Annotated in this window: 104 protein-coding genes, 1 tRNA gene, 1 pseudogene and 1 riboswitch (2 of these 107 cut by a window edge); of the genes and pseudogenes, 47 read left to right on the forward strand and 59 right to left on the reverse strand. The window is 65.1% G+C overall.

The features are described from left to right. The 5 genes in view from ACEWQ0_RS11450 to def are tightly spaced (at most 5 nt apart) and all read right to left on the reverse strand, a layout consistent with a single transcriptional unit that may run on beyond the window. A protein-coding gene (locus ACEWQ0_RS11450) for a sensor histidine kinase (RefSeq protein WP_476485405.1) crosses the window boundary here: on the reverse strand, positions 1-184 show its 5' portion. The gene continues 1,952 nt to the left of window position 1, outside the view; the window shows 184 of its 2,136 coding nt (coding positions 1-184); its start codon is at positions 182-184; its stop codon lies off the left edge, out of view. Beyond that, positions 181-744 carry a DUF4390 domain-containing protein gene (locus ACEWQ0_RS11455; RefSeq protein WP_476482818.1) on the reverse strand — a complete coding sequence of 188 codons (564 nt, stop codon included), beginning with the start codon at positions 742-744 and terminating at the stop codon, positions 181-183. Before ACEWQ0_RS11455 ends, ACEWQ0_RS11450 begins: the two co-directional genes overlap by 4 nt. Further along, complete coding sequence (rsmB, locus tag ACEWQ0_RS11460; RefSeq protein ID WP_476482819.1) at positions 704-2,041, reverse strand: 16S rRNA (cytosine(967)-C(5))-methyltransferase RsmB; 1,338 nt, start codon at positions 2,039-2,041, stop codon at positions 704-706. Before rsmB ends, ACEWQ0_RS11455 begins: the two co-directional genes overlap by 41 nt. Next, positions 2,038-2,955, reverse strand: a complete 918-nt coding sequence (gene fmt / locus ACEWQ0_RS11465; RefSeq protein ID WP_476485406.1) for a methionyl-tRNA formyltransferase — start codon at positions 2,953-2,955, stop codon at positions 2,038-2,040. The genes rsmB and fmt overlap by 4 nt, the downstream gene beginning before the upstream one ends. A 5-nt stretch (positions 2,956-2,960) precedes the next feature. Next, positions 2,961-3,476 (reverse strand): peptide deformylase, encoded by a 516-nt coding sequence (gene def, locus ACEWQ0_RS11470; RefSeq protein ID WP_476482821.1) that lies wholly within the window; start codon positions 3,474-3,476, stop codon positions 2,961-2,963. 103 nt (positions 3,477-3,579) lie between these two features. On the opposite strand from def, the gene ACEWQ0_RS11475 reads away from it, so the two are divergent. The 5 genes and pseudogenes from ACEWQ0_RS11475 to hemF all read left to right on the forward strand — a co-directional run bounded on the left by ACEWQ0_RS11475 (position 3,580) and on the right by hemF (position 10,027). Beyond that, positions 3,580-4,773 (forward strand): LysM peptidoglycan-binding domain-containing protein, encoded by a 1,194-nt coding sequence (locus ACEWQ0_RS11475; RefSeq protein WP_476485407.1) that lies wholly within the window; start codon positions 3,580-3,582, stop codon positions 4,771-4,773. Between the two features lie 10 nt (positions 4,774-4,783). After that, positions 4,784-5,932: a DNA-processing protein DprA gene (dprA, locus tag ACEWQ0_RS11480; RefSeq protein ID WP_476485408.1), complete on the forward strand. Its 1,149-nt coding sequence runs from the start codon at positions 4,784-4,786 to the stop codon at positions 5,930-5,932. Between the two features lie 12 nt (positions 5,933-5,944). After that, on the forward strand, positions 5,945-6,421 hold the full coding sequence (locus ACEWQ0_RS11485; protein ID WP_476482824.1) for a Smg family protein: 477 nt from the start codon (positions 5,945-5,947) through the stop codon (positions 6,419-6,421). A gap of 188 nt (positions 6,422-6,609) precedes the next feature. Further along, a pseudogene (locus ACEWQ0_RS11490) lies at positions 6,610-9,030 on the forward strand (DNA topoisomerase I); the annotation flags it as partial. An 85-nt stretch (positions 9,031-9,115) separates the two neighbouring features. After that, a complete protein-coding gene (gene hemF, locus ACEWQ0_RS11495) occupies positions 9,116-10,027 on the forward strand; it encodes an oxygen-dependent coproporphyrinogen oxidase (RefSeq protein ID WP_476485409.1) in 912 nt (303 codons plus the stop codon). A gap of 44 nt (positions 10,028-10,071) precedes the next feature. On the opposite strand, the gene ACEWQ0_RS11500 is transcribed toward hemF, so the two are convergent. From ACEWQ0_RS11500 to ACEWQ0_RS11525, 6 genes are all read right to left on the reverse strand, one after another. Further along, the gene (locus ACEWQ0_RS11500; RefSeq protein ID WP_476482826.1) at positions 10,072-11,373 is read right to left on the reverse strand and encodes an argininosuccinate lyase; all 1,302 of its coding nucleotides are present in this window, start codon (positions 11,371-11,373) and stop codon (positions 10,072-10,074) included. 120 nt (positions 11,374-11,493) lie between these two features. Next, complete coding sequence (gene argC, locus ACEWQ0_RS11505) at positions 11,494-12,447, reverse strand: N-acetyl-gamma-glutamyl-phosphate reductase (protein WP_476485410.1); 954 nt, start codon at positions 12,445-12,447, stop codon at positions 11,494-11,496. Positions 12,448-12,510: 63 nt separating this feature from the next. Next, positions 12,511-13,824 (reverse strand): acetylglutamate kinase, encoded by a 1,314-nt coding sequence (locus ACEWQ0_RS11510; protein ID WP_476485411.1) that lies wholly within the window; start codon positions 13,822-13,824, stop codon positions 12,511-12,513. Then, a complete protein-coding gene (locus tag ACEWQ0_RS11515) occupies positions 13,817-14,893 on the reverse strand; it encodes an acetylornithine deacetylase (RefSeq protein WP_476482829.1) in 1,077 nt (358 codons plus the stop codon). The genes ACEWQ0_RS11510 and ACEWQ0_RS11515 overlap by 8 nt, the downstream gene beginning before the upstream one ends. A gap of 219 nt (positions 14,894-15,112) precedes the next feature. Continuing rightward, complete coding sequence (locus ACEWQ0_RS11520; protein ID WP_476485412.1) at positions 15,113-16,309, reverse strand: argininosuccinate synthase domain-containing protein; 1,197 nt, start codon at positions 16,307-16,309, stop codon at positions 15,113-15,115. Between the two features lie 564 nt (positions 16,310-16,873). Next, positions 16,874-17,869 carry an N-acetylornithine carbamoyltransferase gene (locus ACEWQ0_RS11525; RefSeq protein WP_476485413.1) on the reverse strand — a complete coding sequence of 332 codons (996 nt, stop codon included), beginning with the start codon at positions 17,867-17,869 and terminating at the stop codon, positions 16,874-16,876. Between the two features lie 144 nt (positions 17,870-18,013). On the opposite strand from ACEWQ0_RS11525, the gene ACEWQ0_RS11530 reads away from it, so the two are divergent. Together ACEWQ0_RS11530 and ACEWQ0_RS11535 are read left to right on the forward strand one after the other, a co-directional pair. Then, on the forward strand, positions 18,014-18,193 hold the full coding sequence (locus ACEWQ0_RS11530) for a PLDc N-terminal domain-containing protein (protein WP_476482832.1): 180 nt from the start codon (positions 18,014-18,016) through the stop codon (positions 18,191-18,193). A 52-nt stretch (positions 18,194-18,245) separates the two neighbouring features. After that, positions 18,246-18,851: a DUF924 family protein gene (locus ACEWQ0_RS11535; protein WP_476485414.1), complete on the forward strand. Its 606-nt coding sequence runs from the start codon at positions 18,246-18,248 to the stop codon at positions 18,849-18,851. 32 nt (positions 18,852-18,883) lie between these two features. Here the strand turns inward: ACEWQ0_RS11535 and tyrS are convergent, their stop codons facing one another. After that, a complete protein-coding gene (gene tyrS / locus ACEWQ0_RS11540) occupies positions 18,884-20,062 on the reverse strand; it encodes a tyrosine--tRNA ligase (protein ID WP_476482834.1) in 1,179 nt (392 codons plus the stop codon). Positions 20,063-20,247: 185 nt separating this feature from the next. Here tyrS and ACEWQ0_RS11545 point away from each other — a divergent pair, with 185 nt between their 5' ends. Then, complete coding sequence (locus tag ACEWQ0_RS11545; protein WP_476482835.1) at positions 20,248-21,675, forward strand: OapA family protein; 1,428 nt, start codon at positions 20,248-20,250, stop codon at positions 21,673-21,675. Between the two features lies 1 nt (position 21,676). Next, a complete protein-coding gene (locus ACEWQ0_RS11550) occupies positions 21,677-22,804 on the forward strand; it encodes an anhydro-N-acetylmuramic acid kinase (protein ID WP_476485415.1) in 1,128 nt (375 codons plus the stop codon). A gap of 16 nt (positions 22,805-22,820) precedes the next feature. Here the strand turns inward: ACEWQ0_RS11550 and ACEWQ0_RS11555 are convergent, their stop codons facing one another. Together ACEWQ0_RS11555 and ACEWQ0_RS11560 are read right to left on the reverse strand one after the other, a co-directional pair. Next, the gene (locus ACEWQ0_RS11555; protein ID WP_476485416.1) at positions 22,821-24,167 is read right to left on the reverse strand and encodes an AmpG family muropeptide MFS transporter; all 1,347 of its coding nucleotides are present in this window, start codon (positions 24,165-24,167) and stop codon (positions 22,821-22,823) included. Continuing rightward, complete coding sequence (locus ACEWQ0_RS11560; RefSeq protein WP_476482838.1) at positions 24,157-24,924, reverse strand: exodeoxyribonuclease III; 768 nt, start codon at positions 24,922-24,924, stop codon at positions 24,157-24,159. Before ACEWQ0_RS11560 ends, ACEWQ0_RS11555 begins: the two co-directional genes overlap by 11 nt. A gap of 137 nt (positions 24,925-25,061) precedes the next feature. Between ACEWQ0_RS11560 and pyrE the strand changes: the two genes are divergently transcribed. The 10 genes from pyrE (at position 25,062) to plsB (ending at position 37,060) form a co-directional block, all read left to right on the forward strand. Beyond that, positions 25,062-25,706, forward strand: coding sequence for an orotate phosphoribosyltransferase (gene pyrE / locus ACEWQ0_RS11565; RefSeq protein ID WP_476485417.1), 645 nt, complete (start codon positions 25,062-25,064; stop codon positions 25,704-25,706). Then, positions 25,696-26,343 carry a DUF4124 domain-containing protein gene (locus tag ACEWQ0_RS11570; protein WP_476485418.1) on the forward strand — a complete coding sequence of 216 codons (648 nt, stop codon included), beginning with the start codon at positions 25,696-25,698 and terminating at the stop codon, positions 26,341-26,343. Before pyrE ends, ACEWQ0_RS11570 begins: the two co-directional genes overlap by 11 nt. Further along, complete coding sequence (locus ACEWQ0_RS11575; protein WP_476482841.1) at positions 26,333-27,112, forward strand: zinc-ribbon and DUF3426 domain-containing protein; 780 nt, start codon at positions 26,333-26,335, stop codon at positions 27,110-27,112. The genes ACEWQ0_RS11570 and ACEWQ0_RS11575 overlap by 11 nt, the downstream gene beginning before the upstream one ends. 78 nt (positions 27,113-27,190) lie before the next feature. After that, complete coding sequence (locus ACEWQ0_RS11580) at positions 27,191-27,442, forward strand: helix-turn-helix domain-containing protein (protein WP_476482842.1); 252 nt, start codon at positions 27,191-27,193, stop codon at positions 27,440-27,442. Positions 27,443-27,463: 21 nt separating this feature from the next. Next, on the forward strand, positions 27,464-29,005 hold the full coding sequence (purH, locus tag ACEWQ0_RS11585; protein ID WP_476482843.1) for a bifunctional phosphoribosylaminoimidazolecarboxamide formyltransferase/IMP cyclohydrolase: 1,542 nt from the start codon (positions 27,464-27,466) through the stop codon (positions 29,003-29,005). A 305-nt stretch (positions 29,006-29,310) separates the two neighbouring features. Continuing rightward, on the forward strand, positions 29,311-30,594 hold the full coding sequence (gene purD / locus ACEWQ0_RS11590; RefSeq protein ID WP_476485419.1) for a phosphoribosylamine--glycine ligase: 1,284 nt from the start codon (positions 29,311-29,313) through the stop codon (positions 30,592-30,594). Between the two features lie 5 nt (positions 30,595-30,599). Continuing rightward, positions 30,600-32,768, forward strand: coding sequence for a DNA helicase II (uvrD, locus tag ACEWQ0_RS11595; RefSeq protein ID WP_476482845.1), 2,169 nt, complete (start codon positions 30,600-30,602; stop codon positions 32,766-32,768). Beyond that, positions 32,768-33,601 carry an alpha/beta fold hydrolase gene (locus ACEWQ0_RS11600; RefSeq protein ID WP_476482846.1) on the forward strand — a complete coding sequence of 278 codons (834 nt, stop codon included), beginning with the start codon at positions 32,768-32,770 and terminating at the stop codon, positions 33,599-33,601. The genes uvrD and ACEWQ0_RS11600 overlap by 1 nt, the downstream gene beginning before the upstream one ends. Continuing rightward, complete coding sequence (gene pyrF, locus ACEWQ0_RS11605) at positions 33,588-34,331, forward strand: orotidine-5'-phosphate decarboxylase (protein WP_476485420.1); 744 nt, start codon at positions 33,588-33,590, stop codon at positions 34,329-34,331. Before ACEWQ0_RS11600 ends, pyrF begins: the two co-directional genes overlap by 14 nt. Positions 34,332-34,543: 212 nt before the next feature. Next, positions 34,544-37,060, forward strand: coding sequence for a glycerol-3-phosphate 1-O-acyltransferase PlsB (gene plsB / locus ACEWQ0_RS11610; RefSeq protein ID WP_476485421.1), 2,517 nt, complete (start codon positions 34,544-34,546; stop codon positions 37,058-37,060). A gap of 74 nt (positions 37,061-37,134) precedes the next feature. Here plsB and recG read toward each other — a convergent pair whose 3' ends face one another. The 6 genes from recG to ACEWQ0_RS11640 all read right to left on the reverse strand — a co-directional run bounded on the left by recG (position 37,135) and on the right by ACEWQ0_RS11640 (position 43,841). Beyond that, entirely contained in the window at positions 37,135-39,189 is a 2,055-nt protein-coding gene (gene recG / locus ACEWQ0_RS11615) for an ATP-dependent DNA helicase RecG (RefSeq protein WP_476485422.1), read from the reverse strand. Positions 39,190-39,230: 41 nt separating this feature from the next. Next, positions 39,231-39,620: a RidA family protein gene (locus tag ACEWQ0_RS11620; RefSeq protein WP_476482850.1), complete on the reverse strand. Its 390-nt coding sequence runs from the start codon at positions 39,618-39,620 to the stop codon at positions 39,231-39,233. Between the two features lie 184 nt (positions 39,621-39,804). Then, positions 39,805-41,919 (reverse strand): RelA/SpoT family protein, encoded by a 2,115-nt coding sequence (locus tag ACEWQ0_RS11625; protein WP_476485423.1) that lies wholly within the window; start codon positions 41,917-41,919, stop codon positions 39,805-39,807. 72 nt (positions 41,920-41,991) lie between these two features. Next, positions 41,992-42,264: a DNA-directed RNA polymerase subunit omega gene (rpoZ, locus tag ACEWQ0_RS11630; RefSeq protein ID WP_476482852.1), complete on the reverse strand. Its 273-nt coding sequence runs from the start codon at positions 42,262-42,264 to the stop codon at positions 41,992-41,994. Positions 42,265-42,385: 121 nt separating this feature from the next. Continuing rightward, positions 42,386-42,994: a guanylate kinase gene (gene gmk / locus ACEWQ0_RS11635; protein ID WP_476482853.1), complete on the reverse strand. Its 609-nt coding sequence runs from the start codon at positions 42,992-42,994 to the stop codon at positions 42,386-42,388. Continuing rightward, positions 42,984-43,841, reverse strand: a complete 858-nt coding sequence (locus ACEWQ0_RS11640) for a YicC/YloC family endoribonuclease (protein ID WP_476485424.1) — start codon at positions 43,839-43,841, stop codon at positions 42,984-42,986. Before ACEWQ0_RS11640 ends, gmk begins: the two co-directional genes overlap by 11 nt. A 95-nt stretch (positions 43,842-43,936) precedes the next feature. Between ACEWQ0_RS11640 and rph the strand changes: the two genes are divergently transcribed. The 6 genes from rph to ACEWQ0_RS11670 all read left to right on the forward strand — a co-directional run bounded on the left by rph (position 43,937) and on the right by ACEWQ0_RS11670 (position 48,905). Then, positions 43,937-44,659 carry a ribonuclease PH gene (rph, locus tag ACEWQ0_RS11645; RefSeq protein ID WP_476482855.1) on the forward strand — a complete coding sequence of 241 codons (723 nt, stop codon included), beginning with the start codon at positions 43,937-43,939 and terminating at the stop codon, positions 44,657-44,659. After that, entirely contained in the window at positions 44,646-45,248 is a 603-nt protein-coding gene (rdgB, locus tag ACEWQ0_RS11650; RefSeq protein ID WP_476485425.1) for an RdgB/HAM1 family non-canonical purine NTP pyrophosphatase, read from the forward strand. Before rph ends, rdgB begins: the two co-directional genes overlap by 14 nt. Before the next feature lie 418 nt (positions 45,249-45,666). Next, positions 45,667-46,830, forward strand: coding sequence for a radical SAM family heme chaperone HemW (gene hemW / locus ACEWQ0_RS11655; protein WP_476482857.1), 1,164 nt, complete (start codon positions 45,667-45,669; stop codon positions 46,828-46,830). Between the two features lie 42 nt (positions 46,831-46,872). Beyond that, positions 46,873-47,100 (forward strand): FitA-like ribbon-helix-helix domain-containing protein, encoded by a 228-nt coding sequence (locus ACEWQ0_RS11660; RefSeq protein WP_476482858.1) that lies wholly within the window; start codon positions 46,873-46,875, stop codon positions 47,098-47,100. Further along, complete coding sequence (locus ACEWQ0_RS11665) at positions 47,081-47,557, forward strand: type II toxin-antitoxin system VapC family toxin (protein WP_476485426.1); 477 nt, start codon at positions 47,081-47,083, stop codon at positions 47,555-47,557. The genes ACEWQ0_RS11660 and ACEWQ0_RS11665 overlap by 20 nt, the downstream gene beginning before the upstream one ends. Before the next feature lie 76 nt (positions 47,558-47,633). Next, entirely contained in the window at positions 47,634-48,905 is a 1,272-nt protein-coding gene (locus ACEWQ0_RS11670) for an MFS transporter (RefSeq protein WP_476485427.1), read from the forward strand. A gap of 321 nt (positions 48,906-49,226) precedes the next feature. Here the strand turns inward: ACEWQ0_RS11670 and ACEWQ0_RS11675 are convergent, their stop codons facing one another. The 8 genes from ACEWQ0_RS11675 to ACEWQ0_RS11710 all read right to left on the reverse strand — a co-directional run bounded on the left by ACEWQ0_RS11675 (position 49,227) and on the right by ACEWQ0_RS11710 (position 57,350). After that, a complete protein-coding gene (locus tag ACEWQ0_RS11675; protein ID WP_476485428.1) occupies positions 49,227-50,264 on the reverse strand; it encodes a sensor histidine kinase in 1,038 nt (345 codons plus the stop codon). Between the two features lie 42 nt (positions 50,265-50,306). Then, positions 50,307-50,699 (reverse strand): type IV pilin protein, encoded by a 393-nt coding sequence (locus ACEWQ0_RS11680; RefSeq protein ID WP_476485429.1) that lies wholly within the window; start codon positions 50,697-50,699, stop codon positions 50,307-50,309. 17 nt (positions 50,700-50,716) lie between these two features. Continuing rightward, positions 50,717-53,875, reverse strand: coding sequence for a pilus assembly protein (locus ACEWQ0_RS11685; protein WP_476485430.1), 3,159 nt, complete (start codon positions 53,873-53,875; stop codon positions 50,717-50,719). A gap of 81 nt (positions 53,876-53,956) precedes the next feature. Beyond that, complete coding sequence (locus tag ACEWQ0_RS11690; protein ID WP_476485431.1) at positions 53,957-54,595, reverse strand: pilus assembly PilX family protein; 639 nt, start codon at positions 54,593-54,595, stop codon at positions 53,957-53,959. After that, positions 54,592-55,749: a PilW family protein gene (locus ACEWQ0_RS11695; RefSeq protein ID WP_476485432.1), complete on the reverse strand. Its 1,158-nt coding sequence runs from the start codon at positions 55,747-55,749 to the stop codon at positions 54,592-54,594. Before ACEWQ0_RS11695 ends, ACEWQ0_RS11690 begins: the two co-directional genes overlap by 4 nt. Further along, complete coding sequence (gene pilV / locus ACEWQ0_RS11700; protein ID WP_476485433.1) at positions 55,746-56,198, reverse strand: type IV pilus modification protein PilV; 453 nt, start codon at positions 56,196-56,198, stop codon at positions 55,746-55,748. Before pilV ends, ACEWQ0_RS11695 begins: the two co-directional genes overlap by 4 nt. Beyond that, the gene (locus ACEWQ0_RS11705; protein WP_476485434.1) at positions 56,198-56,761 is read right to left on the reverse strand and encodes a GspH/FimT family pseudopilin; all 564 of its coding nucleotides are present in this window, start codon (positions 56,759-56,761) and stop codon (positions 56,198-56,200) included. The genes pilV and ACEWQ0_RS11705 overlap by 1 nt, the downstream gene beginning before the upstream one ends. A 337-nt stretch (positions 56,762-57,098) precedes the next feature. After that, positions 57,099-57,350 carry a type B 50S ribosomal protein L31 gene (locus ACEWQ0_RS11710; protein WP_476482869.1) on the reverse strand — a complete coding sequence of 84 codons (252 nt, stop codon included), beginning with the start codon at positions 57,348-57,350 and terminating at the stop codon, positions 57,099-57,101. Between the two features lie 185 nt (positions 57,351-57,535). Here ACEWQ0_RS11710 and ACEWQ0_RS11715 point away from each other — a divergent pair, with 185 nt between their 5' ends. Then, positions 57,536-57,754 carry a hypothetical protein gene (locus ACEWQ0_RS11715; RefSeq protein WP_476482870.1) on the forward strand — a complete coding sequence of 73 codons (219 nt, stop codon included), beginning with the start codon at positions 57,536-57,538 and terminating at the stop codon, positions 57,752-57,754. Between the two features lie 21 nt (positions 57,755-57,775). Here ACEWQ0_RS11715 and ACEWQ0_RS11720 read toward each other — a convergent pair whose 3' ends face one another. The 12 genes from ACEWQ0_RS11720 to ACEWQ0_RS11775 all read right to left on the reverse strand — a co-directional run bounded on the left by ACEWQ0_RS11720 (position 57,776) and on the right by ACEWQ0_RS11775 (position 71,721). Continuing rightward, complete coding sequence (locus tag ACEWQ0_RS11720) at positions 57,776-59,950, reverse strand: primosomal protein N' (RefSeq protein WP_476485435.1); 2,175 nt, start codon at positions 59,948-59,950, stop codon at positions 57,776-57,778. 36 nt (positions 59,951-59,986) lie between these two features. Further along, positions 59,987-62,248, reverse strand: coding sequence for a carboxy terminal-processing peptidase (locus ACEWQ0_RS11725; RefSeq protein ID WP_476485436.1), 2,262 nt, complete (start codon positions 62,246-62,248; stop codon positions 59,987-59,989). 16 nt (positions 62,249-62,264) lie between these two features. Further along, positions 62,265-62,930, reverse strand: coding sequence for a lipoyl(octanoyl) transferase LipB (gene lipB, locus ACEWQ0_RS11730; RefSeq protein WP_476482873.1), 666 nt, complete (start codon positions 62,928-62,930; stop codon positions 62,265-62,267). Positions 62,931-62,996: 66 nt separating this feature from the next. Continuing rightward, positions 62,997-63,266: a YbeD family protein gene (locus tag ACEWQ0_RS11735; RefSeq protein WP_476482874.1), complete on the reverse strand. Its 270-nt coding sequence runs from the start codon at positions 63,264-63,266 to the stop codon at positions 62,997-62,999. Next, entirely contained in the window at positions 63,266-64,435 is a 1,170-nt protein-coding gene (locus tag ACEWQ0_RS11740) for a D-alanyl-D-alanine carboxypeptidase family protein (protein ID WP_476482875.1), read from the reverse strand. The genes ACEWQ0_RS11735 and ACEWQ0_RS11740 overlap by 1 nt, the downstream gene beginning before the upstream one ends. Before the next feature lie 41 nt (positions 64,436-64,476). Beyond that, positions 64,477-65,262, reverse strand: coding sequence for a septal ring lytic transglycosylase RlpA family protein (locus tag ACEWQ0_RS11745; protein WP_476482876.1), 786 nt, complete (start codon positions 65,260-65,262; stop codon positions 64,477-64,479). Further along, complete coding sequence (gene mltB, locus ACEWQ0_RS11750; protein WP_476482877.1) at positions 65,259-66,224, reverse strand: lytic murein transglycosylase B; 966 nt, start codon at positions 66,222-66,224, stop codon at positions 65,259-65,261. Before mltB ends, ACEWQ0_RS11745 begins: the two co-directional genes overlap by 4 nt. A gap of 133 nt (positions 66,225-66,357) precedes the next feature. Next, a complete protein-coding gene (gene rodA, locus ACEWQ0_RS11755; protein ID WP_476482878.1) occupies positions 66,358-67,461 on the reverse strand; it encodes a rod shape-determining protein RodA in 1,104 nt (367 codons plus the stop codon). Next, complete coding sequence (gene mrdA / locus ACEWQ0_RS11760; protein WP_476482879.1) at positions 67,458-69,284, reverse strand: penicillin-binding protein 2; 1,827 nt, start codon at positions 69,282-69,284, stop codon at positions 67,458-67,460. The genes rodA and mrdA overlap by 4 nt, the downstream gene beginning before the upstream one ends. Further along, entirely contained in the window at positions 69,281-69,769 is a 489-nt protein-coding gene (mreD, locus tag ACEWQ0_RS11765) for a rod shape-determining protein MreD (protein WP_476485437.1), read from the reverse strand. The genes mrdA and mreD overlap by 4 nt, the downstream gene beginning before the upstream one ends. Further along, positions 69,766-70,656: a rod shape-determining protein MreC gene (gene mreC / locus ACEWQ0_RS11770; protein ID WP_476482881.1), complete on the reverse strand. Its 891-nt coding sequence runs from the start codon at positions 70,654-70,656 to the stop codon at positions 69,766-69,768. The genes mreD and mreC overlap by 4 nt, the downstream gene beginning before the upstream one ends. Positions 70,657-70,674: 18 nt before the next feature. Then, entirely contained in the window at positions 70,675-71,721 is a 1,047-nt protein-coding gene (locus tag ACEWQ0_RS11775; RefSeq protein ID WP_476482882.1) for a rod shape-determining protein, read from the reverse strand. Positions 71,722-71,946: 225 nt separating this feature from the next. Here ACEWQ0_RS11775 and ACEWQ0_RS11780 point away from each other — a divergent pair, with 225 nt between their 5' ends. Both ACEWQ0_RS11780 and ACEWQ0_RS11785 read left to right on the forward strand, forming a co-directional pair. Continuing rightward, the gene (locus ACEWQ0_RS11780; RefSeq protein WP_476485438.1) at positions 71,947-72,888 is read left to right on the forward strand and encodes a carbohydrate kinase family protein; all 942 of its coding nucleotides are present in this window, start codon (positions 71,947-71,949) and stop codon (positions 72,886-72,888) included. An 84-nt stretch (positions 72,889-72,972) separates the two neighbouring features. Then, a tRNA-Met gene (locus tag ACEWQ0_RS11785) sits at positions 72,973-73,049 on the forward strand. A 129-nt stretch (positions 73,050-73,178) separates the two neighbouring features. Here the strand turns inward: ACEWQ0_RS11785 and ACEWQ0_RS11790 are convergent. After that, positions 73,179-74,411, reverse strand: a complete 1,233-nt coding sequence (locus ACEWQ0_RS11790) for a choice-of-anchor Q domain-containing protein (RefSeq protein WP_476482082.1) — start codon at positions 74,409-74,411, stop codon at positions 73,179-73,181. A 241-nt stretch (positions 74,412-74,652) separates the two neighbouring features. On the opposite strand from ACEWQ0_RS11790, the gene ACEWQ0_RS11795 reads away from it, so the two are divergent. Then, entirely contained in the window at positions 74,653-75,468 is an 816-nt protein-coding gene (locus ACEWQ0_RS11795; RefSeq protein WP_476482081.1) for an alpha/beta hydrolase, read from the forward strand. A gap of 13 nt (positions 75,469-75,481) precedes the next feature. Here ACEWQ0_RS11795 and ACEWQ0_RS11800 read toward each other — a convergent pair whose 3' ends face one another. Both ACEWQ0_RS11800 and ACEWQ0_RS11805 read right to left on the reverse strand, forming a co-directional pair. Then, entirely contained in the window at positions 75,482-75,802 is a 321-nt protein-coding gene (locus tag ACEWQ0_RS11800) for a branched-chain amino acid transporter permease (RefSeq protein ID WP_476482080.1), read from the reverse strand. Then, entirely contained in the window at positions 75,799-76,485 is a 687-nt protein-coding gene (locus ACEWQ0_RS11805; protein WP_476485439.1) for an AzlC family ABC transporter permease, read from the reverse strand. The genes ACEWQ0_RS11800 and ACEWQ0_RS11805 overlap by 4 nt, the downstream gene beginning before the upstream one ends. A 126-nt stretch (positions 76,486-76,611) precedes the next feature. On the opposite strand from ACEWQ0_RS11805, the gene ACEWQ0_RS11810 reads away from it, so the two are divergent. After that, positions 76,612-78,111, forward strand: a complete 1,500-nt coding sequence (locus tag ACEWQ0_RS11810) for an MFS transporter (RefSeq protein ID WP_476485440.1) — start codon at positions 76,612-76,614, stop codon at positions 78,109-78,111. 30 nt (positions 78,112-78,141) lie between these two features. Here the strand turns inward: ACEWQ0_RS11810 and ACEWQ0_RS11815 are convergent, their stop codons facing one another. Then, entirely contained in the window at positions 78,142-80,097 is a 1,956-nt protein-coding gene (locus tag ACEWQ0_RS11815; protein ID WP_476485441.1) for a tetratricopeptide repeat-containing diguanylate cyclase, read from the reverse strand. A gap of 167 nt (positions 80,098-80,264) precedes the next feature. On the opposite strand from ACEWQ0_RS11815, the gene ACEWQ0_RS11820 reads away from it, so the two are divergent. Further along, positions 80,265-80,939: a hypothetical protein gene (locus ACEWQ0_RS11820; protein ID WP_476485442.1), complete on the forward strand. Its 675-nt coding sequence runs from the start codon at positions 80,265-80,267 to the stop codon at positions 80,937-80,939. A 113-nt stretch (positions 80,940-81,052) separates the two neighbouring features. After that, on the forward strand, positions 81,053-81,781 hold the full coding sequence (locus tag ACEWQ0_RS11825) for a helix-turn-helix domain-containing protein (RefSeq protein WP_476485443.1): 729 nt from the start codon (positions 81,053-81,055) through the stop codon (positions 81,779-81,781). Positions 81,782-81,810: 29 nt separating this feature from the next. Here ACEWQ0_RS11825 and ACEWQ0_RS11830 read toward each other — a convergent pair whose 3' ends face one another. Further along, complete coding sequence (locus tag ACEWQ0_RS11830; RefSeq protein ID WP_476482073.1) at positions 81,811-82,530, reverse strand: 3'-5' exonuclease; 720 nt, start codon at positions 82,528-82,530, stop codon at positions 81,811-81,813. Between the two features lie 5 nt (positions 82,531-82,535). Continuing rightward, positions 82,536-84,494, reverse strand: coding sequence for a DUF294 nucleotidyltransferase-like domain-containing protein (locus tag ACEWQ0_RS11835; protein ID WP_476485444.1), 1,959 nt, complete (start codon positions 84,492-84,494; stop codon positions 82,536-82,538). Here ACEWQ0_RS11835 and ACEWQ0_RS11840 point away from each other — a divergent pair. The 4 genes from ACEWQ0_RS11840 (at position 84,493) to ACEWQ0_RS11855 (ending at position 89,881) form a co-directional block, all read left to right on the forward strand. Further along, positions 84,493-85,260, forward strand: coding sequence for an SDR family oxidoreductase (locus ACEWQ0_RS11840; protein ID WP_476482071.1), 768 nt, complete (start codon positions 84,493-84,495; stop codon positions 85,258-85,260). The genes ACEWQ0_RS11835 and ACEWQ0_RS11840 overlap by 2 nt on opposite strands. A gap of 82 nt (positions 85,261-85,342) precedes the next feature. Then, complete coding sequence (locus tag ACEWQ0_RS11845) at positions 85,343-86,434, forward strand: hemolysin family protein (protein WP_476482070.1); 1,092 nt, start codon at positions 85,343-85,345, stop codon at positions 86,432-86,434. A gap of 123 nt (positions 86,435-86,557) precedes the next feature. After that, a complete protein-coding gene (locus ACEWQ0_RS11850) occupies positions 86,558-89,263 on the forward strand; it encodes a bifunctional diguanylate cyclase/phosphodiesterase (RefSeq protein ID WP_476485445.1) in 2,706 nt (901 codons plus the stop codon). A gap of 60 nt (positions 89,264-89,323) precedes the next feature. Next, positions 89,324-89,881 (forward strand): protein tyrosine phosphatase family protein, encoded by a 558-nt coding sequence (locus tag ACEWQ0_RS11855; RefSeq protein WP_476482068.1) that lies wholly within the window; start codon positions 89,324-89,326, stop codon positions 89,879-89,881. 142 nt (positions 89,882-90,023) lie between these two features. Here the strand turns inward: ACEWQ0_RS11855 and moaB are convergent, their stop codons facing one another. From moaB to ACEWQ0_RS11905, 10 genes are all read right to left on the reverse strand, one after another. Then, positions 90,024-90,569, reverse strand: coding sequence for a molybdenum cofactor biosynthesis protein B (gene moaB, locus ACEWQ0_RS11860; protein ID WP_476482067.1), 546 nt, complete (start codon positions 90,567-90,569; stop codon positions 90,024-90,026). Between the two features lie 34 nt (positions 90,570-90,603). Continuing rightward, on the reverse strand, positions 90,604-91,824 hold the full coding sequence (locus ACEWQ0_RS11865) for a molybdopterin molybdotransferase MoeA (protein WP_476482066.1): 1,221 nt from the start codon (positions 91,822-91,824) through the stop codon (positions 90,604-90,606). Between the two features lie 271 nt (positions 91,825-92,095). Beyond that, on the reverse strand, positions 92,096-92,524 hold the full coding sequence (locus ACEWQ0_RS11870) for a hypothetical protein (protein ID WP_476482065.1): 429 nt from the start codon (positions 92,522-92,524) through the stop codon (positions 92,096-92,098). A gap of 241 nt (positions 92,525-92,765) precedes the next feature. Further along, on the reverse strand, positions 92,766-93,599 hold the full coding sequence (locus tag ACEWQ0_RS11875) for a peptidylprolyl isomerase (protein ID WP_476485446.1): 834 nt from the start codon (positions 93,597-93,599) through the stop codon (positions 92,766-92,768). 29 nt (positions 93,600-93,628) lie between these two features. Next, on the reverse strand, positions 93,629-94,336 hold the full coding sequence (gene narI, locus ACEWQ0_RS11880; protein ID WP_476485447.1) for a respiratory nitrate reductase subunit gamma: 708 nt from the start codon (positions 94,334-94,336) through the stop codon (positions 93,629-93,631). A 2-nt stretch (positions 94,337-94,338) separates the two neighbouring features. Further along, positions 94,339-95,028, reverse strand: coding sequence for a nitrate reductase molybdenum cofactor assembly chaperone (gene narJ / locus ACEWQ0_RS11885; protein WP_476482062.1), 690 nt, complete (start codon positions 95,026-95,028; stop codon positions 94,339-94,341). After that, positions 95,025-96,623 carry a nitrate reductase subunit beta gene (narH, locus tag ACEWQ0_RS11890; RefSeq protein WP_476482061.1) on the reverse strand — a complete coding sequence of 533 codons (1,599 nt, stop codon included), beginning with the start codon at positions 96,621-96,623 and terminating at the stop codon, positions 95,025-95,027. Before narH ends, narJ begins: the two co-directional genes overlap by 4 nt. Beyond that, on the reverse strand, positions 96,623-100,372 hold the full coding sequence (locus ACEWQ0_RS11895) for a nitrate reductase subunit alpha (RefSeq protein WP_476482060.1): 3,750 nt from the start codon (positions 100,370-100,372) through the stop codon (positions 96,623-96,625). The genes narH and ACEWQ0_RS11895 overlap by 1 nt, the downstream gene beginning before the upstream one ends. A 16-nt stretch (positions 100,373-100,388) precedes the next feature. After that, positions 100,389-101,708, reverse strand: coding sequence for an MFS transporter (locus ACEWQ0_RS11900; protein WP_476482059.1), 1,320 nt, complete (start codon positions 101,706-101,708; stop codon positions 100,389-100,391). Between the two features lie 123 nt (positions 101,709-101,831). Then, complete coding sequence (locus ACEWQ0_RS11905; protein ID WP_476482058.1) at positions 101,832-102,887, reverse strand: tellurite resistance/C4-dicarboxylate transporter family protein; 1,056 nt, start codon at positions 102,885-102,887, stop codon at positions 101,832-101,834. Positions 102,888-103,205: 318 nt separating this feature from the next. Here ACEWQ0_RS11905 and modA point away from each other — a divergent pair, with 318 nt between their 5' ends. From modA to ACEWQ0_RS11950, 9 genes are all read left to right on the forward strand, one after another. Further along, positions 103,206-103,994 carry a molybdate ABC transporter substrate-binding protein gene (gene modA / locus ACEWQ0_RS11910; protein WP_476485448.1) on the forward strand — a complete coding sequence of 263 codons (789 nt, stop codon included), beginning with the start codon at positions 103,206-103,208 and terminating at the stop codon, positions 103,992-103,994. Between the two features lie 4 nt (positions 103,995-103,998). Next, positions 103,999-104,676 (forward strand): molybdate ABC transporter permease subunit, encoded by a 678-nt coding sequence (gene modB, locus ACEWQ0_RS11915; protein ID WP_476482056.1) that lies wholly within the window; start codon positions 103,999-104,001, stop codon positions 104,674-104,676. Further along, complete coding sequence (gene modC / locus ACEWQ0_RS11920; RefSeq protein WP_476485449.1) at positions 104,673-105,758, forward strand: molybdenum ABC transporter ATP-binding protein; 1,086 nt, start codon at positions 104,673-104,675, stop codon at positions 105,756-105,758. Before modB ends, modC begins: the two co-directional genes overlap by 4 nt. Positions 105,759-105,820: 62 nt before the next feature. Beyond that, positions 105,821-105,973, forward strand: a riboswitch (molybdenum cofactor riboswitch). Then, positions 105,963-106,940: a GTP 3',8-cyclase MoaA gene (moaA, locus tag ACEWQ0_RS11925; protein ID WP_476482054.1), complete on the forward strand. Its 978-nt coding sequence runs from the start codon at positions 105,963-105,965 to the stop codon at positions 106,938-106,940. Its footprint overlaps the riboswitch before it by 11 nt. A 106-nt stretch (positions 106,941-107,046) precedes the next feature. Beyond that, positions 107,047-107,544 carry a cyclic pyranopterin monophosphate synthase MoaC gene (gene moaC, locus ACEWQ0_RS11930; RefSeq protein ID WP_476482104.1) on the forward strand — a complete coding sequence of 166 codons (498 nt, stop codon included), beginning with the start codon at positions 107,047-107,049 and terminating at the stop codon, positions 107,542-107,544. Positions 107,545-107,603: 59 nt separating this feature from the next. After that, positions 107,604-107,861: a MoaD/ThiS family protein gene (locus tag ACEWQ0_RS11935; protein WP_476482053.1), complete on the forward strand. Its 258-nt coding sequence runs from the start codon at positions 107,604-107,606 to the stop codon at positions 107,859-107,861. A 2-nt stretch (positions 107,862-107,863) separates the two neighbouring features. Further along, positions 107,864-108,313 (forward strand): molybdenum cofactor biosynthesis protein MoaE, encoded by a 450-nt coding sequence (locus tag ACEWQ0_RS11940; RefSeq protein WP_476482052.1) that lies wholly within the window; start codon positions 107,864-107,866, stop codon positions 108,311-108,313. Between the two features lie 162 nt (positions 108,314-108,475). Then, on the forward strand, positions 108,476-109,054 hold the full coding sequence (gene mobA / locus ACEWQ0_RS11945) for a molybdenum cofactor guanylyltransferase (RefSeq protein ID WP_476482051.1): 579 nt from the start codon (positions 108,476-108,478) through the stop codon (positions 109,052-109,054). Next, on the forward strand, positions 109,051-110,091 hold the full coding sequence (locus ACEWQ0_RS11950) for a ThiF family adenylyltransferase (RefSeq protein ID WP_476482050.1): 1,041 nt from the start codon (positions 109,051-109,053) through the stop codon (positions 110,089-110,091). The genes mobA and ACEWQ0_RS11950 overlap by 4 nt, the downstream gene beginning before the upstream one ends. Before the next feature lie 6 nt (positions 110,092-110,097). On the opposite strand, the gene ACEWQ0_RS11955 is transcribed toward ACEWQ0_RS11950, so the two are convergent. Beyond that, on the reverse strand, positions 110,098-110,967 hold the full coding sequence (locus ACEWQ0_RS11955) for a U32 family peptidase (protein ID WP_476482049.1): 870 nt from the start codon (positions 110,965-110,967) through the stop codon (positions 110,098-110,100). After that, complete coding sequence (ubiU, locus tag ACEWQ0_RS11960; protein ID WP_476482103.1) at positions 110,964-111,959, reverse strand: ubiquinone anaerobic biosynthesis protein UbiU; 996 nt, start codon at positions 111,957-111,959, stop codon at positions 110,964-110,966. The genes ACEWQ0_RS11955 and ubiU overlap by 4 nt, the downstream gene beginning before the upstream one ends. Positions 111,960-112,182: 223 nt before the next feature. Between ubiU and relB the strand changes: the two genes are divergently transcribed. Then, on the forward strand, positions 112,183-112,416 hold the full coding sequence (gene relB / locus ACEWQ0_RS11965) for a type II toxin-antitoxin system RelB family antitoxin (protein WP_476482048.1): 234 nt from the start codon (positions 112,183-112,185) through the stop codon (positions 112,414-112,416). Further along, positions 112,400-112,666, forward strand: a complete 267-nt coding sequence (locus ACEWQ0_RS11970; RefSeq protein ID WP_476485450.1) for a type II toxin-antitoxin system RelE family toxin — start codon at positions 112,400-112,402, stop codon at positions 112,664-112,666. Before relB ends, ACEWQ0_RS11970 begins: the two co-directional genes overlap by 17 nt. Before the next feature lie 34 nt (positions 112,667-112,700). On the opposite strand, the gene ACEWQ0_RS11975 is transcribed toward ACEWQ0_RS11970, so the two are convergent. Beyond that, positions 112,701-113,831: the 3' portion of an aminotransferase class V-fold PLP-dependent enzyme gene (locus ACEWQ0_RS11975; protein WP_476485451.1), read on the reverse strand. The gene runs 78 nt beyond the window's last position; 1,131 of the gene's 1,209 nt are visible here — the last part of the coding sequence; its start codon lies beyond the right edge, outside the window; it ends in the stop codon at positions 112,701-112,703.

Below are 113,831 nucleotides of genomic sequence, written 5' to 3' on the forward strand. Positions count from 1 at the left end.
TGACGCCCAGCAGCACCAGCACGGCCAGGCCGGTGAGCGCAAAGATCCACTGCGCCAGCCGGCCCAGCTGGGTGGCCTCCTGCTCAACGGTCGAGACCAGATACAGGGCCGCCAGCAGCAGCACCAGCACCGCAGCGATGGGAATCGCCCGCAGAACGCGCAGCCGCCCCCGTCGTCCGATCATTCAGCGGCCTCCGCCGGGCGATTCGGCCGGCGCTCGCCCGGAGTCAGCGGCTGCCAGTCACTGTCGAGCTGCCACTGCGCCTCGAACCAGGTCGGCAACCGCATCGGCGACGGCAGGCGCGTGCGGTCGAGGCGAATCCTTGCCCGCACCAGCGAAACGGACTCATCCGGCGCCAGCGGAATGCTCCACGAGCGCGGCAGGCGCAGCTCGCTGATGAGCATATTCAGGCGGGGAAAGGTCTGGCGGGTGTCGTTATGCAGATCATGCAGCTGATAGTGGCGGCTCAGCGGCAGATAACTGATGCGAAAACGATGGCGCCGCCGCTCGTCCAGGCCCGGCAGCCAGACCCGCCCCGAGGAAGCGCGCAAGGCCACCAGAAAGGTGAGGTCGACGCCGCGCTCGAGCGCTTCGAGCATCGCCGGGCTGGGGTCGAGATCAACGCCGGCAATGAAGTCCAGGCCCTCGCCGGTCCAGCGCAGCTGCGGGGCGATGAAATCAACCCGCCAGTCGGCGGCTGCATCACTCCGGCATCCGGCGAGCGGCAAAGTAATAGAAACCATCACAGCCATGCTCACCAGGCAGAATCTGGCGGCCCGGACCCATGGACCGACCGGGCATGTCGCTGTTGTCGATGGCTCGGGCATCTGCATGGCGCTCCAGAAAAGTGCGGGCCTGCTCGTCGTTTTCGACCCTCAAGAGCGAACAGGTGGCATAGACAAGGATACCGCCAGGCTCCAGCAGCGGCCACAGCGCGTCGAGGATCTCCCGCTGGGTTTGCACCAGGCGCGCGATATCCTCGGACCGGCGCAGCCAGCGAATATCGGGGTGTCGACGAATGACGCCGCTGGCCGAACAGGGGGCATCGACCAGAATGCGGTCGAAGCGCTGGCCGTCCCACCAGTCTTGCGGCTGTGCGGCATCGCCGGTCATCAGGCGGGCCTCCAGACCGAGCCGCGCCAGTCCGTCGCCCACGCGGGCCAGGCGCTCGCCGTCGACATCCAGGGCGGTCAGGTCAACGCCGTGGCGCTCGAGGATATGGGCCGCCTTGCCGCCGGGTGCGGCGCAGGCGTCCAGCACGCGCTGGCCCGCGCCCAGATCCAGATAGTCGGCCGCCAGCTGGGCGGCGCCGTCCTGCACCGAACACAGGCCGGCTTCAAACCCCGGCAAGCGGCCGATCCCGGCCCGCTCGGCCAGCCTGAGCGCGTCCGGAAAGCCAGGGACCGTTTGCGCCGCAATGTCGGCCTCGGCGAGCCGGGCCAGATAATCATCGCGGTCGGTCTTTCGCCGATTGACGCGCAGCCACAGCGGCGGCGGCTGATTGCCGGCGGCGAGAATGTCGTTCGCGCTGGCGCCGTGATCAGCTTCGATCCGCTGGATCAGCCAGCCGGGATAACCACAGGCGAACACGGCGCTGTCGGGCAACTGGGCCAGCAGTGCGTCACGTCGGCGCAGGAACGTGCGCAGCACGCCGTTGACCAGCCCGGTCAGGCGCGGGCCTGACAGCGCTCGCGCCGCTGCCACCGCGGCGTGGACCACCGCGTGATCAGGCTCGCGCCCGTCGCGCAGCTCGTGGAGCGCCACGGCCAGCAGAAAATGCAGGCGGCGGTTACGCCCTCGCAGGGGTTTTTCGACCAGCCGCCCGATCAGCCAATCCAGCGCCGGCCAGTCGCGCAGCACGCCGTGGCTCAGCCGTCGGGCGAGCGCACGATCACGCGAGCCGGGCAGAGAAGCCAGCAGCGGCAGGAGCGCGACATCGAGCGCGCGGCCCCGGTCGATGACCGCCAGAACCGCTTGCGACGCGAGCTGGCGAGGGGCGGCCCCATCGGCCTTTACCGGCCCCTGCTGGGTCGCATTCACGATGCGGCGCGACGCGCGTTGAACCAGTCGCGAGCCGACACCGGGCGCTTGCCCGGCGCCTGCAGCTCGAGAATTTCAAGCACGCCCTGCCCACAGCCCACGGCAAGCACTTCTGGCGCGCTCTCGGGCAGGATCGTCCCCGGCGGCGCATCTCCGGCCGCCGGTCGGGCGCGGTGGATGCGCCAGTTCTGGCCGTCGACTTCCGCGAAGGCCACCGGCCAGGGCTGATAGGCGCGCACCATGCGCGCCAGCTCGTCGGCGGGGCGCTGCCAGTCGAGCTGCGCGTCGCTCTTGCTGATCAGCGGCGCATGTGTTGCGCGCGATTCGTCCTGTGTCGTTGCAGGCGCCAGGCGGCCGCCGTCGAGCTGGTCGAGCGCATCGACGAGCAGCTCGGCGGCCAGCTGCGCCAGCCGATCGTGCAGCTCGCCAGCGGTTTCCTCTGGCCCAATTGACGTGGCCTTCTGCAGCAACACCGGGCCGGTATCGAGGCCGGCGTCCATCTGCATCAGCGAAATGCCGGTTTCAGCGTCGCCGTGGAGAATGGCCTGATTGATGGGGCTGGCACCGCGCCAGCGCGGCAGCAAGGAGGCGTGCAGGTTCCAGCAGCCGTGGCGCGGCAGCGCCAGCACCGCCGGGGGCAGCAGCAGGCCGTAGGCCGCGGTCACCAGAAGGTCGGGCTGATACGCCGCCAGCGCGGCTTGCTCCGCATGGCCTTTCAGGGACGCCGGCTGGAGCACGTCAATGCCGGCATCGACCGCCAGCTGCTTGACCGGGCCAAGGCGCAGTTTGCGACCGCGCCCGGCTCCGCGGTCAGGCTGGGCCAGCACCGCAACCGGCCGCCAGGCCGCGCGGTCGATCAACGCCTGCAGGGCCGGTACGGCAAAGGCCGGCGTGCCGGCGAAGATGATCCGCATACGAATCAGGCCGTGACTTTTTCGCGGCTGCCCTGCTGCTTGCGCAGCTTCTTGCCGATCATGCGACGCTTGAGCGGCGACAGGTAGTCAACGAACATCTTGCCGTCGAGATGATCGATTTCGTGCTGAATGCACACCGCGGCCAGGCCGTCGACCTCCCGCTCGAAAGGTTCGCCGTCCAGATCCAGACCGCGAACGCTGATCTTTTCAGCACGCGTGACCTCGGCGTAATGCCCCGGCACGGACAGGCAGCCCTCCTCGCACACCTGGCTGCCGCTGCGGTCGAGAATTTCCGGGTTGAACAAAACCTGTGGCTGATCGCGCTCTTCGCTCAGATCCATGACGAACAGGCGGATGTCCCGGTTGACCTGGGTCGCGGCCAGGCCGATGCCATGCGCGTGATACATGGTCTCGAGCATGTCGCGCGCCAGGGTCCGTTCAGGTTCGCCGACCTGGTCGACGGGACGGGCGACACGGCGCAGCCGGGGATCGGGGTATTGAAGAATCGTGAGTTTTGACATGGGATTTCAAGAAAACCGCTTAAAGGTGCGTTTTGCAATGACAATGTTTATGATAGTCTGCGAAAAATCAAGCCTGTGGGCAACGTTCGAGGGAGTCGCTTCAGTGAAACGCATACTTATTCTGACCGCCATTGTACTGGCGGCGTTCACCGTACAGGCTCAGGACGTGGAATTGCGCGACGATCACCCGCGGGAGTACGTCGTGCAGGAGGGGGACACGCTCTGGGATATCGCCAGCCTGTTTCTGACCCGGCCGTGGCAGTGGCCGGCCATCTGGGATGCCAACCAGCAGATCGAAAACCCGCACCTGATCTATCCGGGAGACGTCATCTCGCTGGCTTTCATCGGCGGTGAGCCACGGCTTCGGGTCGACGACTCGGTGCGGCGCCTGACCCGGGAGGTGCGGCGCGACCCCATCGACGGTCCGGTTTCGACCATTCCGCTCGAGGCCATCGAGACCTTTCTCAAGGCGCCGCGCATCGTTTCGGCAGAGGAATACGAGCAGCTGCCCTACATCATCGCCAACAACGAACAGCGCATGCTGGCCGGACCGGGTGACCGCACCTATGCACGCGGCCTGGACACGGCCCGCGTCGGCGACGATGTCGTGCTTGCGCGCGTCAACTACATGTTCGAGGATCGCAGCGTCAATCCGAACAGCGACGTGCGCATCAAGAAAAAACTGATTGACACCCAGGGCCGCCAGGTGCGCTCGGAGGTACGCCCGGCCAGCGGCGTCTGGAAAGCAACCATCGGCCAGATGGAGCGTTATGACTACCCGGTGATTGGTTACGAGCTGTGGGAAACCGCCCGCGGCCGCGTCGTCAAGACCGGCGACCCCGCCATCATCGAGATCACGTCCGGTCGCAATGAAACCATGAAGGGCGACTTTGTCCTGCCGATCCAGGACCACGTCTACGAGCCGAACTTCCACCCGCGCGCCATGGACGAGATCCCCGAAGACGGCCGCGTCATCGCGATTACCGGCAGCAACTACGGCGCCGGCCACTATCAGGTGGTGGCCGTCAACCTGGGAACGGCCGACGGCATCGCACCCGGCCATACCTTCTCCGCCTTCCGGCCGGGCGCCACCATGCGTGACGACCGCTTTCCGCTGATGAGCCGCGCTGCGTTCCGGGAGCCGGAAAAGCGCTACGTCGACCTGCCCGACGAGTTTGCCGGGCGCATCATGGTGTTTCGCCCGTTCGAGCACGTCAGCTACGCTCTGGTACTCGAGGGCAGCGCCAACACCATCCAGGTCGACGACGTGCTCAAGCACCCGGATCAGAGCCTCTGACGCGCGGGCCGTGCCCGTACCCGAGCGCGCAGCCGACTGGCTCAAGCTGATCCTCGTCGACGGCCTCGGGCCGCGGCGAATGGCTGCGCTGGAGGCAGCCTTTCCGAACCCGCTCGATGCCGTCGAGGCCAGCGAGGCCCAGCTGCGCCAGGCCGGGCTGACACGGCGGCATATCGAGCAGCTGCGTCACCCCGATCAGGACCGGCTCGAGCGCTGCCTCGCCTGGCTTGCCGGCGAGCGGCGCTGGCTGATCACCCGCGAGGACGCACTCTACCCACCGCTGCTCAAGCGCATTCCCGATCCGCCGCTGGCGCTGTTTGTTGCCGGCGACCCCAACATTCTGGTCGCGCCGCAGATTGCCATCGTCGGCAGCCGCAACGCCACCAGCGGCGGCCTGCAGCACGCGCGCTCGTTTGCCGCCACCCTGGCACGGGCGGGGCTGACCATCACCAGCGGACTGGCCGAAGGCGTGGATGGGGCCGCCCACGCCGGCTGCCTTGATGCCGGCGGCACCACCCTGGCCGTGGCCGGCACCGGCCTGGACCGGGTTTATCCCGCGCGGCACCGCGATCTGGCCGGGCGCATTGCCGGTTCAGGTGCCCTGCTGAGCCAGTTCCCGCCGGGCATCGGCCCGCTGCGGGGCAACTTTCCAGCGCGCAACCGCATCATTTCCGGCATGAGTCTGGGCGTGATCGTGGTCGAAGCCAGCCTGCGCAGCGGCTCGCTGATCACCGCCCGCCTGGCCAGCGAGCAGGGCCGCGAGGTGTTCGCCATCCCCGGATCGGTACACAATCCGCTCTCGCGCGGCTGCCATCGCCTGATTCGCGACGGCGCCCGGCTGGTTGAAACCGCCGACGAGGTAGTCGAGGAGCTTGCGCCGCTGGCCAGAGAGCTGGCCGGCGAAATCGAAGGTTTGCTGGCGCCCGCTCCGCCCGCGGCCGCTTCAGGGCTTGAGGAATCGGCTTCGTCGCCGCATATGGAGGGTGACCCGGACTACAAGCGCCTGCTCGAGGCCGTTGGCTTCGACCCCACGCCGGTCGACGAAATCATCCAGCGTTCACAATTGACGCCCGCGGCGGTATCCTCGATGCTGTTGATGCTGGAGCTGGACGACCAGGTCAGCGCGCACCCCGGCGGACGCTATAGCCGCAATGCCTGAGGAAAGAACTGCATGAAAGAAAACGTGCTCGATCTGCTGATGTACCTGTTCGAGAACTATATCTACGAAGAGCCCGAAGAGGAGCCCGATCGGGAATCGCTCAGCGACAGCCTCGAGGAGGCCGGGTTTTCGAACGGGGAGATCAACCGCGCCTTTGCCTGGCTGGACGGCCTGGCGGCGCAGCGCAGGCTGCCCGAACTCGGTGGCCACGAGAATAATCCGATTCGGGTGTTCACCGACGAGGAGAGCCGCCGCCTGGACATCGGCGCGCGCGGCTTCATCATGTACCTCGAAAATACCGGTGTCCTCGACCCGCTCCGACGCGAGATGGTGATCGATCGCCTGGCCGCGCTGGAGTCCGGAGACATCGACCTCGAGGACGTCAAGTGGGTGGTCCTGATGGTGCTGTTCAACCAGCCCGGGCAGGAAGCCAACTACGCCTGGATGGAGGAAATGATGTTCGACCAGGAAGGTGAATATCAGCACTGAGCGCGCCGGCGAACCCGACCGCGGTGTCACCGGTGACGGACACCTTCGTCAACCCACCGCCCCGGGGATGCCCGGCACGACCGGGGCGCACACGCAAGAATGATCAACCCGAGCCTGCGGCGTCGCCGCGGCACCCCAACGCGACCGACGGCTCTGGCCGCGCTCGCCGCATCAAGAAACTGGCTTAAATGGCAAAAAATCTACTCATCGTCGAATCGCCGGCCAAGGCGACCACCATCAACAAGTACCTCGGCCCGAGCTTCAAGGTGCTGGCGTCCTACGGCCACGTGCGCGACCTCGTACCCAAGGAGGGCGCGGTTGACCCCGAACAGGACTTTGCCATGCGCTACGACATCATCGAGCGCAACAAGAAGCACGTCGACAAGATCGTCGCCGAAGCAAAGAAAGCCGACGCGATTTATCTGGCCACTGACCTGGACCGCGAAGGTGAAGCGATCTCCTGGCATATCGCCGAGATCCTCAAGCAACGCGGCGCCAACTCCAACAAGACGGTCAAGCGGGTGGTGTTCTCCGAAATCACCGAGCGCGCCATCAAGAAGGCCCTGGAAGAACCGCGCGATCTGGCCGGGTCACTGGTCGATGCGCAGCAGGCGCGGCGCGCGCTGGACTATCTGGTCGGCTTCAACCTCTCGCCGCTGCTGTGGAAAAAGGTGCGCCGCGGCCTGTCGGCCGGACGCGTGCAGTCGCCGGCCCTGCGCATGATCGTCGAGCGCGAGGAAGAAATCGAGAAATTCGAGCCGCGCGAATACTGGACCATCGAAGCTGACCTCGGCGCCAGCGAAGACGAAGCCTTCAGCGCCAACCTGGTCAAGCTCGACGGCGCCAAGCTCGAGCAGTTCGATATCACCACCGAAGCACAGGCGGCCGAGCTCGAGCAGCGCATCGACCAGGCAGCCAACGGCCGCTTTCAGGTTGCTCGCGTCAAGAAGAGCCAGCGCCGGCGGCGGCCGCAGCCGCCATTCATCACCTCGACGCTGCAGCAGGAAGCCGCGCGCCGGCTCGGCTTTACCACCAGCCGCACCATGCGCATCGCCCAGCAGCTCTACGAAGGGGTGGATACCGGCGGCGGCAGCCAGGGCCTGATCACCTACATGCGGACCGACTCGGTCTCGCTGGCCGGCAGCGCCATCAGCGAGATTCGCCAGACCATCGCCTCCGAGTTTGGAGAAAAGCTGGCGCCGGAAAAGCCCAACTTCTACCAGTCGAAGTCGAAAAACGCCCAGGAGGCTCATGAAGCCATTCGCCCGACCGTGGCGAAGCTCACGCCGATCAAACTCAAGAACCGCCTGAGCGACGATCAGTACCGGCTCTACGAGCTGATCTGGAACCGCGCTGTCGCCAGCCAGATGATTCCGGCCGTCTACGACACCGTCAGCGCCGAGTTCGATGTCGGCGACACCACCTTCCGCGCCTCGGGTTCGACCCTGATCGAGCCGGGCTTTCTGCGGGTCTATCGTGACGGCCGCGCCGAAAAGGACACCCGCCTGCCCGAAATCAACGAAGGCGACGAGATTCCACTGATCGCAGTGCGCCCCGAGCAGCACTTCACCGAGCCGCCGCCGCGCTATTCGGAGGCCAGCCTGGTCAAGGCGCTTGAAGACTTCGGCATCGGCCGCCCATCGACCTACGCCTCGATCATCCATACGCTCAAGGATCGCGAGTACGTCGAGCTCGAAAAGCGGCGCTTCATCCCCACCTCCACGGGGCTGGTCGTGGCCAAGTTCCTGGCGCAGCACTTCGATCGCTATGTCGACTACGACTTCACCGCCCGCCTCGAAGACGAGCTCGACGCCATTTCCCGCGGTGAAAACGATTGGGTGCCCCTGCTCCGGGACTTCTGGCAGCCGTTCATCGATCGCGTCAAGGAAAAGGAAGAAACGGTCAGCCGCAAGGAGGCTCAGCAGGCGCGCGAGCTCGGCACCGATCCGAAATCCGGCAAGCCGGTCATCGTCCGGCTGGGCCGCTACGGCCCCTTTGCCCAGATCGGCGCCGCCGAAGACGACGAAAAGCCGCAGTTCGCCGGTCTGCGCCCGGGCCAGAAAATGGACAAGATCACGCTCGAAGAAGCGCTGGAGCTGTTCAAGCTGCCGCGCAACCTCGGCGAAACGGATCAGGGCGAGCCGGTTCAGGCCAATATCGGCCGCTTCGGACCCTATATCCGCTACGGCGAGCGCAATTTCGTGTCGCTGAAGGAACACGACCCGCACGAAGTCACGCTCGAGCAGGCCCTGGAACTGATCGCCGAGCACAAGCAGCGGATGAAGGAACGCATCATTCAGGAGTTCAGCGGAGAGGGCATCCAGGTACTCAAGGGCCGCTACGGCCCCTTCGTTACCGACGGCAAGCGCAACGCCAGCGTACCCAAGGATCAGGAGCCGGAGAAGCTCACGCTCGAAGAGTGCCAGAAGATGCTGGCCGAGGCTCCGCCCAAGGGACGCCGCGGCAAGTTCGGCAAGAAAAAGGCCGGCGGCAAGAAAGCAGCAGGCAAGAAGGCGGCAAAAAAGAAAGCCACAAAGAAGAAATCATCGAAGAAGAAGGCCGCCAAGAAAAAGGCTTCGAAGAAGAAGACTGCAAAGAAGAAGGCTTCGGCTTGACCGTGCTGGCCGGGATCAGCTTCCCACAGGACGGCGAATATCCCTGCCCACACTTCACCATGCGTGTTCACTACCTGACATGAGCTGCTCCGAATCCAGTGTCGAAGGCGTCAAGGCTTACCTCCTCGACCTTCAGAATCGTCTGTGCGCCGCGTTCGAGCGCAGCGACGGGCAGGCGCGCTTCCATGAAGACGCCTGGGAACGGCCTGAAGGCGGCGGCGGCCGCACCCGCGTAATCCAGGACGGCGCCGTGTTCGAAAAGGGTGGCGTCAATTTCTCGCACGTTCATGGCGCGGCTCTGCCAGCGGCGGCCAGCGCGCGCCGCCCCGAGCTCGCCGGCCGCAGCTTTCAGGCGCTGGGCGTATCCGTGGTGATGCACCCCATCAACCCCTACGTGCCGACCAGCCACGCCAACGTGCGCTTTTTCATCGCCGAGAAGGAAGGCGAGCCGCCGGTGTGGTGGTTCGGCGGCGGATTCGATCTGACGCCCTACTACCCCTTTGACGAAGACTGTCGCTTCTGGCACCGCACGGCCCGCGAGTTGTGCGCGCCCTTCGGCGACCACGTCTACGCCGAACACAAGCGCTGGTGCGACGAGTACTTCTATCTCCAGCATCGCAAGGAAACGCGCGGCATCGGCGGGCTGTTCTTCGACGACCTCAACGCCTGGGATTTTGACACCTGCTTTGCCTACATGCGTGCCGTGGGCGACGGCTATCTGGCCGCCTACCAGCCCATCGTCGAGCAACGCAAGGGCCACCGCTACGGCAAGCGCGAGACGGACTTCCAGCGCTATCGGCGCGGCCGCTACGTCGAGTTCAATCTGGTCTACGACCGCGGTACCCTGTTCGGCCTTCAGTCCGGCGGAAGAACCGAATCAATCCTCATGAGCCTGCCCGCAATCGTGCACTGGCGCTATGACTGGCAACCCGAAGCCGACACGCCGGAAGCGCAGCTCGCTGATTATCTGAAGCCAAGAGACTGGGCATAAGCGAACCACAAATAGCCGCCCAGCCGCGCTTTATCCTCGCCCGATCAACTCTCTGACAACTCCGCCAGGCGCCCCTCGAGACGCTCCAGCAGAAGATCGGCGCAGCCGCCCGGTGACACACGCGCCTCGAGACTGGCCTCCGGGCTTCTGCCCGCCAGATCATCCAGCTCGGCTGCGGCAAGGCGGTAGGCCTGGCGGAAGGGCCGACCCTCGCCCACCAGCTCGTTGGCCCGATCGGTGGCATGCAGGCTTGGTCTGATCGCATCCCGCAGGCGCCTTTCATGCCATCTGATCGAACCCAGCAGGCCCGGAACCAGTGCCAGGCCGGCAAGGCCGCGCGCGAACGCCCGGATCAGCGGCGGCTTGCTGTCCTGCAGATCGCGCTGATAGCCCGAGGGCAGCGACAGCACCGCGTCGAGTTCGGCGCGGGCGCCGACGACCGTGGCGTGCAGCGAGCGCAGCAGCTCGACGGTGTCGGGGTTGTGCTTGTTGGGCATGATCGACGAGCCGGTGCAATAGCCGCTGCCGATTTCAAGATAGCCGAACTCCTCGCTGGCATAAAGGCTGAGATCCCACGCCAGTCGGCGCAGGTCGCCGGTGGCGGCTGCCAGGGCGTCAAGCGCGCGCAGCTCGACCTTGCCGCGCGCGTTCTGAGCGTACTGCGGGTTGACCACCAGCCGCGGGAAACCGAGCTCGGCGGCGACGCCGTCACGGTCGAGCGCCAGATTGACGCCGAAACCGGAGGCCGTGCCCAGCGGACTGGCGTCGAGCCAGTCGGAGATGCGGCCGGCCAGCTCGGTGTTGTCGATGAACGCCTCGGCATGCCCGGCCCACCACAGGCCCAGCGACGAAGGCATGGCCTGCTGCAGGTGCGTATGCCCGGGCAGCGGCACCATGGTCTCGGCCGCGGCGCGATCGAGGGCCACGCGTGCGATGGCCGCGCAGCTTGCGCGCAGCGTTGCCAGCCGCGCACGCAGATACAGCCGGATGGCAACGGCCACCTGATCGTTGCGGCTGCGGCCGGCGTGGATGCGTCCGCCGACTTCACCGAGGTGCTCGACAAGCCAGGCCTCGATCGCTGAATGGCCGTCTTCGTAGCGCGCATCGAGCACGAACTCGCCGCTGGTGAACGCCTGCTGCAGCGCATCCAGCGATACCACCATGGCCGCGGCCTGGTCGTCATCGAGCACGCCGATTTGCGCCAGACCGCGGGCATGCGCCTGGCTGGCGCGGATGTCGAAGGGCAGCAGCTCCCGGTCGAGGGTCACGTCCTGCCCGGCAAGAAAGCGCATCACCCGCTCGTCGACCTCGCCGGTAGCGTCCTTTTTCCAGATGTAGTCAGTCATTGGGGATTCCGTGACTCCAGTGCGGCCGGGCGGCTGCGGGATCGTTCGCTTCAGTTCGACGCGTGGCGAGGCCTGCATCGAGCGCCCCCGCAGCCGCCCGGCCCCGGGGGTGCTGGATATTCATTTGCCGCCTGCCATCAACCCGGCCAGCTCATCGAGCCCTAGCGCCCGATTGATGTTCTGCACGGCCTGGCTGGCGGCGCCCTTGCCCAGATTGTCGAGCACGACCACGAAACTGGCGCGCATCGGATCGCGTGCGTCCACGGTAAAACCGCCGATGGCCAGGCGCGGCGTGCCAGCCACCTCGCGAATCTCGGGGATGTCGCCGCCCACCTGGATCAGGGCTTCATCCGAATAGTGTTCGCTGAAGGTCGAGAGCAGCTCGTCGGCCGTCAGGGGCTCGGTCAGCATCACCGCAACGGTCAGTGAAATGCCCCGGAAAAAAGGGGCGACGTGCGGATGAAAGCGCACCGGGCGACGCAGGCGGGCCGATATTTCCCGCTCGTGCACATGCCCGCTCAGGGCATAGGGGATCAGATTGTCCTCCAGCCGCTCGGGATCATTGCGCGGCGACGGTGTCTTGCCGGCGCCGCTGTAGCCCGATACCCCGAAAATGATCGGCGGCGCGGCCAGCGAGCGACGAATCGGCCACAGTCCGAACAGCGCGCCGGTGGCATAGCAGCCGGGGTTGGCGATGCGCCTTGCTGCATCGAGCGCGTCGCGGTTGAGCTCGGTCAGGCCGTAGGTCCAGTGCTCATCGAAGCGCCAGTCGGCACCCAGATCCAGAATCACTGCATCAGGGTGTGCTTTGCCGATGGCCTCGACCCAGGGCGCGCTGTTGTCGTTGGGCAGCGCCAGCACCCAGACCTCGGCGTCGACTGCGGCAACGCCGGACGGCTCGAGCGCCGCAAACGCCTGGTCTGCATCGGACCAGTCGGGCACGGACTCACGGATCGGCTGCCCGGCCTGGCTGCTGGTTGCCAGCGCAAGGCGGAGGTGCGGATGCCGCGCAATCAGGCCGAGCAGTTCCGAGCCGGTGTGGCCGCGCCCGCCGATCAGGGCCAGTCGATGCATGCTCATTCTCCCGTGTTCGTTTTATCGTCGCATCCGGCATTCTTGTCGTACCGGGTGCATGAATCAAGCGGCTTGCCAGCCCGAGTCGCGCCGGCGCGCATCGGCGGTGAGCCGGCCAAGCAGTTCGAAATCTTCGATGCCAAGCGTATACACAATCCACTCGCCCTGCCGGTGGGTTGTGTGCGCCTGCTGGAAGTACCAGCCGGCGATGGGATTGCCGGCGCGAGCGCGCCAGTAGATCTTCGGAAACCGCTGTCTGAGCGCCAGCCACAGCGCCGCGCCCAAGCCTTCACCCTGGGCCTCGGGCGTGACCACGAACTTGTCGAGATAGGGCAGGCCGTCGACGCCGGCGGTGACCAGGGCCGCGGCCCGGCCGCTTTCGGCCCACAGCAGGCCGAGCGGCTCACGCTGCTCGAGCCAGTCGGGCTGCAGGTTGCGACCGAAGCTGGCCTCCAGCAGAACCTTCAGCCGCTCGCGCTGCCCCGGCGAGATCGCATCGAACCAGTCGATGGCCTCGCCGCGCCGGATCAGAGTGCCCGCCCCGGTGTGCGTGAACAGCTCGCGGGTGAGGTTCTGCGCCGAAGTGATCGACACCGAGGTCTCCGGCGGCAGGCGCTCGAGCGTTTCCTTGATCTGCTCGAGCTTCAGCTGCATGCCCGAGTGCACCCAGTCCTGAGCCAGCAGGTGGTCGTAGTCGGTGCGCAGGCTGATGGCCGAAATTACCCGCCCGCTGTGGTCGAGCAGGCCGCCGGTGCCGGTCAGAAAGATCACCTTGTGCGGCTCGACCGCCCAGACCAGCTCGCGCGCGGCGATGTCGGCGTTGATGTTCATGACCTGGCCGGAAGGCGATTCGCCCAGGCAGGCGACCACCGGCAGCGAGCCCGATGCAATGGCGCGGCGCACCGCCTCGAGCTCGACGCGCTCGATCTCGCCGACCAGGCCGAGTCGCTCGCGATCAGCCAGCCGGGCGTCGAAGACGCCGTGCAGAATCCCGCGGGCACGCACCCCGCGCGCTTCCAGGGCGTCGACCAGAGCAGCGTTGGCCCGGTAGATGACCGGCCGGGCCACGGCCATCACGTCGTCGGTGGTCACGCGCAGGCCGTCGCATTTCTCGATCGGCACGCCGGCGGCGGCCATGGCGTCATCCAGCTGCGGGCCGGCGCCGTGCAGCACGATGGGCGTGAGCCCCAGGCGATGCAGAAAGGCCAGGGCGGCGGCCATCTCGTCGAGATCGTCGCGCATCACCGCGCCGCCGACCTTGACCACGGCAAAGCGCGACTCCTCGATGCGCGAGAACTGCTTGAGATATTGCCTGGCCTCGCGGCTGGAGCCGAGCTGGCCGAGCAGCTCGATGACGGTGCGGCGGACTTCAGCCATGATCGACGATCCGTTGAAAGATGTTCAGTGCCTGTTCGAGCTGATCCAGCGCCACCCACTCATCGGCGGTGTGCGCCTGGGCGATATCGCCGGGTCCGAGCACCAGCGCCGGCAGGCCGGCGGACGAAAACAGCGAAGCCTCGGTCCAGAAATCGACCGGCTCGCCGATCGGAATGCCGTGGCTGCGGCAAAAGGCCCGGACCGGCGCTTCGCTCTGCCCGGCGGCCGGCAGGGGTGGCCCCGAAAAGGGCACGTGCCAGCTGGCGTGCTCCTCGGCGCCGCCAAGCGACGACAGATGCGCGAGCAGCCTTTCGTTGGACTGGCCCGGGCCGAGCCGGGCCGAATAGTGCAGCCGGGCCTCGCCGGCGATCACGTTCGACTTGGTGCCGCCCGAGGCCAGGCCGACGTTGAAGCAGGTCGGCCGCCCGGCGGCCATTTCGCTCTCGCAGTAGTCGAGGGCGGCATCGATCCAGCGCGCCATGCGATGAATCGCGCTGTCGGCCAGCGCCCGGCCTTCCGAGGAATGCCCGGCAATGCCGGCAAAGCGCCCCTTGACCGACAGGAAGCCGCGGTGGGCAAGCACCGCTTGACAGCCCGTGGGCTCGCAGACCACCACCTGATCGAAGCGGATATTGGCCGGGTCTTCGAGAAAATTGCGTACGCAGCAGCCGCCGGCGCCTTCCTCGTCGGAGGAAAACAGGATCGCCATCGGCGCATCACCGGACTCGGCCACGGTCAGCAGCGCCGCGGCCGCGCCCTTGATATCGCAGGCTCCGCGGCCGAAGGCCTTGTCGCCTTCGATGGTGAGATCCAGCGGCGGCTTCGTCCAGCCCTCGCCGACGGGCACGGTGTCGAGGTGGCAGTTGAACAGCACCGGTGGATTGCCGCGCACGGCAAACAAGTTGACGTGCCCGTCCCCGTAGTCGGTCATGGCGACCTCGAAACCGGCATTTTCCAGCACGCCCCGGGCATGGACGAACATGTCGGCCTCGGGCGTGATCGCGCGCGGCGGATTCTGGCTGTCGCACGCGATCAGCCTGGCCAGGTGGCGTAGAAGTCTATCGGGCATGGCTTTCAGAACCTTTTCAACGCCAAGACGCAAAGGGTGAAAACAAGAAAACGGGAACCACGGAAGGCACGGCATTCACGGCAAGAGCGGATTCGTTACCACAACAGCGAGCGCCGGAACCGGTGTGCACATTCGAGACCTTCGATTGGTCCACCCCTGCTTTCATCCGTGCCTTCCGTAGTTCCATTGTTTTCTTTGCGTCTTCGCGTCTTTGCGTTTTCAGGTTTCGTTTCGGACCCGGGCCGCCAGGGTCGATGACTGGCCCAGCAGTTTGACGAAGCCCTCCGCCTCCTCGGGCGTCCAGGCAGCCGACTGGGCGTAGACGGCGTCAGGATCCTTGAGCAGGTAGCGCGAGCCCAGCGCCACGGCCTGAACGCTGCCGCCTTCGCTGGCCAGGCGGACCACGCCGGTGACGTACTCGTTGGCCGATGCCAGATAGGCCTCGAGGTCGGCCTTGTGCGGCTCGAAGAAAAAGCCGGTATAGACCAGCTCGGCCCAGCGCTGGGCAACGGTGGCGTGGAACTGATTCTGCAGCCGCGTATTGACCGCCTCGCGCAGCGCGCGCTGGGCAACCATCAGCCCGTCGATGCCGGGGCATTCGAACACGATGCGTCCTTTCAGCCCGATCGAGACATCGCCGGTATAGATATGCCGACCCACGCCCCAGGCGCCCAGGCGCTGGTTGAGCTCGGCGAGCAACCGCGGGCCTTCGAGACGCTCATCGTTCAGGCTCACGGCACGCCCGGCCTGAAAGCCGATGGTCAGCTCCAGCTTTTCCGCCGGCCACTGCGCCCGCGGCTTGCACCAGACATGAGTGTCTTCACCGGGCACGCCGAAGTGATCGATCTCCTGGCCCGAAAGCGTCACGCCCAGCAGGTTTTCGTTGATCGAGTAACGGCTGGCCGACTCGGGCACCTCGACGCCGGCCTCGGCCATCAATTCCAGCTCGTGGGCGCGCACGTCGCGGGTCTCGCGCTGCAGCTCGCGGATGGGCGCATGGATGACATAGTCGCCGAGCGAGCGCACCGACTGGTCGAAGCGCAGCTGGTCGTTGCCCATGCCGGTGCAGCCGTGCGCGAAGTTCCTGGTACCGAGTTCGTCTGCCAGGGCCAGGCACTGCTCGACAATGACGTAGCGGTCGGAGCACAACATCGGGTACTGCTCGAGCACGCGCGCACCGGAGTACAACAGCGGCACCACGAACTGATCCCACAAGGGCTGGCCGGCATCGAGCTCGTGGTGCCGGGCGGCACCCAGCGCGCGGGCGCGCTCGCCGATCCAGGCCTTTTGCTCGGCGCCGATGCCGCCGGTGTCGACAAAGGCGGTGTGGACCTCGAAGCCCCGGTTTTTCAGCGCCAGAACGCAATAGCTGGTGTCCAGCCCGCCGGAGAAGGCAAGCACGATGCGTTTGCTCATTGTTCGGTCATCCCGTGTTCGTTGTTTCCGGTTGTCGGACACAAAAAACCCGGCGGGTCGGGCCGGGTTTCTCGTGTCAGTCTCGTCTGGTTGAAGCTTTGATACGACTAACGCACACCCTGGCCCGAATGCGGGGCACGACGACGCAGGCGTCGCGGCAGGCGGCCGGGGCGCGGGCTGTCGATCAGGGTCAGTGCGATGGCTTCGATCATCATGGCGCTAACCTGCCACAGGTTCGGGCTCAAAACAAGTGGTTTCGACGGGTCAAGATCAAAATCAAGATCCAAGTCAAGGGCGTTCCGCCCGCCTGCTTCGCAGGCTGATGGCGGGCGGAACGTCTTTGACGTGTCGGAGCCACCAAAACGCCCGGTGGCGCCAGACGACCTGGACGATCGAAACACACATGGCTGATGTGTGAACAAGGCCCCGAACGTCGTCCGTCGCGGATGTAACCGCAACCTACGGTCTGGGTCCGGGGCATCGAGGGGTTGTGACCTCGGCGGCGTTCCAGGCGGCATGGCGGCCCAGCCGCCCGGCCAACGCGGGCCGATGACGCACCAGCACCTAACCGATCAACTCGGCCATCAGCGCCTTCTGCACGTGCAGGCGGTTTTCGGCCTCGTCGAGGGCCACGCAATAGTCGGCGTCCATGACGCCGTCGGTGGCCTTGATGTTTCGCCGCAGCGGCAGGCAGTGGCTGAACCGGGCGTTGTCGGTGAGCGCCATCTTCTGCTCATCGACCATGAAGTGGCGATACGGCGCGCGCAGTTTTGCTTCTTCTTCCGGACGGCCGTAGAAGGGCAGCGCGCCCCAACTCTTGGCGTAGACGAAGTCCGCGCCGGCGTAGGCGGCTTCGATGTCGGTGGTCACTTGCAGGGAGCCGCCCGACTCGTCCGCCTGGCGCTCGGCGGCGCTCATGAACCGTTCATCGAGGCGGTAGGCATCATCGGGAACGAGCATACGGATATTCATGCCGAACTTGCTGGCGATCAGCAGCGCGGAGTTGGCGACCGCCGTGTTGAGCGGCCGCGGATGCCAGGTCCAGGTGAGCACGAAGGTCTTGCCGTCGGGCGCGCCGAGATGGTCCTGAATGGTGCGCATCAGCGCCAGTTCCTGGCAGGGGTGGACGATGGTTTCCATATTGATGACCGGCACGCTCGAATACCGGGCCAGGGAACGAATCACCTTGTCCTGGCGATCTTCCTGCCAGTCCTTGAACAAGGGAAAGGCGCGCAGCGCGATGGCGTCGCAGTAGCGCGACAGCACGCCGGCGACCTCGGCGATGTGCTCTTCGGCGTCGCCGTCCATGACGACATCGGGTTCGAACTCGATGCCCCAGGCACCACGACCGGGCTCGAGCACCACGGCGTGGGCGCCGAGCTCGTGGACGCCGACTTCGAAGGACGCGCGCGTACGCAGCGACGGGTTGAGAAACAGCAGCGCCACGCTCTTGCCGGCCAGCGGACGCCCCGATTCACCGTTGCGCCACTGGCGGGCGCGGTCAAGCAGCGCCTGCAGCTCAGCGCGCGGTAAATCGATGGTATCGAGAAAATGTCGCATGCAGTACTCGCCGGTGCGTTGAGCACTTGACGATAGCAGGTTTGCGCCCTGGTCAGGTTTGCAAACCTGGCACTTGACGGCGGCGGGCTGAGCACCGATGCTTGATTCTCGTCATCCGCGACGTCAGGGAAACAGGAGAACGCCATGGGAATTGAAGTCACCGGTCTGCTCAGCCTGATCTGGCTGATCATCATCATATGGGCCATCGTCAAGACCGCCTCGAGCAGTGCCGGCACCGGCGCCAAGGTGCTGTGGATCCTGATCCTGCTGTTTCTGCCGCTGCTGGGCCTGATTCTGTGGCTGCTGCTCGGCCCCAAGGGCTGAACGCCTCGCTGTTATTGCAACGTCAGCTCATCGAGCCTGCTGCTCTGACAGCATGACCGGTCTGCCAACCTCAGAAGAACTGCTGCAGTTCTGGTTTGGGGAGGCCCGCCGCACGCCCGAAAAAATCGGCGAGCGCATGGGGTTGTGGTTCAACCCCGGGGCGTCCGAAGATCGAGCGGTGCGCGAACACTTCGAGCCGGTCATGCGGCGCGCCGCCGGCGGCGGGCTGACCGACTGGCTGGCTTCAGCCGCGGGCCGCCTCGCCCTGGTTCTGGCGCTGGATCAGGCGCCGCGCGTCATCTTTCGCCGCCAGCCAGAAGCCTTTGCCTACGACGGTCAGGCGCTTGCCCTGACGCTTGCCGGCATCGCGGCCGGCATCGACCGGCACTACGGCCTGGCAGAGCGCGGGTTCTTCTACATGCCGCTGGAGCACAGCGAGGATCCGCTGGCGCAGCAGCAGTCGCTCAAGCAGTTCGAGGGTTTGGCGGCGGACTTTCCCGAGCACCCCGCCGCCGAGAGTTTTCTGAAGTACGCCCGCGAGCATGCCGACATCATCGAGCGCTTCGGGCGTTATCCGCATCGAAACGCCGCACTCGGCCGCAAATCCACAGCCGAGGAGCTCGCTTTTCTGGAAAACGGGCCGCGCTACGGTCAATAACGACTGGCCAACCCGAAATGACCGGGCCGCTGTCAGCCGACCGTCAGGCGCGCAAAGCGTCGCTTGCCGACCTGCAGCACGCCCTTGAAGCCGGTCTCGAGCCTGAGGTCTCGATCGCTGATCTTTTCGCCGTCGATCTTGACCGCACCCTGCTTGAGCATGCGAAAGGCCTCGGAGTTGGACGCCGTCAGCCCGCAGGCGGTCAGCGCCGCCGGCAACCCGATCGGACCGTCAAGCTCATGGTCATCGATGTTTTCGGGCATCTGCCCGCCGCGGAAACGGGCGATGAACTGATCGCGTGCCTTGTCGCCAGCGCCTTCGCCGTGAAAGCGGCTGACGATTTCCATCGCCAGGGCGAACTTGGCGTCGCGCGGATTGCCGCCGTCGGCGACGCCTTTTCGCAACGCCTCGATTTCGTCCAGCGTGCGGAAGCTGAGCAGCTCGAACCAGCGCCACATCAGCTCGTCGGATACGCTCATGATCTTGCCGAACATTTCGTCGGCAGGTTCGGTGATGCCGACGTAGTTGCCCAGCGACTTCGACATCTTCTGCACCCCGTCGGTACCCTCAAGCAGCGGCCAGGTGATGATGATCTGAGGCGGCTGGCCGGCCTGCTGCTGCAGCTGGCGCCCGACCAGCAGATTGAACTTCTGATCGGTGCCGCCCATTTCGACGTCGGCCTCGAGCGCCACCGAGTCCTGCCCCTGCACCAGCGGGTAGAGAAACTCATGGATGGCGATGGCCTGCCCGGCGCGGTAGCGCTTTTCGAAATCATCGCGTTCGAGCATTCGCGCCACCGTGTGCTGCGACGCCAGGCGAATCATGTCGGCCGCACTCATCGCCGAAAACCATTCGGAATTGAAACGCACCTCGGTACGCTCGCGGTCCAGCACCGTGAAGACCTGCTCGCGATAGGTCTGCGCATTGGCGCGGACATCGTCTTCGCTCAGGGCCCTGCGGGTGATGTTCTTGCCGCTGGGATCGCCGATCATGCCGGTAAAGTCGCCGATCAGGAAGATCACCTCGTGGCCGGCATCCTGAAAGCGGCGCATCGCGTTGAGAATGACCGTGTGCCCCAGATGAAGATCCGGCGCGGTCGGATCGAAACCCACCTTGATTCGTAGCGGGCGATTTTCGGCCAGTCTTTTTTCGAGTTCGTCGGCCTGGATGACCTCAGCGGCGCCGCGAAGAAGCTCGTTGATATTCGTCACTTTTTGCTGCCTTCGATGCTGGTTGTCCTGCCGTGCGAGCACGTACGCGTTGACTTGCCCGACCGGAAATCGGTAATGTTACCGGGTTTGCAGCCTTGAGTTCGTCACGCATGAGCAGAAAAACCATGGCCACACCCGGCCGTGTCCGCCCCGCCCAGCGGGGTCGGAAGCCGAATCGGACCGCTTTGAAGGAACTGAGCCGGGCGGCCCTGAACAAGAGCCGGGAGATCAGCCGCCATTGCCTGCAGGCCGCGCACGAGCGCCCGCACGTCAGCCTGGCGGCCGTGGGTCTGATGACTCTGGGCCTGGTGGTCTCGCTGATTCCCGGTGGCCCCGAAGGCTCGCCGGCGGCCAGCGTCCGGCCGCTGGAGCTGCCGCGCCCACCAGCGTCCGAGAAAGAACCGCCGGCATTGGCGACGGTGACTTCTTTGCCGGCGGCCAAGACCCCCACGTCGCCCGATTCGAGCCGAAAGGTTCTCGATGACAACTGGCGGATCGTCGAGATCCAGCCCGGCCAGACGCTCGAGCGCGTATTCAGGGATCTGGGCCTGAGCGCCGGCCTGCTGCACGAGATCGTCACCACCACCTCGCAGACCCGCAACCTGGCCCGCATTCGACCCGGAGACGAGTTCGCATTCGATATCGAGACCGACGGCAGCTTTCGTGCGCTGCGCACCGAGCTTGACGAAGATGCCTGGCTGTTCATCGAGCGCGACGAGGAAGGCCTGACCACCCGCACCGAACCGCGCCACCTCGAGCGGCGCATCGTCGAGGCTTCGGGCACCATCGACAACTCGCTCTACCTCGACGCGCGGCAGGCCGGATTGTCCGACGCCATGATCATGCGCCTGGCCACGATCTTCGGCTGGGATATCGACTTCGCCCTCGATATTCGCGACGGTGACCGATTTGCCCTGATCTATGAAGAGGTCTGGCGCGAGGGCGAGTATCTGCGCGATGGCGAGATTCTGGCCGCCCGCTTCGTCAACCGCGGTGACGACTTCGAGGCCGTGCGCTTTGATACCGGCAGCGGCCCGCAATACTTTGCTCCCGACGGCCGCCCCATGCGCAAGGCTTTTCTGCGCACGCCGCTGAACTTCACCCGGGTGTCGTCCAACTTCAATCCACGCCGGCTGCACCCGGTGACCAAGAGCGTGCGCCCGCACAACGGGACCGATTACGCCGCGCCGACCGGCACCCCGGTCTGGGCGGCCGGTGAAGGCAAGGTCATTCAGGCCGGTTACACCCGCGCCAACGGCAACTACATCTTCATCCAGCACGGCAACAACTTCACCACGCGCTATCTGCACCTGTCGAAAAAGCTGGTCAAGCGCGGCGATCGGGTTCGCCAGGGACAAACCATCGGGCGGGTCGGATCCACCGGCCTGGCCACCGGGCCGCACCTGCACTACGAGTTTCTGGTCAACGGCGTGCACCGCAACCCGCGCACCGTGGACTTGCCGCCCGCCGACCCCTTGCCGGACGAGCACATGGACGATTTTGCCCAGCTGAGCGACGGCCTGCTGGCGCGGCTGGACACACTCACCGTCCCCGGTGCCCTGCTGGCGCACAGCAAGGCCGAGGGCTGCCGGGACGTCGGCAGCAGCTGCTGAAGTGCCCGCGCCCCCGCCCGGCGAACGCTACGTCGGGCTGATCTCCGGCACCAGCATGGACGGCATCGACGCAGTCGCAGTCGATTTCTCGGGCGCCTGGCCCAGGCTTGATGCCGCGCTCACCCGGCCCTTCGAGCCGGCCCTGCTTGCAGCGCTTCTCGATGTTCGTCGAGCACCCGACGCCTGCCCGGTGGCCGACTGCGGCTGGCTGGACGCACGGCTTGGCGATGCGCTGGCCGAAGCGGCGCTGCAGGCCATCGACCTGGCCGGCTGGCGCCCGCACCAGGTTCGCGCCATCGGCTCGCACGGCCAGACCATCATTCATCATCCCGGACAAGAGCCGCCGTTCACGCTGCAGATCGGCGACCCCTGGCGCCTGGCGAGCCGAACCGGCATCGCCACCGTTGCCGACTTTCGTCGCGCCGATCTGGCCGCCGGCGGCCAGGGCGCGCCGCTGGCGCCGCTGCTGCACGACGCGCTGTTTCGCCATTCATCCGAAACCCGCCTGGTTGCCAACCTGGGCGGAATCGCCAACCTCACGGTACTGACACCGGGCCAGCCGACCCGGGGCTTCGACACCGGCCCTGCCAACTGCCTGCTCGACGGCTGGTACCGCCGCCACCATGCCGACGCCGGCTTTGATTGCGCCGGACGCTGGGCCGCCACGGGCCGCGTCGACAGCGGCTGGCTGGATGCGCTTTTGCGCGACCCCTATCTTGCCGCGCCTGCCCCGAAGAGCACCGGCATCGAGTACTACAGCCCGCAATGGCTCGATCAGCGGCTGCCGAGCTGGGCTGATGAACGCCCGGCCGACATTCAGGCCACGCTGGCGGAATTCAGCGCCGCTGCGCTTGCCGGGGCCATTGCCAGTGCACAGCCGGCCGACGACAGCCCGCTGCTGCTGTGCGGCGGGGGCGTGCACAACGCCCACCTGGTCGAGCGCATCCGCCGCCGCCTGCCCCGGCTGCGCGTTGCAAGCACGACGGAATACGGCCTCGACCCGGACCATGTCGAGGCCACGCTGTTTGCCTGGCTGGCACGCTGCCACCTTGAAGGCAGGCGCATGGATACCCGCAGCGTGACCGGAGCGCAACGTCCGATTCCGGCCGGAAGTCTGTTCATGCGCTGAGCGCGCCCGGCAAGCGTCAGGCCAGTCCGGGCTGATAGCGGCGCTGCATCAGCCACAGAATCAGCAGGACGGCGGGAATGCCCAGCGCCGAGGCGTACACGAAAAAGAAGACGTAGCCGGCGTGATCGACAATCCAGCCCGAGGGCCCGCCGAGCAGCTTGCCCGGCAGGGTCATGAAGGAGCTGAACAGCGCGTACTGGGTGGCCGTATAGCGACGCGAGACGAGCGAGGACAGCCAGGCGATGAACACCGTCGCCGACAGCCCGTTGGCGAGATTGTCGGCGCCGATGGTCATGAACAGCGCCCAGAGCTGCGGCCCGATGGTCGCCAGCCAGGCAAACAGCAGATTGGTGACCGCTACGATCACCGCCGAGGCCAGCAGCATCTTCAGCAGACCGAAGCGAGCCACCAGCACGCCCCCGAGCAGCCCGCCGGTAATGGTCATGACGATGCCGAACACGTTGGTCACCGTGGCAATTTCACTCAAGCTGAAGCCCAGATCGAGGTAGAGCGGATTGGCCATGGCCGCCATGGAGATATCCGACACCTTGAACAGACCGATCAGGGCCAGCACCGGCAGCGCCAGCCAGCCGAGACGGCGAAAGAAGTCCACCAGCGGTGCAATCACCGCGCCGGTCAGCCAGGCACCAACGTCCTGGAGCCGCCCGGAAAGACGCGAGCGCTGCCGGTAGCCGCGCACCAGCGGGTCGCGCTCGATGTCGAGGCGCTCGAGCGAGCTCGGCTCCGGCGAAATCAGGACGGCGGCCACCCCCACCAGCACCAGGGCGCTCATCGCCAGATAGGCCAGGGTCCAGCTGACGAAGTCGGCAATGTACAGGGCGCCGGCGCCGGTGGCGAGAATGGCCATGCGATAGCCGAGCACGTAGGTGCCAGCCAGCGCGGCCTGGAACTCATCTTCGTCGGACTCGATGCGAAAAGCATCGATCGTGATGTCTTGGGTAGCGGCCGAAAAAGCCACCAGCAGGGCCAGCAACGCCACCTGGACAAGCTGCGTGACCGGGTCGCTCAGCGCCATCCCGGCCAGACCGGCCATGATGCCGCACTGCGCCAGCAGCATCCAGCCGCGGCGCTGACCGAAAACGCGCGTGAGCAACGGCAGGCGAATGCGGTCGACCACCGGCGACCAGAAGACCTTGACCGAGTAAGTGATGCCGATCCAGGCAAAAAAGCCGATGGCCGTGCGCGAAACGCCTTCGTCGCGCAGCCAGGCCGTCAGAGTGGAAAACACCAGCATGAAGGGCAGCCCGGCGGAAAAGCCGAAAAGCAGCATGCGCAATACGGTCGGGCGGGTATACACCGCCCATGCCCGCCGCCAGCCCAGGCCGGCGGTGTCACTCGTCATAGTCGATGATCAGCGGCGCGTGATCGGAAAAGTTCTCGCCGGTATAGATTTCGGTCGCGCGCGCACGCTCGGCCAGCCCCGACGTCGCAATCTGGTAGTCGATGCGCCAGCCGACGTTGTTTTCACGCGCCCGCCCGCGCTGGGACCACCAGGTAAAGCGATCCGGCTCCGGATCGATCCGGCGGAAGACATCGACCATGCCGACCGGCCCGAACACCTCGTCGAGCCAAGCGCGCTCCTCCGGCAGAAAACCGGAGTTCTTGAGGTTGTTCTTCCAGTTCTTCAGATCGATTTCCTTGTGGGCGATGTTCCAGTCGCCACAGATGACGTAGTCGCGATCGTGCCCGGCCAGTTCTTCCAGGTGCGGGCGCAGGCGCTCCATACAGCGGAACTTGAACTGCTGGCGCTCGTCCTTCGACGTGCCCGAAGGCAGGTACAGCGAGATGACGCTCAAGTTTTCGAAGTCGGCCTGCAGCCAGCGTCCTTCACGGTCGAACTCATCCCAGCCCAGGCCGTAGACCACGCGCTGCGGCTGGTGTTTCGAATACAGGGCGACGCCGGAGTAGCCCTTTTTCTCGGCGTCATGGTAATAACAGTGATAACCAATGGGAAAGAAGTCGCGATCGGCCAGCTGCCAGTGCTGGGCCTTGGTTTCCTGGATGCAGACAAAATCGGCATCCTGTTTTTTCAACCAGTCGAAAAAACCCTTGCGATGGGCGGCACGAATACCGTTGGCGTTGAGCGAGATGATGCGCATCAGATCCGGACAAGCGATGGGACAGCCCCGTATGGTAGGCCAAGCGCCTGCCGCCCGGGTGCGGCATCCTGCGTGCTTGGCGGCTCGATGACGCCGCCGGGCATGACCTTGAACCGGCAATCCAATAGAATGGAATCATGCTCAAGCCCTGGACAACCCGCTTTCTCGACCTTGCCCTTGAACGCAAGGCGTTGCGCTTCGGGCGCTTCACGCTGAAATCCGGTCGTGACAGCCCCTATTTCTTCAACGCCGGCGAGTTCAGCTCGGGGGCGGCGGTCGCCGTGCTGGCCCAATGTTACGCCGACGCCATCGTGGATTCCGGCATCGCATTCGACATGCTCTACGGCCCCGCCTACAAGGGCATACCGCTGGCCACGGCCATCGCCATGAGCCTGGCGCGCGATCACGATATCGACGTGCCGTTTGCCTACAACCGCAAGGAAGCCAAGGACCATGGCGAAGGCGGGATGCTGGTCGGCGCACCGCTGGCCGGCCGCGTGCTCATCGTCGACGATGTCATCACCGCCGGCACTTCGGTCGGGGAATCGCTGAGCATTATTGCCGCCGCCGGCGCCACGGCCGCAGGCGTGGCCATCGCGCTCGATCGGCAGGAGCGCAGCGGCGAAGACGGCCACTCGGCCGTGCAGCGTGTCGAGGACCGCGGTTTGCGCGTGGTATCCATCGCCGGCCTGCAGGATCTCATCGACTGGCTGAGTGCGCGCGACCATCCGCCGTCCGACCTCGATGCCGTGCTTGGCTACCAGCAGCGTCATGGCGTGTAGGCTCGATATGCGTCACTGCTTCAAGCCCCTTGCTCTGTGCCTGCTGCTGGCAGCGGCGGCCGCTCAGGCCCAGTCGGTCTATCGCTGGGTCGACGACAAGGGCGAGACGCATTATGGCCAGTCGGTGCCGCCGGAATACAAGGATTACGGCTACGTGCGCCTGGGGCCCGACGGCACGGTTCGCGAGCGCGTCGAGCCCAAGCTCACGCCCGAACAGATCGCCGAGCGCCGCCGGCAGCGTGCCGAGCAGGCGCGCCGCGACGCCGAGGAGCACCGGCGGCGGGTGCAGGATCGCATGCTGCTGGCCACCTACAACAGCGAACAGGATATCCGCAACGCCTTCGAAGCCCGACGGGCCGGCATTGAAAGTCAGCGCGTGTCCACCCGGATGGCGCTCGACCTGGTCGAGATCCGCTTCGAGAAGCTGATCAGCCAAGCGGCGCGCCGAAATCGTGAGGGCCAGGCCGTCCCCGCGAAGCTGCAGACCCAGATTGACGACACGCGGGCCGAACTGCGCAGCCTGCGCGATGACCTCGCGCGCCTGGACGAACGCGAAACCCAGGCCCGCGAGCGCATGGCAGACCGGCTCGAGCGCTACCGCCAGTTGACCGGATCAAGCCCGCAAGATGACTCCTGATCCATCGGCGGTGTACACCCGCTGCCCCTCCTGCCAGGCCGTTTATGAAATGCGGGCGACCACGCTCGCCGAGGCTGCCGGCGTCGTGCGCTGCGGCAACTGCGGCAAGACCTTCAACAGCCTCTCCGAGCTGTTCGACCACCATCCGGATTCAGACCGGGAGCCACTGCGCGGCAGCGGCATGCCGCCCATGCTCGAGCACCCCGACATGATCCAGGCCGAGCTGCCGGTCGAGCATTTCGATCCACCGGAGGAATCGATCGAAGCCGGGATCGAGGCGGATCTGCTGTCGGATCCGGAAGGCCAGAAGGCAGACCGCGACAGCGCCGGCTGGCCGTGGCTGACCGCCAGCGCCGTGCTGGCAATCGTGCTGCTCGTTCAGCTGTGGATGCTGTGGCAAACACCGGGCTCCCCGGTGGCGCGCTGGCTGGGCAGCTCGGCTCAGCCCGATGCCGGGCTGAACCCCGACGAAACAATCCAGATCGTCTCGCGCGATCTGCACCCGCACCCCAGCCTGAACGACGCGGTGATCATCAGCGCCAGCCTGCGCAACCAGGCCAGCTCGGCCGTGCCGTACCCGATCATCGAGGTACGCTTCTACGACGCCAGCCAGCAGATACTGGGCGTGCGCCGCCTCAGCCCCGAGGAGTACCTGCGCGACAGCGAGGCCATCGAACGCGGCCTGCCGGCCGGCGTGGTCATGCCGCTGCTGCTGGAATTCGTTGTCGGCACCAGCCAACCGGCCGGCTTCCAGATGCGTTTTCACTGATGAAGGCGGCGGCAATGTGCTATGGTTTCGAGTTCGCCGCCAAGGCCGATCCGCCAAGTCTTTAGAGGGATTCGAAGCTTGTCCGAAAAGCAGCCAGACCAGGGCCCGTGCTTGCAGGAGTTCGTAGGCTCCGTCGTGCGCCAGTACCTGGAAGACATGGGTGACACGCCACCGGACAAGTTGCACCGCCTGATCATGAGCGAGACCGAGCGATCGCTGGTCGCCACCGTGCTCGAGCATACCGGCGGCAATCAGTCGCGGGCGGCGGGCATGCTCGGCATTACCCGCACCACCCTGCGCCACCGCATCCAGCGCTACGGTCTGGACTAGCACCCCCCCCGAGGCAAACCAATGAACCAATCGACACGACGCTGGGCGCTGCTGAGCGTGTCCGACAAGCGCGGCCTGGAGAATCTGGCCCGCCATCTGCAGCAGGCCGGTTTCGGGCTGCTGTCGACCGGCGGCACGGCAAAAGCCCTGACCCGGGCCGGGCTGACAGTCACCCAGGTCGACCAGCTCACCGGCTTTCCCGAAATCATGGGCGGCCGCGTCAAGACGCTGCACCCCCGAATCCACGGCGGCATTCTGGGACGACGCGATCGTGATGCCGAGGCCATGCACGAGCACGGCATTGACCGCATTGACGTGGTCGTCGTCAACCTGTACCCCTTTGCCGACACCGTGGCCCAGCCCGACTGCACGCTCTCGGAAGCGATCGAGAACATCGATATTGGCGGCCCGGCCATGCTGCGTGCCGCGGCCAAGAACCATGCCGATGTGTGCGTGCTGTGTGATCCCGACGACTACCCCGCCTTCGTCAACACGCTACCCGACGGGCCGGATGCCGACGAGCGCCGCCGCCTGGCAACCCAGGCATTCGCACACACCTGCGCCTACGACGGCCAGATCAGCCAGTGGCTGTCGGCTCGCGATGGCGACAGCGAGCTGCCGCCAAGAATCAACCTGGCGCTCGATGTCATCGAGCCGCTGCGCTACGGCGAGAACCCGCATCAGGCCGCCGGCGTCTATGGCCTGCGCGGGCACGGCGGACGCGGCCTGGCTGGCTGCCAGCCGCTGCAGGGCAAGGCGCTGAGCTACAACAACCTTCTCGACGCCGACGCCGCCTGGGCGGGCGTGAACAGCCTTGGCCAGGCCCCGGCCTGCGTGATCGTCAAGCACACCAACCCCTGCGGCGTGGCCCAAGGCGACACGGTTGCCGAAGCCCACGCCCGGGCCCTGGCCTGCGATCCGACCTCGGCCTTTGGCGGCATCATTGCGGTCAATCGAGAGGTCGACGCCGCGCTGGCCACCCGCCTGAACAAGCACTTCATGGAAGTACTGATCGCCCCGGCAATCAGCAGCGAAGGGCGACAAATCCTGGCCGACAAGCCCAACGTGCGCGTGCTCACGCCCGGTGACGCCGCCCCCCAGCCACTGGAGCTGCGCGCCATCGACGGTGGCTGGCTGGTCCAGGCTGCGGACGACTGGCAGACCGTGCCCCAACTCGACGTCGTGACCGAACGAGCCCCAGGCGACGACGAGCTCGATGACCTGCGCTTTGCCTGGGCGGCGGTGCGCCTGGTGCGCTCCAACGCCATCGTCTACGCCCGTGACCGGGCCACCGTGGGCATCGGTGCCGGCCAGATGAGCCGCATCGACTCGGCCCGCTTCGCCGCACTCAAAGCAAGTGAGGCCGAGCTGTCGCTGGACGGCGCCGTGATGGCCTCCGACGCCTTCTTCCCGTTTGCCGACAGCATCGAGGCCGCCGCCGAACGCGGCATCCGGGCCGTCATCCAGCCCGGCGGCTCGCGGCGCGACCAGGAAGTCATCGACGCCTGCAACCGGCACGGCATGGCGATGGTGCTGACGGGGCGGAGGCACTTCAGGCACTAGGCGAAGCCTCCGGGGCGTCGCCCGCAGCGGCTATCGACAGCGCCAGTGATTTTCAGATTCCAGGCACCAAGTACCAAACAAGTTCGAATGACAGAAGTACCAATGGCCCAAACTGCCATCGGGCCTCGACCAACCCGCCGCGCCATCCGGTCAGGCTTGTTTCGTTTCGGTCATTGAAATTTCAAACATCGAGATTTGTTCGCAAATTGGTATTTGGAATTCGATCATTTCCGGCGCCTCCGAACGCCCGGATGGCCCGGGCAGCCGCTGTACAATAAGACGGCACACAGACATCGGAATACCCAATGAAACTTCTCGTCGTCGGCGGTGGCGGCCGCGAGCACGCGCTGGCCTGGAAGCTGGCTCAATCGGACCGCGTCGACGAAGTCATCGTCGCGCCCGGCAACGCCGGCACGGCCTCCGAACCGGGCATTCGCAATGCGCCCGTGGGCGTCGAAGACATCGACGCACTGATCGAGCTGGCGCAATCGGAAGCCATCGCACTGACGGTGGTCGGACCCGAGGCACCGCTGGCGGCCGGTATCGTCGACCGCTTTGAAGCGGCCGGCCTGAAGTGCTTCGGCCCGCACGCCGCGGCGGCACAGCTGGAATCATCCAAGGCCTTTGCCAAGGAGTTCATGTCGCGCCACAACATCCCGACGGCCGCCTTTGGAGTGGTCGAGGACGTCGATGCCGGCATGAAGCTGATTCAGGGCATCGGCCTGCCGGTGGTACTCAAGGCCGACGGCCTGGCCTCCGGCAAAGGCGTGGTGATCGTCGAAACCGAGGAGCAGGCGCGCCGCACGCTCACCGACATGCTTTCCGGGCAGGCCTTCGGTGCAGCCGGCCGGCGGGTGGTGATCGAAGAGCTGCTGCTTGGCGAAGAAGCCAGCTTCATTGTCGTTGCCAGCGGCCGGCAGTATCTGCCGATGGCCTCAAGCCAGGACCACAAGCGCCGCGACGACGGTGACCGCGGCCCCAACACCGGCGGCATGGGCGCCTATTCGCCCGCGCCCGCGGTCGACGAGTCCGCATACCAGCGCATCATCGACGAGGTCATCGAACCCGCACTCGCTGGCCTGGCAGCCGACGGCCATCCGTTTTCCGGCTTCCTCTATGCCGGGGTAATGCTCACCGCCAGCGGGCCGAAAGTGCTCGAGTTCAACGTGCGCCTGGGCGACCCGGAAACCCAACCGATCCTGATGCGCCTGCAATCGGACCTGGTCGAGGTGGTCGAGCACGCGCTTGCCGGCACGCTTGATCGGGTTGATCCGGTCTGGGATGAACGCACTGCCCTGGCGGTGGTCATGGCCGCCGGCGGCTACCCCGAACACTATGACCGGGGGCACGCGATCAGCGGCCTGGAAACCGATTTCCCCGCTGATGTGAAGGTCTTCCACGCCGGCACTGCCGCGGACGAAAACGGCCACGCGATCACCAGCGGTGGTCGCGTGCTGGCGCTCTGTGCCCTGGGCGAAACTCCGAAACAGGCCCAGGCTCTGGCCTACCAGTGGATTGCCCGGATCGGCTTTGAGCGCGGCTTCTACCGCGGCGATATCGGCTTCCGGGCCATTGACCGCAGCCGCTGATCGCCATGGATGTCAGCCACCTGCTCGAGGAGCTCAACGACGCGCAACGCCAAGCCGTCACCGCCGAGGACGGGCATGTGCTGGTGCTCGCCGGCGCCGGCTCGGGCAAGACCCGCGTGCTGGTGCATCGCATTGCCTGGCTGATCCAGGTTCACCACATCAGCCCCATGAGCCTGCTGGCGGTGACTTTCACCAACAAGGCCGCCGGCGAGATGCGCGCGCGCGTCGGCCAGCTGCTGGGCCTGCGCCCCGACGGGCTGTGGATCGGCACCTTTCACGGCATCTGCCATCGCATTCTGCGCATGCATGCTGCCGATGCCGGCCTGCCCGACACCTTTCAGATTCTCGACAGCGAGGACCAGTACCGGCTGATCCGCAGAGTCATCCGCGACATGGAGCTCGACGAGGGCGAATATCCCGCCCGCCAGATGCAGGGTCTGATCAACCACCACAAGGATGAAGGTCGACGGCCGGAAAACATCGAACCCTTCGATAACCCGCATGCGCTCACGCAGGTCGCCATCTATCGCCATTATCAGGACTACTGCGAACGCTCCGGCCTGGTAGATTTTGCCGAACTGCTGCTGCGCACGCTCGAGCTGTTGCGCGACAATCCGGCGCGCCAGCAGCAATACCGCGATCGCTTTGGCCACATCATGATCGACGAGTTTCAGGACACCAACAAGCTGCAGTACGCGCTGGTGCGAATCATTGCCGGCAACCGCTCCCGGCTGTTCGTGGTCGGCGATGATGACCAGTCGATCTACGGCTGGCGCGGCGCCCGGGTCGAAAACGTGGCGGACTTTGCCCGTGATTTCGCCCCGGCTGTCGTGCGCCTGGAACAGAACTATCGCTCGACCGCAACCATTCTCGAGGCCGCCAACCGGGTCATTGCCCACAACGACGAGCGCATGGGCAAGAACCTCTGGACCGAAGACGAAAGCGGCGAGCCGATCCGTATCTTTGCTGCCTTCAGCGCCGAGGAGGAAGCCGAGTTCGTGGTCGCCCGTATCCGCGACTGGCTGGAACAGGGAGGCACGGCGTCAGAAGCAGCGGTGCTTTATCGCTCCAACGCGCAGTCGCGCCTGTTCGAGCATCAGCTGCTGGCCGAAGGCATTCCCTACCGCGTCTACGGCGGCCAGCGCTTCTTCGAGCGCGCCGAAATCAAGGACGCCATGGGCTATCTGCGGCTGGTTCACAATCGCGGCGACGACCCGGCCTTCGAACGCGTGGTCAATGTGCCGGCGCGCGGTATCGGTGAACGCACGGTTGCCGCCATCCGCGAGCACGCACGGGCGGCCGGCACCTCCCTGTTTGCCGCCGCCACGGCCATGCGCGACAGCGGCGCTTTCGCTGCGCGCGCCGGTAACGCCGTAGCCCAGTTCCTGGAACTCATCGACGCGCTCGATCTTCGCACCCGTGACAGCTCGCTGGGCGAGCTGATGTCGGCGGTAGTCGAGACCGCCGACCTGGCGCGCTGGTACGCTCAACGCGAGGCGCCTGATCGCGCCGAAACACGCGAGGAAAACCTGACCGAACTGATCCGCGCGGCCGAGACCTTCGACCAGCCGCTGGAAGACGAGCAGGCGGGCTTGAGCCCGCTGGCCTCCTTCCTGGCGCAGGCCGCGCTCGAGGCCGGCGAACACCAGGGCGAACAGTGGCAGGACTGCGTCCAGCTGATGACGCTGCATTCGGCCAAGGGACTGGAGTTTCCGCTGGTGTTTCTGTCGGGCATGGAAGAAGGCCTGTTTCCGCACCACAAATCGGCCCAGGAGCCCGGCCGCCTGTCCGAGGAGCGACGGCTGTGCTACGTCGGCATGACCCGGGCCATGCAGCAGCTATATCTGAGCTATGCCGAATCGCGTATGCTCCACGGCCAGACCACCACCAGCTACCCCTCGCGGTTCCTGGACGAGCTGCCGCGCGAACTGACCGAGGAAGTACGACCGCGTCCGTCGCGGCTGCAAGGCACCGCTTTCGGTTCGGGCGACGCGCAGCCTGGAGTCGAACACGAGTTCGGACTGGGCTCGACGGTGAGCCACGAACGCTTTGGTATCGGCACGGTAGTCAATGTCGAGGGCAGTGGCGCCGGCGCCCGGGTACAGATCAACTTTGAAACCGCCGGTCAGAAATGGCTGGTGCTGGCCTACGCCAACCTGGAGCGTCTGGACTGATGGAGCCGATCGAGCTGCTCGATGGCCGCATCGCCGCGCTGCGCCGCCGGCGCGGCGAGATACCCGTACTGGCGCTGCACGGCTGGCTCGATAACGCACACTCCTTTCTGCCGCTGAGCCCCCATCTCGACGGCCTCGATCTGATCGCCATCGACTTGCCCGGCCACGGCTTTTCGGCGCCCCGCCCCGAAGGCGCGCGTTACCACTTCGACGACTACGTCTTCGATGTTCTGGCCGTGCTCGACCATCTGGGCTGGCAGCGGGCCCACCTGCTCGGCCACTCGCTGGGCGGGGCGGTGGCGACACTGGTTGCGGCTGCGGCACCCGAACGCGTGCGCTCGCTCGCGCTGATCGAGGGCCTGGGCCCGCTTTCAGCGCCGGCCGAGAGCACCGCCGAACACTGGAAAACGGCGGTGGCGCGCTCGCGACCGCGGCCCCGGCGGGTACACCGAACGCTTGACGACGCCATCGCCGCACGCCAACAGGGCAACGATCTGGACACCACGGCCACCCGCCTGCTGGCCGAGCGCGGCCTCATCGAGGTCAGCGGTGGCTGGCAGTGGGGCCACGACCTGCGCCTGACCTGGCCCACGGCGCACCGCTATACCGAAGCGCAGGTCATCGATCTGATTGCCTGTATCAAGGCACCGGCGCTCAACATCTACTCCGAGCCAATGAGCGGCCTGCTGGATGAAGCGCTGTTCCAGCGGCGTCTGGCGGCGCTGGGCCCGCGTCCGGCCACGCTGAGCTGCCCCGGAGGCCATCACCTTCACATGCGCCACCCCGAGCGGATCGCCGCACACATCCTGGAGCACTTTCATGACCCTGCCTGACAATCGCCACGATATCCCCACGGCTGAACGCCTGATCTTCGCCCTCGACGTGCCCGATGTCGACCGTGCCCGACAGCTCATCAAGCAGCTTGGTGACCACGTGCACTTCTATAAGCTTGGGCTGGAGCTGTTCCTCAGCGGCGGCTATTTCGAATTGGCCGATGAGCTCAAGCAGGCCGGCAAGCGGGTCTTTGCCGACCTCAAGCTGTTCGACATTCCGCCGACGGTGGGCCGTGCCACCGCGCAACTGGCTCGCCGCGACGTTGATTTTCTGACCGTGCACGGCAATGACGGCATGCTCGCCGAGGCGGTGGCCAACCGCGGCGAAGTGGGCATTCTGGCCGTCACCGCGCTGACCAGCCTGGACCAGGGCGATCTCGATGATCTCGGCTTTGACTGCGATGTGGAAAGCCTGGTGCTCTCGCGCGCCCGCCGCGCGTTTGACCTGGGCTGTAGCGGCGTGGTCTCTTCGGGGCTGGAGGTCGCCGCCCTGCGCCAGCAGGTCGATGAGCGCCTGGTAGCCGTCTGCCCCGGCATCCGACCGGTCGCCAACGACGAGCAAAAGCGCACGCTCAGCGCCGCCCGGGCCTTCGCTGCCGGCGCCGACTACATCGTCGTTGGCCGCCCCATTCGCGATGCCGGCGACCCGGCGGCCGCAGCCGCCGGCATGCAGGAGGAAATCTCCAAGTATTTCAGCGGCTTGCAAGACACTCATGAGCAGGTTGATTAATAACCCGACCCTGGTATATGATTTCGCTTGAGGGAGGCAAGTACGGCATCGCCAGCCGCGCCCCCGCGATCAACAACGAAAAACAGTCCTCTCCGGCTCAGCCGGTTGGCCGGGCAGCTGCTGGCAGTTGCCCGGCCTTTCTTTCTGCGCTGTGCCAGTCCGGTCTGGCGGGCCGGATGGTAAACTGACCGGCCCCGAATCCCGATCTCGTCATGCAGCGATCCGCCCCCGCAATCGGTTGGCCGGCGCGCCTGTACCGCGCCTGGCTGAACCTGCTCCGACGCATTCTCCACTGGTGGGTGCGCTCGACCGTGCTGCCCGAAGATCTCAGCGAGCTCGGCATCGACCCCGAGCGCCCGGTGTTCTACGTCCTCGATACCTATGCGCTGTCCTCGCTGCTGATTGTCGACCAGGTCTGCGACAAGCTGGACTGGTCACGTCCCGCGGGGCCGTTCCGGCTCGGCTCTGAGCAGCTGCCGCGTTCCTACAGCGCCTCACGGCGCTACGGCGGCCTTTTCCTGCGGCGCCCGCAGCGGCGGCGGTATCCGCAGATGCTGCGACGGATGCTGGAATCGGCCGACCGCGACGCCCTGGCGCCGATACAGATCCTGCCGGTCACTGTGCTCATCGGGCGGGCGCCGGACAAGGAGGACAGCGTCTTCAAGATCCTGTTCAGCGAAAACTGGGCGGAGGCCGGACGCCTGCGTCGGCTGTTTTCGACCCTGATCAACGGGCGCGCAACCATGGTCCAGTTCGGCAAGCCGGTACAGGTGGGCGAAGTGCTCGCCGAAACCGAGGACAACGCCCAGGCGCTGGGGCGCATCAGCCGGCTTCTGCGCGTTCATTTCAAACGCGTGCGCACCGCCGCCATCGGCCCCGACCGCTCTCATCGACGCACTCTGGTCGAGCGCGTGGTGCGCTCCGACGCGGTCCAGGAAGCCATTGCCACCAAAGCCCGTCGCGATGACATCGCCACGGAGAAAGCCGAACTGCTGGCGCGCAAGTACGCCCGCGAGATCGCGGCTGACTATTCCTACGCCTTCATACGCATTGCCGACCTGCTGCTGACGTGGTTCTGGAACCGGATCTACCGCGGCGTGGCGGTGCGGCACTTCAGCGCATTCCGCGAAGCCCAGGCCGGGCAGGAGATCGTCTATGTTCCCTGCCACCGCAGCCATATCGACTACATGCTGCTGTCCTACCTGCTCTACCACCGCGGCTTCGTGCCCCCGCACATCGCCGCCGGGGTCAATCTCAACATGCCTCTGGTCGGGCCGCTGCTGCGTCGCGGCGGCGCGTTTTTCCTGCGCCGCTCGTTCCGCTCGCAGCCGCTTTATGCCGCGGTGTTCAACCAGTACGTCGCCCTCATCCTCGATCGCGGCGTGGCCATGGAATACTTCATCGAAGGAACCCGCTCCCGCACCGGCCGGCTGTTGCCGCCCAAGGGCGGGATGCTCTCGATCACCGTACGCGCATTCCTTCGCAACCCCACCAAACCGGTCATGTTCCAGCCGGTCTACATCGGCTACGAGCGTCTCGCCGAAGGCAGCTCCTATATTGCCGAGCTGTCAGGCCAGCAGAAAAAACCGGAGTCGCTGTCGGACTTTCGCAATCTGATCAACATCCTGCGCAAGAACTACGGTGAAGTCACCGTCAGCTTCGGCGAACCGATTCAGCTGGCCGAACTGCTGGATGGACACGAGGTCGAGTGGCGCGCGCAGACGGCCGACAGCAGCAGCAAGCCGCCCTGGCTCAACCAGGTGGTTGACGACCTGGCCGAGCGCATCATGGTCAACATCAACCGCAGCGCGGACGTCAATCCCGTCAACTTGCTGGCCACCGCGCTGCTGGCGAGCCGCAAGCATGCCCTCGACGAAGATGATCTGGAAATGATGATCGGCATGCTCAAGAACATCATCGAGCTGACCGGCTATTCGGATCGGGTCACCGTGACCCGCATGACGCCAGGGCAGATCATCGAATACGGGCTGGAGCTGGGCATCATCGAGCGTCAGCAGCACCGTCTCGGCGACATCATTCGCACCGACGCCACGCGCGCGGTGCTGCTGACTTACTTCCGCAACAATACCGCGCATCTGCTGGCCATCAGCGCCTGGATCGCGAGCTGTTTTCTCAACACGCAGCGCGTGCGCCGCGCGCGCCTGAAGGACCTCAGTCGCACGGTCTATCCGTTTCTGCAAAAGGAACTGTTCCTGCCCTGGACGCCCGAGGAGCTCGACGGTATCGTCGAGCGCTGCCTCGAGACCCTGATCGAACTCCAGCTGCTGCGAGTGACCGGCGACGACATCAAGCGCGCGCCCGGAGGCAGTGATCAGAGCTACTATCTGCGCCTTCTGGGGGGCTCGCTGCTGCAGACCTTCGAGCGCTATTTCATCACCATGGCGGTTCTGGTCAAGAACGGATCAGGCCGACTCAGCCGCGGCCAGCTTGAACAGCTGTGCATTCTGGCCGCGCAACGGCTGTCGCTGCTGCACGAATTCGAAGCGCCGGAATTCTACGACCGAACGCTGTTTCGCCAGTTCATCGAGGCGATGTTTGCCAGTGGCTTTCTCGCACGAGACGAGGACAACTGCCTGGTTTTCGGCGGCCGGCTCGAGCGCTTCACCCGCGACGCCAAGCTGGTGCTGAGCAAGGAAATCCGCCACACCATCATCCAGGTGACGCCAGAGCTGCTCGAACTGACCGGCAAGGATGCACAGCGCGTCTGAATGCAACCTGCTTTGATGCCGGGTTAATGGCTTGCCGACGTCAGCACCCGACGCTGACCGGCTTCAACCCCCGCTCAGACATCCACAAACTGCTCGGCATCGCCGAGCCAGCGTTCGATGACCGTATCCGCGGCGGCCACATCCAGCGACTCGCCCAGGGCCTTGACCGGCTCGAGCAAATCAGCATCGCGCGCCAGATCGGCGATGCGGAAACGCAGCATGCCGGTCTGGCGCGTTCCGAGCACCTCGCCGGGGCCACGCAACTCGAGATCGCGTTCGGCGATCACGAAGCCGTCGGTGGTCTCGCGCATCGTCTCCAGACGCTTTTGCGCGATCTTTCCCAGCGGCGGCCTGTAGATGAGCACACAGGCGGCCTGCTCGCTGCCGCGGCCCACCCGGCCGCGCAGCTGATGCAGCTGGGACAGTCCGAGGCGCTCGGCGTTTTCGATCATCATCAGGCTGGCTGCGGGGACGTCAACGCCGACCTCGATCACCGTGGTGGCCACCAGCAGGGCAATCTCGCCCCCGGCGAAGGCATCCATCACCGCCTGTTTTTCCGCCGGCTTCATGCGCCCGTGGATCAGCCCGACGGTGAACTCCGGCAACGCCGCCGACAGCGCGTCGGCGGTTGATTCAGCGGCCTGGGCGGCGAGCAGCTCGGAGTCCTCGATCAGCGGACACACCCAATAAGCCTGCCGCCCCTCGCCGAGTGCCGAACGCAAGCGCTCGATGATCTGCTCGCGTCGGCCCTCGCTAAGCACGACGGTGGTCACCGGCTTGCGCCCCGGCGGCAGCTCGTCGATGACGGAAATTTCCAGGCCGGCGTAGGCGGTCATCGCCAGCGTTCGCGGAATGGGCGTGGCCGTCATCACCAGCTGGTGCGGCGAGCGCGCGCCTTCGCTGCCCTTGGCAGCCAGCGCCAGGCGCTGGTGTACACCGAAGCGGTGCTGTTCATCGACCACGATCAGGGCCAAGTCGTTGAACTCCACGCCTTCCTGAAAAAGCGCATGCGTGCCGATCGCGATGCTCGCACCCTCGGCCAGGCGCGCCAGCGCTTGGCGGCGCGCCTTGCCCTTGACCTTGCCGGCAAGCCACACCGGCTCGATACCCAGCGGCTCGAGCCACTGTGACAAGGTTCGGTAGTGCTGCTCGGCGAGAATCTCGGTGGGAGCGACAATCGCCGCCTGGCGTTTGCTGGCGGCGGCGGCCAGCAGCGCGCAGGCGGCCACCAGAGTCTTGCCCGAGCCGACATCACCCTGCAGCAGGCGCCGCATCGGCTGCCTGGCGCCAACATCGGCCACGATCTCGCCGATGACCCGTTTCTGGGCGCCGGTCGGCTCGAAGCCGACGATCTCGAGCAGCCGACCCTGCAAGCGCTCATCAGGCACCAGAGCATGCGCGCGCTGGCGGGCGCGGGCCCGGTTGAGCCGCGTGAGCGCCAGATGATGGGCCAGCAGCTCTTCGGTGGCCAGGCGCTGTATGGCCGGATGCTGGCCGTCGATCAAGGCGTCGAGGTTTTCCTCGGGCCCGGGGCGGTGGATGACGCGCAGCGCCGCGAGCAGGGCCGGCCCGCCACGCTGGGTCAGCGCGGTGGCCAGGGGATCGGCCAGCTCGATCCGATCAGCCAGCAGGCGCTCGACCACGCCGTCGATCAGGCCAGCCAGCGTGGCCTGCGCCAGGCCCCGCGTCACCGGGTAGATGGCAGTGAGATGCTTCGGCAGCGGCGCCGGCTTGCCGTCGCCCAGCACCTGGCACTGCGGGTGCGCCATCTCGAAACCCTGGGGCCCGAAGCGCACGTCGCCAAAGCAGCGCACGCGGTTGCCCTGGCGGTACATGCGCTGCTGCGAGGGGTAGAAGCGAAAAAAGCGCAGCGTGAGCTGGCCGGTATCATCGGCCAGGGTCACCAGCATCATCCGCCGGCGGCGCTGCACGATCTCCTGGTGAACGACGCGGCCTTCCACCTGCGATCGCGTTTCCGGCCGCAGCCGGCCCAGCGGCACGATGCGCGTGCGGTCCTCATAACGCAGCGGGCGGTGAAACAGCAGATCCAGCTCGCGGACAATGCCCAGCGCTTTCAGGCGCGAGGCCACCTGGGGACCCACGCCGTCAAGCTCGGAAACCTCACGCAAGCCCTTGCCCGCCACGCCGCAACCGCCCCGGCAGACCGCCGTCAGCCGTCCGCAAGCACCATCACCGCGTCCATCTCCACCGACACGCCCTTGGGCAGGGCCGCGACCTGGATGGCCGCACGTGCCGGATAAGGCTCGGAGAAGCGTTCGGCCATCAGCTCGTTGACGGTGCCGAAATGCGATAGATCGGTGAGAAAGATATTGAGCTTGACGATGTCATCCATGCGGCCGCCGGCGGCCTCGACCACCGCGGCGAGGTTGTCGAACACGCGGTTGGTCAAGGCGGTGAAATCACCCTCGATAACCTCGCCACTTTCCGGGTCGAGCGGAATCTGACCGGAAACATAAACCGTGTTGCCGGCACGAATGGCCTGGGAATAGGGGCCGATGGCCGCGGGAGCCGAGGACGTTTTTACAGGTTGTTTTGGCATATCCAGAATCTCCGGGTGTTAGCAGGCACGAAAGTTCGAAATCCGAAGCACCAAGTCCGAGACAAATTCGAAACACGAATATTTCAAACAAAACCCATCGGGGCTCAGGACGAGTTCCACAGGATCGCGCCCAGTATAAGCATGAGCTGCCGACCCGGAGGCCCTTTCGAGCTGCCTGGCGGCTTCAGGCAATTTCGCGACTCACCCTGAGCACATAGCGACTGCGCCGCAGCCGGCGCATCACGCGCGCCAGCTGGTCGCGGCCCGATACCGAGAGGGTGAACTGCAAGGTGGCCGTCTCGCGGGTGGTGGACGGTTGCTCGACGCGCTCGATGTTGGCCCCGACTTCGCTGAGACGGGCCGACACCGCGGCGAGCACGCCGGGGCCATTGACGGTGATGACCTTCAGCCGCACGGCAAATCGCCCCGCCATCACCGGCGCCCAGCCAACCTCGATGCAGCGCTCGGAGTGGTCTTTCTGCAGCTCGGGCACGTTGGGGCAGCGCTGCCGGTGAATGACCAGCCCCTTGCCCGGCGAGAGATAGCCCATGATGGGATCTCCCGGGATCGGATGGCAGCAGTTGGCGTAATCAATGGCGCTGCCTTCGGTGCCGCCGATGGTCAGCGCCTCGGACTCGGGTTCTTCGCTGGTTCGCCGCTGCGTCAGCGGCAGCAGCTTGTGAGCGACCACGCGCGCCAGCATCTCGCCGCGGGCGATGCGGATGAGCAGGTCTTCAAGGCGTTCGAGCTTGAGTTTCTTCAGGGAGCGATCCAGACGCCGCTGCGAAATGTCTTCCAGAAAGAAACCGCGGCGCGCCAGGGCCTGGTCGAGCAGGCGATGCCCAATCGCCACCGAGTCGGCCTGCTCCAGATTCTTCAGGTGGGCGCGGATGCTCGATCGCGCCTTCGAGGTGACCACGAACTCGTGCCACTCCGGCTGCGGGCTGGCGCCTTTCCGGGTCACGATCTCGACGGTCTGGCCCGACTCCAGCGGGGTGTTGAGCGGCACCGGTTCACGATCGATGCGCGCGCCCACGGCCTGGTTGCCGACGTCGGTATGAATCGCGTAGGCAAAGTCCAGCGCCGTCGATCTGGCCTTGAGGTCGATGATCTTGCCGCGCGGCGTGAACACGAACACATCGTCGGGAAACAGTTCGGCCTTGGCCGTGTCCATGAACTCGACGGAGTCGTGCGCGCGTGACTGGGTTTCAACCAGCTTGAGCAGCCACTCACGGGCACGCACAGCGGTCTGGCCATCGGGCGTGGCCTTGTAGAGCCAGTGCGCCGCCGCGCCCTTCTCGGCCACCAGGTCCATTTCCTCGGTGCGAATCTGGATCTCGATGGGCACATCGAAACGCGTATTGACCACCGTGTGCAGCGACTGATAGCCATTGGGCTTGGCCAGCGCGATGTAGTCCTTGAAACTGCCGGGCCGGGGCTTGTAGAGCGTGTGCACCACGCCCAGGGCCTGGTAACAGTGCGGCTCCGACTGCGTGATGACGCGAAACGCGTAACGATCCATCACCTGATCGAAGCTCAGCGACTTGTCGCGCATCTTGCAGTAGATGCTGTAGAGGGTCTTGGTGCGACCTTCGACACGGGCTGGAATGCCGGCCTCGCTGAGTCGCTTCTTGAGCGCGTCGGTGACCGAGTCGATGATCTCCGCCCGATTGCCCGCGCCCTGCCGGATCCGCCGGGTCAGCACCCGATGGCGATTGGGATGGCGGTACTGGAAACCCAGCGCCTCGAGCTCTTCACGCAGCTCGTTCATGCCCAGGCGCGCGGCGATTGGCGCATAGATGTCGAGCGTTTCGGTCGAGATGCGCCGCTGTGCGGCAGGCGTCATGTGGCCGATGGTGCGCATGTTGTGCAGCCGATCGGCCAGCTTGATGAAGATCACGCGCAGATCGCGGCTCATGGCCAGAAGCAGCTTGCGGAAGCTTTCTGCATCCGCCTCCCGGCGTGTGCGGAACTTCATCTTGTCGAGCTTGGTGACCCCGTCGACAAGCTTGGCGACCTGCTCGTCGAACTGTTCGACGAGGTCGTCGCGCTCGAGCTCGGTATCTTCGATGGTGTCGTGCAGAATGGCCGCGGCGATGGTCTGATAATCCATCCGCATGCCGGCCAGGATGTGCGCCACCGCCACCGGGTGGGTGATGTAGTCTTCGCCCGAGCGGCGTTTCTGGCCCTGGTGCGCTTTCGAACCGGCCTCGTAGGCGCGCAGCACTACCGCCACGTGCTGCGGTTCCAGATAGGTATTGAGCACGTCTCTCAGTTCGCGAACCGGGGCGGGCAACATGGCGACTTCAGGGTAACGATGTGCCGGCTCGGTGACAGGCACCTCGAATGCGTGCGCTCAGTCAGCGCCGGTTCAAACCGGGTCGTCTTCGGGCGGCACCGGCACGTCAGCCTGCATGGCCGCCAGCCGGGCGTCCAGCTCGGCCTGCAGCTGAGCGATGTTTTCTTCGTTGACCACCCCTTCAGCGATCTCGCGCAGGGCCATCACGGTGGGCTTGTCGGATTCTTCTTCCACCAGCGGGTCAGCGCCGTTGGCGATCATGCGGGCGCGCTGGGCGGCGGACATGACCAGCTCGAAGCGATTGGGCACCGCCTCGATACAGTCTTCTACGGTGACTCTTGCCATGGTTTGTTTCTACTCCGGAGGTTGTTCCAAAAGGTCGCCCGGATCGCGTCCGATCCCGGCTCGTAGCCACAATTCAGCCGCCTATTGTAGCGCTGGCGGCGCTATTCATCCAATAGTGGCGCTATTCATCCAATAGTCGATCCACCTGCGCCTGCTGGCGCCGACAGCGCAGCGGCCAGGCGCGCACAATCGTCAGCAGGTCGGCCAGGGCCTGTTCGAATTCATCGTTGACGATCAGCCAGCGGAAATTGCCGCAGGCGATGATCTCGCGCCGGGCACCGGCCAGGCGCCGCTCGATCACCTCGGGCGCGTCGGAGCCGCGCGCGCGCAGCCGTTCGGCCAGCACCGTCATCGACGGCGGCAGAACGAAGATGGTGCACACATCCGGGTACGAGCGCTGGATCTGTTCTGCGCCCTGCACATCGATTTCCAGCAGCACATCGCGGCCGGCGGCCCACAGCGCCTCGACCCGGTCACGCCGGGTGCCGTAGTGGTTGCCGAACACCTGCGCATGTTCAAGATAGTCGCCCCTGCCGATGCCAGCCCGAAAATCCTCGGCGGAGACGAAATGATAGTGCTCGCCGTCAACCTCACCGGCGCGTGCCGGCCGGGTGGTATCGGACACCGACAGCGCCAGCTCCGGGCAGCGCTGCATCAGCGCATTGATCAGGCTGGTCTTGCCGGCGCCGCTGGGTGCGGCCACCAGAAACAGCTCGCCGTCATTCGACATTCTGCACCTGCTCACGCATCTGCTCGATCAGCACCTTGAGCTCGACGGCCGCCTGTCCGACCTCGGCCAGGGTGGCTTTCGAGCCCAGGGTGTTGGCTTCGCGGTTGAGCTCCTGCATCAGAAAATCCAGCCGCCGGCCAACCGGCTCATCGCGGGCCATCACCCGCCGGATTTCGGCCACGTGCGCATCGAGGCGATCCAGCTCCTCGTCGACATCGAGCTTGTGCAGCTGCATGACGACTTCCTGCTCGATGCGGCCGGGTTCGACGTCGATATCGACAGCAGCCAGCTTTTCTCGCAAACGCGTGTCGACCGCCTCGCGAATGGCCGGCAGGCGTTCGCGCACCGTTCGGGCCTGCTCGGCGACGCCGGCCAGGCGCTGCTCGAGCATGGCCGCGATGGCACGGCCTTCCTGTTCGCGCGCGGCAATCAGATCCTCGACGGCTTCGCCAAAAAGCGCCATGGCGGGCTCGAAAGCCGACTCGATATCGCCATCTGCCTGCTCGATCAGCCCGGGCCACTGCAGCAGATGCGCCAGATCGGGCTCGACGCCGCCTCCGGCCAGCTCGGCCAGTTCGGCGTGCGCACCGAGCAGACTTCGCGCCAGCTCCCGGTTGATGCGCATATCCGCGGCGGCCGCGGACGGATCAGGCTGGAACTTGAGCGAGACTTCCACCTTGCCCCGGCCCAGGCGCTCCTTGAGGCGAGCCCTGACCCCCGGCTCGAGAGCACGGAAGTCCTCGGGCAGACGCAGGTGTGGCTCGAGATAGCGCTGGTTGACCGAGCGCAGCTCCCAGGTCAGCTGGCCCACCTGAAGGCTCCCGGAACGCCGCGCGTAGGCGGTCATGCTTCTGATCATGCTGGTTTGAATCGCTTGCAATACAAGCCGCCATGGTACCCTTTCTGCCACATCCCGATAGACACAGAAGGACACCTCAGGCCTTGACTCGACCGTCCGGACGCCAGAACGACGAACTTCGCCCCGTGGCCATCGAGCGCCACTTCACCCGTTATGCCGAAGGCTCCGTGCTGATCAGCTGCGGCAACACCAAGGTGCTGTGCAACGCCAGCGTGGAAGATCGCGTGCCGCCATGGCTCAGAGGCAAGGGCCAGGGCTGGGTCACCGCTGAATACGGCATGCTGCCGCGCTCGACCAATACGCGCAACATGCGCGAGGCGACCCGCGGCAAGCAAGGCGGGCGCACGCTTGAAATCCAGCGCCTGATCGGTCGCTGCCTGCGCTCGGTGATCAACCTCGAGGCCCTGCGCGAGCGCACCGTCACGCTTGACTGCGACGTTCTGCAGGCCGACGGCGGCACCCGCACCGCCGCCATCACCGGCGCCTATGTGGCACTGGTCGACGCCATGGACGGCCTGCTCGACGCCGGTCAGATCAAGCACAACCCGATTCACGGTCGCGTCGCCGCCGTGTCGGTCGGCATGCTCGGCTCTGACGCGGTACTTGACCTCGACTACAAGGAAGACTCCAGCGCCGACACCGACTTGAACGTGGTCATGAACGACGGCGGCGGCTTCATCGAAGTTCAGGGCACGGCCGAAGGTCACGCCTTCCGCCGCGGCGAACTCGACGCCATGCTCGACCTGGCCGACCAGGGCATCCGCGAGCTGATCGCTGCCCAGGACGCCGCGCTTGAAGGCGCTTGAAGGCGGCCGGCTGGCTCTGGCCAGCGGCAACAAGGGCAAGCTGCGCGAGCTCTCGCAAATGCTCGAACCGATGCACATCGACGTCGTCTCAATGGCGGACTTCGATATTGAACCGGTGGAAGAAACCGGCCTGACCTTCGTCGAGAATGCGCTGCTCAAGGCCCGCGCCCTCGCGCGCGTCTCCGACCTGCCGGCACTGGCCGACGATTCCGGTCTGGTGGTCGACGCACTTGACGGACAGCCCGGAATTCACTCGGCACGTTACGCCGGAAAAGGCGCCGGCGATGCAGCCAACAACGAGCGGCTGCTCGAAGCGCTGACCGACCTGCCGGCCGAGCGCCGCGGCGCGCACTTTTACTGCTGCCTGGTGCTGCTGCGCCACGCCCACGATCCGGCACCGATCATTGCCGAGGGCATCTGGCACGGCCACATCCTGGAGGCCCCGCGTGGCGCGGGCGGCTTCGGCTACGACCCGCTGTTTCACGACCGCGACCTGGGCGCCACCGCCGCCGAACTGTCAATGGCGGAAAAGGCCCGCGTCAGCCACCGCGGCCAGGCGCTGGCAAAGCTGATCGAACGGCTGTCCTAGCCACCGCCGTGATGCCGGCCCCGAAACCCTTCTCGTAATCCCGGGCGAGCATCACCACCGCCGCAACCCCGGCCCCGAAGTCCTCTCATGATCCCGGGCGAGCATCCGCACCTCCCCAATCCCGGCCAAGCGTAGCGCAGAGCCGGGATCTACCCAAATAAAGGCGGCGTGGTTCGAGAAGACCCCGGATAATCGCATCCGCGATTTCCGGGGATACGACGGAAGGTGTTTCTCGCAATTTCCAGGGATGCAGGGAAAGGTGTTTTGCGCGATTTCCGGAGACACCGGCAAGAGACCCGAGGCCGGCACCGGTCCTCATTTCGAACATTCGAATTTCAAATTTGTTTGTAACCTGGCGCCTATAATCGTGTGCTTGGCGTCTGGCCGTTGCCCCAGCTGCAACCATACACAGGTATCCATGCCCGCACTCTCCCTGTCCCCACTGTCCTTGTACATCCACCTGCCCTGGTGCGTGGCGCGCTGCCCGTATTGCGATTTCAACGCACACGCGCTCGAAGGCGAGCTGCCAGAGGAACGCTATATCGATGCACTGCTGGCTGATCTGGAAGTCGACCTGCCGCGGGTGTGGGGGCGGCCGGTCGTCAGCGTGTTTCTGGGCGGCGGCACGCCAAGCCTGTTTTCTGCCGCGGCCATCGATCGCCTTCTCAGCGGCGTGCGCGCGCGCCTGCTGCTGGCGCCGGGCGCGGAGATCACCATGGAGGCCAACCCGGGCACGGTCGAGCACGACCGCTTCGAGGCCTATCGCGCCGCCGGCGTCAACCGCATCAGCTTAGGGATACAGAGCTTTGACGACGACCAGCTGAAAAAGCTGGGCCGGATTCACTCTTCCAGTGAAGCCCAACGCGCCATCGACTCAGTACAGGCCGCCGGCTTCGAGCGCTTCAATCTGGATCTGATGTGGGCTCTGCCCGGGCAGACGGCCGACGAAGCCGTCGCCGACGTCGGCCGCGCCCTGACCTTCGGCCCGCGCCATGTCTCGCATTATCAGCTCACCCTCGAGCCCAATACCGTGTTCGCCAAGCACCCGCCAGCGCTGCCCAATGAAGACACGGTCATCGGCATGCAGGAAGCCTGCAGCGCGCGCTTGCAAGAGGCTGGCCTGCAGCCTTACGAAATCTCCGCCTGGGCGACACCGGGCGAGGAGAGTGCGCACAACCTCAACTACTGGCGCTTTGGCGATTATCTGGGCATCGGCGCCGGCGCCCACGGCAAGATCACCCTGCCGGCGGAAGATCATATTGTGCGCACCCGCCGCAAGGCGCACCCGCGCCCCTACCTGAAGGCGGCGGACGACAGCAGCTTCATCGCCGAGGAAAGGGTCGTGGATTCAGGCGAGCTGGCCTTCGAGTACTTTCTCAACCGCCTGCGCCTGGACGAGCCGATCCCGCTGGCCGAGTTCAAGGCCCGCACCGGCATCAGTCGCGAGCAAATCGCGAAGCCGCTCGCCCGTGCAGTCGAGCTGGAGTTGCTGTCCATCGACGAGGCCCGCGACCACATTACGCGGACCCGGCGCGGCCACCGCTACCTCAACGACCTGCAGGCCCTGTTTCTGCCGGAATGAACGCTCGACCCGACGCCCCACTGGTAGTATAATGCTACCACTATGAAGTCGATACACATTCGCGATGTCGACCCTGAAGTGCTTGCGAGCCTGAAGCGCCTGGCGCAGCGCCACCACCGTTCGCTGCAGGGCGAGCTGCGCGCTATCCTCGAGCGCGAGGCCCGGCTTGCACCAGACGAAACGACCGAGTCGCTGCAGCTGCATACCGTCAGCACCGACAATACCGGCACCTGGTCCAGAGACGAAATCTATGACGATCAGGGCCGGTGATCGGCTGCTCGTGGACACCAATGTGCTGCTGGGCGCGACCGACCAGAGCCGTGATCAGCATGCAGATGCATTGCGCCTGATTGGCGAAACCCGGCAGCGAGGAGTCCATCTGATTGCCAGCGGGCAGGTGCTGCGAGAGTATCTGGTGGTAGCGACCCGGCCGCAAGAACAAAATGGGCTGGGCTTGACACCTCGCTTCGCGCTTGACAACGTAGCACAGTTCTCTCGCCGCATCGCGCTCGTGGACGAAACCACCAATATTGCCAGAGCGTTGCAGCAGCTCGTCGACAGGTTTTCTCTCAGCGGCAAGCGAATCCATGATGCCAACCTGGTCGCCACCATGGAAGTCCATGGTATTGCACTGCTGATCACGGAAAACGAGCGCGACTTCCAAGCGTTCGATACCATCCAGATCCTGGGCATCGCCCAGGCGGCCGCCGCTCTACCGGCCAGATAGCGCCCTGCGGGAACATCAGGGACCGTATCGAGTCTGTCTCTGACATAATCTTCTCTCGACCCCCGGATCCGATTCGATGCGCGCCATCACGTCCATTTTCACCCTGCTGTTCGGCATTGCCCTGCTGCTGGCGGGCAACGGCCTGATCGGCACCCTGCTGGGCGTGCGCGGCGGGCTGGAGGGGTTTTCCACCTCCACGCTCGGACTGGTCATGGCCGGCTACTTCACCGGTTTTGTCGGCGGCACCTTCGTCGTGCCGCGCATGATTCGCGGGGTCGGTCACGTGCGCACCTTTGCCGCCCTGGCTTCGCTGTGCTCGATCACGGTGCTGCTGCACGGTCTTTATCCGCTGGCCATCATCTGGATCGCCGCGCGTGCGATCGGCGGCGTGTGCATCGTCGGCATCTATATCGTCATCGAAAGCTGGCTCAACAAACAGACCAGCAACGAACAGCGCGGCCATGTCTTCTCCGCCTACATGACCACGACCCTGCTGGGCATGGGGGTCGGTCAGCTGTTGCTGCTGGCCGGTGATATCGGCACGCTCGAGCTGTTTGCCGTCGCCTCGGTGCTGATGTCGATCGGGCTGATTCCGGTCGCCCTCACGCGCGTGCCTGAACCGGCCATCATCGAAACCCAGCGGCTGGGCCTGGGCAAGCTCTACGAAACCTCGCCGCTGGGTGTCGTCGGCGCCGTATTCGCCGGCGTGGCCACCGGCGCTTTCTGGGGCCTGGCGCCGGTGATGGCGGCCGGAATCGGCCTTGATGCCGGCGGAATTTCGGCGTTCATGGCGCTTACCATTCTCGGCGGGGTGATCATGATGTGGCCAATCGGCAGCCTGTCAGACCACTTCGATCGGCGTACCGTGCTTGCCTGGGTGTGCCTGTTCACCAGTGCCGGAGCGCTTGGCGCCTTCTGGCTGATCGACATCGACGCCCGCCTGGTCCTGCTGGGCGGCCTGCTCTACGGTGCCACCGGCTTTAGCATGTTCGCGCTGTCAGCATCCCACACCAACGACCACGTCGACTCCGAACACATGCTCGAGGCCGCCTCCAGCCTGCAGCTTCTCTACGGCATCGGCGCCATTGTCGGCCCGCTTGCAGCCGGCGTGCTCATGCAGCTCACCCGGCCCGGCACGCTGTTGCTGTTCATGGGCGCGGCCGCCCTCGTTCCCGCGGTATTTGCACGCTGGCGGATGTGGCGCCGCGACCCGGTCCCGCTCGACGAACAGGGCGAGTGGGTACCTCAGTTCGCCACCTCACCGGCGGCATTTGAAATGTACCCGGAGCAGGAAGACGAAGAAGAGGAAGCACAAGAAGCGGCCGACGAAACCCCGGAAAAGCCCTGACAGATTCAAAGTGGCATTCTGAATTTGTCAACCATTGCCGCCAAGCTTCGAGTGAGGCCCCGGATCGAGTCCGGGGCAGGCTCCGCGAAGCGCAGAGCCGGGATCTCCCAGACGTAACGCCAGAGCTCGGGCAGAGCCCGGACAGCCGCGTACTCGAATTCCGAGGATACGAGAGCTGCCACTCCCGTAATCCCGGCCGAGCGCAGCGAGAGCCGGGACCTGCTCAAACGAAAGCGCCGAGGTTCACCGAGGCCCCGGATGACCGCATACGCGATCTCCGGGGATACGGATGAACCGTGCGGCCGACTTCCGGGGTACGTATTACGACGGCACGATCAACTCCACCCGAAAATGCCCGTCCTGGCGATGGGTCTTCAGGCGCGCGCCTTCTTCGAAGGCCAGGGCCAGGCGCTGGCGGATATTGACCAGGGCGGTGCGGTTGTTGGGGGCTTCGGGCCGGCCTTCTTCGTCGGGCACCGGATTGATGATTTCGATGCGCACCCGGCCCCAGGCGGCGCGCTCGATGCGGATGGTCAGCACGCCGCCATCCGGCAAGCGGGCAATGCCGTGGACGATGGCGTTTTCCACCAGCGGCTGGATCAGCAGGGCCGGCAGCTCGCGCTGCAGCGGCAGGTCGTCGGCCAGCTGCCAGTCCACACTCAAACGATCACCCAGACGCAACCCTTCGAGGCGCAGATAACCCTGCACCAGCTCCAGCTCTTCTTCCAGAGTCTGAGTCCGGCCCGAACGCATGCCGGTTCTGAGCAAGTCGGACAAATCCAGCGTCGCTTGCTCGGCCGCCTCGGGCTTGTCGTGCACCAGGCTGGCAATGGTATTGAGGCTATTGAACAGAAAATGCGGCTGAATGCTGGCCTGCAGAGCGTCGAGCCGCGCGCGCGATTCGGCCTGGACCTGGCGGCGCCACTGTTGCTGCAGGCTCAGATAGCGCAACAACACCAGCGCGGCCAGCAGGCTGATGGCGGTATTGCGGAGCACGAACCAGGCCCCGCCCGGGGCTGCAGGCGGCAGCCACACGACAATGGCCAGGCTGAGAACAATCGTCACGCCAGGGATGACAGCAAACACCAAGCCACCCGTGGCGCGCTGGCTAAAACGGCTGGTCAGCCGACGCAGCGCGCAAAGGATGGCTGCCGAAACCAGAACGATCCATTCAACCACCAGCACCGCCAAGCCGAAGTCAAGCCAGAAGGCCCGCGGGCCGGCGGTGCCGGCCAGGGTAAATAGCAGAGCGACGATCAGACCGACGAGCACGAGCAGCAGCATGCGGCCCGGCGTACACAGATCGGGAATCCCGGGGGCGGCAGGGTCGCTGGCGGCGCGGGTGCGCTTCAGCCTCACTTCACAGCACTTGCGGTCAGGCTCTGTCGGTCAGCAGGCCTGTTACCAACAATCGCTTGCATCCAGGCTCGAGCTCGTTCCCTTGACACCCTTATGATCAAGCGTGAGGTTCTTGCACCTGTCCTTGGTCTGATTTCCCTTGGACTGAGGCTTGGCCGTCAGGGTGTAGGCCGAGGCCGTGAGCGGATCGATTTCAATCTTGTAGCGCCCGCTTTCGCTGTCCCTGCCGCTGATTCCACACCCATTGTAAGTATTGGTTCGAGTCATGCAGCGTTCGAGATTCTGGGCGACCTCCATCACCTCCCGCTGAGCATCTTTACGGTGCGACTTTCGAACGTGGTTCTGATATGCCGGTATGGCAATGGCGGCAAGTATTGCCACAATGACGACCACAATCATCAGTTCAATCAGCGTGAACCCATCCTGTCGTTTCATACTGAAGCTCCCGGCGCTCATTGCAACTGGATCCAGTTGGTCCGTCGACCATAATACAGGTCCTTGGCTGCCTCGTTGAGCTCATCGCTGTCAAGACAGATCTCCTCACCAGCCACAGTGACGCATATTTCGATGTCTCCAGCGCCGCCGCCCGGCGTGTCTCCATCGTCGCCTCCATCGTCACCCCCACCTGGCTTCCGGGGCCTCACCAGAAAATCCGCACCGGTCGGCGGCCCCGATATCGGCTCGCTGACGGCCTGATCATCCCCATAGTCATCACCGGCAAAAGCGCCGGCGACAAAGTCCTTGGTCAACAAGTACAGCCTGTTGGCGCCGCCCGGGTTGCACGGATCATCGTTGGGCACGAAGGAGGTGAAAGCCACAATGCCGAGCCCCCCAGGAAGCACCCGCGGCTGCGTAAGAACGCGCTCACCGTTGTGCTGAAGCTTGACATAGAAGCCGCGGTGCGCCACTTCGATCTCGTCGGATTCGCCATCGCTGTCGGAGCCACTGAAGGTCGCGTCTACCAAATCACCGCGCTTGCGCTCCGGCGGCGTGCCTTCAGGGTCAACGTCGTAGATGAAATAGTAGTACTCGTCCGGACTGGACGCGTCAGCGATGCCATCATCCTTTTCAAACTGCTTTCCGGTGCCAAACGTGACCGCACCGTCGTAACTGACCTGCGGCTGAGCGGTGATCGGTCGGTCGCCCTTGAAGAACGGCTTGGCCACTGACGTATCAGAAAGCTTCGCAAGATCAAAACGCCACAGATTCCCGTGCAGGTCGCCAGCATAAGCCCAGCGGCCCACCAGTTCATCGGGCCGCTCCATGACTACTCTCAGCGTGGAAAGACCATTGGGGCTTTCTTCGTCGCCCTCACTGCCAGCCCGGATATTGCCAAGCAGGCTGCCATCGAACAGGTCAAAGGCCAGCAGCCGAGCCTCATGACCTTCTGAGCCATAGCCGTTACCGGCAACAACCGCCCAGTTGCCACCTGGCAGCCTTGTAATCTGCGGCTGAGAGAATGTGTAGCCCATGTCCTTGGGGTCGGCTCCGGTTACCGTCGCCAGATCTTCCGCCGTCACCTCCCACAGCACCTTGACGCCTTCCGCCGTCGGACTGGTGACATCCAGCGCATAGATACTCTTGCCACCGGCGCCCAGGCCGCCTACCAGAACGGTTTTCCAAGCGGTGCCATCGTAGGCATCGGTGACCATCACCTCGCCGTTTACGGTAAAACGAAAAGGCACGTCAGGGTCGGCAACATCTGCAAGACGGTCCTTGATGCCGCGCGGCACATAGCCAAACAGCTCCTTGCCGGTCTGGGCGTCAAAGGCGTGGAGAACACCCGCGTTGCTGCCCGCATACAAAACGCTGGCCTTGTTCTCCTTGCTCTCGACATAGTCATCATAACTTTCGCCACCGTCCTTCTTTTCCAGCCGATTCCAGCCGAAGTTGACCTGACGCTGAAGCACGGGTTGGCTGTCCAGAACAGCGCCCATGAGCGAGCTGCGGGGCTGATAACCGCTTCCCTCGAGCGTCTTGTCGCCGCGAATGTAGTTGACCAGATCGGCATCGAGACCGTGGACGCTGTCCTTGAAGTCCACGCCCCCCAAGCTCGGGTCGTGCGTGAGCAGCTTGCGAGCCAAGTGATCACTCGGGATACCATCTGATGCAACCCACTTCTGGGTTTCGGAGTCCACAAGCGCAGTGATCTCACTGGTCCAGCTGCCGAGATTGGTATCAATCTGGAAGCTCAAGCCACCTGCCTTCTGCGTCACCCCTGAGCTTCGGCTGCCAAAACCGGCAGTAGCGTTACCTGCGATCGTGCCCAGGGTGGCTGCCAATTCCCGGGCGAACTCCTGCGGATCACTGGCACTGAAAAAGCCGCCGTGACTATTGACTGCAGCGTGGAGCAGGTCATCAATTTTATCTGTGGTCCAATAGCTTGAATCACCTGGCGCCTTGGTGAAGGCCTCTTCCGGATCCAGAGTCCCGGTAACACCCAAGCCAACCCCGAATGTCACCATATGCTGGCGCTGATTGTGCTCAAGCGGAACTTCGTCATCGAGCTGCTCGACCAGATCAGTGTCCCAGTATTTACGGGCCACATCCGCCAATGTATTATGGTTGCCATCGCCATCAGTATCGCCGACCTTCGGGTTACCTCCGTTCCAGTAACCATCGGTCATCAAGATGGCATAACTCTGACGGCACGAAAGCATCTCATCCCAGTCTTCATCATCATCTTCCGGGTCGGTTCGCCACGGCTCTTCGGTCTTGTAGTATTCACCGGCCGACTTGAGGGCCGAACGCAAGGGCGTGCTGCCGCTGGCATTGCCGTCATTGAGCCATTGAAAGAAGTCAACGCGATCTTCGTCTTTGAACTTGCGAACGCCACGCGTGATGGCGCCGGCATTGATTGCTCCGTAGCCAACCCTAAGCTCGTCGCCCTGCTGATGAAACGCGGCACTGATGCCGGCCTTGGCGGTCATCTCGCGGGTACGGTAATAAGAAAACCAGTTGGCGAAGTTTTGCTGTTCGGACGGATCTGTAATGTTTCGACGTGAATAGCACGCATTGGCCCTGTGGTCAGACCCGCATCCAGCTCGGCTGGCATCAAACTCATAAATAAAAGCTTGTGTAGCATTTCCGTAAGGGCTTACTGTAAAGCCGCGCCCCCCCGAAGAATAAGGGTCCATGATGGCCCGGTAGTTATTCGACAGATTGATCTCCACGGAACTGCTGCTGTAGCCATTCACCTTGGCCTTGGTGAAGGTGGCGTTTTCGTATCTGCTGCCGTCGGGTTTCAACGGGGGCTCATAGGTCTGGTCGGGGTTGTAATAAACCTTGTTCAAGTGGGGTGAAGCAAGGTAGAAGCCCGACCCCATATTGGAGGCACACGTATTGTAAACACCTCCGTAGGTAACGTAACTCTGACAGTTTGGGCGGTAGTTTCCACCATTGACCAAGTTATCAGGCATATATCCCCAGCGCATCGACCCCGAGTCATCCAGGATGAACTGAATGTTCGGCTCGATCACGCTGGCAGCATACACCGGCACCTCGGCGATGCTTTCGCCGGCGGCATAGCCATTGGCCGGCGCGGTTGTGCCGATCAACGCCAACATCGCGGCAAAGACTGTGGTTGCAGTGAACTTTCTGATCATCGTCATGACTGACTCCAGTGCTTCATTCCCGGGGGCACGCCCCGCGGTGTGGCTCGCGGGCAGATTGCGCCCGCCGCCGATTGATCTCTAGCCGCCGTCCTTGTATTTCTCCTGCTCAAGCAGCGGCGGCTTGTAGAGCCCCTGCAGTGTGATAGTGCTTGTACCGTCGTCGCTCTTGCCATGCGCAAGAATGACCCTGCCGCTGCTCAGATCGCCTGAGAACCCGCCCTGCCCGAACGGATCTCCGGGGTCGCGGACCTCGCCCACGCTTGCCCCCGAAGCACAGTCTGCAATTGGAACGGGAATCACGATATATCCGGCCTTACCGGTGACACCAGTGCCCAGCTCGACGGTTGTAAGGGCGCCTTCAAGAGCAGCCATGCAGCCCGCCGCCGCCTCGATGCTGGCGCCACTGCAACCCAGCTGCTCCCGACTCGGGCAACTGCCCGGCCAACCCTCCTCGCCGCGGGTCAGGGCCACCCCACCGCCAGCCCGACCTTCAGCGTGCTCCTGCTCTGCGGTTCGCAAGGCCAGCTCGGCGTACTGAAAAGCCTGATTTCGCTGATCGAAACTGCCGGCCATGCGCTCCTGAAGAATGGTGCTTTGCATGCTCGACAGCCCAAGAATCGTCAGCAGCAACAGAATCATCAGCCCGACGATCAGTACCGAACCGCGCTCGCGGCAGCCAGGCAAGGCAGCTGTATTCGCGCCAATATGGGTCATCATCGCACCTTGATCTTGTTACGAATGGCGAAAGCAATCGAGTAAGGTTGACGCACCGCACGGTCGTTGACTGTGAGCTTCAGGCCGGCGTCCATGCTGTAGGTCTGCTGCAGCTTCTGACTGTCCACCTGCTCGGGCGATGTCGCCAGAAGGTTCAGGCGCAATGCCCTGACTTTTTCCCAATCCGACACCTGGCTGGCTGTTTTCAGCGCATCGTCTCCGGCAAGCTGAAAAAACAGCTGCATGTTTTCAATGCCATCAACGAGCTCTTCATGCATGGTGCAACCGTCACTGTCGGTAAGGTCATGACAGTTGCTCGCGCGAAACAAGGCGGGACGGCCGGCACCTGCGGCACTCTCGCCGATATAAAACGCGTCGACTCGCGACTGGTACAGCTCCAGCTCCTGGGCGTAGTCCGATCCCCACTGATTGCCGGGCCTGTTGTTTGCGGCACCGGCGCACGCCAGGGCGTTTGTCTCATCTGCGCTGGTTGTGCGGCAGAGTTCGCCGCTGCCTTCAGTGCAGTCAACCACTGTGTAGAAGTCGTTCTGTTTCATGCCGTGATCGATTGCCATTGAAGCGTTGTCCCAGGAGCAAGTGTTTATGTTGGCATTTGCGCTGTCGTTGCTACTGCATGGGCCGACAGCCGGAACACGAGTGTTGGTCACGAGCATCAGAATATCGGTGTTGGCCATGACCCGCTTTTCAAGGGCAACGGGCAGGTTGTCACTGCCATTGCTCCACTTGCCCCTGTCCGTTCCTATCTCTGGCTTGCCCAATGTCAGGGACTTGCCAGCGCCGCTGCCGGCATACTCCCAGCCCTTGACAGCGGTGACAGCGGTGCCGGAATCGAAGAAATCGCCAACACCTTTGGAATAACCAGGCTTAACCCGGCTGCTGACCTGCAGATACGACCCTCCACAGAACGGTTGCGCACCGGCCATGCGAATATCCCGGCCCATGATCTCGAAGGCGTAGCGGGCATTTTCCTGCACCCGGGCCAGGCCATCAGAAACGTTGTAGGTAACCTTCGTAGCGGCAAATAGCTGAATGATCCCGCCCGCAATGAGCAGCCCCAGAACCAGGGCCACCATCATCTCGATCAATGAAAAGCCCGCATCAACGCGTGTCGGAAAGCGCTTCTCAAAAGCCTTCATAAAAACTTGCTCCTGGCCGATACGGTGTTGGCAGCTGAAGCACCGGCGCCGTCACCTGCGCCGCCCTCTTCTCCCAGACGGTCATCAGCCCAGGACACCGTTGCCGTGATGTCTCCGCCGCTCTTGTCGAGGCTGAATGAATAGCCCTCGCCACCCGATGGAAAGTGGCTCGAGTACTGGCTGCCCTTATATCTTTGTTCAACCTTGCTGACCACGCTGTCGGGAACGCTGCCGGAGGCCGGACTACGATCCAGCTCGACGCGGATATCATCCAGCGCGGCATAGGCAATGGTGGTGGCGAGGGTGTGATGCGCAGCGCCCTGGGTATTGGCCACGGAGGCGTTCTGCAATGCGGCCAGGCCCAACAGCCCGATCGACAGCACTACCAGCGTGACCAACACCTCAAGCAGGGAGAACCCGCGCACCGCGCCAAATCCTGGTGAGGTCATCAGCAATCCTCCCGGCGAACCTGAGCGCGCCCTGCGCGGCTGAGATCAACAACCCGCCTGAAGGGCTGCCCCTCAACGCAGTCTTCGATCTCGACCTGCCACTGAAGCTTGAAGCCGGCACCACTGACCGCAACATCACCCATCGGCAGGTAATCAACCCGGTAGGCGCTGAGCTCATCGGCTTTGTCGAGCGACAAATCGACGCCGGCAGGCAAGGGCTCCCAGACGCGCAGAACATCGTTGTCGTAACTGTGGTAGCGTGCTTTTCCAGCCGGGTTGACAAACGCAATCCAGCCGTTGCTCCAGGCGGCATCACCGCTTTTAACGCATTGGGGAGGGGCGCCTTCATCGGCCATGCAAAGACTGACGGTGGTGCTGCGCTTGACCGCCTCTGAGCGCGCATAGTTGAGCGCACTCACCAGCTGGTTGGCGTTGGCGGTGACCCGGTTGGACCGGATTACCGATTGAAAACTGGGCACAGCCACGGCGAGCAGGATGACCAGCACCGCTATGGTGATCATCAGCTCGACGATGGTAAACCCCTGAAATCGTTTGGCTTTCACTGCACACAGGCTCGTTTGGGATAGCGGTAGCGTGATACTAGTCACGCGTCGCTGTCAGTAGCAAGGCGCGGGCGGACGAGCGGAGCAGGAATCCGGACGGGCGGCAGGTGGCGGCGCGGAGAAGGCGAGATGATGCAGCACCCGATGCCCGTCTTGCCGGACGCGGCACACGTACCCCCGGGCGGGCAAAGGTATCCCCGGACCTGATCCGGGGTCTTCCTGATATTTGGTGCCTGGGGATGGAAGATCCCGGGCATTTGCTGCGCAAATCCCGGGAATTCGGAAGGATGAGAGCGCGTTCGCGGCTAAAGCCGCTAGTGCAAGTGGCGTTCCGGGGTTACTTCTTGCCCTTGCCGTAGCGCTGCTTGAAGCGGTCGACGCGGCCGCCGGAGTCCATGATCTTGTGCTTGCCGGTATAGAAGGGGTGGGACTTGCTCGAGACTTCCACCTTGACCAGCGGGTACTCCTCGCCGTCTTCCCACTTGATGGTCTCGTTCGAGTGGATGGTCGAGCGGGTCTTGAAGGAAAAGTCGCTGGAGAGGTCCTGGAACACCACTTCGCGGTATTCGGGATGAATTTCGGGTTTCATGGCACTCGCTTCCTGAGTCGATCTGGCGAAAAATAGCCGGGTATTGTCGCGCCTCCAGAACCAGTTTGCAAGCACTTCACCTTTCACCGGGCGATTGTTGATGAATATGCGCCGGCGTGGAACCTTCGAGAAGGGTTTCACGTCCAATCATTTGCGGGTTTCCATCTCCACGCAGGAGGCCAGACATGAAACGAACCGCACTCACTCTTCTCCTTTCGCTTCTGGCGACGCTGTTCATCATCGGCTGTGCCAGCACTCCACCACCAGACAGCTACACCGACGCCTCTGCCAGCGCGCGCTACGACCGCGATTACATCGCAGCCGTGGAGGCAAAGGCGCGCGTCTACGGTGCCAGGGTCTACTGGACAAAGCCACCGCGAAAGCGGGCCGGGCCGGGGCACTGACGCGGACCGATGACGCTGCCCCTAAAGCTCGATCGGGTCGACGTCCACGTGCCAGCGCACCTTCCGGGCTTCCGGCAGCTCGTGGACGGCCCCCAGCCGGGCGTTGAGATGGTTGGCCAGCTGCGCGCGACCGGCTGCCTGCAGCCATAGCTGAAAGCGCCAGTAGCCGGCGCGCCGGGCCATCACGCCCGGCAGTGGCCCGATGACTTCGATGCCGTCAGCGCCCAGTCGCTGCGCGGCCTTGACCAGAAAATTGCGGGCTACTTCGGCCTGATGGGCCTCGGCGCGCAGCAGGGCCAGCGCCGTTGCCGGCGGCAGGCTGGCCTGGTGGCGCTCTTCGAGCAGCGGGCGCACATAGCTCAGATAGTCACCCCGGCCCAGTGCCTCGAGCAGCGGGTGCTCGGGATGACGGGTTAGCAGCATGAATTCGCCTTCGCGATCCCCGCGGCCGGCGCGGCCGGCGACCTGGGCGACGCTCTGCCCCAGGCGCTCGGGAGCGCGAAAGTCGGCGCTGAACAGCGATTGATCGACATCCAGAACCGCTGCCAGGGTGACGCCGGGCAGGTGGTGTCCCTTGGCCAGCATCTGGGTGCCGACCAGCACGCAGGGCTGGCCCTTTCGCACCTGATCGAGCAGCTCGCCGAACTCGTGCTTGCCGCTCATGGCGTCGCGGTCAACGCGATGGACAGGGGTTTCGGGAAACAACTCCACGAGCTGCGACTCCAAGCGCTCGGTACCGGCACCCAGGGCCAGCAGCTCGGGTGATTCGCAGTCGGGACAGCGCCGTGGCTCGGGACGCTGGCTGCCGCAGTGATGGCACTGCAGGCGCCGGCCGGCCTGGTGATAGGTCAGATGCGCACTGCAGCGCTGGCAGTCAGCCTGCCAGCCGCATTCGCCGCACATCATGACCGGCGCGTAGCCGCGGCGATTGCGATAGACAAGCACCTGACCGCCGGCACCCAGATGACGCCGCATGGCCTCGACCAGCTCGGGGGCCAGCGCCTGCCTGGTGCCGCGCTGATCGATGATGCGCCATCGGGGCGGTTTTGCGGTACCGGCCCGGCGTGAGAGCAAAAGCATGCGGTAGCGCCCCTGGTCGGCGTTGTGCAGGCTCTCCAGCGACGGCGTGGCCGTGCCCAGGACCACCGGGATGCCGGCAGCATGCGCCCGCAGTACGGCCACGTCCCGGGCGTGGTAACGGGCGCCTTCAGCCTGCTTGAACGAGTTGTCGTGCTCCTCGTCGACCACGATCAGCCCGGGAGAGCGCATGGGCAGAAAAACGGCCGAGCGCGTGCCGACCACCACCCGCGCGCTGCCCGAGCGCGCCGCCTCCCAGCAGGCCAGGCGCTCGCCCTCGCTTAGACCGGAGTGATACAGGTAAGCCGGCTCGCCCAGCCTTGCTTCGATGCGGCGAACCAGCTGCGGCGTCAAGCCGATTTCCGGCGCCAGAATCAGCACCTGCCGCCCCACGGCGAGAATGCGCCGAGCGGCCTGCAGATAGACCTCGGTCTTGCCTGAGCCGGTAACACCGGCCAGCAGAAAGGGGCTGAAACGCCGGCGATGGTGCAGGATGGCCGCCACAGCAGTGCGCTGCTGGTCATTCAGGCCGGGGCCGGCATCGATTTGCTCGGGCGGTAGACGATCAAGGGCCTGCAGCAGGCCGGCTTGTGTCATGCGCCGCAAGAGTCCGGCATCAGCGCCGCTGGCGCGCATCAGCGCATCGCGCGCTGCCGGGCCGGTATTCAGGCAATCGCGAACCCGGGCCTGGCGCGGTGCATTTTTCAGCGCGGCCCGGCGGCCCTCAGCGGTCAGCTCGAAAGCGGCCGGCGGCGGTTTGCGAAAAGGCCGGCTGCGCCGCAGCGCCCCCGGCAACAACAGATTGACGGCCTCACCCGGCGCGAAAGCCCAGTAGCGCGCGCACCAGTCAATCAGCGCCAGCAGGTCCGGGCCCACCAGCGATTGATCGAGCACGCGCTCGATGCGGCGCAGGGAATCGCTGGCCACGTCCCCAGTTGCGGCCTGCTCGATGACCAGCCCGACGAGGCGGCGCTTGCCGAAGGGCACCAGCACGCGCGAACCGGCCGGGGGCAAACCCTCGCCGGCGGCGGGCAGATAGTCGAACAGACGCGGCAGCGGCACGGGCACGGCCACGCGCGCCACCACTGCCTGCGGCCCGCTTTCAGCCCGGCCGCTCACAGGCAGATGCCGTCAGCGCGCGCCATGCAGTCGGGCTCAGGGGGTTTGACGATGAGCCAGCAAGCGCTCCTGGTCGAGATCGATCAGATCGCTGAGGATGCGAGCGGCCTCCTTCAGGTAGATGTCCTTTTCGCTCTCCTTGTCGCTTTCTTTGTCGCTCTCCTCGTCTTCTTCGCCTGCCTGACCATTTTCCGTGCCGCCCGCTTCGCCTTCATCCCCGGCTTTGCTTTCGCCGTCTTCAGTGCTGGACTTTTCGGTGTCGGCGTCTTCGGTATCTTCGGTGTCAACGTCTTTGGCACTCGGCCCGGTGATCGGCTCACCGGTCTCGTCCATGGCCACGTCCTTGTCGTCGCTAAAACGCTCGGCGCGTCTGGCTTCGGCTTCTTCCATTTCCTCACGACGCGTGGATGCCAGCAGGGAAATGGCCTTGCGGTCACTGTCGGCTTCCCATTCGGCCAGATCCTCGAGCAGCTCTATCAGCTCTTCATCGGATTCCAGGCGCATTTCATGGCGATGGCGAGCGAGCTCGATCAGCGGCTCGAGATCGGCCACCGGCCTGTAGTCGGTGGCGTCGATCTGGGCCCAGGGCATGGCGAACTCGAGCGCACTCTCGCCATGGTCTTCCGGGTCACCGGCGGTCGGCAGGCGGATATCGGGAAGCACGCCCTTGTTCTGCGTGGAGCCGCCGCCGATGCGATAGAACTGCGCCATGGTCAGCTTGAGCTGGCCCAGCCGCGTGTCTTCACCGCGCGCCATGTTGTCGAGATCGATCAGGTTCTGCACCGTGCCCTTGCCGAAGGTCGGCTCGCCAATGATCACCCCGCGACCGTAGTCCTGAATGGCGGCAGCAAAAATCTCCGAGGCCGAGGCGCTGCGACGATCAACCAGCACGCCCAGCGGCCCTTCCCAGGCCATGCCGGGCTCGTTGTCGCTCTTGAGCTCGACCTTGCCGCGCGAATCGCGCACCTGCACCACCGGGCCGGTATCGATGAACAGACCGGTCATGGTGATGGCCTCGATGAGCGCGCCGCCACCGTTGCCGCGCAGATCCACCACCAATCCGTCGACGTCCTGGTCTCTGAATTCGTTGATGAGCCGGCGCACGTCGCGCGTGCTGGAGCGATAGTTGGGCTCGTTGTGCGAGCGCCCTTCAAAGTCGACATAGAACACCGGCACGCGAATCACGCCGATGCGGCGCATGCCGTCACCGCCGGGCAGCTCGATCACTTCACTGCTGGCGGCCTGCTCTTCGAGCTTGACCTCGTTGCGAACAATACGGATGACCTTGGCGGGGCCACTCATGCCGGTATCGGCCGGCAGCACTTCCAGGCGAACAACGGTTTCACGCTCGCCGCGAATCTTGTCGACCACATCGTCGAGTCGCCAGCCGACCACATCGACCATGTCGCCGTCATCACCCTGGCCGACGCCAACAATGCGATCGCCCGACTTGAGCTGGCCGTCGAGGTCGGCAGGGCCGCCGGGCACAATCTCCATCACCGTGGTGTATTCGGTCTCGCGCTGCAGCAGCGCGCCGATGCCGTCCAGCGACAAACGCATGGAAATCTCGAAGTTTTCCGAGGTGCGCGGAGACATGTAGCTTGAATGTGGCTCGATCGAGCGCGTGAAAGCGTTGAGGAAAAACGAGAACACCTCTTCGCTGTTGAACTCGTGAATACGCCGGCGCAGGTTTTCGTAACGCTCGGTGAGTGTCTCGATGATCTCCTCGTCGTTCTGATCGGTCAGCTTGAGGCGCAGCCAGTCGTTCTTGACCCGCTTGCGCCAGAGCTCATCGAGCTCTTCGGCACTGGCCGCCCAGGGCTCGTCTGAGCGATCAAAGCGGTAATCTTCGTCAATACTGAAATCAAAACCCTGCTCGAGCAGCTCGAGCGCGTGATCAATGCGCTCGTCCGAGCGCTCGACGTAGCGATTGAAGATGTCGTAGGCCGGCTCGAGCTCCGCGGTCTTGACCGCGTCGGCCATGTGGCTGCGATATTCCGAGAGCGCTTCGATATCGGCGGCGATGAAGTACATGCGATTGGGATCGAGCGCCGACAGATACTGATCGAACACCCGCTCGGAAAACGCTTCATCCAGCTCCGGGCTGCGATAGTGGTAGCTGGTCATGAAGCGCGAAGCCAGGCGACTGGCGAAGCGATGCTTGGGTTCCGGGCTCAGCGAAACGGCCGATTCGGCTGCCGCGCTGGCCTGGCCGGCAGGCTGCTGCAGCAACAGCGCAGGCACCACCAGCACAGCCAGCAAAGAGACGAGAAAGAGTCTGATCGTGTTGATATTCATGTCAGCTATGACCGGATCAAGCGGCGGAAGTTTGCGGCGGGCCCAACGCCGGAGGCTCGCCCGTCACTGCATGGTAACCCATCAATTCGCAAAACGCCGTTGTCAGCCTTCGAGCCAGATCATCCCAATCGGCCCGCGGGGCATGGTCGCCGACCTGGGTCATGGCCAGCCCGCTGAAACCGCAGGGGTTGATCAGGGAAAACGGCGACAGATCCATGTCGATATTGAACGCCAGCCCGTGATAAGTGCAGCCCCGGCTGACCTTGAGCCCGATCGAGGCGATCTTGGCCGGGCCGACGTACACGCCGGGCTTGCCGTCCTGACGAGCGCTGTTGATATCGAGCTCGGCCAGCACATCGATTACCGCCTGTTCGAGCCGATTGACCAGCAAGCGCACGCCAGTCTGTCGGCGCCGCAGGTCGAGCAGTGGATAGGCCACCACCTGTCCGGGCCCGTGATAGGTCACCTGCCCGCCGCGATCGGTCTGGACGATCGGAATCTCCCCGGGGTCGAGCAGATGATCCGGCCGGCCGGCCAGTCCCTGGGTAAAGACCGGATCATGCTCGACCAGCCACAGCTCGTCGGCGGTGCTTTCATCCCGCGAATCGTTAAACGCTTTCATCGCCGCCCAGACCGCCCCGTAAGGCTGCCGCCCAAGCCAGCGAACAATCAACTCATCCACCAAAAGCCTCCCAACGCCCCCACAACGTCTCTTCACACTTCACACTTCACACTTTCATCAAATTCATCAAAGCGTCATCTTCACCGCTTCGAGCGCGCGCAACTCACCATAGATAATCTCCAGGTGCCGCCGTGACTGCGCTTGGACAACCACGGTAATACTCTCGTAGCGGCCATGGCGGCTGGGGCGGATGCGCACATCGCCGTCATCGGGCAGCTCGGCGTGGCGGGCAATGACCGAGAGCACCTCGCGCAGCGCGTCCTCACCCGCCTGAACCATGGCCTTGACCGGCCAGCGGCACGGGAACTCCAGCGGGCTGTCGTCCTTTGTGGCCATCAGTCGCCGCCAAACAGACCGCCGACCCACAGCCGCAGGCCGTCGATGCTGCGGCCGAAAAAGCCGGCCTGTTCGACGCCGTCAAGCGCCACCAGCGGGCGCTCGGCCAGATCCTCGTCGTCAAGCGAGATCACCAGCCGGCCAACCGGCTGCCCGGCCTGCAGCGGGGCGGTCAGGGTGTCATTGACTTCCAGCCGCGCTTCGAGGGCGTCGTAGCGGCCGCGCGGAATGGTAAGAAACAGATCGCGATCGACGCCCAGGGCCACTTCATCGGCCGCGCCCTTCCAGATCGGCTCGACGCTGATTTCGTCGCCCGACTCGTAGAGTTGATAGGTTTCAAAGAACCGGAACCCGTAATTGAGCAGGGCCTGACTGGCGGTGGCACGGGCATCCTCGCTGGCGGTGCCCATGACCACGCTGATCAGGCGCATGCCGTCGCGCATGGCCGATGTAACCAGGCAGTAGCCCGCCGATTCTGTGTGCCCCGTCTTGAGACCGTCGACGGAAGGATCGCGCCACAGCAGCCGGTTGCGATTGTGCTGGCGAATGCCGCTGTAGGTGAACTCGCGCTCGGAGTACCAGCCGTAGAAATCGGGAAACTCGCGAATCAGGGCAGCCGCCAGGCGGGCCACATCGCGGGCGGTGGTGTATTGCTCGGCATGTGGCAAGCCGGTGGCGTTGACATAATGCGTGCCGGTCATGCCAAGCTCATGAGCGGCTTCGTTCATCATCCCGGCGAACACCTCCTCGGAGCCGCCGACGTGCTCGGCCAGCGCCACCGAGGCGTCGTTGCCTGACTGGATGATCACGCCCTTGAGCAGCTCTTCGACACTTACACGCGTGCCGACCTCCACGAACATGCGCGAGCCCTCGGTGCGCCAGGCCTTCTCCGAAATAAGCACCTCGTCGGACAGCGACAGATTGCCCTCAGTGATTTCGTCGAACACTACATAGGAGGTCATCAGCTTGGTGATTGAGGCCGGCTCGACCGGCTCATCGGGATCGCGTTCGGCCACCGCCGTGTTGCTGTGAAAATCCATCAGCACGTAACTGGTAGCGCCCACCGAAGGCGTGGCCGGCACCGGCGACTGGGCGATGGCAGGCGCGGCCAGCAGCGCAACACAGCCGGCGAACAACAGCGATGAAATGGTTCGTGAAACAGAATGCATGGGCTTGGAATGCCTTGTAATGGATGGATTGCTGAACAAGTTCATGGATAGACGTAGCGGGCGCGTCCGAGTCCGAGCTCGGCGACGCGGTCGATCAGGGCGATGGCCCGGGTCGCGCTGTCGATCGGCCCCAGGCGAACACGCCAGACGCGGCCCACATCCGTGCTTGCCGCACGAGACTCAATGGGTTCGATTCCCGCGCGTTCAAGGTTCTTGACCACGTCCGCTGCGCGGCTGCGCTCGGAAAAGGCGCCGACCTGAATATACACCGGCACGCTGGCCGGCCGCGCTGTGGGGCTGACCGGGCTGTCGAAGCTGATCGACCGGACCTCGACCGGCGCGGTGCCCAGCTCGGTCATGCCGAGCTCGCTGGCAGCCGCCCAGGACAAGTCGATGATGCGATCGGGGTGAAAGGGGCCGCGATCGTTGACGCGCACCGTGATCGTCTTGCCGGTATCCAGGCGCGTGACCTCCACCCATGCCGGCAACGGCAGGGTGCGGTGTGCGGCGGTCAACTGGTACAGGTCGTAGGGCTCGCCCGAAGACGTGGCCCGACCGTGAAACTTGGTGCCGTACCAGGAAGCAATGCCGCGCTCCCGGTAGCCCTCGGCGCTGTCGCGCACATGATAAGTCTGCCCCAGCACCTCATAAGGGCTGTGGTTGCCGTAAGCACTACGAGGCTCCGGGCGCGGCTGCGGGCGCTCGATCAGGGCCGGGTCGAAGCGCGTGCCGGGCGCGCCATCGGGTGTTTCACGCACCGCCTGGCTGCCGCAGGCAGCCAGCAACACAATACCGGCCGCGCATAACAGCGCCTGCGCAAGCCTCACTGGCGCTGCTCCCGAATGCTCTCGGCCAGCTGCGCGACCGCCATCGCATAGAGCGGCGAGCGGTTGTAGCGGGTAATCACGTAGAAGTTGTTCAGACCCACCCAGTAGCCCGGGCCATCGGCCTGATCGAGCTCGATCAGCGTGGCCTCGGTGTCGCCCGGCAGATCGCCGGCATCGAAGACCACGCCCAGGGCGGCCAGCTCGTCGAGGCTGTGCCCGGGCTTGACCGAAAAGTCGACGTCCGGTCGCTCGCCGCTCAGCTCTGCCGGCAGGATGATCGGCTCGTCGATCCGCCAACCGTGGGTTGACAGGTAGTTGGCGACCGAGCCCATGGCATCGGGCAGCGAGCGCCACAGATCACGCCGGCCGGTCTGGTCCATGTCGACCGCATACGCCCGGTAGCTCGAGGGAATGAACTGACCCACACCCATGGCCCCGGCGTAGGAGCCGCGCACCTCCGTTACCGGCAGCGACTCTTCCTCGGCCAGGCGCAGGAACTGACCCAGCTCATCGGCAAAGAAGGCCGCGCGCTTGGGGTAATAGAAGCCCAGCGTAGTCAGCGCATCGATGACCCGATAGCTGCCGGTATTGAGCCCGTAGCTGGTTTCCACGCCGACAATGGCGGCGATCACCTCGACGGGCACGGCGAACTGCTGCGACACCTCCTCGAGCAGATCGGCATTCGCCCGCCAGAACTCCACGCCGGAGCTGATCCGCGTGGGCGTGACAAACAGCTTGCGGTACTCGTGCCACGGTTTGGCTTCGGCCGGACGGGTGATGGCGTCGATGATCGACTGCTGATACCGGGCCTCGGCGAGCACGGCGTGAACGTGCTCGGGGTCGAGATCGTACTCGGCCGCGACGCGCTCGACGAAAGCCGACGCACCCGGATGCGATTCCTCGCCGGCGGCAACTGCCGCGCTCATCATCAGGGCCATTACAAGCAAGGATATTCGCCGCATCGTGTCGCATCGCTCCGGAAATTGTCTAGAGAATATAGAGGCCCGGGTAAAGAAAAAGTTTGCACCCGACTCGCCGACCATGAATTCTACAACCTTTCCTCACGGGCACTCGCTGCGTGATCTAAGGCATTTCTCAGGCCATGAATCTTCTGCGGCTGTAAAGCCCCATCACCAGGCCGAATCCGGCCAGCAAGGTGACCGCCGAAGTGCCGCCGTAGCTGATCAGGGGCAGCGGCACGCCGACCACGGGCAGAGCGCCGGACACCATGCCGACATTCACGGCCACGTAGACAAAGAACATGAAGACCATGGCACCGGCCAGCAGACGCCCGAAAGCGTTACGGCACTGGCCGGCGAGGACTGTCGCGCGGAGAATGATGGCGGCATAAAGGACCAGCACCGCCAGCACGCCGACAAAGCCCAGCTCCTCGGCGAGCACGGCAAAGATGAAGTCGGTATGCGGCTCGGGCAGAAACTCCAGATGCGACTGACTGCCCTCGAGCCAGCCCTTGCCGGACAGGCCGCCGGAACCCACTGCAATCTTCGACTGGATGATGTTCCAGCCCTCGCCGAGCGGATCCCGCTCGGGGTCGAGAAAGGTGCGGATGCGATCCTGCTGATATTCGTGCAGGTTGATCCAGACCAGCGGAGCAGCGGCCGCCAGCGCTGCAGCCAGCCCGAGAATCAGGCGCCACTGCAGGCCGGCCAGAAACAGCACGCAAGCACCGCTCATGCCGACCAGCACCGCTGTTCCAAGGTCGGGCTGGACCACGATCAACCCGACCGGCACGAGAATCAGCGCCACCGCCAGCAACACGGTGCGCCAGCCCGGCGGCAGGGGCTGACGGTCGAGCATTGCCGCCAGCACCAGCGGCAGCGCGAGCTTCATCGCCTCCGAGGGCTGAAAGCGCAAGACGCCAAGGTCGAGCCAGCGCTGCGCACCCCGACCGACCCCGAACAACTCCACCGCCACCAGCATCAGCAAAACGGCGGCAAACAACAGCGGTGCCCACGTCTTGAGCAGACGCGGCGGCAGCTGCGCAACGGCGACCATCACCCCCAGGCCGAGACCCAGCCGCAGCCACTGACGCCAGACCAGCGCCAGGCTCTGTTCGCCGGCCGAGTACAACACCAGGCTGCCCAACCCCATCAACAGCAGCAACAGCCCCAGCAGCCAGGGGTCCAGCCGCAGCCGGCGGAGCAGGCCGGCCAGAACGCCACCGCCCGCGGTCGTCACAGCCCGGCCTCCAGGGCGGCATTCATGACCCTGGCGGCAATCGGCGCCGCCACGCTGGCGCCACCGCCGCCGTGCTCGGCCACAACCGTCACCACCAGCCGCGGCGCATCGGCCGGGAAAAACCCGGTGAACAGAGCATGGTTGCGCAAGAACTCGGGGAGCTCGTCGCCCGTGCGCTCGTCGCGCCGGGTTTCGTCGTCGGGCCGCCCGAATACCTGCGCAGTTCCGGTTTTGCCCGCCAGGTGCTGATCAAGATCGCGGGCAATGGCGCGCGCGGTGCCCCGGGGGCCGTGGACAACCGCCTCCATGCCCTCATGAATGGCCTGCCAGTGCGAGGGCTTGCGCTGCACCATCTGCACCGCTTCGCGCTCGCCGAACAGCGCCGGCGCGGCCGTTTGTCCGCGGCCGGCGAGCGCCGCGGTGGCGTGAGCCAGCTGAATCGGCGTGACCACGGTAAACCCCTGCCCGATACCGGTAATCACGGTCTCGCCCGGAAACCAGGCCTGGTTGAAGGTGGCCCGCTTCCACGAGCGCGTCGGCAAAATGCCGCTGCTCTCGCCGGGCAGATCCAGATCAGTGCTCCGACCGAAACCGAACAGCGCCAGCTCTCGGGAGATGCGGTCGATCCCCAGCTCCACGGCCAGCCGGTAGAAGTAGGTATTCACCGACTCGGCCAGCGCCCGCTCCAGATCAACGCGTCCATGCCCTCCGGCCTTCCAGTCGCCGTAGGTGCGACTGTGCCCGGGCAGGCGAAACTGCCCGGTGGAGAAAATTTCCGTACTCGCCGTCACGACGCCGGCATCCAGCCCGGCCAGCGCAATGAAGGGCTTGATGGTTGAGCCCGGTTCGTAGCCGCCGGAGAGCACCCGATTGAACAGCGGCCGCTGTCGATGGCTGAGCAGGCGGTTGTAGTCGGCATGGCTGATGCCGTGAACGAACAGATTGGGGTCGAAGCCGGGCTTGCTCACCAGCGCCCGCACCCGCCCGGTGGCCACCTCGATGACCACGACAGCGCCGGCAAACTCGCCCAGGGCCTCATAGGCGGCACGCTGGACATCAAGATCGACGTTGAGCCGAAGATCTTCTCCCGGCTGCGAGACCTGGCGCTCGAGCACCCGCAGAACCCGCCCCTGGGCGTTGGTTTCAACCCGCTCGTAGCCCGGCGAGCCGTGCAGCCGCGACTCGTACCTGCGCTCGATGCCGGTTTTGCCGATATGCGTGGTGGCCCGATAACGATCAGCCTCGAGGCGCTGCAGATCACGACGATCCACCCGTCCGACATAGCCCACCAGGTGCGCCATGAGCTCGCGGTGGGGATAGTCGCGCGTCAGATAGGGCTCGATATCGACACCCGGCAGGCGATGACGGTTGGCGGCCAGCCGTGCCACCTCGCGATCGTCCAGGGTCCCCTTGAGCGTGATCGATTCGAACGGCCGCGAGCGGCTTTTCTGGCGCTCGAAGTGGCGTCGCTCATCGTCGCTGACGGGCACCAGGTCGGCTACTTTCGCCAGCGTGTCGTCCAGGCTGGCGGCCCTTTCCGGCACCACCACAAGACGATAGGCGGGCCGGTTTTCAGCCAGCACCCGCCCGCGCCGGTCCAGAATCAGGCCGCGATTGGCCGGCAGCGCGCGCAGGCTGACCCGATTGTCGTCGGCGCGGGCCGCATACTGCTCGTGATCGCCCAGCTGCAGCAGACCCAGCCGCAGCCCCAGCAAAGCGAAAACGGCCAGCATGAGCGCAGCCAGGATCCACAGCCGGCGATCGACCAGCGCCAGCGTGGCCGGCGAATCGCCCATTCCCGAACTGGCCACCCTGCGCCTCATGTTCGGCGCCGGCGCTCTTTTTGCCGGAAAGCATCAAGCAGCAGGAAAACCCAGGGCCACAGCAGCATGCCCACCACGGGCGCCAGCCACCACGGCCAGCTGGGCCAGCGGTCGCCCACCAGCCCGATGATCCACAGCTGCACGATACGGTCGTTGAACAGCAGCAGCATGACCACCCCGGCCTGCTGCCAGGGCGGAAAGAAGCGAATACGATAGCGAAAGCGCTCGACCAGGTAGCTGATGATCAACAGGCTCAGGGCATGCTGCCCCAGCAGCGAGCCGGTCAGCACGTCAAGGACCAGGCCGCCGAAAAAAGCCTGACCAAGATCACGCAGGCGGCCGGCTTCGAGGTTCCAGTAGATCAGCACCAGTGCCGCCCAGTACGGACGCGCGGCGGATACCGCGTCAGGCAGGGGCATGAGCGTCAGCGGCAACACCAGTACCAGCGACAGCGCCAGCGTCCAGTTGGCGTGGCGCCGCCTCACGGGCTGTCGTCCGCGTGCGGTTCGCTGTCCGCCGACGACGGTGGATCAGCAACGTCCACCACCAGCACGTGGCGGGCGCGATCAAGGCGGGCAACCGGCCGTACCACCGCGTTGGCAAAGGCTTCGCCGACCGGGCGCGATACCGACTCGACTTCGGCAACCGGCAGCCCGGGCATGAACGCGCCGCCAAGCCCCGAGGTCACCAGCATGTCCCCCGCCTGCAAATCGACATTCATGGGCAAATCGGTCAAACGCAGCTGGTTGATGCGACCGGAACCGTAGGCCACCGTCCGCAGCCCGGTACGCTGCACGCGTACCGGCAGCGCATGATCCGGATCGGAGATCAGAATGACCTGAGCAACGCTCTGGCCGGCCTCGGCGACCTGGCCCATCAGGCCGAAGGAGTCCATTACCGGCTGCCCGGCTTCGAGGCCGTCACGGCGACCGCGATTGATGACCACCCGATGGGCCCAGGGATTGAGGTCGATATTGATCAGCTCAGCCGATTCGAAGGTCGAAGTCAAGCGGCGCGACGCACCCAGCAGCGAGCGCAGCTCGGCATTGTCGCTGCGCAGGGCCTCCAGCTCGACCAGGCGCGCCCGGCTTTCCTGCTGCTGGTGTTCAAGCGTGGCGATCCGGTCGAGCAGATCATGGCGCTCGCGCAGGGTCTCGCCCACGCGCCGGCCAAAGTTGAACGGCGCCTCGACCAGCAGCACGATCGGCTCCATGGCGCGCCATGCCAGGCCATGCAGGGAGTCGACATAGCGCCCGCGGTAGTCGAGCGTCATCAAAACGATGGCGAGCAGGCCGTAAAACGTCAGCCGGACAATGCGTGCAGCCGCTTCGCCGTCGATCGTTGCCGGCCATGATCCGCCACCCGAGGTCACAAGGCTTGCACCTCAGAGTCAGCTGGCAAAAAAGAAATCGCCCTTGTTCTTGTCCATCAACTCAAGGGCCCGGCCGCCGCCGCGCGCCACGCAGGTCAGCGGGTCGTCGGAAATGATCACCGGCAGGCCGGTCTCTTCCATCAGCAGCTTGTCGAGGCCGCGCAGCAGCGCGCCGCCGCCGGTCAACACGATGCCGGTCTCGGCAACGTCGGCACACAGCTCCGGCGGCGTCTGCTCCAGCGCGGTCTTGACCGAACCGACGATGCTGGCCAGCGCCTCGTTGAGCGCCTCGAGCACCTCGTTGTTGTTGAGAGTGATCATCTTGGGCACGCCCTCGGCCAGGTTGCGGCCCGAGATCTGGATTTCGTTGGTCTCATCCTGCTGGTGAGCGCAGCCGATTTCCACCTTGATGCGCTCGGCCGTGGACTCGCCGATCAGCGTGCCGTAGGAGCGCCGCACGTAATTGGTGATGGCCTCGTCGAAGTGGTCACCGCCCACGCGCACCGAGTTGGAATAGACGATGCCGTTGAGCGACAGCACCGCCACCTCGGTGGTGCCACCGCCGATGTCAAGCACCATCGAGCCGCGCGCTTCGTGAATCGGAATGCCGGCGCCGATGGCTGCCGCCATCGGCTCTTCGATCAAGAACACTTCGCGCGCACCCGCGCCCTCGGCCGATTCCTTGATGGCACGCCGCTCCACCTGGGTGGACGAACAGGGCACGCACACCAGCACGCGCGGACTCGGGCGCAGAAAACGCGATGCATGCACGTGCTTGATGAAGTGCTGCAACATCTGCTCGGTCATGTTGAAGTCGGCAATCACGCCGTCCTTGAGCGGGCGGGTGGTGCGGATATTGCCCGGGGTGCGGCCCAGCATCTGCTTGGCCTCGGCGCCCACTGCGGCCACCGTCTGCGGCCCGCCCGGGCCGCGCTCCATGCGCACGGCGACCACGGAGGGCTCGTTGAGCACGATGCCCTGCCCGCGCACGAAAATCAGGGTATTGGCCGTGCCCAGGTCGATGGACAGGTCATTGGAGAAAATGCCGCGTAAGCGCTTGAACATGATGAAAGAAGGTACCGTCGGAGCGGGTCACGAAAAGACCGCCTAATGTAGCAATGCCAGCGCCGCGCGGCAAGCACGGGATGCAGGCAACAGGCCGGATACCGAGGGCCGACACGACAGCCGCACAACCGCTGGCTGGCGGCAACAACGCCGACACCTCAATCCGGGCACAGGTTCATTACAATGGGCGGCTGGTCAATCACTCAAACCCTTCAAGGAACCCTCATGTCCGTGCTTATCTGCGGCTCGCTGGCCTACGACAACATCATGGTCTTCCCGGAGCGCTTCAAGGATCACATCCTTCCCGACAAAACCCACATGATCAACGTCGCCTTCATGGTCCCCGAGCTGCACCGCAACTTCGGCGGCACCGCCGGCAACATCGCCTACAACCTGCACCGGCTCGGCGGCAATCCGCTGCCCATGGCGACCGTGGGCGCGGACTTCGACGACTACGCGCGGCGCCTTGAACGACTCGACATCAGCCAGGACTTCGTGCGCACACTCGACGACTTCTGGACGGCCCAGGCCTACATCACCACCGATCTGGACGACAACCAGATCACCGCATTTCACCCCGGCGCCATGAACGAAGCACATTGTCAGGCGGTACCCGAAGACCGAGACATCGCCTTCGGCATCGTCTCGCCCGACGGCAAACAGGCCATGCTTGACCACTCCGAGCAGTTCAGAAAAGCCGGCATTCCGCACATCTTCGACCCGGGCCAGGGCTTGCCGATGTTCTCCGGCGAAGAACTGCAGCGCATGATCACCAACGCCGACTGGCTGGCGGTCAATTCCTACGAATGGGAAATGCTCAAGAACAACACCGGCTGGACGCACAACGACATCACCTTGCGCCTGTCCGGCGGCCTGGTGATCACCCACGGCGGCGAAGGCTCCGAGCTGTGGACAGCCGACGGCAACACCCACATCCCGGCGGTCAAGCCCGAAAAGATCATCGACCCCACCGGCTGCGGCGACGCCTATCGCGCCGGCCTGCTCTTCGGTCTGGAGCGCGGCTGGGACCCGGTCGACGCCTGCCGCCTGGGCTCGATCCTCGGCGCCCTCAAGATCGCCGAGTCGGGGCCGCAGAACCACGACTTCACCATCAATCGGGTTGCTGAACGTTTCGAGAGCGAATTCGGACGACCGCTGCCGCAGTAAGCACCATCCGCGCATGGCGCACATCCGGGCCGGTCAGCGCTTGACTTTCGCCGCCACAGCGGCAAAAATACTCGGCCCTCGCGTGGCTACGTAGCTCAGCTGGTTAGAGCACAGCATTCATAATGCTGGGGTCGGTGGTTCGAGTCCACCCGTAGCTACCAGATTTCAACTGTTGAACCAAGCAGTCACAGGCGCCGTGAGACTGTGCGTCTCACGGTGCCTTTCGTGAACGGCTTGCGGCTGCTGCCTCCCTGCATCATCGGTTTGGCGCAACTGTGCATTCGTCCGAATCACTGCTCGAAGCGGTCCTCGAAGACAATCCCGCCTGATTGCCCGGCAACCAGCTCGACGGCACCGATGTCGCAGGCCGTGCCCTGCGGGCGCGCAACGCCGCGCTGGTCTGTGGTCGGGCAAGCGTTGTCGTCGCCGGCGTCGATGGCTGATCCGTCGGCGTCGGGCAGCATGGTGTGGGTGGAGCCGCCGTTGTCCTGCAGCGGGCCGAGCATGGGGTCTGCATCCAGGTTGCCGCCCAGATCATCGCCCAGACCCGAATCCCAGCTGCTGCTGCCGCCCGAGCCCTGAATCACGCTGTGGCTGATCCTCGGGGTTGCAGCGCTATTGAATATCTCGCTGCCGGCAATCGCGGCGGTGTTTCCCCACACGATCACGTTGGTGAGCTCGGGCTTGCTGCTGCCGTTGTCCTCGCCCTGGTTGTACATGCCACCACCTTCACCGGAGCTGTTGTTGCTGAAGGTGACGTTGATCAGGGCGGGGCTGCTGCGGCCGGCCTTGCCGTTGTTGTACATGGCACCGCCCTTGTTATCGGCGTTATTGCCGCTGAAGGTCACGTTGATCAGAACGGGGCTGCTGGCACCACCAGAACTGCCATCGTTGTACACGGCGCCACCGAAGTCAGAGGCGCTGTTGCCGCTGAAGGTGATGTTGCGCAAAGTGGGGCTGCACTCATGAGTCGCGCCGCCACCGTCACAATACAAGCCGCCGCCGTAACCGGCTGACGGCAAGGCACCGTCGGCATTGCCTCCCTCGATGGTGAAACCGTCGATGACGGTGTTGTTGGTAATGGGGTCATTCCTGGTGGTGCCATCGACCCGCAGCACGTGGTAGCTGTTGTCGGCCGAATCATTGGGGTTGCCGATATTGCCCGACAGGACGGTGGGGCTGGCGTCAGGATCGCGCTCGTCGCGGCGGGTCTCCGTACCGGCAAAGCCACCGTAGAGCTCGAGCTCACGCTCGACCCTGAAGCTGGTGTTGCGTTCAACGCCGGGCTTGTAGCTCTTTCCGGCCTCGGACTTGACCCAGATTTCGCCGCAATCGTCATCGGCCAGCGCGGTCGGGAGATCCATCGCGTCTGCCCAGCTGCTGCCGTCGCTGCCATCACTGCCAAGAAACGTGACCCGACACACCGCGGCCTGCACCGACAGGCTGCCCGCCAGAAGCATGAGCGACAAGGCCAGACGGCCGCCGAGCGCCGCGCCCGAGGCGGTGCGATTACTTCTCTCCATCCTGAGCATTCTTTTCTTGACCTCTCGTGAGCTATTGATTACGTGCGCAATTTTGCGCCGATTGATTGAAAGCCGGCACAATCTATCACAGCAAAATCGAAGCCGCCACGGCAGAAATGTCCTCTTCCGCCCGCCGGACAGGCCGGCGCTGCCCCGGCAATCGGCTGCGCATGAGCAATAATGGATGGGTCCGTTCCGGGCAACGATCCGGGCCCGTCCGCAAGCATGGAGGAGCGCCTTGTTGATTCGACTGCTGATGACGCTGGCCGCTGCTTACGGCGCCGTGCTGCTGCTGATGTTCCTGTTCCAGCCGCGCCTGTTGTTCCTGCCGAACCTGCCGGGGCGGGCGCTGACGGCGACGCCGGCCGACATCGGGCTGCGGCACGAGACGGTCGCGCTGCGCACCGACGACGGTCAGACGCTGCACGGCTGGTGGCTGCCGCACCGCAGGCCGCGCGCCACGCTGCTGTTTTTTCACGGCAACGCCGGCAACATTTCCCACCGGCTCGACAGCCTCGAAATATTTCACGATCTGGGGCTGGAAGTGCTGATCGTTGATTACCGCGGCTACGGTCGCTCCAGCGGCACGCCGTCGGAAGCCGGCCTGTATCGCGACGCCCGGGCCGCCTGGCGCTGGCTGACCGACGAGCGTCGGATCGCACCGGAGAACATCATCGTCTTCGGTCGCTCGATGGGCGGGGCGGTGGCCAGCGAACTGGCCGCGCAGGTCACGCCCGCCGCGCTGATTGTGGAGTCGACGTTCAGCTCGGTTCCCGACGTCGCCGCCGGGATCTACTGGTGGCTGCCGGTTCGCCTGCTTGCACGCCTTGAATTCAACGCCGCCGACCACATCGGCCGCACCACGCTGCCGGTGCTGGTGATCCACAGCAGGGACGACGAAATCATTCCCTTCGAACACGCCCGGCGGCTGCAGCAAGCGGCCGGCCAGCGCGCCACCCTGCTGGAGATCGGCGGCAGCCACAACACCGGTTTCATCGACTCGCGCCCGCGGTATATCGACGGCCTGGAGCAATTCATTGCCGCGAACGTTGACTGAGCCGCCGGCCGGGTTAGCGCATCAGCAGAATGACATACAGCGCCGTGCCGGCGGCGATGCTCAGCAGCGGCTGGCGCAGACGCCACTGCAGGATCACGACAACGAGGATGGCAAGCGCTTCGAGCCAGGGCAACCCGCCGCGATCGTGAGCATGCCCCCAAGCGGTGTGGACCACCAGCAGCACCATGATTGCCAGCGGCAGGTTGTTGCCCAACTTGTAGACCACGCGATGGCGCCGAAGCCACGGGCCGGCGGCAAACGGCAGCGCTCGCAGAACAAAGGTGATCAGCGCCATGCCGACGATGGCGACCGTGACATAGACGATATGACTCATGCGCCCCCTGCCTCGGCCGCAGGCCCGGGTCGCAGCAGCACGGCGGCCACGCTGATGGCAATGGCCACCGTCAACGCGTGGTCAGGTGCCAGCCACAAGGCGAGCGCATAGCTGCCGATGGCCGTCCACATCGGCACGAAATCCTCACGCGCGCGCCACTGCTCGACCGCCAGCACGGCAAACAGCGCCGCCAGGGCAAAGTCGAGCCCGTCCAGACCCAGCTGCAGCCGGGTCCCCAGCAGCGCGCCCAGCGCGGTTCCGAGCACCCACCACAGATGGTTCAGGGCGGCGATCAGGGTCATGTGGCGCGCACGCGCGGACTCGGGCAGCGAGACCAGCAGCGACCAGGTTTCATCGGTGAGCGTGAAAACGATATACCAATAGCGCCAGCGCGAGGTCGGCATGGCCTGCAACAGCGACAGCCCATAAAAGACATGGCGCAGATTGATGACCAGCGTGGCAAACAGGATGGCCGTTACCGGCAGCCCCGCAGCCAGCATCGGTACCATCATGAACTGGGCTGCACCGGCAAAGACGATGGCGCTGGAGAGCACGGCCAGCCAGGGCGCCCCGCCGGCCTGGACGAACAGCAGGCCGAACACCAGCCCGAGGGGAATATAGCCGACGGCTACCGGGGCCGTCAGGCCAACGGCCGACAGCCGGCGTTGATCAGAGGTTTGCATGGGCAGCAAGAATATCAGGCCGGCCGGGTTCAAGGGGCGCGGGGTCGGGGCAGATGCCGCCGGGAGCAGCGCGGCAATCGCTACAATGTTAAGTCACCTCCCGCCACCCTTGCTTATGAGCCGCTGTTGAGCAACCCCAAAGCCCATCATCCCGACCGCGACACGCCGCTGTACGCGGTGACCATCTCGGATGCCGCCCGCTGGCGAATGCTGCTGGTGCTGCTGACCGCAATTTTTATGTCGCTGATCAGCGTGAGCATCGTCAACGTGGCCATCCCGTCGATTCAGGCGGACCTGGACGCCTCGCTTGCCAACATGCAGTGGGTGCTGTCGGGCTATGCGCTGACCTTTGGCGTGGTGCTGGTGGCCGCCGGCCGTGCCGGCGACATCTTTGGCCGCGGGGCGATCTTTCTGCTGGGCGTTGCCGTATTCACCGCCTCATCAATCGCCGCCGGGCTGGCGCCCGACGCGACCTGGCTCAACGTTGCCCGCTTTGTCCAGGGCGTCGGCTCGGGCCTGCTCAACCCCCAGGGCCTGGGCATGATTCAGCAGTACTTCCGCGGCAGCGAGCGCGGTCGGGCCTTTGGCTACCTGGGTACCGCCGTGGGCGTATCGGTGGCCATCGGGCCGGTGCTCGGCGGGCTGGTGATCGAACTGGGCGGCCCGCAGCTGGGCTGGCGGCTGACCTTTCTGGTCAACGTGCCCATTGGCATCATGGCCATGATTCTCGGCTGGCTGTGGTTTCCCAGGCCGCTGCTCCAGCGCGGCGGGCAGCCAGCCGCCGGGCAGCAGCACAAGGCCAACCGCGGGCTGCGCTCGCTCGACCCCATGGGCGGACTGCTGCTGGGTCTGGCCGTGCTCTCGATTCTGTTCCCCTTCGTCGAGTCGCGCAGCGCGCCGTTGACCTGGCTCTTGCTTCCCACCGGCGCCGTGCTGTGCTGGCTGTGGGTTCTGTGGGAGCGACGCCACGCGCGCAAGGGTTTCCGGCCGATGGTGGATCTGCGCATTTTCTCGACGCCGAGTTTCGCCAACGGCACCACCATCGTGACGCTGTATTTTCTGGGCATGACCAGCATCTGGGTGCTGGTGGCGCTCTACACCCAGCAGGGTCAGGGCATGACCGCGCTGCAGGCGGGCCTGTTCGGCATGCCCGGAGCATTGCTTTCGGCCTGGGCCGCGCACTGGGCCGGCGCACGCGTGGCCCGCTGGGGCCGCAAGCTTGTCATCGGCGGCCTGTTTATGGCGCTGTTCGGGCTGATCCTGTGCATAGCCGTAATCTATTTGCACGAGCTCGGGTTGATCAGCGTCTGGTGGCTTTTGCTGTCGCTGGCCTTCATCGGCCTGGCGCAAGGTTCGATCATCAGCCCCAACCAGGCACTGACGCTGGCCGACGTGCCGCTGGCTTACGCCGGCAGCTCGGGCGCGGTGATGCAGACCGGCCAGCGCATCGGCGCGTCGGTGGGCATTGCCGTGATCACCGCGGCGGTCTTTGCCGCGCTCAAGGTGACGTCGTGGTCGTATGCGGTCATGGTCGGACTGGCGCTGATCATGGTGGTGGTACTGCTGGCCCTGGGCGTGGCCTTCAAGGACCAGCGCGAGCGCAGCGTTGCCCGCCACAAGCCGTGAGCCACACCCCGGGATTGGCGAAACCGGCCACTATGGCGACGGGGTCGCTCCCGTTTCTTGCTCGTCTTGCGCAACATCCTGCTCGCTGCGGTTTCTGCCGCGCTGTTTGGCGCGATAGAGCATGCGGTCGGCGCGGTCCAGCAGATCATCGACGCGCTCATCAGCGCGCAGGCTGGCAACGCCAAGGCTGACGGTAACGGCGGGCTGCTCGATGATGTCGGTCATGTCAGTGTGCTCGATGGCCTGGCGCAGCCTTTCGGAAACCAGCGCGCCAGCCTCGCTGTCGGCACCGGGCAGTACGATCAGGAACTCCTCGCCACCGACACGACCGACCAGATCATGCTGGCGCAGCAGTTTGTGGGTACACACCCGCGCGACCCGACGCAGAACCCGGTCACCGGCCGCGTGGCCCCAGGTATCGTTGACGCGCTTGAAGTGGTCGATATCCAAAGCAATCACGGTCAGCTCCTGATCGCGCTGGCGCGCGCGCTGCAGCCCCTGCCGCAGATAGAACTCGGTCCGCCGGCGATTGGCCACGCCGGTCAACTCGTCGGTCATCGCCATGATCTGCAGCCGGCGCGAGCGGCGAACCAGCAGGACGAAAATGACCAGCATGACCAGCCCCAGCAGCACCGACAGGATCAGCGAAACGGTCTGCCAGGCGCGCGTGCGCGTCAGCGCCTCGACGCGCTGTGTCTGCATGCGCGCCTGCAGGCGCAGGCGTTCGTTCTCGACCTCGCGCCGATTGATGTCGAACTGCAGACGCAGGACATCGGCCCGGTCTCGCTGGGCGCGCTGTTCCAGCTCAACGCGCACCACCTCGAGCTGCTGCCAGTCGGCCAGCGCCTGCTTGAGCTTGCCAACCGCTTCCAGGCTGCGCGCCCGCGCCGGATACAGCAAGGCCAGATAGCGGGCCCGCTGCGATTTTTGCAGCAGCGGCTCCACCTCGGCGAACAACTCCAGGGCCTGCGTATGGCGCTCCAGCCCGGCCAGGGCAATGGCCCGCTGCAGCTTGATCATGGTGTCGTTGAACTGACTGCCAACCCGGGCATAGGCCTGCTCGGCCTGCTTGAGGGTTTCCAGGCCCTCGGCATGGCGCTCGAGGAGGATCTGCGCCATCGCCTCACCCACCAGCACGTGTCCACGACCGGCATCGGAACTGGTCGCCCGGGCCAGCGACAGCGCCTCTTGGAACGTGGCCAGAGCCTGCTCGCCATGGCCCAGCTCATAATGGGTATATCCAAGCTGGATCAGAACCAGCATCTGCCGGCCTTCGTCGGCGTCGCGCCGGGCCGCTTCGAGCGCGGCTTCGAGATAGCGCTGGGCCTGTTCGAACTCGCCCAGGCGACGATAGGTCGAGCCAAGCTCGAACAGCAACCGTTCGGCCTGCGATTCGCGTCCCGAGTCGGTCAGAATCCGGTGCGCCTCGAGCACATCGTCGAGGCTGGCGACGTAATCACCCAGGTAAGAGTGCAGTTCGCCGCGGGCGCGCAGGCTCTCGCCCAGCAGCGACGGGTCATCAACCTGGCGGGCCAGTGTTACCGCCTGATCAAGATCGCTGCGGATCAGATCGATATCGTCCTGCACGTCGGCATAATTGGCCCGGCAGGCGTGCATGGCCGCCTGCCCCCAGAGCAGCTCGTGTTCTCGATAGACCTGCAGGCGCTCCGTTGCAAATTTCTTTCCCGCCGCATAATCGGTGTTGAACTGCCACTGGCACAGCAGGTGGTCCAGCCGGGCCCGGCGGCGAAGATCGTCGGCGGGAAGCTGCTCTTTCAGGCCTTCGATCAGGGCAAACGCCTCTTCGATGGACGGCAGCTGGAGCCCGTGTTGATCCACGCGGCTGTAGAGTCGATCGAATTCGGCGGGGTCGCCCTCCTGCTCCGCGCCGGCGTGCAGCGCCAGCAGCATCAGTGAAGCGGCCAGAAACATCTTGAAGTTCGGGCTGGTGCGCTGGTTGTACGAGGCATGGTGTGAGGCTGGCATCGACCGCATTGTAGCGGCATCGCGGCGCTGTTGCCGCCGCTGCCGGCCGGTGTTCGCGAACCACAGGGCCCGGTTTGTGGTCAACCGGGTGGCCCCCTATACTTTCAGTTGTAGACATCGCGCCCGGACTTGCGAGCCGGGTCACCTTCTTCAACGAGGAACGAGCAATGAAACCGACCACTCTTGTTACCGCTGCTCTCCTGGCCATCGGACTCATCGGCCCTGTGCTGCCGGCGGCTGCCGAATCGATTGACGCGCGCGCGCAGCATCTGTCCGAGCAGCTCGACCTCGACGAGGCCCAGACCGAGACCATCGACGAGCTCATTGGCGAGCATCGCCAGAGCATGCGTGAGCAGATGAGCTCACAAAAGCTTCGCGGTCCCGAGCGGCGCGAGCACATGCGGGCCCAGCGTGCGGCGCTGCACGAGCGCATTCGCGACGTGCTGAACGCAGAACAGGCCGAACAGTTCGACCAGCTGATCTCGGAGCGACACGGCAGAATGGCGCAGCGGGGTGAGCGCGGGCACATGCGCGGCAAAAGCCACAGCGGCCGTCGCGGCATGATGCGCCACGGTCGGCGCGGCGCTGGCGCCTGTGAGCGCTCCGGCTTCGATCCGGACTTTTCGCAGCTGGACATCAGCGAAGGCCTGCGCGCGCGCCTGGAGGGCATGCGCAAGGAACATCGCGACGCCATCGAGAACATGCGCAGGCAGCAGCGCGACGAGATACGCCAGCTCATTGGCGAAGAAGAGTTCGACAAACTGCAGCTGCCGTGCGCGCCTGAACGCAACGCGAACCCGGACGAGAATCAGCCCGGCGGTGACAAACAGACCTCGAATTGACACAAGCCCGGTAAAATCACACTCGTGCACGCCGCGGTACCTGCTTCATCCGGGCAGGATCGCTGGCGTGCCGGTGTACGTTGCCATTGCCAGCCACTTTTGGGGAAACCCGCATGTCCGCCGCTGATTCCGCCATCGACTTCGACCAGGTTCGGCGCCAGTGCGCACGCTGCGATCTGCGCGAACTGTGTCTCCCCGCCGGGCTCGGCCGCGCCGACATCGATCGTGTCGATCAGGTGGTCGCCGACCGCAGCAGCCTGGCGGCCGGCGATACGCTCTACCATGCCGGCTCGCCCTTCCGCGCCCTGTACGTGGTCAAGTCCGGCTCGCTCAAGACCCAGGTCGTGTCCGAGGGCGGCGAGCTGCAGATCCTCGGCTTTCACCTGCCCGGAGAAATCCTGGGCTTCGATGCCCTGGCAGCCGAACGCCATCAGTGCAGCGCCGAAGCCCTCGAGCCCTCGAGCGTTTGCCGCCTGCCCTACGCCGAGCTGGAGCGCATCTCGACCCTGGTACCCGGCCTGCAGCGCCAGTTCATGCGGCTGGTCTCGCGCGAAATGAGCGACGACCACGACCACATGGCGATGATGGGCCGCAACCAGGCCATCAGCCGGCTGGCGCTTTTCCTGCACAACATGCGCCGGCGCCAGGCCCGCCTCGATCGCCGCGACGATGTGCTCAACCTGAGCATGTCGCGCGCCGACCTGGCCAACTATCTCGGGCTGGTACTCGAGACCGTCAGCCGCCTGTTCGGCCGCATGCAGGACAAGGGTCTGATCGAGGTCCGGCGGCGGGAGATCAAGATTGTCGACCCGGCCGGACTCAAGGCGCTTGGCGACAGCTGAAGTCGCCGACACGCAACCTGCAACTCCGGCTACAGCCACCAGTCCGAAACGGGATCTTCCGGGTGGCCGTGATAACCCACCTGAGCCTGGAGCAGTTCGGCGGTGGCCAGGGCGTCGGTCCAGGCGTGATGCGGCGTATATTCGGGCAGCCCGTAGCGTCGGCGGGCATCGGCCAGCCGCAGCGACACACGGCGCCTGAACCAGGTCAGGGGATTGTTGCCGCGGCGCTGGTGAACTTGCCTTTCCACGTGCAGCGTGTCAATCAGCGGAAACAGCAGGCCCTCGCCGAAGCGCCGCAGGAACGCCTGGTAGAGAAAGCGCCGCTCGATGGCATGAAAGTGAACGACCGCCACGTGGCCGACGAGCGCGTCCAGCAGCTCGTCGGCGACATCTTCCAGGTCGGGCGCCCGGTCGATCTGGTCGTGGGTGAGGTGGTGGATGGTGATGGAGCGGGTGTCGATCTCCCGCCGCGGCCGAACCACGCGATAGTAGCCGGCGGCGGGACGAATCCGGTCGAGCGTGAACGGCACCGCGCCGATGCTGACGATGCCGTGGCGGCCCGGATTCAGGCCGGTGGTTTCCAGATCAAGGGCTACCAGCGGAGTCTGGGCCAGCGGGGTATCGATCGCCACCGCGGCCTGGCGGTAGAAATCGCGCAGCAGCGCCACGCGGCTCGCATCGGCCAGCTCGGCAAAGCGTTTTTGCCAGTCGGTCGTTGCCGGCCGATTTCGTTGAAGAATCGACAGCATGCCGCTCAGCGACGCACCGGGCGATAGCGAAAGCGGATGAACTTCTGGGCGTTGGCCAACACCTTGAAGGCATCCTTGAGGCTGCGCCGCTCGAAGGCCGACAGGGTCTCGGGCACGATGTTGTTGTTGGCCTCGCCGCCGCGCTCGGCGTCCCAGGCCTGGTGACGGGCGCGCACCATGGCGATGAATTCCAGCGCATCGCGCAGATCAGCCCCCATGGGCGCGGTCAGAAAGCCGGCGGCGACCGTATCTTCCAACCGGCGGAAGGAGTTCTGCGACTGCGAACCGGCCGCCAGCGCATGCACTCGGATGACGTCGACCAGCGGCCCGGTGCCGCGGCGCTTGAGGTTGATCGAGTTCTCGTGACGCCCGCCCTGCTCGAGCACGAAGTCGCGGAAGAAACCCAGCGGCGGCGTGCGATTGTTGGCGTTGATGGCCAGACAGCCGAGGAAGGCTGGCTGCGCGCTGGCCTCGGCTGCGATCAGCGCCTTGAGCTCATCGGCCATGCTGGTAACGCCGGCCACGCCGTCGAGGTCGAAGAAGATCGAGCTGTGCAGCAGGCGCTGCGCGTTGGGTTCGCGAATCCATTCGATGAACTGCGCCTTCCAGGCCGACAACGGCTGCCGCCACTGCTTGTTGGTCGCCATGATGTCGCCGCTGCAGTAGACATACCCGACCCGGTGCAGACCGTCGCTGACGAACTGCGCCAGCTCGCGAAAGTATTCGTCGTGCGCACGCTCGTCGAAGGCGTCGTCAAGGATCAGGGCGTTGTCCTGATCGGTGTAGACAAACTGCTCGTCGCGCGCCATCGACCCCAGGGCCAGAAAGCAGTACGGCACCGGCGGTGGCCCGAGTTTTTCCTCGCCGAGCTCCAGCAGGCGCTGCTTGAAGCTGCGGCCGATGGTGGCCATGGCCGAGCCGATCATGTGCGAGTTGGCATCTTCGTTGACCATGCGGATGAAACTGGAAGCTACCGCGGGCTTGAGCGCTTCGATGTCGTCATGCGTGTTGCAGTGAAAGATGTTGCGCACTACAAACAGGCTGTTCTGGCTCTCATGATGAATGATGTCGGCCAGATCGAGCACCCCGATCGGGCGGCGATGATCGAGCACCGGGATGTGGTGAACGTTCTCGCGCAGCATCAGCAGCAGCACGTCGAACAGAAAGCGATCCTGCTGCACGCTGGCGACGTTGCCCGACATGGCCTCGCTCACCGGCGTGCTGGCGGGCAGCCCCTCGGCGACGATTCTGCGGCGCAGATCACTGTCGGTGAGGATGCCGGCCAGCAGCGGGCTATCGGCCTGCGCGTCAGGGTCACGGTCTTCAACGACCAGCACCGAAGTCACGCGTTCGTCGGTCATCAGCCTGGCGGCCTCTTCGACGCTGGTCGAAAGCGTGACCATGACCGGCGCATAGCGCACCAGCTTGCCGGCACGCAGGGTCAGCAGAGGATTGTGACCGACATGCTGAGCGGCCTGGCGCAGCCGCGTGCGGTCCTCGACTTCGACATAGTCGGCGAACACGACATTGCTGTCGAACAACCTCTTGAACAGCTCACCCGGAATGAAATAGATCAGCGTGTCTTCGAGCGCGCGCGCCGGAAAGCGCGTGGTTCGATCGCTGAGCAGCCCGAGCTGGCCGAAGATGTCGCCGGCTCCCAGGCGGTTGTAGAGCTCACCGCTGCGGCGGAACAACTCCACCGAACCGCTGCGAATATAGTGCAGGTCGCGAACCTCGTCGCCGAGCCTGACGATGTCGCTGGCCGCCCGGAAGTAGCTCACCTCGATTGATCGGGCCACCTCGTCGAGCTCTGCCGTGGTCAGAAAGCTGAACGGCTCCTGCTCGCGCAGGTGTTCGCGAATCTCGATCTGCTCGATTTCCATCCCGGCCCTCAAGGTAACTGCACCATCCATGGTACCGCGCGTGTTGAGCCAGCCGTGGGGGCCGGCCATAATGGCGACCATGAGCGAAAGCAACGCAATGTGGACACTCGAGGGCAAGCGCGCGCTGGTCACCGGCGCCAGCCGCGGCATCGGGCGCGCCGTGGCCGAAGCCCTGTGCGAACGCGGGGCTGAGGTCTGGCTGGTCGCCCGCGGGCACGAAAAGCTCAACAATGCGGCCGAACGGCTGACCGAGCGTGGCTACAAGGCGCACGCCATGGTCGGTGATATCACCGATGCCGATTCACGCCACGGCCTGCTCGGCGCAGTGGGCGAGCCGCTGGACATTCTGATCAACAATGCCGGCTACAACCAGCGCAAGCCCGCGCTGGCTTACGAAGAGCAGGAGCTGCGCGGCATTCTCGACACCAACCTGGTGGCCACGTTCGAGCTCACGCGTGCCGCCCACACGCTGCTGGAAGCCGCTGGCGGAGCTGCGGTTGTCAATATCAGCTCGGTGGCCGGGCTCACCCACCTGCGCACCGGCGCGCCGTACGCCATGAGCAAGGCCGCGCTCAATCAGATGACGCGCAACCTTGCCGTTGAGTGGGCAACGCACCAGATCCGGGTCAACGCCGTCGCCCCCTGGTATATCGAAACGCCGCTGGCCCGCCAGGTGCTCGATGACCCCGAGTTTCTGTCCGAAGTGCTGGCACGCACGCCGCTCAACCGCGTTGGCACGCCCGAAGAAGTAGCCGCCACGATCGTCTTTCTGTGCCTGCCGGCCGCCGGCTACATCACCGGCCAGACGCTGCCGGTCGACGGCGGCTTCAGCATCTTCGGGTTCTGAGTTCGCGGCATTTCACCGCCGGTATGCAAGCCCGATCTGCCGGTTCGCTACAATGCAGAGGATATTCGCGAGCTGAAACCGCATGGCCTTACTGGCGTTCTACCTATTTCTTGCTGTCGGCGTTTCCTTTCTGTGTTCGATTCTCGAGGCAGCGCTGTTGAGCATCACACCGGCGCACATCGCCGTTCTCAACGAGCGCGGCAGCCGCGCGGGCCGGCGTCTGCAGCACCTCAAGCGCCACATTGATCAGCCGCTGGCAGCGATTCTCAGCCTCAACACCATCGCCCACACCTTTGGCGCCGCCGGCGTCGGCGCCCAGGCGCAGGTGGTCTTTGGCCAGGCCTGGGTGACCCTGGCCTCGGCGGTCATCACGCTGCTCATCCTGATCTTTTCCGAAATCATTCCAAAAACCCTCGGCGCCACTCATGCGCGCTCACTGAGCGGCTTCACCGCCATCGCCTGCATCGTGCTGATCTATGTGACCTGGCCGCTGGTGCAGCTCTCGAAGCTGATCACACGCTGGCTGGCGGCCAACCGGGACGCGCCGACGGTCAGCCGCGAAGAGTTCCGGCTGCTGGCCCAGACCGGCACCCGCGAGGGCGTGTTCGAGGAAGAGGAATCAAACATCTTCGCCAACCTGATCCGCTTCAGCGCCATCCGGGTCGAAGACATCATGACCCCGCGGGTGGCCGTGGTGATGATGCGCGCCGATCAGACCGTCGGCGAGATCATGGACTCCTCTCTGGCCGCGGGATTTTCCCGTTTTCCGGTCTACGGTGACTCCGACGAGGATATTCACGGCTACGTGCTCAAGACCGACATCATGCTTGCCCAGGCGCAGGGCAACGCCGATACGCGCCTGGAAGCGCTCACCCGCGAGGTGCTGTTCGTGCCCGAGTTCGTGTCGCTGCAGAACCTGTTCAGCCAGCTGCTTTCCCGCCAGGAACACTTTGCGGTGGTGGTCGACGAATACGGCGGCCTGGCAGGCGTGGTAACCATGGAGGACGTGCTCGAGACCCTGCTGGGCATGGAAATTGTCGACGAAAGCGACACCGTCGAGGATCTGCGCCAGGCAGCGCGCGAGAAATGGCTGGCCCGCGCCCGGCGGATGGGCGTGCACTGGCCGCGCACGGACCAGGAGCAGCCGCCGGACGATGCCGGCAACAGTCGCTGAGTCAGCTCCCGCCGCCCCGGCCGATCCGCTCGCGGCTGCTGCAGCAGGCGGCGTGGGTGGCGAAAACGGGGAATCTGATATATTGCGGACTTCTGGCAAGCTCGAACAAGGGGGGGAGGCCCATTGTCAATCGACGGCGCGCAGATGATCCGTAACCATCTCGACAGCAAGAAAGCGCCGTGGCTGGCACTGGCCGTGGTGCTCATCTGCGGCGCCGTCATTACCGCGTTGACGACACATCTGCTTCGCAACACCGAGCTCCAGCGGCAGCAGGCAGCGCTCAGCGCAACCGGTGAACAGGCTGCAGGTGTCATGCTGGGCCGGTTCGCCCGCCACGAGGTCCAGCTGCGCGCGGCCAAAGCCCTGTTTGCCGGCTCTGCCCGGGTGTCGCGAAGGGAGTGGCAGCAGTTTGCGCGCACGTTTCAACAGTCCGGGTCCGACGCGGCGCCGTTCGAAATGGCCTGGATCCCGCGCGTCGATGACGCCGGCCTGAAGCGTCTGGCCGAGCTGGCCCGAGCGGACGGGCTCGACACTTTTGAGCTCCACTCTTCCGCACCGCGCGATTTTTACTGCCCGATTTTCTATAACGAGCCGGCGGCGCTGCACGCCGACTCGATCGGGCGGGACGTCTGCACCAGCCCACGCGCCAGCGCCGCCATGCAGCGCGCCCGGCAGACGCGCACCATCGTCATGTCCGACCCCGTCGGCCTGGGCACAAGCGGCGCGGAACCGCAGTCCGGCTACGTGCTGTTTGCCTGGGTCGACAGCGACAGCGAGCAAAGCTCCGGCTGGGTGGCGGGCACCGTGACCATGTCGCAGCTGTTTGCGGCCAGCCTGCCGGGCCAGGCCGACGTCAGCGTGCGCGTACGGGACCTGTCGTCGCCGGCCGGCGAGGACACCGTCTACCGAAAAGACCATCCATTCGACAGCGCCCGCGATGTGATCGAATCCGGGCGGCGATTGAACCTTGGCGGTCGCACTTTCGCGCTGCGGCTGACGCGCCCGGCAGACCCCGGGCTGGCGACACGGCTGTTGCTCATCACCGGCAGTCTGATCACGGTGCTGCTTGCCGCCTTTGCCTTCAATCTGCTGCGGACGCGTGCGCGCGCGCTGCGAGTGGCCGAACGCATGACGCGCGCCTGGCGCGACAGCGAGGAGTTGCTTTCATCCATCACCGGCAATATCCAGGAAGGCATCTATCGCGGCGAACCGGACAAGGGGCTGGTGTATGTCAACCAGGCCCTGGCCGGGATGTTCGGCTTCGACTCGCGCGACGCGTTTCTGGACTATGACACAAGCTCTCTTTATGCCGACTTCCAGCAGCGCGACGCGCTTCTCGACCTCCTGGAAAGCCAGGGCTACTACCGCAACCAGGAAGTGGAGTTCCAGCGCCCGGACGGGACCCGCTTCACGGCGGTCAACAGCGCCGTCGCAACCATGGACGAAACCGGTCACGTACGGCATTTCGACGGTGTGATTACCGACATCAGCGAACGCAAGGAAGCCGAGCGCGAGGTCCACCGCCTGGCGCACTATGACACCCTGACCAACCTGCCCAACCGCACCCTGTTTCATATCCGCATCGGCCAGGTGCTCAGCCAGGCACAGCGCCACAATCGCCCGGTCGCGGTGATGTTCATTGATCTCGACCGGTTCAAGCTGGTCAACGATTCGCTCGGGCACGGCCTTGGTGACCAGCTGTTGATTGCGGTCGCCGAGCGCCTGGTCGAACAGTTTCGGGACTACGACGTGATCAGCCGCCAGGGCGGTGACGAATTCTTGCTCGTTCTCCCGGAGACCGATGCCGATCGCGCTGCGCGACGCGCCGAAGAGCTGCTGCGCAACTTCGCCGAACAGCCCTTCGACGTCGACGGCCACAAGCTGACGATCACGCCCTCGATCGGCATCGCCATGTTCCCCTATGACGCTGAGGAAGCCGATGCCCTGATTCAGCATGCCGATGCCGCCATGTATCACGCCAAGGAGCAGGGACGAGCCACCTTTCAGTTCTTCACCGAAGAACTCAACACGCGCGTGCATCACCGCCTGCAGCTGGAAAACCACTTGCGCGGCGCACTGGCGCGCGATGAACTGGCGCTTGAATATCAGCCCGTGATCGATCTGGGAAGCGGCCGCATCGTCAGCGTCGAAGCACTGCTGCGCTGGCGCAGCCCGACGCTCGGTCAGGTTCCGCCGTCGGACTTCATCCCCGTGGCCGAGCAGAGCGGGCTGATCGTCGAGATCGGCGACTGGGTCATCGAGGCCGCCTGCCGGCAGCTCGCCCGCTGGCGCGATCAGGGCATGCGCGACATCCAGATGGCGGTCAACGTTTCGGCCATGCAGCTGTGGCGCGGAAACCTGTTCGGTACCGTCAACGACGCGCTGCGGCACTCAGGCGTTTTGCCATCACAGCTGGTCATCGAGCTGACCGAGAGCGTGATCATGGAGGATGTCACCGCGGCGCGGAAAGTGCTCGCCGAGCTCAAGGAGCTGGGTGTGGCGCTGGCCATCGACGACTTCGGTACGGGCTATTCCAGCCTGGGCTATCTCAAGCAGTTTCGCATCGACCTGCTCAAGATCGACCGCTCCTTCGTTGAGGACATTGCCGAAGACGCCGACGATGCCGCCATCGTCACGGCGATGCTCAGCATCAGCGAATATCTGCGTATGGAGGTCGTGGCCGAAGGCATCGAGCACGGCGACCAGCTCGAGTTCCTGCGCTCCCGGGGCTGTCGCTTCGCGCAGGGTTTTCTGTTCAGCCGGCCGGTCGGGCCGGAGCGCATTCCCGATCTGGTCGCGACGTTCGAGCTCGGGCGCAGTAGCCATTGAATCGCCAGCCCCTGCACTGCATTCTCCCTTGGTAGACACACCCATCAACGGACAAGACCGATGAAGGCCATCAGAAGCATTCTGCTGACCCTCCTGATCGCGCCGGCGCTGGCCGCGCTCGCCGGCGAAGGCCCTGACTGGCCGGCGATGGACGACGCGCTGCAGCCCACGCCGCACCAGCGCGTGGCCGGCCAGCCCGAACCACACGAGCTGGCTGCCCTGGCGCACGCCGGCGTGAAGCACGTCGTCAACGCCCGCAGCGAAGGCGAGCTCGAAGCCTGGAACGAACCGCGCCTGCTTGACGAGCTGGGGATGACCTATCACCACCTCCCGATCGCCGGGGCCGAGGATCTTGACCGCCAGGCGGTCGCGCGCTTCGACGCGATACTCAACGAGATCGGCGACGAACCGGCCCTGCTGCACTGCGCCTCGGGCAACCGCATCGGCGCGCTGTTTGCCCTGCGGGCGGCCTGGATCGACGGCGAGGACAGCGAGGCGGCCATCGAAATCGGCCGCGCCCACGGCCTGACTCGCCTGGAAGGCGCGGTGCGCCAGAAGCTGGGTGAGCAGCGCTCCGTGGCCAATACGCCCGATCAGGACTGCGCCGAGAACTGCTGACCGCGAAAATTGCGGAATGCACGGATGATGGCTGATCAGCCCGGCGGGAGGTGTTGCCAGCCCGGCTTGCGATGATCGTGAACTCAACCCTTCCGTGAATTCCGTATTCTTCCGTGGTTACAGGGTCTTGATCTGCCCGGATTCAGTCAGCAGCGCCTTCGTTGAGCCGCGGAATCAACGAGACGAAGTTGCACGGCCCGGTGCGCGAATCGAGCTGTTCGCCCAGGATGCGATCCCAGGCCGTGCGGCACGCCCCGGTCGAGCCGGGCAGGCCGAAGATCAGCGTGGCGTTGGCGGTGCCGCCGAAGGCCCGGGACTGAATGGTCGAGGTACCGATCTCTTCCAGCGAATAATGGCGGAACAGCTCGCCGAAGCCCGGAATATCGCGCACCAGCAAGGGCTGGATTGCCTCGGGCGTGGAATCGCGGCCGGTAATGCCGGTGCCACCGGTAATCAGCACGCAGTCGATCGCAGCGTCGGCAATCCAGGCCGACACGGCCGCGCGCAGCTTGAAGATGTTGTCGGGCAGCAGCCTGCGCTCGGCCAGTCGGTGCCCGGCCGACTCGATGCGTTCAGCCAGCGTGTCGCCAGAGCTGTCGTTGTCTAGCGTGCGCGAGTCGGAGACGGTCAGCACCGCGAAAGTGAGCGCCTTGAAGGCCTTGTCGTCATTGCAGCGTTGTCTGGACATGGTTTCTCGAAGGATTGGCGGGGTGCAGAAAGGATCAATACAGTAGCCGCTCGAAGCCGAGATAGTCGACCGGATCGCCCTCGGCCACGGCCTGGCCGACCGCAAGCCTGGCCAGGCCGTCGGCCCACACCGCCGAGCTGAGCACGCCCGAGCCCTGGTGCGGATAACGCTCGAGCCGGCCTTGCTGGAGGCGCACGCGCAGATACTCTTCGCGCTTGGGCGCCGGCGCGGCAAAGCCGGCGGGAACGCGAACGGCTTCGGGCATGGTGTCGCTACGGCCCTGCATCTTGCGGATCACCGGCGCGCCGAACAGGCTGAAGGTGACCAAGGCCGAAACCGGGTTGCCGGGCAGGCCGACGAAGACCGCGTCGCCGACCCGGCCGAAGGCCAGCGGCTTGCCGGGCTTGACGGCGATCTTCCAAAGGTCGAGCCGTCCCAGCGCCTCGACCGCGTCCTTGACGTAATCGGCCTCGCCCACGCTCACGCCACCGGTGGAGACGATCACGTCCGCTTCAGCGGCGGCGGCTTCGAGTGCCTGGCGCGTGGCTTCGGGCGTATCGGCCACGTGCCGCACGGCCACGACCTGACAACTCAGCGCGGCCAGCAGGCCGTTGATCAGGGGCTGGTTGCTGTTGTAGATCTGCCCGGGGGCCAGCGCTCGCCCCGGATCGACAAGCTCATCGCCGGTGGACAGCACCGACACGGTCAGCCGGCGGCGCAGCTCGACGCGTTCGATGCCGGTCGAGGCCAGCAGCCCCAGATCCTGCGGCCGCAGACGGCGGCCGGCGGCAAGAATCTCTTCACCGGCGCCAAGGTCCTCGCCGGCGCGGCGGATATTGTTGCCCGGCGGCGGCAGTTCTTCGACCTGTACTTGGCCGTCGACCTCGCGCGCCTTTTCCTGCATGACGACCGCATCGGCGCCGTCGGGAATGACCGCGCCGGTAAAGATGCGCGCCGCACTTCCGGCAGTGAGCGAACCCGGGGCGTCGCCGGCCTGGATGCGCGCCGAAATCGGCAGCGCGTCGCCGGCGCGCTCGAGATCGGCGGTGTTGACGGCATAGCCGTCCATGGCGCTGTTGTCGGCCGGCGGCACGTCCACCCGTGCCGAAACCGCACCGGCCAGCACCCGTCCCAAAGCGGCGTCCAGCGCCACGGTTTCGGTGACGGCCACCGGCGCGACAGCCTCGACCAGGCGCGCACGCGCCTCGGCCACGCTCGTCAGCCCCTTGCCGATACCGTGACTGGATTCAGTCATCGCCCACCCCGGCTACCTGCTGACCGTCCAACTTGCGAAAACACTTTCATGTCTGCACCAATCTGCCGGATGCCCTTGGAACCCAGAAGTTACGGGTTGCACGGAATGCACGGACGACGGCTTTGCCAGCACTGCTGATTGACGGCTTTCCATCCATCTTCCGGTGTATTCCGTGTAGTTCCATGGTTACAAGGTTTTCCTTTTCCCGGATTGCGCCTGCGCTGATCCAGCGATATACCCACATGAACCGATGGAAGAACCATGAGGGGAATCAATGCGCATCGCCGATGGCTTCGGGCTGGCTGATCTGCACAGGAATGCCGTTGCGATCAAAGAACAGATAGCGGTCGAGGCCGCTGCCGGCGTGAATGGCGCGCGCCATGTTCTTGAGCTGCTCGTCGATGAAATCGGCTGCCGGCGGCTGACCCGGCTGGCCGGGCAGCACGCCCACCATCATGAACGTCCAGTCCTTCTTGGCCGCATCAGCGTCGGCACGCAGATACTCGAAGCCGGGCACGTCGGCAACGGCGTGATCCTTGACCATGATCGGCGTAATCACGCCCTCGCCTTCGATGGCAGCTTCCGCGCCGTCGGCGTCGGCTTCCATCACCGGCTGGGCACGCACCAGCACCGTCAGCAGCTGCACCGGCACCGGCTCGTCGCGCGCCATTGTCAAAAGGTCATCGAAGGTTTCTATCATTGCTCAGTCCAATCGTCATTCAGTCGAGGTTATCCGGTGAAGCGTTTGAGCCGAAAAACAGGGGAACCACGGAAGACACGGAATGCACGAAAAAAAAAAGCATGAGTCATTTGATCGGGCATCAAATTGACCCTTGACGAATGATCCCTGATCAACTCAAGAGTCAGCACAAGCGGGGTTTCTGTTCGTTTGTTTTCCGTGTATTCCGTGCCTTCCCTGGTTCCAGGATTTTCTTTCACTTTCACTGTACCAGTGGTGACGAAGGCGCATCGAGATCGATGCCTTCGATATCGTGCTCGGCGGCGACCAGACGAATGTACTGGTTGATGGCGCGGCGGCGGACGTGTTCGCGCAGATAGCCCGCAATCTTTTCGTGGCAGGACTCGAAGGTGACCGGCTTGCCTTCCTTGCGCTGGTGAATCAACACGACGTGAAAGCCGAAGCGCGTCTCGACCGGGTATTCGGGCACTTCGCCGACCGGCAGACGGGAGAGCGCCTTTTCGAACTCCGGCGCGGTCTGGCCGCGCGCGATCAGACCCAGATGGCCGCCTACTTCCTTCGACGGACAGCTCGAGAAGTCGCGCGCCATCGACAGGAACTTGTCCGGATGTGCACGCAGCTCGGCGTTGATGCCCATGGCCTTCTTGCGTGCCTCGGCGCGCAGCTCGGCGTCGTCGGGCGGCGCTGGAATGAGAATATGCGATACCTCGTGCTCGTCGGCCGTGCGCAGGCGCTTCTCGTTGGCCTGGTAATACCGATGACAGTCGGCCTCGGTCGGCTCGGGCACGTCAATCTGCTCGCCGATAAGCCGGCGAATGCGCGCTTCTTCTTCGGTTTCGCCATCCTCGGTCGCTTCGGGGCCAATTCCGAGCCGGTCGCATTCGGCCAGCAGAAGCTCGCGCACGACCAGGGCACGGGCGGCACGGGCACGCGCTTCCTTCAGACTGGGCGCCGGGTGGTACTGCACCTCACGTGCGATGTCTTCGTGGTCGATTACGCGATCGTCGATGCGAATCGGCGGCGGCAGATTTTCCTGCGGCTGCGGGTCGGCTTGAGCGGCGTTATCGGTTTGCATGGCATCCTCTTTCAATATCGATCAGGCAGTCACGAAATTTTCGGCGAACCGCCGTGCTGGCGAACCACCTGGTAGTTGCGGCGGATGTAGCCCCACGGCCAGCTCCAGACGTGCACCAGGCGGCTGAACGGAAAGGCGGTGAACATGATCAGGCCCAGAAAGATGTGCAGCTTGTAGACCGGATGGACGTTGAGAATGTATTCGTGCGCGCCGGACCGGAAGGTGACGATATGCTGCGCCCAGTGCGCGAGCTGCATCATGACCGCACCGTCGAGATGGTCCATGGAGAACACGATCGTTGACAGGCCGGTGACCAGCTGCAGCCAGATCAGGCAGATGATGAAAGTGTCCATGATTGCCGAGTTGACCCGCACCGAGGTCACGAACAGCCGGCGCCACAGAAGATAGGTCAGGCCGAAGAAGCACAGGATGCCGAACAGGCCGCCGGCGACCATGGCCATGACCTGCTTGGCGCCGGGCGACAGCCCGAGCGCAGTATAGATCGGCGTGGGCGTGAGCAGGCCGACCAGATGGCCCATGAACAGCAGCAGGATGCCGACGTGAAAGGCGATGCTGGCGCGCCGGAAGTTCTTCGAGCGCGGGGTGAGCATCTGGCTCGACATCGCCCGCCAGGTGTATTGCCCGTGCTCGAAACGCAGCAGCGAGCCGAAAATGAACACCGTGCCGGCGATATACGGAAAGACGCCGAAGATGAACTGGTTGATGTAGGATTCCATGATCAACTCCTCTGGTGGATTTCGAGCCCGCTGACCGCCGCCGAAGCCGCGCCGCAGCTGCCCGACGGGTCGTCGTTGCCCATGAACGTGACCTGCTCCTCCTCCCAGATCTCGTCCATCTTCTCGATCGTCTGGTCCGGGCCTTCCTGGCCGGCGGCCTCGCGCAGCAGCTCGGCGTTTTCCGGACTGCCGACCAGGTCTTCGAGCGCTTCGAACAGCACCGACCAGGCCGAATCACGATGGTGCAGGCGCGCGCCCAGAAGCACGATGATCGGCATGGCGTCGCCCAGCAGCTCTTCGACCTCGGCTTTCGGGCGGGTTGAAAGGTATTCGAGCATCAGCGGCAGGTAGTCGGGCAGCTCACGGGCGTCGAGATCCAGGCCGTTGCTGCGGTAGTGCTCCATCAGGTCGACCATGGCCTGGCCGCGATCGCGCGACTCGCCGTGGACGTGCTCGAACAGGTGCAGCGACAGCGCTCGTCCGCGGTCGAACAGCATGACGTAGTCCTCCTGGATTTCGGTCAGCGGACGTTGCCCGAGATCCACCGCAAGACGCTGTACGGCTTCGGCATGCGGCGCTGACAGCACGGACTCGCGCCGGATGACGTCGGTCATTTCCGGTACCGCTTGCTGCAGCTCCGCGCTGGGGTAGCTCATCAGCCGCGAGATCACCCGCAGGGTCATGCAGCTCATGATCCGCTCCACTGGTCGTGGCTGTGCTCCTGCAGCTCGGTGCTCTTGCTCGCCTTCTCCACCCGGATCGGGAAGAACTTGCGTTTGGCGATCGGCTTGCCGCCGAACACGTCGGCGTCGGAGCCGCCGCCGGTTTCGCAGCCGCTGCCGAAGGAAAAACCGCAGCCGCCGCGCTCGGAATAGCCGTCGTAGATCGAGCTGGAATACTCGCGCTTGTTGGTCGGAATGACGAAGCGGTCCTCATAGTCGGCAATGGCCATGTAGCGATACATGTCCTCGACCATGTCCACATCCATGCCGACGCGCTCGAGCACCTCGGTGCGCTCCTCGCCGTGGACATGGCGGCCGCGCATGAACGCGCGCATGGCCAGCATCCGCTCCATCGCGTGAACCACCGGAGCCTCTTCCCCGGCGGTCAGCATGTTGGCCAGATAGCGTACCGGAATCCGCAGGCTCTCGACATCCGGAATCTCGCCGTTCATGCCGATCTTGCCGGCCTCGGCCGCCGACTGGATCGGCGAGAGCGGCGGGCAGTACCACACCATCGGCAACGTGCGGTATTCAGGATGCAGCGGAAAGGCGACTTTCCAGTCAACCGCCATCTTGTAGACCGGCGACTTCTGCGCACCCTCGATCCAGTCTTCGGGAATGCCCTGCCGGCGGGCCTCGGCGATGATCTCGGGATCGTGCGGATCGAGAAAGATGTCGAGCTGCGCTTCGTAGAGATCCTGCTCGTTGGGCGTATTGGCCGCCTCTTGAATGCGATCGGCGTCGTAGAGCATGACCCCGAGATAGCGAATGCGCCCGACGCAGGTTTCCGAACACACCGTCGGCTGGCCCACTTCGATACGCGGGTAGCAGAAGGTGCACTTCTCGGACTTGCCGGATTTCCAGTTGTAGTAGATCTTCTTGTACGGGCAGCCGGACACGCACATGCGCCAGCCGCGGCACTTGTCCTGGTCGATCAGCACGATGCCGTCTTCTTCGCGCTTGTAGATCGCGCCGGAGGGACAGACCGCCACGCAGCTCGGATTGAGGCAGTGCTCGCACAGGCGCGGCAGATACATCAAAAAGGTGTTCTCGAACTGACCGTAGATTTCCTTCTGCACGCCCTCGAAGTTGTAATCCCTGGCGCGATGCTTGAATTCGCTGCCGAGAATCTCTTCCCAGTTCGGGCCCCACTCGATCTTTTTCATGCGCTTGCCGGTAATCACCGAGCGCGGCCGGGCGGTGGGCATGGTCTTGGCGTCCGGCGCCGTTTGCATGTGGTGGTAGTCGTAGTCCCAGGGCTCGTAGTAGTCCTCGATCGAGGGCATGTCGGGGTTGGCAAAGATGTTGGCCAGAATGCGCCAGCGCCCACCCATCCTCGGCTTGAGGTTGCCCCGGCCGTCGCGCACCCAGCCGCCGTTCCACTTGTCCTGGCTTTCCCATTCCTTGGGGTAGCCGATACCGGGCTTGCTCTCGACGTTGTTGAACCAGGCGTACTGCATGCCCTCGCGTGAGGTCCACACGTTCTTGCAGGTAACCGAACAGGTATGGCAGCCGATGCACTTGTCGAGATTGAGCACCTTGCCGATCTGCGCTCTGATTTTCATTACGATGCCTCCACTTGCATGGCGTCTTCGGCTTCGGTGCCGTCCATCCAGTCGATCTTGTTCATCTTGCGCACGATGATGAACTCGTCGCGGTTGGAGCCGACCGTGCCGTAGTAGTTGAACCCGTAGCTGTACTGCGCGTAACCGCCGATCATGTGCGTGGGCTTGAGTACCGTGCGCGTCACCGAGTTGTGAATGCCGCCGCGCATGCCGGTAATTTCCGAACCCGGAGTGTTCACGATCTTTTCCTGGGCGTGATACATCATCGACATGCCTTCGGGCACGCGCTGGCTGACCACGGCGCGCGCGGTAATCGCACCGTTGATGTTGTAGGCCTCGATCCAGTCGTTGTCCTTGATGTCGCCTTTCGCGGCGTCGACTTCGGAAATCCAAACGATCGGCCCGCCGCGCGAGAGCGTGAGCATCAGCAAGTTGTCGGTGTAGGTGCTGTGAATGCCCCACTTCTGATGCGGCGTGATGAAGTTGAGCACCACCTCGGGGTTGCCGTTATCGCGCTGGCCCTTGATCGGCTCGATGGTCTTGAGATCGACCGGCGGCTTGTAGACGCACAGCCCCTCGCCGAAGGCGCGCATCCAGGCATGGTCCTGATAGAACTGCTGGCGCCCGGAGATCGTGCGCCAGGGAATCAGTTCGTTGACGTTGGTCCAGCCGGCGTTGTAGCTGACCTTTTCGGACTCGATGCCCGACCAGATCGGCGAGCTGTAGATCTTTCTCGGCTGGGCGACGATGTCGCGGAAGCGGATCTTCTCGTCGGCGTGCCCGGCGACCAGGTGCTGGTGCTCGCGGCCGGTGTTGGCGCTGAGTGATTCCCAGGCCTTCATGGCCACGTGGCCGTTGGTCTCCGGGGCGAGCATCAGGATGGTCTCGCAGGCGTCGATCGCCGAGGTGATGCGCGGCATGCCGGCGTTGGCGCCGTCGCCGCGGTGGCGGCCGTTGAGGTCACCCAGCGCCTCGACCTCCTCTTTGGTATCCCAGCTCAGGCCCTTGCCGTTGTTGCCCTGTTCGTTCATCAGCGGGCCGAGCGCGGTGAACTTGTCGTAAGTGGCGGGATAGTCGCGCTCGACGGTGATGATCGCCGGCATGGTCTTGCCGGGAACGGGCTCGCACTCGCCCTTCTTCCAGTCGAGAATGTCGATTGCCTGGCCCAGCTCCGCCGGGGTGTCGTGCAGCAGCGGCAGGGTGACCACGTCGGTCTCGGTTCCCAGGTGCCCTTCGGCCAGCTCGGAAAAGCGCTTGGAGATGCCCTTGTAGATATCGAAGTCCGAACGCGACTCCCAGGCCGGGTCGACCGCGGCGGTCAGCGGGTGGATGAACGGATGCATGTCCGAGGTGTTCATGTCGTCCTTTTCGTACCAGGTCGCGGTCGGCAGGACGATGTCGGAATACATGCAGGTCGTCGACATGCGGAAGTCGAGCGTGACCAGCAGATCGAGCTTGCCGCGCACCTCGTCACGCCACTTGACCTCTGTCGGATGGCGATCGACTTCGTCGCCCAGGTCCTTGCCCTGCACGCCGTTTTCGGTGCCCAGCAGGTGGCGCAGGAAGTACTCGTGGCCCTTGCCGGAAGAACCGAGCAGGTTGGAGCGCCATACGAACAGGTTGCGCGGAAAGTTGGCCGGGTTGTCCGGGTCTTCGCAGGCAAAATTCAGATCGCCTGACTTGAGCTGCTCGACGACAAAGTCCTTCGCCTCCTTGCCGGCAGCCTTGGCCTCGCGCGCGATCTCGAGCGGGTTGCGCCCAAGCTGCGGCGCCGACGGCAGCCAGCCCATGCGCTCGGCCTTGACGTTGTAGTCGATCAGCGAGCCCTTGAAGTCGTCGGGATTGGCCAGCGGCGAGAGGATCTCGCTGACATCGAGCTTTTCGTAACGCCACTGCCCCGTATGCCCATAAAAGAACGAGGTCCCGTTCATGTGGCGCGGCGGGCGGTGCCAGTCAAGCGCGAAGGCCAGCGGCTGCCAGCCGGTCTGCGGCCGCAATTTTTCCTGGCCGACGTAGTGCGCCCAGCCACCGCCGGACACGCCCACGCAGCCGCACATCATCACCATCTTGATGATCGCGCGGTAGTTCATGTCCATGTGATACCAGTGGTTCATGCCCGCGCCGATGATGATCATCGACTTGCCCTTCGTCTTGTGCGCATTTTCGGCGAACTGGCGCGCGATGCTGATGACTTTCTCGCGATCAACGCCGGTGATGCGCTCCTGCCAGGCCGGGGTGTAGGGCACGTCATCGTCGTAGCTGGCGGCGACGTGATCACCGCCCAGGCCGCGGTCGATGCCGTAGTTGGCCGCCATCAGGTCGAACACGCTGGCCACCTTGCGGGTGCTGCCGTCGGCCAGGGTGACGTGGCGCAGCGGCACGCGACGCGTCTGGATGCGCTCGTGCTCGGTCTGCGCCCAGAAGGCGTTGCCGCCGCCGCCAAAGTAGGGAAAGCCGACTTCGCCGACCTCGTCGGAGGTTTCGATATGGGTCAGCGCCAGCCGGGTGTCGCGACCGCCGGCGTCCTTTTCCTCGAGGTTCCAGCGCGCTTCGCGCTCGCCCCAGCGAAAGCCCACCGAGCCGTTGGGGGCCACGATCTCGCCGCTGTTCTCGTCCCAGGACAGGGTCTTCCAGTCGGGGTTGTTTTTCTGGCCGAGGTCGTCGGCCAGATCACTGGCGCGCAGGTAGCGACCTGGCACCAGACGCCCGTTTTCCTCGTCGAGCAGCACCAGCATCGGCAGGTCGGTGTAGCGGCGCACGTAATCGCTGAAGTACTCGCTCTGACCCTCGACGTGCCACTCCTTGAAGATGACGTGGCCCATGGCCATACCCATCGCCGAGTCGGTGCCCTGGCGCGGATTGAGCCAGACGTCGCCGAACTTCGAGGCCTCGGAAAAATCCGGGGTGACGGTGACGGTCTTGGTGCCGCGGTAGCGCGCTTCGGTCATGAAATGGGCGTCGGGCGTGCGCGTCTGCGGCACGTTCGAGCCCCACATCATCAAAAAGGTGGAGTTGAACCAGTCGGCCGATTCGCACACGTCGGTCTGCTCGCCCCAGGTCTGGGGGCTCGACGGCGGCAGGTCGCAGTACCAGTCGTAGAAGCTCAGACAGGTGCCGCCGATCAACGAAAGGTAACGCGTGCCGGCGGCATATGACACCATCGACATGGCCGGAATCGGCGAAAAGCCGGCCACCCGGTCCGGGCCCCACTGCTTGACGGTGTGGACGTTCGAGGCCGCGATGATCTCGTTGACTTCCTCCCAGTTGGCACGCACGAAGCCGCCCAGGCCGCGGCGCTGCTGGTAGCTCTTGACCTTTTCGGGATCATTCTGGATCGACTGCCAGGCGGCCACCGGGTCGTCGTGCTCGGCGCGCGCCTGACGCCACAGCTCGATCAGGCGCCGGCGGATCATCGGGAATTTCACCCGGTTGGCCGAGTAGATGTACCACGAGAAGCTGGCACCGCGCGCGCAGCCACGCGGCTCGTGATTGGGCATGCCCGGTCGGGTGCGCGGATAGTCGGTCTGCTGGGTTTCCCAGGTCACCAGGCCGTTCTTGACGTAGATCTTCCACGAGCAGGAGCCGGTGCAGTTGACCCCGTGGGTCGAGCGCACGACCTTGTCGTGCTGCCAGCGCTGGCGGTAGCCGTCCTCCCAGCGCCGCGACTGGTTGGTCAGCGTGCCGTGACCATCGGCGTAGTCCTGCTTTTCGCGCCGGAAGTAGGTCAGATGATCGAGAAAGTGGCTCATTTCGAAACTCCTTGCTTCAGGATTCGGCCAGCGCTGCCGGCTCGTTGCTGTCGTCGGTGTAGCGCGGGTCGCGGTCGTAGCGCTCGGCCATGTTGAGAATGACGATGTGCATCCAGATCAGGCAGGCAGCTGTGGTGCCAAACAGCGCCATGAAAGCGGTCGTCCAGATATTGGTCATGTCGTTGAGCAGGCCGAAGATCACCGGCAGGAAAAACCCGCCCAGGCCGCCGAACATGCCCACCAGGCCGCTGACCGAGCCGACGGTGCGCGGAAAATACGACGGGATATGCTTGAACACCGCCGCCATGCCCAGCGACATGAAGAAGCCGAGCACGAAGGTCATGGCGACGAACAGGCCGATATGGGTTTGCATGCGAAAGCGGATGTCGCCGTTGATGCCCTCGATGATGTAGGTCGTCGGCGGGTAGGAAAGCACCAGCAAGCAGCCCATGCAGGCCCAGAAAACCCAATAGAGCACGCGTCGGGCACCGAAGCGGTCCGACAGCCAGCCGCCGAGGGCGCGAAACACCGCGGCCGAAAAGGAGAACACGGCGGTCAGCATCCCGGCCGTGCCGATGTCGAGCTCATAGACGCCGATGTAGTAGCGCGGCAGCCACGACGCCAGGGCCACGAAGCCGCCGAAGGTCAGGAAGTAGTACAGCGAGAATCGCCATACCCGCACCCGCCGCAGCGGTTCGAGCTGGGCGGCCAGGGTGGTGCCCTTGACGCCGGCCTTGCGACGACGCTGCGTTTCCGGGTCTTCGCGGGTGAAAACGTAGAACAGGATGGCGGCCACCACCATGCCGAGCGCGTAGACCCGGGCGGTGCCCTGCCAGCCGATGGCCACCAGCAGAAAGGGTGCGCCGAAGTTGGTCACCGCCGCGCCCACGTTGCCGGCGCCGAAGATGCCGAAGGCCGCGCCGTGACGCTCTTTCGGATACCAGCGCGAGACAAAGGCAATGCCGGTGACGAACATGCCACCGGCCACGCCCAGGCCCAGAGCCGCGGCCATGAAATGCGCGTAAGTGGTCGCCCAGGTCAGAAGCCAGACCGAGGCGGCGCTGACCAGCATCGTCAGGAAGGTCACCAGGCGACCGCCGAAGCGCTCGCTGGCAATGCCCAGAAACAGACGCGAGACCGAGCCGGTGAGAATGGGCAGGGAAATGAGCAGACCGAACTGGGACTCCGACAGCCCCAGCTCCTGCTGGATGCGGATACCGATGATCGAAAAGATCGTCCAGACGGCAAAACAGGCGGTGAAGGCAAACGTCGACATACCCAGCATTCGGCTGGCGCCGCGCGGCAGTTCAGCGTTTGCAGGGTTTGCGTCGTTCATGGCACTACTCTTTGTCTGCCGTTGCTGCGATTTGACGAACGCCCGATCAGCCTACGGCGACCCGGGCAGGCCTTGCAAGTGCATAAAGATACGCATCAACTGCATATTTCACTTTGATCTTGATCAAGCCGGGCTGCTCCCTGCTCTCGACAGGTGCAGAAACATTGCCGCCAGCGTTGCCAGCCAGGCAGCCAGCGCCACCCAGATGAAGATCGCCGGCACGAAGCGCAGAAAATCCAGCTCCATCGCCTCGATCAGGCGCAGGCTGCCGGTGGTGTACATCGCCAGCGGAAAGACCATGCCCCAGAACTGCGGGTCGTAGGTCAGCGGAAAGCGCGCCACCAGATGCCGCCAGGTCATGAGCCCGAACAGCAGCGGAATCCACCAACTCGCCGCCGACCAGAAGAACACCGTGAAGCCGAGGATGAAGCTGCGAAACTCCTGCTCGAGCGGATCGGCCCGCCCCTCGATCAGCAGGGTCGAACCGGCCAGAGTGGCAATGGCCACCGCCCCCATGTTGATCCAGTACGGCGGGGTCAGCGCGCTCATTTCCAGGCGCAGGAAGGTCAGCCGATAGAAGATCAACGGAATGATGGCCAGATACAGCATGCAGCCGATCAGATGCAGGCTCAGCGCCAGAAACAGCATGCTGCTGCCCATCGCCTCCGGCCAGGGCAGCAGCGCGGTCAGCACCGACAGCGCCTGAGTGGACACCGACACCAGCAGCCAGGCACCGTTGACGCCTTTCTCCAGCGTCGGTTTGCGCGGGCGCACGACCACGGCCACGAAAAACCAGTAGGTGATCACCAGCCACAGCACGGCGGCCACCAGCCAGAGCGCGAAGCCGACGCGATCGCGCTCGAGAATGATCACGTACTGCGAGGCCAGAATGCAGGTGCCGGCAATGATGGTGAAAAAACCCGGCCCGCGGGCGTGGTCGCGCATGTCGTCGGCAAACGCGCGCGTGTGGCGCACGAAGCGCGCCAGCGTCAGGCCGGCCAGCACCAGGTAGAAGGCGGTGTTGAGCCAGACCAGCGGCACAGCAATCCAGGCCATGGCCAGCAGGTGGCCGGCGATCGCGACCGCGCCGGTGGCCATGACCATCGCGAAGTAGCCGGGAAACAGATGCAGCGTCGCCTGATCCAGCGTCGCCAGCAGCGATGGTCGATCATTGGCCAATGGCCGCTCCCCGGCGTGGTTCTCCCGCGCCAATATGCACGGCGGCAGCAGAGCGCGTCAAACGCGCAACAGCCCGGGGCGGAAGATCAAGACCCTGTAACCACGGAAAGACCAAGGGAAAAAAACCGGATCGGATCTGCTCTGGTGAATTCTTCCAGGAACGTGAGTTTCCGTGCCCTTCCGTGCCTTCCGCAGTTCATGTTTGCAGGCTTCATGCACGACCCACACGATCAGGTAATGGCCCATCGATGGCCGGGTTTCACTTACCATCCGGTATCGGACTTGCCAACGCCCGGCCAGCCGGGACAAGGAATCGGGATGATCAGCTGCACTGCCGACCGCAGCGGCCGTTTACGGCGACTTGCCAAATGCACGGTCTTTCTCGCGCTGGCCATGCTGACGGGCCCACAGGCACTGGCCGGGGAGTTCAAACTTGCCGTGGCGGCCAATTTCACCGCCGCGACCGGCGCGCTCGTCGAGCGCTTCGAGCAAAGCAGCAGCCACACGGTGAGAACCAGCTTCGGCTCGACCGGCGCGCTGTACGCCCAGATCGACCACGGCGCGCCGTTCGACGTCTTTCTTGCCGCCGACCGGCAGCGGCCGCAGCGCGCCGAACAGCACGGCCTGGCGGTCGCGGGCTCGCGCTTTACCTATGCCCGCGGCCGACTCGCGCTGTGGAGTCGTTCGGGCGAAGCCTTCGACGACGGCCGCGCTTATCTCGACCGGCAGGCCTTCAAGCGCCTGGCGATTGCCAGACCCGCCGTGGCGCCCTACGGGCTGGCCGCAAAGCAGGTGCTCGAACATCTCGATCTGTGGGCCGAGCTTGGCCCCCGCCTGGTGTTCGGCGGCAACATCGGCCAGACCTTCCAGTTCGTCGCCACCGGCAATGTGCAGGCGGGTTTTGTCGCCCTGTCGCAGGTGCGGGCCTGGGACCGGCAAGCCGGCTCGCTGTGGCTCGTGCCCGAATCGCTGCACGCGCCGATCATCCAGCAGGGGGTACTGCTCGTCCACGGCGAGAACAACCCCGCGGCGCGGGCGTTTGTCGATTTCCTGAAGTCGGCACCGGCGCGCGAGATCATCACCGACCACGGCTACGGCCTGGACTGACGCCTTGGACTTCGACTGGTCTCCCATCGTCGTCACCCTCAAGCTGGCGAGCATCTCGACGCTGATCCTGCTGCTGCTGGGCACGCCGGTGGCCTGGTGGCTGGCGCGCACCCGCCACTGGCTCAAGCGCCCGATTGCGGCGATCACCACCCTGCCCCTGGTGCTGCCGCCCACCGTGCTCGGTTTCTATCTGCTCATCCTGCTGGCGCCCGACGGCCCCGGCGGCAGGCTCACGCAGGCGCTGGGTCTGGGCACCCTGCCGTTCACCTTTGCCGGCCTGGTGGTCGCCTCGGTGGTGTATTCGTTTCCCTTCGTGGTGCAGCCGCTCAGCAACGCCTTCGAAGCCATCGGCGAGCGCCCGCTGGAGGTCTCGGCCACGCTGCGCGCCTCACCCTGGGACCGCTTCTGGAGCGTGGCCGTGCCGCTGGCGCGCCCCGGTTTTCTCACCGCCGCGGTGCTGGCGTTTGCCCATACCCTGGGCGAATTCGGCGTGGTGCTGATGGTCGGCGGCAACATCCCCGGCGAGACGCGGGTGCTGTCGGTGGCCATCTTCGAGCACGTCGAGACCCTCGACTACGCCCGCGCGCACTGGCTGGCCGGCGGCATGCTGGTGTTTTCCTTCCTGGTACTGCTCACGCTGTATCTGGTCAACGGCCGCCGCGCGCGGATGCTGGGCTCGTGAGTGCAGACGTGAACCACGGCATCAAGGCGCGGTTTCAAACCGGCTTTCCGGGCTTTCGCCTCGACGTCGACCTCGAGCTTCCCGGCTCGGGCTTCAGCGTGCTGTTCGGCCCGTCGGGCTGTGGCAAGACCACGCTTTTGCGCTGCATCGCCGGGCTGCACCGCGCCCGCGGTCACCTGCGCGTCAACGGCGCGCTGTGGCAGGACGAGCGGCATTTCCTGCCCGTGCACCGCCGCGCGCTGGGCTACGTGTTTCAGGAAACCAGCCTGTTTGCCCACCGCTCGGTGCGCGGCAACCTGGAATACGGCTGGCGCCGCGTGCCGCGCCGGCAGCGCCGAATCGCCTTCGATCAGGTCGTCGACTGGCTCGGCCTGGGCGCGCTGATTGAGCGCGATCCGGCCGGGCTGTCGGGCGGCCAGCGCCAGCGCGTGGCCATCGGCCGCGCCCTGCTGGCCAGCCCCGATCTGCTGCTGATGGACGAGCCGCTCTCGGCGCTGGATCTCGACAGCCGCCGGGCGATCCTGCCCTACCTGGAAGGATTGCGCGACGAGCTCGACATGCCGGTGATCTACGTCACCCACTCGCCCGACAGCGTGGCCCGGCTGGCCGATCGGCTGGTGATCATCGACGACGGACGGGTGCTGGCCAACGGGCCCGTGGGCGAGACCCTGGCGCGCCTGGACCTGCCCGTTCATCGCAGCCTGGAGGCCGGCGTGGCGCTCGACGCCGAAGTCGTCGAGCGCGATCGCGACTGGCAGCTCGCCCGCGTGCTGTTCGACGGCGGCAGCCTGTGGGTGCGCGACGAGGGCCGGACGGTCAGTAGCCGGATGCGGCTGCGCATCCTGGCGCGCGACGTCAGTCTGTCGCTGGTCGAGCCCGAACGCACCAGCATTCTCAACGTGCTGCCGGCGCTGGTGTCCGAAGTGGCGGCGCACGACCATCCGTCGCAGATGCTGGTCAAGCTCCACATTGGCGCCACGCCGCTGCTGGCGCGGGTGACCGCGCGCTCGGCCGATGCGCTCGGCCTGGCGCCCGGCAAAGCGGTCTGGGCGCAGGTCAAGTCGGTGGCCGTGGTGGAGTAAACCGCGAGTTGATTTCGGTCAAGGCCCTTGGATTTGCCGGCTGATAGATTACAATCCGATACATCAATCACCCACTCCGAGCGCTTTTGCCTACCGCTTGCCCAAAGCCAAGGCAACCGCGCCGCTGCCGACAGGACACCCCATCGGCAGCCAGGGCAGCAGGCCGGAAACGGCGCTGCCTTCCGACTTTGAAAAGGAGCGGACATGAGCCAGCTGATCGACGGTTTCGGTCGTCGCTTTTCCTACCTCAGGCTGTCGGTCACCGACGTCTGCAACTTTCGCTGCGAATACTGCCTGCCCAACGGCTACCAGGGCAATCCCAAGGGCTTTCTCGGCCACGACGAGATCCGCCGCCTGGTCACCGCCTTTGCCGAGCTGGGTACCTGGAAGATCCGCCTGACCGGCGGCGAGCCCACCGTGCGCAAGGATTTTGCCGATATCGTGCGCACCGTGCGCGCGGTGCCCGGTGTCAAGCGCATCGCCATGACCAGCAACGCTTTCCGCCTGGCGCGCGACGCCGCCGAGCTCAAGGCCGCGGGCATGGACGCCATCAACATCAGCCTCGATGGTCTCGATGCTGCGCACTTCGAGCGCATCACCGGCGACAAGCGTTTCGAGAAGGTCATGGCCGGCATCGACGCCTGCCTGGAACAGGACTTCGACGCGGTCAAGATCAACACCGTGCTGCTCAAGGGGCTCAACGACGACCAGCTCCCTGACTTCTTCGAGTTCGTGCGCGAGCGGCCGCTGAGCGTGCGCTTCATCGAGCTGATGCGCACCGGCACGAATGGTGAATACTTCGAAAAACGCCACGTCGGCGGCGATCTGGTGCGCGAACAGCTCGCGCAAGCCGGCTGGGCGCCGATCGAGCGCGAGGCCGCAGCCGGCCCGGCGGTCGAGTATGCCCACCCCGACTACGCCGGGCGCATCGGCCTGATCGCGCCCTACGCGCCGGGCTTCTGCGACACCTGCAACCGCCTGCGGGTGACCGCCCGCGGCGGGCTGCGCCTGTGCCTGTTCGGCAACGGCGCCCACAACCTGCGCCCGCTGCTGCAGGACGACGACCAGAAGGAAGAGCTCAAGGCCAGCGTGCTCACCGCCCTGTTCGGCAAGCGCGTGTCGCACTTCCTGCACGAAGGCGACTACGGCGACACCCCGCACCTGGCGATGACCGGCGGGTAGCGGGCTCCGGTCGGAAACCGCAGTCTGCGCAGATGGATTGGTCATGAACCACAAAGCACGCAAGAACACCAAGACCCCGGATCCAGGGCATGCCGCTGGAGAAGCGATGAGCAAACAACGACAGCACTACCGGATGGTCGACGTCGGCGGCAAGGAGATCACCCGCCGGGTGGCCGTGGCCACCGGCCGGATCGTGATGAACGCCGAGACCTTCGCGATGGTGCGCGACGGCACCCTGCCCAAGGGCGATCCCCTCAGGCTGGCCGAAGTGGCCGGCGTGCTGGCGGCCAAGAAGACGCCGGAGATCATTCCGCTGTGTCATCCGCTGGGCCTCGACCAGGTACGCGTGGCCTTTGCGCTCGACGAGGCCGCATCGGCGGTCACGGTGTTCTGCCAGGCCGCGACCTCGGCGAAAACCGGGGTGGAAATGGAAGCCCTGGCCGGCGTCAACGGCGCGCTTCTGACCATCTGGGATCTGGCCAAGCAGGTCCAGGCCGACCTGGCCATCGACGGCGTGCGCCTGCTGCTCAAGCTCGGCGGCAAATCCGGCCGCTACGTCCACCCCGACGGCCTGCCGGCGCTGCCGGAAGGCTTCGAGCGCTGAGCGCCTGCGGTTGAGGAAACCACGAACATGATCAGCTCGACTCTCAGATGGAGTACTCCATGACCCGGGAAATCGAAATCAGGCTGTTCGGCGCGTTCCGGCAGGTCGATGCCGGCGGCCGCATCAAGGTATCCGTGGCCGGGGACGCGCGCGTGGCCGATCTGCGCCGCGCCCTGGCCGAGCGTCTGGAAGGCGACGACAACGCCCTGTCGCTGCTCGAATCATCGGCCTTTGCCACCGACAGCGCCGTGCTCGACGAAGCCGACGCGCTGCCGGGCCGCGAGCTGTCGATCCTGCCGCCGGTCTGCGGAGGCTAGACATGAGCATCCACGTCGACGTCAAGGACGGCCCGCTGGACGCCGCCGCCGCGCTGGCGCACTGCGCGCACGCCGGTCATGGCGCGGTCGATCTGTTTGCCGGGCGGGTGCGCGACATCAACCAGGGCCGCACGGTCAAGGCGGTCAGCTACGACCTGCACGCCGTGCTGTGCCGCAACGTCTTCGCCGAGATCTGCGCCGAGGCGCGCGAGCAGTGGGGCGAGGCGATTCACCTGTGGCTGGAACACCGCCACGGCCGGCTCGAAGTCGGCGAGGCCAGCGTCGTTGCCGCGGCCAGCTCGCGCCACCGCGACGAGGCCTTCCGCGCCTGCCGCTACCTGGTCGAGCAGATGAAACACCGGGCGCCGATCTGGAAGCAGGAGCACTACGTCGACGGCGACAGTGAGTGGGTCAAGGGCCATGCGCTGTGCGGCCATGGGCAGGAAGCCTGAGCACCGGGTGCGTTAAAAAAACCGGTTGACCACGGAAGACACGGAAAGCACGGAAAAGCACAAAATGAAATATGCCGACCCGGATCGCCAATACCGCTTTTTCTTCTTCCGTGCTTTCCGAGTGTTCCGTGGCTGATGGTGTGTTCTCTTGCGGCGGCCGCGATGAACAACCCGCGTGAACAGTGGACCGGCCTGGTGCTGGCCGGCGGCAAGTCGAGCCGGATGGGGCGCGACAAGGCCGGACTGATCTGGGCCGACGGCCGCAGCTTTCTCGACCGGGCCATTGATCTGCTGGAACAGGCCGGCTGCGCCCGGGTGATCGTCTCGGGTGAGCGACCCGGTTACGACTGCGTGCCCGACCGCTGGCCCGACCAGGGTCCGCTGGGCGGTATCGCTTCGGTGCTGGCGGCCGGTTTGGAACTGAACGGGCCGCTGCTGATCGTGCCGGTGGATATGCCACAGCTCGAGGTCGACGATCTGGCGCCGCTGCAAAGCGCCGCGCCGGGGCGCGACGGCGCCGTGTTCAGCGACCTGCCTCTGCCGATGGTGCTCGGCAACAGCGAACGAACCCGCGAGGCGGTCACGGCGCAGTTGCGCGCCGGCCGACGGGCGCTCAAGGCCCTGGGCGACACGCTTGATCTGGCCATCGTCGATCCACCGACCAGCCGGCTGCGCGACAATATCAACACGCCCGAGGATTACCGGCGCGGATCGAAAGGCGCCGACCCCGAACGATCATGAACGAGCGCTACGTCCGACAGACCATCCTGCCCGAAGTCGGCCCCGCCGGGCAGCGGCGCCTGGGCGAGGCGAGCGTGCTTTGCATCGGCGCCGGTGGCCTGGGCTGCGCCAGCCTTCCCTATCTGGCCGCCGCCGGCGTCGGGCGCATCGTGATCATCGACCACGATGTCGTCGATCTGTCCAACCTGCATCGCCAGGTGCTGTTTGCCGAAGCCGACATCGGCCGGCCCAAGGCCGAGGCCGCGGCCGCGCGGCTGACGGCAATCAACGGCCAAATCACGATTGATGCACTCAGCGCACGTCTGGATCTGGACAACGTCGAGCGGCTGTTCACGGCAGTCGATTTGATCCTCGACGGCAGCGACAACTACGCCACCAAGTACCTGGCCGCCGACGCCGCGCTCAAATTCGGCCGGCCGCTGGTCTACGCCTCGGCGACCGGCATGGAGGCGATGGTGACGGTCTTTGAAGCGAACAAAGGCCCCTGTCTGCGCTGCCTGTTCCCGCAGGCGCCCTCGGGCTGGGTGCCCAACTGCGCCGAAGCCGGCGTGCTCGGTCCGCTGGTCGGTACGGCCGGCGCCATTCAGGCCGCCGAGGCGATCAAACTGCTGACCGGCAACGCAACCCTGGAAAGCCTGTCGGGCCGGCTGTGGCTGATGGATGCGCGCGACATGTCCAGCCGCCAGCTCGCCATCGCGCGCCGGGGCGACTGTCCGACCTGTTCGGGACCGCGCGAGGCCATCGTGCTCGCAGGCAGCAGCGGCGGCCCGCCCGAAATCTCGCGCAATGAAGCCAGGGCACTCGAAAACATCGCCTGGATCGACGTGCGCGAAGCCGACGAATACGCCGCCGGGCACTTTCCCGGCGCGCTCAACCTGCCCCTGTCGACGCTTCGCGCGGGTGACTTCCAGCTTCCCGAAACCCAGCGGGCCATCATCTACTGCGCCAGCGGCGGGCGTTGTCGACCCGCCGCCGAGATCCTCGCCCGCGCCGGCCTCGAACAACTGTGGATCCTGCGCGGCGGCTACGGCAGCTGAGGCGCCTCAGCTGCTGTCCATGCCCGCACTACCCCGCCAGTAGCCGCTGACCGAGTGCTCGAGCGGCGCCACCGCCTCGCCGGCCAGGGCGGTGCGGAAGCGCTCGACGACCTGCACGATCGGCTCTTCCTGCGGATACAGCCTGAGGATATCGACCGGCTCGTCGCGCAGCTCGGTAACGTAGCGGCTCAGGTCGGTCACCGCCGCGCTCTGGGTCTGGATGCCGTTCATGTTGAGGAAAGGCTGGTCTTCGCGCGTGGCAATCGGCTGGCCGAAGGGGTGCTTGATGCACTCGAAGCCGCACTGGTCCTTGCCGCGGCCCACCGCGCGGGCGGTAAAGCAGCGCGCCGAATGCGCCAGTGGAATGCGGCCGTAGGCCAGCAGCTCGATTTCGGGCCGGACTGCGCTCTGACCTTCATGCGTGCCCGACAGGCCGCGGATGTGCTCGCGGCTGAGCTCCACCGGCACCGCCATGCGGAACAGGCCGGCGTCGCGAAGGATCGCCAGGGCGCGGTGGTTGTAGATATTGACCCCCGGCCCGGCGGCAAACGGCAGGCCGCGTTCGCGGCAAAGCTCCACGGCCGAGACGTCACCGGCCTCGATGGCGAACTCGCCGTTTTCGACCAGGCGCTTGCAGGCCGAAAGCTCCGAGGCAGCCTCGATCAGGGTCAGGGTCGAGAGCAGCACCTCGTGGCCGGCCGACTTCAGGTCTCTGGCAAGCGCCAGCCAGTCGGACAGCTTGAGTTCGCGGCGCTTGGAACAGACGGTTTCGCCCAGATAGACGATATCGACGTCGAGCTCGGCCACCGATTCGTAGAAGGCCAGGGTTTGCTCCCGCGGCCAGAAATACTGCAGCGCGCCCAAAGACAACTTCATTGCCATGCCCTCTCGTAGGGGCCAAGAGTGACCTGGCTGCCTTCCGACAGGCGGGCCAGTTCGCGCTGCCACTTAGCCTCGGTGGTGAAGGCATCGGGGTCGCGCTCGACGCGGTCGATGGCCTCGCGCCAGATGTGGGTCACGGTGCCGACGTAGGCCGGCGAGCGCTGGCGGCCCTCGATCTTGATCGCGGAGATGCCGATGCTCTTCAACTTCGGCAACAATTCCAGGGTATTCAGGCTGGTCGGCTCCTCGAGAGCGTGGAATATGTCACCGCCAACCCGGTAGCGGCCCTTGCACACCACCGGGTAGCCGGCGGGCTCTTTGTCGGCAAAGCGGTCGATGAGCACGCCGTTGAGCCTGGCCGTCTTGCCCTCGGGGGTTTCCTCCCAGGCGACGAACTCGGCCGGCGAGCACACGCCGGCGGTGTTGGGCGAGCGCCCGGTGACGTAGCTGGAGAGCTGGCAGCGCCCCTCGACCATGATGCACAGGCTGCCGAAGGCGAAGACCTCCAGCTCGACCGGCGAGCGTTCGGCCAGACGCTCGACCTGCTGGATGGCCAGCACCCGCGGCAGAACCGCGCGGGCGATGCCGAAGCGTTCGTGATAGAAGGCCAGCGCCGCCGGCGTGGTGGCCGACCCCTGCACCGAAAGATGACGGCGAATGCCGGGATGATGCCGGGCGGCGTGATCGAGCACCGCCATCTCGGCGATGATCAGCGCGTCCACGCCCAGATCGGCGGCCCGGTCGACGGCCGAATACCACTGCGCGAGCTTGTCGGAGGTCGGATAGGTGTTGAGCGCGGCATAGACCTCGCAGCCGCGCGAGTGCGCGTGCGCGATGGCCTTTTCGATATCGCGGTCGGAAAAGTTCAGTCCCGGAAAGGCGCGCGCGTTGGTGGCGTCGCGAAAACCCAGGTAGACGGCATCGGCGCCGTTGTTGACCGCTTCGGTAAAGGCCGGCAGCGAACCGGCCGGACAGACAAGCTTCATGGACATGGCAGACGAGTCGGCTCCGGGGCGAAAGTGCATCAGGATGACCCGCTGAGGGCCTGTTGTCATTGACGATCATCAAGGCCCGCTGCGTTCACGCCATGAGCAGCCTGGAGGGTGATTTGGCGCCATGCTGCCGGAAAGCCCGTGAAACGCGGACTAACAGTCATCAGCCGATGCCCTGGTGTATGATTTACATGTAAATCAACAAGAGCCCTGAGCGATGACCCGCATGATCAACTTCCGCGCCGACGAAGACCTGCATGCCCGCCTGGAACGGCTGGCCAGGCTGACCGGCCGCACGAAGACGTTTTATGTCCGCGAGGCCGTAGAATCGCATATCGAGGATCTTGAAGACATCTATCTGGCCGACCAGGTGATGGATCGCCTGGAGCGCGGCGAAGAGACGACGCGCGGCCTGGAAGAAGTGGAACGCGAGCTTGGCCTGGCGGATTGAGCTCAGCGATAGCGCGACCAAAGCACTCGGAAAAATCGACCGGGACGGGGCTCGGCGCATCACCCGCTTTCTGCGTGAACGCATTGCCCCCTCGAACGATCCCCGGCAGCATGCCAAGGCACTGCAGGGAGAATGGCGCCAATACTGGCGATTTCGGGTTGGCCCTTATCGACTCATTTGCCGCCTCGAAGACAAGCAAGTCCGAGTCCTGGTCGTGCGGATTGCACACCGCAAGGAAGTCTACCGCTGACAGACGCCTTGCCGGGCACGGTGGCCACCACAGGTCAGCCTGGGGCCGGGCCACCGCTTTCGATAACCATGTCGATCGCCGCCAGCACGCGCGCCGGCTCATCGAGCGCGTTGGGCCAGTGCGGCGAGAAGCGAATCCAGCCGTCGGGGCTGGCGCAGGAGATGCCGTGGGCGGCCAGCGCCTGCGCCCAGGCCGGCGAGCGCGACGGATCGTCGGGCCGGACGCTGAGAATGCCCGAGCGCCCGGATGGATCGTGCATGCGCGCGCTTTCAAAACCGCGCTCGAGCAGGCCGGGTTCGAGCGCGTCATGCCAGGCTTGAACGTGCTCGAGAATGGTCGCCACGCCGATGTCGTTGATCAGGCCCAGGCTGGCCTCCAGGCCCGCCGCGCCAATGGTGTTGGGCGTGCCCGCCTCGGCCATCAGCGCGCCGGCCTGGAACGGGCGGTCGTAGCGCAGCTCCCCGGGCGCGCGGGAGAGAAAGGCAAAAGCGTCCTCGTGGCTCAGCCAGGCGGCCATGTTCGGCAGCAGGGCTCCGGCGCGCTCGGGCGCCACAAACACAAAGCCGGTGCCTTCGGGCGCCATCAGCCACTTGTGGCTGCCGCTGGTCAGGTAGTCGATCTTCATCGAGGCCACGTCCAGCGGCACGATGCCGGCGGCCTGGATGGCGTCGACGAACAGCTCGGCGCCGTGGGCACGGCACAGCGCGCCCATGGCCTCCAGCGGCATGCGCTGGCCGGTGGTGAACTGCACCGCGCTGAGCGCCACCAGGCGCACGCCGCGCTGTAGCTCGCGCTCGAAGCGATCAAGGGCGGCGACCCGATCAATGCGGAAATCTTCGGCGCGCAGCCAGACCAGCTCCAGACCGTGTCGCCGGGCGGCCTGCTGCCAGGGCGTCACGTTGGTGGGAAATTCGCCGTCGAACAGCACGATGCGCTCGCCGCGGCGCCAGTCCAGACCCAGAGCAATGGCGAGCACGCCGGCGGAGGTGTTTGCGACCAGCCCCACGCTGTCTTCTCGCGCACCGATCAGGCGGGTGAGCTGATGACGCAATCGCTCGCGGCGCTCGACCTCTTCGGCGTACCAGGCCATTCCCTGTGCGGCATAGCCGTCAAGCGTGGCCGCCACTGCCTCCCTGACCGGCCGCGAGGGCGGCGACAGCGAAGC

Source organism: Wenzhouxiangella sp. YN9, assembly GCF_056324165.1.

What these genes read in the sequence shown, in the direction of transcription:
- ACEWQ0_RS11455 (WP_476482818.1), bottom strand. Translation starts at nt 744, where the DNA reads ATGGTTTCTATTACTTTGCCGCTCGCCGGATGCCGGAGTGATGCAGCC.
- fmt (WP_476485406.1), bottom strand. Translation starts at nt 2,955, where the DNA reads ATGCGGATCATCTTCGCCGGCACGCCGGCCTTTGCCGTACCGGCCCTG.
- def (WP_476482821.1), bottom strand. Translation starts at nt 3,476, where the DNA reads ATGTCAAAACTCACGATTCTTCAATACCCCGATCCCCGGCTGCGCCGT.
- ACEWQ0_RS11485 (WP_476482824.1), top strand. Translation starts at nt 5,945, where the DNA reads ATGAAAGAAAACGTGCTCGATCTGCTGATGTACCTGTTCGAGAACTAT.
- hemF (WP_476485409.1), top strand. Translation starts at nt 9,116, where the DNA reads ATGAGCTGCTCCGAATCCAGTGTCGAAGGCGTCAAGGCTTACCTCCTC.
- ACEWQ0_RS11500 (WP_476482826.1), bottom strand. Translation starts at nt 11,373, where the DNA reads ATGACTGACTACATCTGGAAAAAGGACGCTACCGGCGAGGTCGACGAG.
- argC (WP_476485410.1), bottom strand. Translation starts at nt 12,447, where the DNA reads ATGCATCGACTGGCCCTGATCGGCGGGCGCGGCCACACCGGCTCGGAA.
- ACEWQ0_RS11510 (WP_476485411.1), bottom strand. Translation starts at nt 13,824, where the DNA reads ATGGCTGAAGTCCGCCGCACCGTCATCGAGCTGCTCGGCCAGCTCGGC.
- ACEWQ0_RS11515 (WP_476482829.1), bottom strand. Translation starts at nt 14,893, where the DNA reads ATGCCCGATAGACTTCTACGCCACCTGGCCAGGCTGATCGCGTGCGAC.
- ACEWQ0_RS11520 (WP_476485412.1), bottom strand. Translation starts at nt 16,309, where the DNA reads ATGAGCAAACGCATCGTGCTTGCCTTCTCCGGCGGGCTGGACACCAGC.
- ACEWQ0_RS11525 (WP_476485413.1), bottom strand. Translation starts at nt 17,869, where the DNA reads ATGCGACATTTTCTCGATACCATCGATTTACCGCGCGCTGAGCTGCAG.
- ACEWQ0_RS11530 (WP_476482832.1), top strand. Translation starts at nt 18,014, where the DNA reads ATGGGAATTGAAGTCACCGGTCTGCTCAGCCTGATCTGGCTGATCATC.
- ACEWQ0_RS11535 (WP_476485414.1), top strand. Translation starts at nt 18,246, where the DNA reads ATGACCGGTCTGCCAACCTCAGAAGAACTGCTGCAGTTCTGGTTTGGG.
- ACEWQ0_RS11555 (WP_476485416.1), bottom strand. Translation starts at nt 24,167, where the DNA reads ATGACGAGTGACACCGCCGGCCTGGGCTGGCGGCGGGCATGGGCGGTG.
- ACEWQ0_RS11560 (WP_476482838.1), bottom strand. Translation starts at nt 24,924, where the DNA reads ATGCGCATCATCTCGCTCAACGCCAACGGTATTCGTGCCGCCCATCGC.
- pyrE (WP_476485417.1), top strand. Translation starts at nt 25,062, where the DNA reads ATGCTCAAGCCCTGGACAACCCGCTTTCTCGACCTTGCCCTTGAACGC.
- ACEWQ0_RS11570 (WP_476485418.1), top strand. Translation starts at nt 25,696, where the DNA reads ATGGCGTGTAGGCTCGATATGCGTCACTGCTTCAAGCCCCTTGCTCTG.
- ACEWQ0_RS11575 (WP_476482841.1), top strand. Translation starts at nt 26,333, where the DNA reads ATGACTCCTGATCCATCGGCGGTGTACACCCGCTGCCCCTCCTGCCAG.
- purH (WP_476482843.1), top strand. Translation starts at nt 27,464, where the DNA reads ATGAACCAATCGACACGACGCTGGGCGCTGCTGAGCGTGTCCGACAAG.
- purD (WP_476485419.1), top strand. Translation starts at nt 29,311, where the DNA reads ATGAAACTTCTCGTCGTCGGCGGTGGCGGCCGCGAGCACGCGCTGGCC.
- uvrD (WP_476482845.1), top strand. Translation starts at nt 30,600, where the DNA reads ATGGATGTCAGCCACCTGCTCGAGGAGCTCAACGACGCGCAACGCCAA.
- ACEWQ0_RS11600 (WP_476482846.1), top strand. Translation starts at nt 32,768, where the DNA reads ATGGAGCCGATCGAGCTGCTCGATGGCCGCATCGCCGCGCTGCGCCGC.
- pyrF (WP_476485420.1), top strand. Translation starts at nt 33,588, where the DNA reads ATGACCCTGCCTGACAATCGCCACGATATCCCCACGGCTGAACGCCTG.
- plsB (WP_476485421.1), top strand. Translation starts at nt 34,544, where the DNA reads ATGCAGCGATCCGCCCCCGCAATCGGTTGGCCGGCGCGCCTGTACCGC.
- ACEWQ0_RS11620 (WP_476482850.1), bottom strand. Translation starts at nt 39,620, where the DNA reads ATGCCAAAACAACCTGTAAAAACGTCCTCGGCTCCCGCGGCCATCGGC.
- ACEWQ0_RS11625 (WP_476485423.1), bottom strand. Translation starts at nt 41,919, where the DNA reads ATGTTGCCCGCCCCGGTTCGCGAACTGAGAGACGTGCTCAATACCTAT.
- rpoZ (WP_476482852.1), bottom strand. Translation starts at nt 42,264, where the DNA reads ATGGCAAGAGTCACCGTAGAAGACTGTATCGAGGCGGTGCCCAATCGC.
- gmk (WP_476482853.1), bottom strand. Translation starts at nt 42,994, where the DNA reads ATGTCGAATGACGGCGAGCTGTTTCTGGTGGCCGCACCCAGCGGCGCC.
- ACEWQ0_RS11640 (WP_476485424.1), bottom strand. Translation starts at nt 43,841, where the DNA reads ATGACCGCCTACGCGCGGCGTTCCGGGAGCCTTCAGGTGGGCCAGCTG.
- hemW (WP_476482857.1), top strand. Translation starts at nt 45,667, where the DNA reads ATGCCCGCACTCTCCCTGTCCCCACTGTCCTTGTACATCCACCTGCCC.
- ACEWQ0_RS11660 (WP_476482858.1), top strand. Translation starts at nt 46,873, where the DNA reads ATGAAGTCGATACACATTCGCGATGTCGACCCTGAAGTGCTTGCGAGC.
- ACEWQ0_RS11665 (WP_476485426.1), top strand. Translation starts at nt 47,081, where the DNA reads ATGACGATCAGGGCCGGTGATCGGCTGCTCGTGGACACCAATGTGCTG.
- ACEWQ0_RS11670 (WP_476485427.1), top strand. Translation starts at nt 47,634, where the DNA reads ATGCGCGCCATCACGTCCATTTTCACCCTGCTGTTCGGCATTGCCCTG.
- ACEWQ0_RS11680 (WP_476485429.1), bottom strand. Translation starts at nt 50,699, where the DNA reads ATGAAACGACAGGATGGGTTCACGCTGATTGAACTGATGATTGTGGTC.
- ACEWQ0_RS11685 (WP_476485430.1), bottom strand. Translation starts at nt 53,875, where the DNA reads ATGACGATGATCAGAAAGTTCACTGCAACCACAGTCTTTGCCGCGATG.
- ACEWQ0_RS11690 (WP_476485431.1), bottom strand. Translation starts at nt 54,595, where the DNA reads ATGATGACCCATATTGGCGCGAATACAGCTGCCTTGCCTGGCTGCCGC.
- ACEWQ0_RS11695 (WP_476485432.1), bottom strand. Translation starts at nt 55,749, where the DNA reads ATGAAGGCTTTTGAGAAGCGCTTTCCGACACGCGTTGATGCGGGCTTT.
- pilV (WP_476485433.1), bottom strand. Translation starts at nt 56,198, where the DNA reads ATGACCTCACCAGGATTTGGCGCGGTGCGCGGGTTCTCCCTGCTTGAG.
- ACEWQ0_RS11710 (WP_476482869.1), bottom strand. Translation starts at nt 57,350, where the DNA reads ATGAAACCCGAAATTCATCCCGAATACCGCGAAGTGGTGTTCCAGGAC.
- ACEWQ0_RS11715 (WP_476482870.1), top strand. Translation starts at nt 57,536, where the DNA reads ATGAAACGAACCGCACTCACTCTTCTCCTTTCGCTTCTGGCGACGCTG.
- ACEWQ0_RS11725 (WP_476485436.1), bottom strand. Translation starts at nt 62,248, where the DNA reads ATGAATATCAACACGATCAGACTCTTTCTCGTCTCTTTGCTGGCTGTG.
- ACEWQ0_RS11735 (WP_476482874.1), bottom strand. Translation starts at nt 63,266, where the DNA reads ATGGCCACAAAGGACGACAGCCCGCTGGAGTTCCCGTGCCGCTGGCCG.
- ACEWQ0_RS11740 (WP_476482875.1), bottom strand. Translation starts at nt 64,435, where the DNA reads ATGCATTCTGTTTCACGAACCATTTCATCGCTGTTGTTCGCCGGCTGT.
- mltB (WP_476482877.1), bottom strand. Translation starts at nt 66,224, where the DNA reads ATGCGGCGAATATCCTTGCTTGTAATGGCCCTGATGATGAGCGCGGCA.
- mrdA (WP_476482879.1), bottom strand. Translation starts at nt 69,284, where the DNA reads ATGAGGCGCAGGGTGGCCAGTTCGGGAATGGGCGATTCGCCGGCCACG.
- ACEWQ0_RS11775 (WP_476482882.1), bottom strand. Translation starts at nt 71,721, where the DNA reads ATGTTCAAGCGCTTACGCGGCATTTTCTCCAATGACCTGTCCATCGAC.
- ACEWQ0_RS11780 (WP_476485438.1), top strand. Translation starts at nt 71,947, where the DNA reads ATGTCCGTGCTTATCTGCGGCTCGCTGGCCTACGACAACATCATGGTC.
- ACEWQ0_RS11790 (WP_476482082.1), bottom strand. Translation starts at nt 74,411, where the DNA reads ATGGAGAGAAGTAATCGCACCGCCTCGGGCGCGGCGCTCGGCGGCCGT.
- ACEWQ0_RS11800 (WP_476482080.1), bottom strand. Translation starts at nt 75,802, where the DNA reads ATGAGTCATATCGTCTATGTCACGGTCGCCATCGTCGGCATGGCGCTG.
- ACEWQ0_RS11805 (WP_476485439.1), bottom strand. Translation starts at nt 76,485, where the DNA reads ATGCAAACCTCTGATCAACGCCGGCTGTCGGCCGTTGGCCTGACGGCC.
- ACEWQ0_RS11815 (WP_476485441.1), bottom strand. Translation starts at nt 80,097, where the DNA reads ATGCCAGCCTCACACCATGCCTCGTACAACCAGCGCACCAGCCCGAAC.
- ACEWQ0_RS11820 (WP_476485442.1), top strand. Translation starts at nt 80,265, where the DNA reads ATGAAACCGACCACTCTTGTTACCGCTGCTCTCCTGGCCATCGGACTC.
- ACEWQ0_RS11825 (WP_476485443.1), top strand. Translation starts at nt 81,053, where the DNA reads ATGTCCGCCGCTGATTCCGCCATCGACTTCGACCAGGTTCGGCGCCAG.
- ACEWQ0_RS11830 (WP_476482073.1), bottom strand. Translation starts at nt 82,530, where the DNA reads ATGCTGTCGATTCTTCAACGAAATCGGCCGGCAACGACCGACTGGCAA.
- ACEWQ0_RS11840 (WP_476482071.1), top strand. Translation starts at nt 84,493, where the DNA reads ATGAGCGAAAGCAACGCAATGTGGACACTCGAGGGCAAGCGCGCGCTG.
- ACEWQ0_RS11835 (WP_476485444.1), bottom strand. Translation starts at nt 84,494, where the DNA reads ATGGTCGCCATTATGGCCGGCCCCCACGGCTGGCTCAACACGCGCGGT.
- ACEWQ0_RS11845 (WP_476482070.1), top strand. Translation starts at nt 85,343, where the DNA reads ATGGCCTTACTGGCGTTCTACCTATTTCTTGCTGTCGGCGTTTCCTTT.
- ACEWQ0_RS11855 (WP_476482068.1), top strand. Translation starts at nt 89,324, where the DNA reads ATGAAGGCCATCAGAAGCATTCTGCTGACCCTCCTGATCGCGCCGGCG.
- moaB (WP_476482067.1), bottom strand. Translation starts at nt 90,569, where the DNA reads ATGTCCAGACAACGCTGCAATGACGACAAGGCCTTCAAGGCGCTCACT.
- ACEWQ0_RS11865 (WP_476482066.1), bottom strand. Translation starts at nt 91,824, where the DNA reads ATGACTGAATCCAGTCACGGTATCGGCAAGGGGCTGACGAGCGTGGCC.
- ACEWQ0_RS11870 (WP_476482065.1), bottom strand. Translation starts at nt 92,524, where the DNA reads ATGATAGAAACCTTCGATGACCTTTTGACAATGGCGCGCGACGAGCCG.
- ACEWQ0_RS11875 (WP_476485446.1), bottom strand. Translation starts at nt 93,599, where the DNA reads ATGCAAACCGATAACGCCGCTCAAGCCGACCCGCAGCCGCAGGAAAAT.
- narI (WP_476485447.1), bottom strand. Translation starts at nt 94,336, where the DNA reads ATGGAATCCTACATCAACCAGTTCATCTTCGGCGTCTTTCCGTATATC.
- narJ (WP_476482062.1), bottom strand. Translation starts at nt 95,028, where the DNA reads ATGAGCTGCATGACCCTGCGGGTGATCTCGCGGCTGATGAGCTACCCC.
- narH (WP_476482061.1), bottom strand. Translation starts at nt 96,623, where the DNA reads ATGAAAATCAGAGCGCAGATCGGCAAGGTGCTCAATCTCGACAAGTGC.
- ACEWQ0_RS11895 (WP_476482060.1), bottom strand. Translation starts at nt 100,372, where the DNA reads ATGAGCCACTTTCTCGATCATCTGACCTACTTCCGGCGCGAAAAGCAG.
- ACEWQ0_RS11900 (WP_476482059.1), bottom strand. Translation starts at nt 101,708, where the DNA reads ATGAACGACGCAAACCCTGCAAACGCTGAACTGCCGCGCGGCGCCAGC.
- modA (WP_476485448.1), top strand. Translation starts at nt 103,206, where the DNA reads ATGATCAGCTGCACTGCCGACCGCAGCGGCCGTTTACGGCGACTTGCC.
- moaA (WP_476482054.1), top strand. Translation starts at nt 105,963, where the DNA reads ATGAGCCAGCTGATCGACGGTTTCGGTCGTCGCTTTTCCTACCTCAGG.
- moaC (WP_476482104.1), top strand. Translation starts at nt 107,047, where the DNA reads ATGAGCAAACAACGACAGCACTACCGGATGGTCGACGTCGGCGGCAAG.
- ACEWQ0_RS11935 (WP_476482053.1), top strand. Translation starts at nt 107,604, where the DNA reads ATGACCCGGGAAATCGAAATCAGGCTGTTCGGCGCGTTCCGGCAGGTC.
- ACEWQ0_RS11940 (WP_476482052.1), top strand. Translation starts at nt 107,864, where the DNA reads ATGAGCATCCACGTCGACGTCAAGGACGGCCCGCTGGACGCCGCCGCC.
- mobA (WP_476482051.1), top strand. Translation starts at nt 108,476, where the DNA reads ATGAACAACCCGCGTGAACAGTGGACCGGCCTGGTGCTGGCCGGCGGC.
- ACEWQ0_RS11950 (WP_476482050.1), top strand. Translation starts at nt 109,051, where the DNA reads ATGAACGAGCGCTACGTCCGACAGACCATCCTGCCCGAAGTCGGCCCC.
- ACEWQ0_RS11955 (WP_476482049.1), bottom strand. Translation starts at nt 110,967, where the DNA reads ATGAAGTTGTCTTTGGGCGCGCTGCAGTATTTCTGGCCGCGGGAGCAA.
- ubiU (WP_476482103.1), bottom strand. Translation starts at nt 111,959, where the DNA reads ATGAAGCTTGTCTGTCCGGCCGGTTCGCTGCCGGCCTTTACCGAAGCG.
- relB (WP_476482048.1), top strand. Translation starts at nt 112,183, where the DNA reads ATGACCCGCATGATCAACTTCCGCGCCGACGAAGACCTGCATGCCCGC.